The organism is Nonomuraea thailandensis, assembly GCF_024172165.1.
GTDB classification, from domain to species: domain Bacteria; phylum Actinomycetota; class Actinomycetes; order Streptosporangiales; family Streptosporangiaceae; genus Nonomuraea; species Nonomuraea thailandensis.
This window is the reverse complement of record NZ_JAMZEB010000002.1, coordinates 2,017,614-2,131,682: the sequence shown is the minus strand read 5'-3', so window position 1 is coordinate 2,131,682 and position 114,069 is coordinate 2,017,614. Positions and strand designations below refer to the sequence as shown.

The window sequence follows — 114,069 nt, the reverse complement described above, 5'->3', positions numbered from 1 at the left end:
ATGCTGAAGCAGTACCTCGCGATCGAGTTCAACGACTGGCTGCGCGATCCCGTCATCCCGCCCGCCGTCATCGGCGTGGTCGCCCTGATCGGCGGGCTGATCTGGGGTGCGCTGTGGATCGGCGGCCGGCAGGCGCGGCTGGCCGCGTTCGGCCTCGGCGCCGCCGCCACCGCCCTGACGCTGACGCTGCTGTCGGTGACCCGCTGGTTCGCCGATCCCGGCATCGGCGTCGTCCTCCTGGCGGTCCTCGCGGGCGGCACGGCGGTCGGCATCACCGCGCTGATCTCCGGGCTGCGCTACCGCGATCCGCTCTACGCCGCCCTCTCGGCCGCGGGGATCGGCGTGATCCTCTCCCAGCTCCTGGATCCCGTGCTGGCCGATCCGAGCTGGCTGGAGATCTTCGGCCTGGCGCTGCTGACGGTGGCCGTCTGCGTGGGCCTCGGCTACGGCCTCGGCGGGCTCCTGCGCCGCCAGGCGATCCTGGCCTCCGTCCTGACGGGGCTGCTCACGGCCGGGCTGGTCTTCCTCGACCGCATGCTGCGCGGCTTCGCCGCCTACAGCGAGTACGTACGGGGCCGCCCGATCGCCACCATCGGCTCCAGCACCCCGAACTTCCAGGGTGACTTCTGGCAGACCAACCTGGACATGGCGGGCCACCTCCTGCTGCCGACCATGGCGCTGATCCTGATCTCGCTGGCCACCTACACGCGCTACAGCCGCTCCAGCATGCTCGAGGTGATGAACCTGGACTACGTGCGCACCGCGCGGGCCAAGGGGCTGCCCGAGCGCACGGTGGTCACCAAGCACGCCTTCCGCAACGGCATGATCCCGATCACCACGCTGATGGCCTTCGACTTCGCGGGCGTGATCGGCGGCGCGATCGTGACCGAGAACGTCTTCGGCTGGGAGGGCATGGGCAGCCTGTTCCTCCGGGGGCTGCAGGAGGTCGACCCGGCTCCGGTCATGGCGTTCTTCATCGTCTCCGGGAGCGCGATCGTGCTGTTCAACATGCTGGCCGACATCATCTACGCCTACCTCGACCCCCGGATCAGGCTGTCATGAGCGGGCAGTACACACCCACAGGAGAACCACCCATGGCGATCAGCGCGCAGGTCCCGGGGGCCGCGCAGGGCATGACCGTCGTCGCCCGCACCCAGAGCCAGCTCGTCCGCCGCCGCTTCTTCCGGCACCGGGCGGCGCTCATCGGCATGCTGGTCTTCGGCTCCGTCGTCCTGCTGGCGTTCACCTCCATCGGGTTCGGGCCCGTTCCGGGCTGGTGGGACAAGAGCTATCTGGCCACCGGATCGGTGGTCGACCAGGGCAGGCCGACGCTCAGCCTGGTGCCGCAGTTCCTGGGCGGCGAGGGCATCCGCTGGGGCGAGCACCCGTTCGGGCAGGACAACATCGGCATCGACTACTTCGCGCTCACCATGCGCGGCACCCAGCAGTCGATCATCGTGGCGTTCATCGTCGGCATCGTGGCCACGACGGTCGGCACGCTGGCGGGCGCCTTCGCCGGATATTTCAGGAAAAAGGTTGAAGCGATCCTCATGCGGCTCACCGACGTGATGATCACCATCCCGGTCCTGATCATCGCCGCCATCGTCGGCCGGTCGTTCGGCGACTCGGGCATCGTCATCCTGGCCGTCTGCATCGGCCTGGTGACCTGGCCCACGCTGAGCCGGCTGATCCGCGGCGAGTTCCTGTCGCTGCGCGAGAAGGAGTTCGTCGAGGCCGCGCGGGCACTGGGCACCTCCTCCCGCCGCATCATCTTCCGGCACATCCTGCCGAACACGGTCGGCGTCATCATCGTCAGCGCGACCCTGGCGGTCGCCAACGCGGTGCTGCTGGAGTCGGCGCTGTCCTTCCTCGGCGTCGGCGTGCAGCCGCCCGACGTCTCGCTCGGCCAGCTCATCGACACCTACCGCAGCGCGATGACGACCCGGCCGTGGCTGTTCTGGTGGCCCGGCGTGTTCATCATCGCGATCGCGCTGTCCATCAACTTCATCGGCGACGGTCTGCGCGACGCGTTCGACCCTCGACAGACCAGGGTGCGTGCCTGACATGACGGAATACCCCACCGAGATCCTCCGGGTGGAGGACCTGGCCGTCGAGTTCCCCACCGAGGACGGCGTCGTCCAGGCCGTCCGCGGAATCTCCTACTCCCTGCACGAGCGCGAGGTGCTCGGGATCGTCGGCGAGTCCGGCTCGGGCAAGTCGGTCTCGTCGCTGGCCGTGATGGGGCTGCTCCCCCGCGGCGCCCGCGTCCGCGGCCGGATCCTCTACCGCGGCGACGACGTGCTGAAGCTGCCCGCCCGCAGGCGTCGCGGCCTGCGCGGACGCAAGATCGCCATGATCTTCCAGGACCCGATGACCGCGCTGAACCCGGTGCACACCGTCGGCGACCAGCTCGCCGAGGCCGTGCTCGCCCACGACCTCGTGCCGCGCAGGCAGGCGCTCGCCCGCGCCAAGGAGATGCTCGACCTGGTCGGCATCCCGCAGGCCGAGCAGCGGCTGCGCAGCTACCCGCACGAGTTCTCCGGCGGCATGCGGCAGCGCGCGATGATCGCCATGGCGGTCATCAACAACCCGGACGTCATCATCGCCGACGAGCCGACCACGGCGCTCGACGTGACCGTCCAGGCGCAGATCCTGGAGAAGCTCCTGGAGGTCAAGGACGCCGTCAACGCCGCGATCGTGCTCATCACGCACGACCTCGGCGTCGTCGCGGGCATCGCGCACCGGGTGCTCGTCATGTACGCCGGCAAGCCGGTCGAGGTCGGCGACACCGACACGATCTTCTACCGGCCGCGCATGCCGTACACCGCGGGGCTGCTCGGCTCGATGCCGTCGCTGGAGACGTCGGGAGGACGGCTGCGCCCGATCAAGGGCGCCCCGCCCTCGCTGATCAACCTGCCGTCCGGCTGCCCGTTCTCGCCGCGCTGCCCGCTGGCCGACACCCGCTGCCGCAGCGAGGAGCCCGCGCTCGTGGAGGTCGACGAGGGCGGGCACCACGCCGCCTGTCATCACTGGGACCAGCTGGCCGCGGTGGCGGATCCCACCGCGCTGTTCCGTACGGAGAGTGAGCCCGTCACATGAGCGTTCAGGTCACGCAGGAGCACCTCCTCGAGGTGGAGGACCTGGTGATGAGCTTCCCCGTACGCGGCGCGGGGTTCCTGCGCAAGGTGGCGGGCCACATCCAGGCGGTGAGCGGCGTGTCCATGCACGTCGACCAGGGCGAGACCCTCGGCGTCGTGGGCGAGTCGGGGTGCGGCAAGTCGACGACGGGCCGGGCCATCCTCCAGCTCCACAAGCCCACCTCGGGCTCGGTGCGCTTCGAGGGCGAGGAGCTGACGACGTTGCCGCCCAGGCGGCTGCGCGCGGTGCGGCGGGACATGCAGATCGTCTTCCAGGACCCCTACGCCTCGCTCAACCCGAAGCTGCCGGTGAACGACATCATCGCCGAGCCGCTGAAGGTGCACGACCGGTGGCGGGACACCGGTCCCAAGAAGGTGTCGGAGCTGCTGGAGCTGGTCGGGCTCAACCCCGAGCACGGCAACCGGTACCCGCACGAGTTCTCCGGCGGCCAGCGCCAGCGCGTCGGCATCGCCCGCGCGCTCGCGCTGGAGCCCAAGCTGCTCGTGCTGGACGAGCCGGTGTCGGCGCTGGACGTGTCGGTGCAGGCCGGGGTGATCAACCTGCTGGAGGACCTGCAGGACACCTTCGGGCTGTCCTACATCTTCATCGCGCACGACCTGTCCGTGGTCAGGCACATCTCCGACCGCGTCGCGGTGATGTACCTGGGCAAGATCGTGGAGAGCGGCCCGCGCGACGACGTCTACGACCGCCCTGTCCACCCCTACACGCAGGCGCTGCTGTCGGCGGCGCCGACGGCCAACCCGGAGGAGGAGCGTCGCAGGCAGCGGATCATCCTCACCGGCGAGGTGCCGAGCCCGCTGGATCCGCCGAGCGGCTGCCGGTTCCGCACGCGCTGCTGGAAGGCCCAGGAGATCTGCGCCACCGAGGAGCCCGCCCTCGTCGACCGGGGCACCGGGCATCCGGCCGCCTGCCACTTCCCCGAGGTGAACACCGAGGTGGTGTGATCCCGGGCGTCACCCCTTCCAGGTGATCGCGAACCGCAGGTCGGCGATCACCTGGAGGGTGACCGACCCGGCTTCGAAGCGCAGCTCCAGCCCCTGGTTCCCGTCGTCGCCGAACAGCCTGAAGTCGCTGAGCGTGCGCCCGACGGCGGCCGCCGCCCGCTCGCGTTCGTCGCGCAGGTACCAGATCACGTCGTCGGTCAGCAGGTACCCCTCCTCGCCGTCGTCGTCCACGATCCGGCACTCCTCGTACGGCTCGCCGGACCGCCCGTCCTCGAACCGCAGCCGCCCCTCGTACCCGGCCCAGATCTGGATCGAGTCGCCGTCGAGGAACAGCAGCTCCAGCAGCTGGTCCTCGGCAGGGCCGCCGTGCCGGCGGACGAATCCGCGCCACACGCCCGCCAGGCACTTGCCGCGCCGCCGCCAGATCTCCGCCGGCAGGTCCTCACCGCCCGGGTACGCGTGGCGCTCCATCGTCCGCAGGTACTCACCGGCGATGCGGCGGGCCGTGTGCCCCGTGCGGGGGTCGCGCTGGATGCTGAGGAGGTAGGCGGTCGCGTCGAGGCCGCCCGCCATCTCCAGGTGGGTCACCATGCCGTTCCCGTACTCGCCGAGGTTCGGGACGCTCGCGGCGAGCAGGGAGAAGTAGCGCCGGCGGTCGGCCGGCGTGCCGGCCGCGCCGAGCCGCTCGCGCAGCCAGCCGCTCACCTGGCCGGCGAGCACCGGCGGCAGCCCGTCCGCCCAGACGCGGGCCAGCTCGATGATCATCTCCGGCGACGGCTCCAAGCCCGCGCTCGCGCCCGAGCCCACGCCCGGGCCCGCTTCAGTGCCCGCTTCAGTGCCCGCTTCAGGGCCCGCTTCAGGGCCCGCCTCAGGGCCCGCTTCCGTGCCCGGCTCCGCGCGGGCGCCCTCTTCGGCCAGGGCCGCCACGCGGGAGCGGCGGATGTCGTCCAGCGTGGGCATCAGCTTCTCGAACCGATGCCACCACCGGCCCCACGAGTCGCCCATCGGCGCGAGCACCGGGGAGAGCACGACCTGGTCGTACACGCTCAGCGGGTGCGGGTGCGCGGCGGCCCAGCGCCGGCACCGGTCGAGGACGTCGAGGGCCTGCGCGATGGCGCCCGGCGTGCTCTCCTGGGCCCGCGCCGCGTCCCCTCGGGCCGGCGGCCCGGTCAGGCACCACGGCGGCCCGACGCCCTTCAGCTCCTCCGGAGCCAGCTCGTCCATGATCCAAACGCCTCCAGGTCGGCCACCCTACCGACCACGGGTCGCCCGCCGGAACCGTGCGGACATCATAGATACAAGCATGCATCCATACCTGATACGCTGCGCGCATGGCCGATCCCGCGAAGCGCCCGTCCGCCGCGCACACCGCCTACGCGGTGACCAAGGAGCTGATCCTGTCCGGCGAGCTGCCCGGCGGCAGCCTCATCAGCGAGGGCGAGATCGCCGAGCGGGTGCGGGTGAGCAGGACCCCGGTCAGGGAGGCGTTCCTGCGGCTGGAGTCGGAGGAGCTGCTGGCGCTGCATCCCAAACGCGGCGCGGTGGTGGTGCCGGTCCCGCCGGGAGAGGCGGCCGACGTGCTGGAGCTGCGGCTGGCGCTCGAACGGTCCGCGGCCGAGCGCATCGCGCGCACCGGCCTGCCGGACGAGCACCACGAGCGGATGCTGGAGCTGCTGTCACGCCAGCGGGCCCTCGCCGAGGCCGCGGACGTCACCGCGTTCGCCCACGCGGACGAGGCGTTCCACCGCTGCATCGTCGAGGCGTCGGGCAACCGGCTGGCCGGCCGGTTCTACGCCACGCTGGGCGACCGGCAGCGGCGGATGAGCATCTTCGCGCTGCGCCTGCGGCCGGAGCGGCTGCCCCTGCTGGCGGCCGAGCACGAGACCCTCCTCGGCCATCTCCGCGACGGCGACAACGCCGCCTTCTCCGCGGCCCTGCTCAGCCACCTCACGGCCACGCACGGCCCGGCCCGCTGAACCACGCTCCCCCGAGCCCGACCGACGAAAGCCCTGCTCCGACCATGCTCCACACCTCGCAGGCCGCGCCCGTGCCTGCCGCCGGGTCCCGCCCGAACGCCTGGCGCGGCGTCGCCGCGGCGATGTTCGCCTGCGGCTGGGGCGGCAACCAGTTCACGCCGCTGCTGCTGATGTACCGGCAGCAGGGCGGCTACTCGGCGCTCAGCGTCGACGCCTTCCTCGGCGCGTACGTCGTGGGGCTCGTGCCGGGGCTCCTGCTGGCCGGCCCCGTGTCCGACCGGCGCGGGCGGCGTCCCGTGCTGGTGGCGGGCACCGTCGCCTCGGCCCTGGCGAGCCTGGTGCTCTGCTTCGGCGGGCAGGGCGCCTGGCCGATCTACGCGGGCCGGCTCATCGCCGGCTTCGCGGTCGGCATCGCCATGGCCGTGGGCACCAGCTGGGTGAAGGAGCTGTCGGAGGGAGGCGACAGCGGGCTGCCGGCGCGCCGCGCCTCGCTCTGCCAGACGGCGGGGTTCGGGCTCGGAGCCGGAGTGGCGGGCGCGCTGGCGCAGTGGGGGCCGGCGCCCATGGTGACGCCGTACGTCGTGCACGTGCTGCTCACCGCGGCGATCCCGGTGCTGCTCCTGCGGGTGCCGGAGACCCGGCCGGCGCTGCCGATGCGCGGGCTGCTGCGCGCGCTGGCCGACGACCTGCGCGTCCCCACGCCTGCCCGCAGGCGGTTCCGGCTGGTGGTGCTGCCGATGGCTCCGTGGGTGTTCGGCGCGGCCGGGCTGGCGTACGCCGTCATGCCCCAGCTCGTCGACTCGCGCGTGGGCTCGTGGGGGCTGGCGTACGCGACCGGGCTGACCGTGCTGACGCTGGGCATGGGCGTGGCCGTGCAGCCCGTGGCCAAGAGGCTGCGCGGGGCCGCCCCCGTGGTGGCCATGAGCGTGATGCTGCTCGGCGCGGCGCTGTGCGCGGCCAACGCCGTGGTGCTGTCGCCCTGGCTCGCGGCCGGCGCCGCCGCCGTGCTGGGAGCCGCGTACGGCATCTCGGTGGTGTCGGGGCTGCTGGAGATCCAGCGCATGGCCGGGGCGGACGACCTGGCCGGGCTGACCGGGATCTACTACACGCTCGCCTACGCGGGCTTCCTGCTCCCCACCCTGCTGGCCACCCTGTCGGCCTGGCTGTCCTACCCGGTCATGCTGGCCGCGGTGGCCACCGCGGCGCTGGCCTGCCTCGCCCTCGTCGTGACCGGCTCCCGCCGCACGGCGCCGCTCCCCTGACCGGCCCCGTACCGGGCAGCAAAAGGAGCAAAACCCATCGGGGGGCGGACGCCGTGTCTACCGTAGGCAGGGCAAGGCGGTTTCTAGGACTTTCGGGGGGATGATCCTGTGACGTTCTCGATGATTCTGGCGGCGGTCTTCGTGCTCGCGTTCGTGGTCATCATCGTGAGCATGCTCGGCTCCCTGACCAGCCGGCCCTCCAGGCGGCGGCGGGGGTCCGGCCGCACCGGCATGTCGTACTCCAGCGGCATCGGCTGGGGCGGAGGCGACAGCGGCAGCAGCGACAGCGGTTCCTCGGGCGGTGACGGCGGCGGGGGCGGAGGCGGCGGCGACTGAGCCGGGAGAGAGCCCGGCCCGTGCCCCGGACGTGATCCGGCTACGGCATGATCGTCGTCATGAGGCGGATGATCACCGCTCTGGCGGTCTGTGCCGCGTTGCTGGTGGCGGGCGCTCCCGTGCCCGCCGAGGCCGAGGACGCCGTACGGGTGCTGAAGGCCGTCCTGGGGCCGGGGCGGGGCGTTCACTTCACCGAGACGGCCACCGTCCTGGACAACGCCGGGGAGCGAGCGGGACACCGGCGCTCGGGTGTCCTCGAGACCGGGGAGAAGGGCGGCGTCAAGGCCCTCGACGTCACCGTCACCGGGGGCGAGCACGGCCGCGAGCGCTCCATCGGCTTCAACCATGACGTCGGCGGCACCGCCTATCGATCCGGCGGCCTCGCCGCGACGCTGCTCCCGGAGAGATGGACCTGGTGGAAGAACGCGCACCAGTTCCATCTCTTCCACACCGAGCTCTTCGGCCACGACCAGCAGCTCGTCAATCCGGCGGAGCCCGCGACCCTGGCCGCCCTGCTGAAGAACGGCCAGGTGAGCGGGAACACGGTGACCGGCTCGATCACCTTCGATGAGCTGGAGGAGGTCTCCGCCTGGGCGCAGCACGCGAGCCCCGGCTGGAAGACCGGCACCGCGCTGTCCTACACCCTCACCCTGACCCCGGCGGGCCTGGTGAGCAGGGTGCGGAGCACCTACCAGGCCGACGGAAGTCCCGCGGTCAGGGACGTGTTGGGTGACCTGGCCGGCAGGACCGTGCGGGTCGACACCCGCTACAGCCGGTGGGGCGACAGGGTGTCGATCGAGCCACCCGATCCTCGCGCGACGACGACCGAGCTGTGTGCCGAGCCGATCTGCAGGCTGCGCCTGCCGGGCTGACGGGCGAGGGGGCGCTCCCTCAGGAGTGGAACGTTCCAGGGCGGAGCGCGGATTCGGTGATGAGGGCGACGACGGCCTGGGGGTCGTCGGTCATGCAGACGTGGCCGCAGCCGGGCAGCGACCCGACGCGGGTGCCGGCCGGGAGCTCGTCGAGGTGACGGGCTACGCCGGGCAGGAGGAGCAGGTCGCGGGAGCCGAACGCGACCGTCGTCGGCACGCTGAGCGGCGATCCCGCCAGGTAGCGGCGCTTGGCGGTGGCCTTGAGGGTGGCGGCGAAGCCGGGGCAGCGGCCCATGGCCCGGATGCTCGCGCGGGCCTGGTCGGGCGGCACCCGGGTGGGTCTGGCGTGGGTCTGGCCGAGGACGAGGACGCGGCCCAGGCGATGGTCGACCAGGCGGGACAGCAGGCCGGTGGCGTGCTCGGTGCCCCATCGGATCATGCGCAGGCTGGCGCGCTGGTAGAGCGGCGTGGCGCCGCGCCACAGGCCGGCCGGTGACACCAGGGTGAGCGAGGCGGCCGGGCGGATGGCGGCGAGTTCGAGTGCCACCCAACCGCCGAGCGAGTGGCCGGCGAGGTGCGGCGAGGTGATGCCGAGACCTTGCAGGAAGTCCGCCACGATCGCCGCCAGGGCGGCGGGCAACGGCTCGATGCGCTCGGGCAGCGGCTCCGACTCCCCGAAGCCGGGCAGGTCCACGGCCAGGACGTCGAACCGCTCGGCGAGGGCGGGGATGACGGGGCTCCAGGCGTCGCGCATGGAGCCGAGACCGTGCAGCAGCACGAGGGGCTCGCCCGCGCCCTGGCGGGTGTACGCGAGTGATGACATGTGCGTTCCTCCTTCAGTTGTGCCGGACCCGGCGGAGTTTGTCGGGGTTGACGACGAGGTCGAGCTCGGTGATCAGGGTGCCGGCCACGGTGAAGCCCATCACGCCGACGACGGCCCCGCCGGCTTCGAACACCAGGCCCGGCGAGCCGTTGACCGTGCTCGGCCGCGGCGTGACGGCGCGTCTGGCCGTGACGCCGAGCAGCAGCCGCGCGACGTTCAACGCGCCGGTGACGGGGCGGCGCGCCACCCCTGGCACCAGGCCGCCGCCGTCGGAGCGCAGCACCACCTTGGGGTCGAGGACGCGGACCAGGTCCTCGACGCCGCCGTGGAAGCACGCCTGGGCGAACGCCTCGACGGCGTCGGCGTGCTGGCCCTGGTCGGGGGTGAAGCGGGGCGCGCGGGCGCGGACGTGACCTCTGGCCCTGGCCACGAGCTGGCGGCAGGCCGCCTCGCTGCGGCCCACGGTCCGCGCGACCTCCGGGTAGGACAGGCCGAAGACGTCGCGCAGCACGAAGGCGGTCCGCTCCGCGGGGCTGAGCGATTCGAGCAGGACGAGCACCGCCATGCTGACCGACTCGTCCAGGGTCACCCGGTCCTCCGGGCCGGGCGCCGGTGAGGCGCCGACGAGCGGCTCGGGCAGCCACTGCCCGACGTAGCTCTCCCGCCTGGCCCTGGCGGATCCCAGCTCGTCCAGGCAGATCCGGGCGACCACCGTGGTCAGCCAGGCGCGTACGTCCCGCGGCTCGCTGCGGCGCGCGCGGGTGAGGCGCAGGTAGGCCTCCTGGACCGCGTCCTCGGCGTCGGTCAGCGTGCCGAGCATGCGGTAGGCGACCTCGGTGAGGTGCGGCCGGTACCGCTCGAACTCACGCGCGAGGTCCGCTGGGCCGGGGTCCGCTCTCCGCGACTGCATACCTGTTAGACGACGAAGCCTGCCGGCCTGTGACAAGAGGCAGCCTGGGCACGTCATCGCCCGGCCACCAGGGAAGCCGGAAATTTTCATGCAATCAGGATTGATGAAGAGAACTTTCGAGGATATCTTCACGATCAAGCCGCCCCTCCACCGGGGCGGAGAGATTGGGCGTTCGACCGTACCCCTCCACCCCCTGCTTCACGAGGTGAGCATGCCCAAGATCGGAACATTCGCCCTGCCCTCGGCGGCCCTCGCCCTCGCGGCCGCGCTGCTCCCCCAGCCCGCGTCCGCGGACCCCGTCGAGGCCCTGGCCACCACCCACAAGAGTCCTTTCACCTGCGGAAAGACGTTCAACGCGAACAACTGGACCCCCGATCACAGCCCTTCCGGCTCGCTCGACTGGCAGGACTACGGCGGCGACGACATCAACGGTGAGACCGTACGCGCCACCGCCGCCGGCACCGCGTACTTCTACGACGCGGGCAACACCAGCTACGGCAAGTGGATCGAGATCCGTCACGGTGACGGCAGCAGGACCCGCTACGCCCACCTCGCCACCATGGCGCGCGCGGCCGGCGGCTCGATGAGCGTCGGCCAGGGCACCACGATCGGCACGGTCGGCTCGACGGGCGGCTCCACCGCCCCGCACCTGCACTACGAGCAGCGGACCTCGACCGGAGCGGTGGACACCAGCCCCACCGTGGACGGCGTGACCGTCTCCCTGGGCCAGAAGAAGGCCGTCACCAGCACGAACGCGTGCGGCGGCAACCCGTACACGCCCGAGGAGGTCTGCGGCGACGGCTACGGCGTCATCGACTCGGCCGCCCTCACGGGCGGCCGGACCTACCTGCTCTACAACTCCGGCAACGGCAACAACTGCGTCGTGACCCTGAAGACCACGAACGTCGGATCACCGTCGTCGATGTCGGCCTTCCTCGAACCGCAGGGCGCCACCAGGACGACGAACGCGGGCAGTTTCAGCTACTACGCGGGGCCCGTCGTGCGGTCCGCTCCCGGCCAGTGCGTCAAGTGGGGCGGCTCCATCGGCAGCAGCTCCTACACCAGCCCCTTCGAGCACTGCGGCTAGCGCGAGAGCGTCATGGACGGTGCCGCGGGCGGGGGCGGGCCCCCGGCAGCGGCACCGGATCCACGCCGGCCACGACGGTGTTGCGGACGGCGCCGATGCCCTCGACCTCGATCTCGACCACGTCGCCCGGCCCGAGCGGCGGCGGGTCCTGCCTGCCGCGCAGGCCCCACAGCTCGGCCAGGCAGCCGCCGTTGCCGCAGGTGCCGGAGCCGAGCACGTCGCCCGGGCGAACCCAGGTGCCGCGCGAGGCGTAGGCGACGAGCTCCTCGAACGGCCAGCCCATGTTGGACAGCAGGTCGCGGCCGATCTCCGTGCCGTTGACGCTGACGGTGAGCGCCAGGCGCAGGAAACCGCCGGCGTCCCGGTACGGCTCCAGCTCGTCCGCGGTGACCAGCCACGGGCCGAGCGTGGTCGCGGTGTCCTTGCCCTTGGCGGGGCCCAGGTTGACCTGCATCTCGCGGCTCTGCAGGTCGCGGGCCGACCAGTCGTTCATGATCAGGTACCCGGCGATGTGGTCGCGGGCCTGCGCGGGGGTGAGGTCGCGGCCCGCCCTGCCGATGACGGCGGCCACCTCCAGCTCGAAGTCGAAGACCCGGCAGCCGGGCGGGATCGGCACGTCGTCGTGGGGACCGATGACGGCGTAGGGGTTGGTGAAGTAGAAGGCGGGGGCGTCGTACCAGGCGTCGGGCACTCCCGCTCGGCCGTCGATGCTCCTGCGCACGCCCTCGACGTGCTCCTCGAAGGCGACGAAGTCGCGGACGGTGGGCGGCTGGAACGGCGCGAGCAGCCGCACCTCCGCCAGCGGGACCGGCTCGCCCGTCACGGCGCCCTGGAGCGCGTCGAGCGGGCCGACCCCGTCGGGCAGCGGCCTGACCATGCCGCCGTCCACGAGGCCGGAGCGGGTGCGGCCCTGGTGGGTGAAGGTGGCGATCCTCATCAGACGGGCGGGGCGACGAACACGCCGCGGTCGACGTCGTTGAACGACTCCTTGGCGACCAGCTCGTTCATGGGGTTGGCGGTCCCCCACTGGTCGGTGACCTCCGGCTGGGAGAAGTCGTACACGTGCGGGTGCCAGGCGTCCTCGTCCAGCTCCTCCAGCTCGGTGGTGTACTCGACGGTGTTGCCGTGCGGGTCCATGAAGTAGGAGAAGGTGTTGTCGCCGGCCAGGTGGCGGCCGGGGCCCCAGATCATGCGGACGCCGGCGCGCAGCAGCCTGCCGGTGCCGTACATGTACTCGTCCAGGCCGCGCAGCTCGAAGCTGATGTGGTGCAGGCTGGCGTGCGGGCCGCGGGCGATGGCCATGCTGTGGTGCTGGGGGTTGCAGCGCATGAAGTGCATGACCTGGCCCATGTGCGGGTGGGCGAGGGTGTCGGACAGGGCGAAGCCGAGGTGGGTCTCGTACCAGGCACGGGTGGCGTCGATGTCGGGGGCGTTGAGCACGACGTGCGACAGGCGCACCGGGACGGACTCCTTGGCCTCCAGCCTGCGGTGCCTGCGGACGGCGACGTCGGCGGACACCTCGACGGTGCGGCCGTCGAGGTCGAAGAAGCGGAAGCCGTAGCCGCCGCCGGGGGTGTCGAGCTTGCCGGGCTCGGAGACGAGCCGCACCTCGGCGGCGCGCAGCCGCTCGGCCAGGGCGTCCACGTCGGCCGGGGTCGCCGCGCCGAAGGAGATCAGGTCGAGCCGCTTCTCCTCCGCCTTGCGCAGCCGGATGACGTACTGCTCGGGCGAGCCCTCGGCGGCCAGGAACGAGATCCCGCTGTCGCCTGCGACCTCGGTCAGGCCCCACACGCCGGAGTAGAAGTCGCGCTGCTTGCCGTAGTCGGGCACGGCCAGGTCCACGTGCCGCAGGTGCGTGATGAGTCTCATGAAGGATCCTTCAGGTCGAAGAGCCGGACGGCGTTGGCGCCGCGGACGGGGGTGTCCGCGAGCCCGGCCGCGCGCAGGGCGGCGAGCGGGTCGGGCTCGCCCATGTCGAAGGGGAAGTCGGAGCCGAGCAGCACCCGTTCGGGCCCGGCGACGCGGACCAGCTCGCGCAGCGCGGCCGGGTCGTGGGTGAGCGAGTCGAAGTGCAGGTCGCGCAGGTAGCTGCTGGGCTCGCGGGCGCAGCCGCGGGCGTCGGGCCGCACCCGCCGGCCGTGGTCCGAGCGGCCCAGGTAGTACGGCAGGTAGCCGCCGCCGTGCGCGGCCAGCAGCTTCAGCCCCGGATGCCGGTCGAGCACGCCGGAGAAGATCAGGTGCGACAGCGCGACGGCGTTCTCGACGGGCTGGCCGACGAGGTTGGACAGGTACCAGCGGTCCAGGCGCTCGTCCAGCGTGCAGCCGAACGGGTGCAGGAAGACGACCGCGCCCGTCTCGGCGGCACGCGCCCAGAACGGCTCGTAGGCCGGGTCGGACAGCTCCCGGCCGCGCGGGGAGGCGGCGTTCCCGGGCGCGTGGGAGGAGATCTCCACGCCCTTCAGCCCCAGCCGGAGCGCCTGGTCCAGGGCGGTGACCAGCAGCTCGGGGTGCTGGAGCGGAGCCAGGCCGAGCCCGTGCAGCCGGCCGGGGGCCTGCGCGACGTGTTCGGCGACGCCCTCGGCGGCCAGGCGGCACACCTCCGCGGCCAGGTCGTCGCCGGCCCAGTAGTGGTAGTGCGACGGCGACGGGGAGACGACCTGCGCGTCCACCCCGGCCGCGTCCATCGCCGCCAGCCGGTCGGCCACGCGGGTGAGCAGGCCGATCCGCTCGCCGATCATCGCGCCCGACACGGCGAGCGCGCCGGGGCCGTTGCGGCGGGCGTCCAGCTCCCGGTGGGCTTCCAGCCCCGGGCGGCCGGCCACGGCCTGCTCGATCGCGGGCAGCAGGACGTGCGCGTGCACGTCAACGGTGATCATGGGCGCTGGGTCACCGTTCCCGCGATCCTGGCCATCAGGCCGGGCACGTCCGCGTCGCGCACCCCGTCGAGCTGCCAGCGGGCGAGCTGCACCGACGCCTCGACGACGGCCTTGACCCGGTCGTGGCGGCGGTCCATGAACGCCTCGAACAGGTCCTGGCCGAGCCGGTCGGCGGCGAGCAGCAGCTCGGCGAGGACGGCGGCGTCCTCCAGGCACTGGGCGGCGCCCTGGGCCAGGGTGGGCGGGCAGGCGTGCGCGGCGTCGCCGATCAGCACGACCCGGCCGCGGTTCCACGGGCGGTCCACGAGCAGCGACTCGAACCAGGTGTAGTTGATGCGGCCGGGGTCGGTGATGTCGGCGCGGATCTCGTCCCAGGCGCCGCCGTAGCCTTCGGCCAGCGCGCGCATGTGGGCGGCCTTGTCGCCGACGGCCTCCCTGGGCCTGGCCTGCTCGACCAGGTACGCGTACATGGTGTCGGCGCTGGTCGGGCAGTAGCCGGCGATGAAGCAGGGGCCGCCGTAGATCAGGTCGGTGCGCTCGACGTCCTTGGGGCGGCGGGTGTGGATGCGCCAGATGCCCATGCCGACGGGCTCGGGCGCCGCGTCGACGCCGATCAGGCCGCGGACGTGCGAGCGGATGCCGTCCGCCCCGACGACCAGGTCGAAGCGTCCGGCGGTGCCATCGGAGAAGGTCACCTCGCCGGTGTCCGACACGGCGTGCACCGTCAGTCCGTACCTGACGCGCGCTCCGGCGTCGCGCACGGCGGCGGCCAGGATCGCGGCCAGTTCCGGGCGGTTCATGCCGAGCGTGGCGGGCAGGTCCGGGCCGCCGGTGCGCGCGTCGGGGATCTCGGCGAGCAGGTCACCGCCGGGCGTGCGCAGCCCGAGCGAGTCGAACGCGAACCCGGCCGCGCTCACCTGCTCCCACACGCCGAGGTCGCGCAGCACGCGCAGCGCGTTGCCCTGCAGCGTGATGCCCGACCCGAGCGCGGTCGGGCCCGGCTCGACCTCCGCGACGTCCACGGTGACGCCGGCGCGGGCGAGCAGGATGGCCAGGGCGGAGCCGGCGGTGCCGGCGCCGACGATCAGGACGTTCTCGATTGCGGGCATGGCCGCCTCACTTAAGCGCCAGGGGGTTGACGGGGGATCCGACCGCGCCGGTGATCGGCAGCGGCGGGGCGGTGAGGAAGAACTCGTGGACGCCGTCGGCGGCGCAGTCGGCGGCCAGCGCGTCCAGGTCCCACATCTCGCCGACGAGCAGGCCGAGGTGCGGGATGACGACCTGGTGCAGCGGCTGGAACGCGTTGTCGAACTCGTTGGGGCGCACCTCGAAGCCCCACGTGTCGGTGGCGATGGCGGCGATCTCGGTGCGGTGCAGCCAGCCCGCGCTCCAGAACGACAGGCCGGGCGCGGGGCCGCCCGCGTAGTCGCCCCAGCCCTCGCGCCTGGCCCTGGCGAGGCGGCCGGTGCGCACGCACACCAGGTCGCCGCGGCCGACGCGGACGCCGTACGCCTCGGCGGTGGCGGTCAGGTGCTCCTCGGTGATGGCGAAGCCGTCGGGCAATTCGCCGTACACGGCGGCGACGTCCAGCAGCACGCCGCGCCCGGCCACCGGGGCGGCCAGGTGCTCGATGCCGGTGACCCGGTCGCCCTCGCTGGTGACGACCTGGTCGGCGGGGCGGCCGTTCCAGGCCCGGCCGTGGTCGAAGATGTGGCCGAGGCCGTCCCACTGGGTGGAGCACTGCAGCGGCATGGCGATCACGTCGTCCGCGCCGCCGAACCCGTGCGGGAAGCCCTGGTCGCCGTGCACGGCGTCGAGACCGGTGTCGGTCATGGTGTGCACCGGGTTGGTACGGCGGCGCCAGCCCTTCTGCGGGCCGTCGGCGTCGAAGCGCTGCGACAGCGAGAACGCCTCGCCCCGCCGGACCAGCGCGGCGGCGGCGCGGCGCTCGGCCGGGCCGATGAAGTTGACCGTGCCCAGCACGTCGTCCGCACCCCAGCGGCCCCAGTTGGAGTACTTCGCCGCCGCCTCGGCGATGGCCTGCTCAGCGTTCATCGCGGCACCCGTTCCGCTGCGTGCCGAGGCCGGTGATCGTGCCCTCCATGACGTCGCCGTCGCGCAGCAGGCGGCCGTGGTGCAGGCCGTTGCCCGCCGGGCTGCCGGTCAGCACCAGGTCGCCGGGCAGCAGCTCGACGGTCTGGGAGGCGTAGGACACCAGGCGCGCCACGTCGAAGATCATGTCCTTGGTGGACTCGTCCTGCATGACCTCACCGTTCAGCTTGAGCGTCACCTTCAGGTCGCCGGGGTCGCCGGCGAAGGCGGCCGGCACCAGGTACGGGCCCAGCGGCGTGAAGGTCGGCGCGTTCTTGGCGCGCAGCCAGTCGGTGCCGATCTCCGGCATGTCGCGGCGGAACACCAGCTCGCGGGCGGTGATGTCGTTGGCGATCGTGTACGCCGCGACATGGTCGAGCGCCGACTCAGGGCCGACCCGGTGGGCCGGGCGGCCGATCACCGCGGCCAGCTCCAGCTCCCAGTCCGGCTTCGTGCACCACGACGGGATGACCACGTCGTCGTACGGGCCGGTGACCGAGGACGGCAGGCCGATGAACACGTACGGCTGGTCCTCGGCCGCGCGCCGGTCCATCATCGCCGCGACCTCGGCGCGCACCTGCTCGGCGGGCCGGCCGCCGGGCGGCTCGTGCGCCACGGCCAGGTCGATGACGTGGGTGCGGTAGTTGGCGCCGGACTGCAGGATCTGGCGCGGCTCGACCGGGGCGTGCACGCGCAGCTCTCCCAGCGGGCGCCACTCCCCCGCCGCGGCAGTGGCGGCGTCGCGCAGCAGCGGCAGGACGTCGTCCCAGCGCTCCAGCAGCGCGCGCGTGGTGGGGGCGTGCTCGCTCAGGTCGAGCACCCGGTCGCCGGCGACGAGGCCGGGGAAGGCGGGGCCGGAGCCGGCCGAGAAGGTGCCGAGCGCGAACGGGCCGGCGAGGTGCGGGGATGTTTCCACGAGGTTTCCTCCGGAGGCGGTGCCTTAACCTTGAGCCATCCGGAGAGATCTGGGAAATCGATTCTTTGGATCCCTACCATCCATGACATGGATAGGCCTGTGAACCTCGCCAACCTCGACCTCAACCTCACGGTCGCCCTGCGCGCCCTGCTGGAGGAGCGCAACGTCACCCGCGCCGGCCTGCGCGTCGGGCTGAGCCAGCCCGCGATGAGCGCCGCCCTGGCCAGGCTGCGCCGCCACTTCGCCGACGACCTCCTGGTCAGGCAGGGCAACCGTTACGAGCTGACCCCGCTCGGCACCGCGCTGCGCGCGCCGGTGGCCAACGCCTGCGCGGTGCTGGAACGGCTCTTCACCAGCCGCGCCGGCTTCCAGCCCGGCGTGGAGCAGCGCGACTTCACGCTGCTCTCCTCCGACTACGCGATCGCCGTCTTCGGGGCGCGGCTGGCGCGCGTGCTGCACGAGGAGGCGCCGGGCGTGCGGCTGCACTTCCGGCACGTGCCGCGCGACCTCGTGGAGAACCCGGACGCCCTGCTGTCAGGCGTGGACGGCATGCTCATGCCGCACGGCGTCATCTCCGACATGCCCGCCGTCGAGCTCTACCGCGACGAGTGGGTGTGCCTGGTCTCCGACGACCACCCCGGCGACGTCACCATGGACGACCTGGCCCGGCTGCCGTGGGTGGTCTACCAGCGCACCTTCGACGCCCCCGTCACCCGGCAGCTCACCATGCTGGGGCTGGAGCCGGACGTGGAGGTGTCGGTGCAGAGCTTCCAGCTCCTGCCGGCGCTGGTCGCGGGCACGCGAAGGGTCGCGCTGGTGCAGCGGCGGCTGGCCGCGCTGCTGCGCGGGCTGGCTCCCGTACGCGCGCTGCCGTGCCCCTTCGAGGCCGTGCCGCTGCAGGAGGCGTTGTGGTGGCACCCGGTGCACAGCCACGACGCCGCCCACATCTGGCTGCGCGAGACCGCCGCCCGCGTGGCCGCCGAGCTCGACGGCCCGCCCCGCGCGTGACGCTCAGCGGCCCTCGAAGACGGGTTTGCGCTTGGCCAGGAACGCCTCCACGGCGGCGGCGTGGTCGGCGCTCAGGCCCAGCCGCGCCTGGGCCCGCGCCTCGGCCGCCAGCGTGGCCGCGAGGTCCCGCCCCCACGCCTGCGCGATGAGCCGCTTGGACTCCGCGTAGGCGGCGGTCGGCCCGGCCGCGAGCCTGGCCGCCAGCGCCCGGCCCTGCGTGCCGACCTCGTCGCGCGGCACCACGCGCCCCGAGATGCCCCACGCGACCGCCTCCTGCGCGCCGAACGGCTCGGCGAGCAGGACGAGCTCCCTGGCCCGCGCCTCGCCGACCGCCCGCGTGAGCGTCGCCGACAGCCCGGAGTCGCAGGTCAGGCCGATCGCGCTGAACGCCGTGGCGAAGACGGCGTCCTCGGCGAGCACCCGCACGTCGCAGGCCAGCGCGAGGGCCAGCCCAGCGCCCACGCAGGTGCCGCCGACGGCCGCGACGACCGGCTTGTCCATCGTGGCCAGCAGCCGGACGACGGGCGCGTAGTCCTCCTCCACGGTGTCGAACGCGTGCGCGGGATCGTCGCGCAGCGCCGCCGCGTGCTCCGCCAGGTCCTGCCCGGCGCAGAACGCGCCGCCCGCCCCGGTCAGCAACACGGCCCGGACGGCGGCGTCGGCGGCGACGTCCTCCAGCGCGCCGCGCAGCGCCGCCTTCGTCTTGCCGTCCAGCGCGTTGCGCCGCTCGGGACGGTTCAGCGTCACGACGGCCACGGCGCCGTCGCGCTCGACGACGACCGGAGCCCCGTTCACCGGGCGTCCCAGGTCTTGGCGACCAGGGTGAGCACGTCGTAGGTGGCGACCGGCTGGTCCTCCTGGTTGGTCACCACGGCGTCCCAGCGGACCTCGCCGTAGTCGGCGTTGCTGCGCGGGGTGATCTGCTTGACGGTCAGCGTCACGGCGATGGTGTCGCCGGCCTTGACCGGGGTGAGGAAGCGCAGCGAGTCGACGCCGAAGTTGGCCAGCACGGGGCCCGGCGCCGGGTCGACGAAGAGCCCGGCGGCCAGCGACACGACCAGGTAGCCGTGGGCGACGATGCCGCCGAACAGCGGGTTGCGTGCGGCGGCCTCGGGGTCGGTGTGCGCGTAGAACGTGTCGCCGGTGAACTCGGCGAAGTGGTCGATGTCGGCGAGCGACACCGTGCGCGGCGCGGAGGCGATCGTGTCGCCGATCCGCAGCTCGGCCAGCGACTTGCGGAACGGGTGCACGCCGGACTCGGCGCGTGCCGAGCCCGTCGTCCACCGCCCCGTGACGGCGGTGAGCTGGTCGGGGGACGCCTGGACGGCGGTGCGCTGCATGTGGTGCAGCACCCCGCGGATGCCGCCGAGCTCCTCGCCGCCGCCGGCCCGCCCAGGGCCGCCGTGCACGAGGACGGGCAGCGGGGAGCCGTGCCCGGTGGACTCCTTGGCGTCGTCCCTGTCGAGGACGAGCACGCGGCCGTGCCACGGCGCGAGCCCGAGCACGACGGAGCGGGCCACGCCGGGGTCGTGGGTGGCGACGGAGGCCACGAGGCTGCCCTTGCCCCTGGCGGCCAGCGCGATCGCCTCGTCCAGGCCGTCGTAGCCGATCACCGTGCTGACCGGCCCGAACGGCTCCACGTCGTGCGGCTCGACGGCTCCCGGCCGGGCGCGCAGCACGAGCGGGGTCATGAACGCGCCACGCTCGGGGTCGCCGTCGAGCAGGGCCGCGCCCTTGGGCTCGCCGAAGACGACCTCGGCGTTCGCGAGCAGCGCCTCGACGGCCTTGCGCACCTCCTCGCGCTGACCGAGGCTCGCCAGCGCGCCCATCCGCACGTCGGGGTTGCGCGGGTCGCCGACGCTCACCTTGCCGAGGCGGTCGGCGAGCGCGTCGATCACCTGGCCGGTCATCCCGGCGGGGACGAGCACCCGGCGGATGGCCGTGCACTTCTGCCCGGCCTTGACCGTCATCTCGGTGACGACGCCCTTGACGAACAGGTCGAACTCCGGATCGTCCGGCCGCACGTCGGGGCCGAGGATCGAGCAGTTGAGCGAGTCGGCCTCGACGTTGAGCGCCACGCCGTCGTCGAGCACGTTGGGGTGGCGGCGCAGGATGCCCGCCGTGTGCGCCGAGCCGGTGAAGGCCACGGAGTCCTGGATCGTCAGCTCGTCGAGCAGCCCGCCCGCCGAACCGGCCAGGAGCTGCAGCGTGCCCTCGGGCAGGATCCCCGACTCGATGATCTGCCGGACGGCCAGCTCGGTGAGGTAGGCGGTCTGGCTCGCGGGCTTGACGATCGTGGGCAGGCCGGCGAGGAAGGCGGGCGCGAGCTTCTCCAGCATGCCCCAGACGGGGAAGTTGAAGGCGTTGATCTGGACGGCCACGCCCGGCCGGGAGGTGTAGAGGTGCTGGCCGGCGAAGGTGCCGCCCTTGCCCAGGCGCTCCAGGCCGCCGTCGAGGACGACCGTGTCGTTCGGCAGCTCCCTGACGCCCTTGCTCCCGTAGCTGAACAGGGTGCCGATGCCGCCGTCGACGTCCACTGCGGTGTCGCGGGCGGTGGCGCCGGTGCGCACGGACAGCGCGTACAGCTCCTCCTTGCGCTCCAGCAGGTGCTTGGCCAGGGCCTTGAGCAGGGCCGCCCGCTCGTGGAAGGTCAGGGCGCGCACCGCGGGACCGCCGGTGTCCCTGGCGTGCCTGACCATGGCCGCGACGTCCAGGCCCCGGCTGGAGATCCGCGCGACCTCCTCGCCCGTGGCGGCGTCGAGCAGCGGTTCACCGTCGTCTGCCGCGCGGGACCATCGTCCGGCGGCGTAGCTCTCCAGCAGCGCGCTCACGCTGTCTCCTTTCCCCAGGGTCTCCGTTCCCCGGGACCTGTTGCGCGAAGACCCCGACCCGTGTCACCGTATTACTGACCGAGCGATAAGTAAATAAGAGTGATGTGTCTCGGAGGGAAGATGACGACGATCCCGGCGGAGCCGGAGCTGCAGGCCGCGTTCGACGCGACCATCGACCGCCATGACCGGATCGAGCCCCGGGACTGGATGCCGGACGCCTACCGCAGGACGCTCGTCCGCCAGATCGCCCAGCACGCGCACTCCGAGATCATCGGCATGCAGCCCGAGGGCAACTGGATCGGCCGCGCGCCGTCCCTGCGGCGCAAGGCGATCCTGCTGGCCAAGGTGCAGGACGAGGCGGGGCACGGGCTCTATCTGTACTCCGCCTGCGAGACCCTGGGCGTCTCCCGCGCCGAGCTGACCGAGCTGCTGCTCACCAGCAGGCAGAAATATTCCTCGATCTTCAACTACCCGACGCTGTCGTACGCCGACGTCGGCACGATCGGCTGGCTCGTGGACGGGGCCGCGATCTGCAACCAGGTGCCGCTCTGCCGCACCTCCTACGGCCCCTACGGCCGCGCGATGATCCGCATCTGCAAGGAGGAGTCGTTCCACCAGCGACAGGGGTACGAGCTGCTCATGACCATGATGCGCGGGACCGGCGAGCAGCGGGCCATGGTGCAGGAGTCCGTCGACCGGTTCTGGTGGCCGTCGCTGATGATGTTCGGGCCGCCTGACGCACAGTCGCCCAACAGCGAGCGGTCGATGGCGTGGGGCATCAAGCGCAACTCCAACGACGAGCTGCGCCAGAAGTTCGTGGACATGACCGTCCCGCAGGCCGACGCGCTCGGGGTGACGCTGCCGGACCCCGGCCTGCGCTGGAACGAGGAGCGCGGGCACTACGACTTCGGCGAGCCCGACTGGCGGGAGCTGGCCGCCGTCATCCGCGGTGACGGGCCGTGCAACGCGCAGCGGCTGGCGCACCGCAGGGCCGCCCACGAGGAGGGCGCCTGGGTACGCGAGGCCGCCACCGCCTTCGCCGCCCGTGAGAGCACTGTCCGCGAGAGCGCTGCTGGTGAGAGCGCTGTCCGCGAGAGCGCCGAGGCCGCCCGATGAGCGCCGACCGGCGGGAGTGGCCGCTCTACGAGGTGTTCGTGCGCGGCAAGCGCGGACTCAACCACGTGCACGTCGGATCGCTGCACGCCCCGGACGACACGATGGCCCTGCGCCACGCCCGCGACGTCTACACCCGCCGCAACGAGGGCGTCAGCATCTGGGTCGTCCGCGCCGACGCCATCACCGCCTCCAGCCCCGACGAAAAGGACCCGCTGTTCGGGCCGAACGGCGACAAGGTCTACCGGCACCCCACGTTCTACGACATCCCCGCCGACGTCCCGCACATGTGAGAAACGGACCGGACACCATGAGCGACGAACACGGCAGCGTCTTCGACGGCCTGCTCGGCGGCGACTCCTCCCAGTGGGCCTTCGGCACCGACTTCGAGGACCCGCTGGCCGGCGTCGACACCACGACGCCCGGCGGCGTGGACCCCGCCGAGCTGGCCGCGTACTGCCTGATGCTCGGCGACGACGCGCTGATCATCTCGCAGCGCCTGTCGGAGTGGTGCAGCCGCGCGCCCGACCTGGAAGAGGACATCGCGCTCGCGAACATGGCCCTCGACCTGCTCGGGCAGGCCCGCCTGCTCCTGGCCCGCGCGGCCGCCGCCGACCCCGGCGTCGTGCCCGCCCTGCCCGAGGGCTCGCCGGTGCCGCCGGAGGACGCCCTGGCCTTCTTCCGCGACGACCGCGACTTCAGGAACGTGCGGCTGGCCGAGGTGGCCAACGGGGACTTCGCGCACGTCGTGGTGCGGCTGCTGCTGTTCTCCACGGCCCGGCTGGCGCTGCTGGAGCGGTTGCGGACGAGCCGCGACCAGGTGCTGGCGGCCGTGGCGGCCAAGGGCGTCAAGGAGGTCGCCTACCACCGGGACTGGGCCGGGCGCTGGTTCCTCACGCTGGCGCGCGGCACCGAGGAGTCGCACCGCAGGCTCCTGGCCGCCCTCGACGAGCTGTGGCCGCTGCAGGGCGAGCTGGTCGCCGCGCACCCGCTGGAAGGGTCCCTGGCGGAGTCGGGCGTCGGCGTGGATCCCGCGTCGCTGCGCGAGGAGGTGGACGCCGTCCTCGACCAGGTGCTCACCGTCAGCGGCGTGCCCCGTCCCGAGCGGGCGCCGCTGGCGGGCGTCGGCGGGCGGACGGGCCGCGACGGCCTGCACACCGAGGCTCTGGGCCGCCTGCTCGCCGAGATGCAGGTGGTCGCCCGCGCCCACCCGAGCGGGCGCTGGTGAGCACCGACCGGCCCGCCCCCTCCCGGGCCTGCGAGGCGGCGGACGCCGGGCGGCGGGCGGTCGAGGCCACTGCCACCCGAGCGCCCGACGCCAGGCGGCGGGCGGTCGAGGCCGCCGGGGAGGTGCGCGATCCCGAGATGCCGATGCTCACCCTCGCCGACCTGGGCGTGCTGCGCGGGGTCGAGGTGGAACGGGACGCGGACGGCGGCGAGGTCGTCATCGCCTCGATCACGCCGACCTACACCGGCTGCCCCGCCATGGCGACCATGCGCGACGACCTCGTCCACCGGCTCAACGACGCGGGCTTCGACCGGGTCGAGGTGCGGGTCGTGCTCCACCCGGCCTGGTCCAGCGACTGGATCTCCGAACGGGGCCGCGCCGCCCTGCACGCCGCCGGGCTGTCCGCGCCCGGCCCCGCCCCCCGGCGGGCAGGCCCCGTGCTGCTCACGCTCAGCGGCCCGCCCCGGCCCGCGCCGCCCTGCCCCCGCTGCGGCTCGGCGGCCACCCGCCTCACCTCGGAGTTCGGCGCCACCGCCTGCAAGGCCCTCTACCGCTGCACCGACTGCCTCGAACCGTTCGAGCACGTCAAGGAGATCTGACCGATGACCACGCTCGCGCCCGCCCCGTCCAGGGCCGCCGTCTTCCATCCGCTGACCGTGGCGGCCGTGGACCGGCTGTGCGACGACGCCGCCGCGATCACCTTCGCCGTCCCCGGCGAGCTGCGCGACGCGTACGCCTTCAGGGCCGGCCAGTCGCTCACCCTGCGCCGCGTCATCGACGGCCGCGAGCACCGCCGCTCGTACTCGATCTGCGCCCCCGCCGGCGCCGCTCCGCGCATCGGCGTCAGGGAGATCCCCGGCGGCCTGTTCTCCTCCTGGCTGGTGCACGAGGTGCGGCCCGGCACCGTGATCGAGGTGCAGCCGCCCACCGGCTCCTGGCGGGCCGACCCCGGCCTGGGCGAGCGGCACCTGTGCGTCGCCGCCGGCTCCGGCATCACGCCGATGTTGTCGGTCGCCTCGACGGTCCTGACCCATCCCGGCGCCCACGTCTCGCTCCTGTACGGCAACCGCACCAGCCGCACCGTCATGTTCGCCGAGGAGCTCGGCGACCTGAAGAACCGCTACGGCCCGCGGCTCCAGGTCGTGCACACGCTCTCGCGGGAGCCGCGCGACGTCGAGCTGCTGTCGGGGCGGCTCGACGGCGACCGGCTGCGCCGGCTGCTGACCGGTCTCGTCCCGGTGGAGGTGTTCGACCACGTCTGGTTGTGCGGGCCGCTGCAGATGGTCGAGGAGGCCCGTACGGTGCTCGCCGGCCTGGGCGTGCCGCCGGAGCGCGTGCACGTCGAGCTCTTCTACGCCGACGCCCCTCCCCCGCCGCCCCGCCGCGCAGGGAACGAGCTCTCCGGCGCCACGACGGAGCTGACCACCGTGCTCGACGGCCTGCGGACCACCTCCACGGTCTCCCGCGAGACGACGCTGCTCGACGGCGCCCAGGCCGGCCGCGGTGACCTGCCGTTCGCCTGCAAGGGCGGGGTCTGCGGGACGTGCCGGGCCGTCGTGCGGGAAGGAGAGGCGGACATGCGCCGCAACTACGCGCTCGAACCGGCCGAGGTCGCCGCCGGGTTCGTGCTGACCTGCCAGACGTACCCGGTCGGCGAGCAGGTGACCATCGACTACGACGCCTGACCCGGGCCACGCCGGCCGTCCCGAACCGTTCACCGATCACAGGAGCTGCACGTGCCCGAATCCTTCGTCGTCTCCGGCGTGCGGACGCCGATAGGCCGTTACGGCGGCGCGCTCGCCCACGTCCGCCCCGACGACCTGGCCGCCCTCGTCGTACGGGAGGCCGTCGCCCGCGCCGGCATCGCCCCCGGCCTGGTGGACGAGGTGGTGCTGGGCGCGGCCAACCAGGCGGGCGAGGACAACCGCAACGTGGCCCGCATGGCCGCCCTCCTGGCGGGCCTGCCCGACTCGGTGCCCGGCTTCACCGTCAACCGGCTCTGCGCCTCCGGGCTCACCGCGGTCACCACCGCCCGCGCGCTCATCGCCGCCGGGGACGCCGACGTCGTCGTCGCGGGCGGCGTGGAGTCGATGACCCGGGCGCCGTGGGTGCTGGAGAAGCCGGCCAAGGCGTTCGCCAAGCCGGGCGCGTCCTTCGACACCTCGATCGGCTGGCGCTTCACCAACCCGCGCTTCGACACCGCCACGACCGCCTCGATGCCGCAGACCGCCGAGACCGTCGCCGAGCGGTGGGGGCTCACCCGCGACGAGCTCGACGCGTTCGCGCTCCGCTCCCACCAGCGGGCGGTCACGGCGGCCAAGGAGGGCCGGTTCGCGGACGAGATCGTCGCGGTGCCGGTCGGCAAGGGTGCGGCGCGGAAGGGCGCGCCCGGTGAGGGCGCGGTCGAGGAGCTGATCGAGGCCGACGAGGGGCCGCGGGCGGACACCAGCCTGGAGCGGCTGGCCCGCCTGCGCCCGATCCACGGCCCCGGCGGTGTCATCACCGCGGGCAACTCCAGCTCTCTCAACGACGGAGCCGCGGCCGTCGTCGTGGTGAGCGAGCGTTTCCTGGAGCGGCACGGCCTGACGCCTCGGGCCCGGCTCGTGGCCGCCGCGCATGCCGGGGTGCCGCCCGAGATCATGGGGATCGGCCCCGTGCCCGCGACCCGCAAGGCCCTCGAACGCGCCGGCTGGGACGTCGGCGACCTCGACGCCGTCGAGCTCAACGAGGCGTTCGCCGCCCAGTCGCTGGCCTGCGTCCGCGACCTCGGGCTCGACCTCGAACGGGTCAACGCCGACGGCGGCGCGATCGCCCTCGGCCACCCGCTCGGCGCCTCCGGCGCGCGCATCCTCGTCACGCTGCTCGGCCGCCTCGAACGCACGGGCGGCCGGCGCGGCCTGGCCACCCTCTGCGTGGGCGTCGGCCAGGGCAGCGCGCTCCTGGTGGAGCGGGCATGAGCGGCGGGCAGGAGCCGAACGGCGGGCCCGCCACGAACCGCGGATCGGGCAGGAGCCGCGAGCCCGCCGCGAACGGCGGGCCGGGTCTCCTCGTCGAGGAGGGCGAGGACCGGGTCGTGTGGCGGCTCAACCGTCCCGAGGTGCGCAACGCGATCGACCACGACCTGGTACGCGCCCTGCACGACGCCTGCGCCACCGTCGAGGCCGACCCGAAGGTCGTCCTGATCACCGGCGAGGGCACCACGTTCGCCGCCGGCGCGGACATCGCCCAGCTCCGCGAGCGGGGCCGCGACGACGCCCTGCGCGGCATCAACTCCAGGATCTTCGACCGGATCCACAAGCTCCCGATGCCCACCATCGGCCTGCTCGACGGTTACGCCCTCGGCGGCGGCGCCGAGCTCGCCTACGCCTGCGACTTCCGGATCGGCACCCCGCGCACCCGCATCGGCAACCCCGAGACGGGCCTCGGCATCCTGGCCGCCGCCGGCGCCGCCTGGCGGCTGGCCGAGCTCGTCGGGGAGCCGCTGGCCAAGGAGATCCTGCTCGCGGGCCGCGTGCTGACGGCGGAGGAGGCGCTGTCCGTGCAGTTGCTCAACGAGGTCGTGCAGCCGGACGACCTGCTCGCCACCGGCCACCTGCTGGCCGACCGGATCGCGGCGCAGGCGCCGCTGGCGACGCGGCTGATGAAGGCCGTCTTCCACGCCCCGCGCGGCGCGCACCCGTTCGTGGACGACGTGGCACAGGCGGTGCTGTTCGAGACCGAGGAGAAGCAGGCGCGCATGACGGCGTTCCTGGAGCGGCGCAACAGGAAGGAAGGCAAGCGATGAACGCTGACCTGCCCAGGACCGTGGGAGTCGTCGGCGGCGGGCGGATGGGGGCCGGCATCGCGCACGCGTTCCTCGTCGCGGGCGGCCACGTCGTCATCGTCGAGAGCTCCGCCGATACGGCCGGCGCGGCGCGCGACAGGGTGGGTGACAGCCTGGCCAAGGCCGCCGCGAAGGGCACGCTCACCGAGCCCGCGCAGGCGGCGGCCTCGCGGCTGCGGGCCACCGCCGATCCCGCCGGGCTGGCCGGCTGCGAGCTGGTGATCGAGGCCGTTCCCGAGGACGCGGCGCTGAAGGCGGAGGTGCTGGCCGTCGCCGAGAAGCAGGCGCCCGGGGCGGTGCTCGCCACCAACACCAGCAGCCTGTCGCTGGCGGGGCTCGCCGCCGGGCTGTCGGCGCCCGGCCGCTTCCTGGGCCTGCACTTCTTCAACCCCGTCCCGGTGAGCGACCTCGTGGAGATCGTCGCGGGGCCGCGTACGGAGCCCGAGTTGCTGACGCGGGCACAGGGCTGGGTGGCGGCGCTCGGCAAGACGCCGATCACCGTGACGGACTCGCCGGGGTTCGCCAGCAGCCGGCTCGGGGTGTGCCTGGCGCTGGAGGCGATGCGGATGCTGGAGGAGGGGGTGGCGAGCGCCGCCGACATCGACACCGCGATGACGCTCGGCTACCGCCACCCGGTCGGGCCGCTGCGCACCACCGACATCGTCGGCCTGGACGTGCGTCTGGCCATCGCCGAGCACCTGGCCCGCGAGCTCGGGCCCCGCTTCGAGCCGCCGCGCATCCTGCGCGACCTCGTCGCCGCCGGGCACCTGGGCCGCAAGACGGGACAGGGCTTCTACACCTGGTGAGCCGGGCCGGCCCCTGACCCCGCGGCGGTTCACGGCTCCGGGCGGCGCGAAGGCGCGTGGCGGGTGAGGCTCGTAGCGGGTCAGGGCTCGTGACGGGTCAGGGCTCGTGACGGGCGAGGCCGTCGAAGGCGATGGAGGTGATCGCGTCGGCCACCATCGCCTGGTCGTACGCCCCGTCCGGCCGGTACCACTCCACCAGCGAGTTCACCATGCCGAACAGCAGCCGGCTCACCAGCGCGGGCGGCACGTCGTCGCGCAGCGCGCCCTCGGCGACGGCGTCCGCCACGAGCGCGGCCAGCCGGTCGTCGAGCCAGCGCCGCCGTTCCAGCGCGGCCAGTTCGATCTCGCTGTTGCCGCGCACCCTCAGCAGCAGCGTGACGGACGGCTGGTGCGCGATGAGCACCTCCACGCTGCGCCGCACCACCTCGCGCAGCCGCTGGTACGCCCCGGTCCCCGGCTGCTCGCGCGACGCCTCGGTCACGACGGAGGTGAGCTCGTCGAGGGCGTCGTCGAGCGCCTGGCCGAGCAGTTGCTCCTTGCCGGTGACGTGGTGGTAGATGGCCGGCTTGGTCAGCCCGAGCTCCTTGGCCAGGTCGCCCATGCTCGTGGCGTCGTACCCGCGCCGGTTGAACAGCTCGACGGCGGCGCGCAGGATCGCCGACTGGTCATGGCCTGGACGGCCCCGCCTGCGGCGGGGGGCCGGCTCGGCCTGTTCAGTCGAGGTCATCCTGGCAGCATCTCACGCGCGCCGGACCACCCCGACCGCGCGGGGGCGGCTCAGCCTCCGGTGGCCGTGAGGACGTCGTGGTGCGTGACGGTGGTGTCGTAGGACAGCAGGACGGCCCGGGCCTCAGGCTCGACGACCGCCGTGCCGAGATCGTCCCCTGCGAAGCCCCTGATCGCGCCGAGGGACTCCCAGAGGGTGATGACCTGCAGCTCGACGTGGTCGTCGGTGACCCGCTGGAGCACGTACGCGCCTCGATGCCCGTCGGTCCTGCGCAGCTCGGGGAGGACGGCGCCGGTGAAGTGGCGCTGGTAGGCGTCGGCGCCGTCCGGGGTGGCGGTCGCGTGCCAGATTCTGGCGATCATCGTGGCTCCTCGGCGACGAGCGGAGGCAGGGATGGGGATGAGGATGGGGATGGGGCGTCGGCGACCGCGGGCTGCGCGGCCCGGCGCAGGGCGTAGGCGGCGGTGAGGAGGGCGAGGCCGAGCCAGATGGACGGCAGCCGCACCGCGCCGTCCAGGGGATCGCCGAAGAGCAGGAGGCGGATGATCTCGTCCCCCAGCACCCTGCCGAGAGCGTTGGCCAGGACGTTCACCGATCCGCCCGCGATCAGCACCCCGATCGCCACCCGGTTGAACCGGCGTCCACGCCATTTGCCCGTCAGCGCCACGAGCAGCGCGGGAATGGCGAATATCAGCAACAGGGAGTCGGCGACCTCCGGCACCGGGCTCCCGTCGAACACCTCCGCGACGAGGACGCTGAACCCCATACCGGCCTCTGAGCTGGTGATCCGGCAACTGCCCGGCGTGGTCACGGCCCAGCCGCACGGGGAGAACATCGTCGGCAGCAAGGCCAACACGACGCTGACTAATCGCCATGAATCCGGTCGCATTTTCCGCCTTTCAATAATTGTCGATCACGGCGGAGAAGTCTGCCACGGCGACGGGCTGGAAAGCACGAATTCACGATGCGCCGGAAACGGGCGCCTGCCAGATCGCGACGATCGCGTCGATCAGGCCGTCGGCGGTGGCGGACCAGGTGGGGCGGGAGGTGGGGGCGTGGGCGGCCAGGGCTCGTTCGCGCTCGGCGCACATCTGCACGACGAGGTGGCGGGCCATGACGCCGCGCTCGACGCGGACGCCGTCCGGCAGGCCGGGCAGGCAGCGGGCCAGGCCGTGGCGGAAGAGCCGCAGCACCGGGGCGGCGGTCAGGGCCTCGTCGACCATGATGGCGTTGAGCGCGGGGTCGGCCATGACCTGGGCGGTGAAGCGGGCGTACCAGGTGGGGCTGCCGAGGCTCTCCAGGTGCTCGGTGAGCGGGCGGACCAGGCAGGCGACCCAGTCGCGCAGGTCGGTGGAGCCGTCGATGCCGGCCATCATGCGGGTGCGGATGCCCTCCATCTGCTCGGCGTGCTTGCGGGCGATGGCGCGGATCAGGTCGGCCTTGGCGCCGAAGTGGTAGGTGACGGCGGCGTTGTTGCCCTGGCCCGCGGCCTCGCTGATCTGCCGGTTGCCGACGGCGTGCACCCCGCGCTCGGCGAACAGCCGCTCGGCGGCGGCCAGGAGCGCCTCCCGGGTCGCGCTGACCTGCTCGACCCGGGTCATCCTGCTGGTCATCGTCGTTCACCGCACCGGGGACTTCGCGCAGCCCGCGACGGCCCGCCCCACAGGGCGTCGCGGGTCCTCGGCCGTGCGGCGAGGTGTTCCGATGGCCCAGCCTACGCAAGACGGCCCGCCGGGGAGGCGGGCCGCGTCGTGCCTACGCCTGGTTGCCCACGTCGAGCACGAACCGGGCGAGCTCCAGCCGGTCCACGTCGGGCCCGAAGGCGGCGGCGTTGCCGAGGGCGAAGGGCGCCGTCCGCGGTGGTGAGGGTGAGCGGGGTGTACGGTGGCCGGCTCGCGCAGGCGCAGCCCGGCTGGGCCGCCGACCTCCACCTTCGAGATCCCGGCCGGAAGGTGCACCCGCAGGCGTGAGGCGCCGTCACCTGGCCGCGCCGCCCGCACGCCGGGGACCGCCCGCCCGACCTCGCGCACGTCGAGGTCGCCCGCCCTGTCGGAACGGTAGGACAGGGTCAGGTCGTGGTAGCCGTCCTCGCCTGCGGCGACGAAGAACGTCGCGCGGGCGCCGCCGCCGAGGGCGATGGCGGGGCCGCCGGACGGTCTCCCGGTGAGGTCGGCGTACCATTTGAGCAGCCACCAGCCGCCGTTGGCCTGGCGGGTGCGCACGCCGTGGTCGTCGAGGTCGCCGGCGTGGGTCCAGTACGCCAGGTCGGCGTCGACCTTGGTGTCCTCGAACATGGAGATCCACTGGATGAGCTGGCCGGGGACGGACATGTCGCGCCGGTTGCCGTACTCGTCGATGTTGACGGGCAGCGGGCCGATGCCGAGCTCGCGTTCCAGGGCGCGGTAGTGCTCGTGGTGGCCGCGGTAGCCGGGGTCGGTGCATGGGAGTCCTACCAGGTGTGTGACCGGTCACATAGCGGCGGAAAGCCCTTGTCACCGGATCGTCACGCGAGGACTCCGGGCACCGACACGGATACAGCAGCTGTTCACGAGAAGTTCGAGGCCCGGTTCTGCACTGGCGGGCTGCGCGGACTTCGATCATCCGGGAACCCTTCCAGACCTCCGGAGGTACTTGTGCGCAGCACCCGGCGGCCCGCGCGGGCCATCGCGGCCGCGGCGGCCCTCGCCCTGCTGGGCGCGGCCGTCCCCGCGGCCGGCGCGGCGACGTCAGAGCATTCCCCGCCCGGCGCCCGCTGCTCGGCCGACGTCTCCCTGCTCGGCTTCACCGACAGCCTGGACAAGACGACGTTCGAGGGCACGGCCGTCGGCGGCCTGTCCGCCCTCGCGCCCACCCGCTCGTCGCGGGCGCTGGCGCTGGTGGACAACGTCGGCACCACCCCCGCCCGCCTGTACGACGTCGAGCTCTCCGCCGGCCGGGGCAAGGGCCTGTCGGCCGGGATCCGCGGCATGACGACGCTGCGGCGGGCGGACGGCACGCCGTACACGGGGGCCGACTTCGACGGCGAGGGGCTCGTCGCCGAGCGCGGCGGGCGCAGCGTGCTGGCGAGTTCGGAGACCGAGCCGTCGATCCGGCGCTTCCGGCTCTCCGACGGCCGCCAGGTCGCCGAGTTGCAGGTGCCGGAGCGCTTCCGGGTGGCCCCGGCCGGCCAGGCCACCACCAACCAGACCTTCGAGGCGCTGACCGCCACGCCCGACGGCCGCGTGCTGTACGCCGGCATGGAGGGACCGCTGTCGGCCGACGGCCGCGACGCCGAGGGCCGCGGCCTGCAGCGGATCCTGCGCTACGAGGGCAGGGCGGGCGGCTCCTACACACCCGCCGCCCAGCACGCCTACCGCACCGACCCGGGGCTCGGGCTCGTGGAGCTGGTGGCGCCGGCCGACGGGCAACTGCTGTCGCTGGAGCGCGGCTTCACCGCCGGGGTGGGCAACACCGTGCGGGTCTACCGGGTCTCCGCCACCGGCGCCGCCGACGTGTCCGGCGTCGAGTCCCTGTCCGCCCTCACCGACCAGCGCTCCTGGCTCGGCAAGCACCTGCTCGCCGACCTCGCCGACTGCCCGCCGTCCGGCGCCACCGCCGAGCAGCCGCAGCCCAACCCGCTGCTGGACAACATCGAGGGCATGGCCCTGGGCGGGCGCCTGTCCGGTGACCGCCGCACGCTCCACCTCGTCTCCGACGACAACAACAACGCGGCGCAGACCACCCGCCTGTACGCGCTGAGCGTCCGCCTGCCGGACGAGGCCCGGCTGTCGGCGCGGGCGCTGCTGCCCGCCACCGACTACCAGCCCGGCCCCGCGTCGGGCACGCAGCTCCCGCCGGCCACCGTCAACGGGGTCACGCCGCCGTTCGCCGGCCAGCCGATCCCCGGCTTCTCCGCCGTGATCCCGGCCACGCCGCGCTCCCGCTCCGCCAGCCGCCTGCTCGCCATGCCGGACAACGGGTTCGGCGCCAGGAGCAACTCGGCCGACTTCCTGCTGCGGGCCTACGTCATCGAGACCGGCCACCGCTCCGGCGCGATCGAGGTGCGCTCGCACCTCGGCTTCCGCGACCCGGACCGCAAGGTGCCGTTCCCCATCGTCAACCAGGGCACCGCCGACCGGCTGCTGACCGGGGCCGACTTCGACGTCGAGTCGCTGGCCTGGGACGCGCGCGGCGACCTGTGGATCGGCGAGGAGTTCGGGCCGTACCTGGTGCGCACCGACCGCACCGGCAAGGTGCTGCAGGCGCCGATCCCGCTGCCGGACGGCACCAGGTCGCCGCAGTCGCCCGACCTGGCCGCCGGAGAGAGCCCCACGCTGCCGGCCAGCCGCGGGTTCGAGGCCATGGCGGCCAGCACGGACGGCTGGACGCTGTACCCGATCCTGGAGGGCGCCAGGAGCGGCGACCCCGACCAGCGGCGGCGCGTGGTCTACGAGTTCGACGTGCGCAAGGCCGCCTACACCGGCCGCACCTGGACCTTCCGGGTGGACGAGCCCGGGCTGCTCGTCGGCGACGCGGCGGTGCTCGACGGGCGGCGGCTGCTGCTGATCGAGCGGGACAACGAGATGGGGCCCGCCTCCCGGGTCAAGCGGCTGGTCGTCACCGACCTCGACGCCGCCGGGCAGGACGGGGTGCTGCCCCGCCGTACCGCCGTGGACCTGCTGCGCATCGCCGACCCGAAGGGCGTCTCCACGCCGGCCAGGCCCGGCGAGTACGGGGTCGGGCCGCTGTTCTCCTTCCCCCTGCAGTCGGTGGAGTCGGTGTTGCCGCTGGGCGGTGACCGGGTGGTGGTCGCCAACGACAACAACTTCCCGGGCAACGACGGCCGCATCCCCGGCCGGGCCGACGACACGGAGGTGATCGTCATCGACGTGCCCGGCCTGCGGGGCTGACCCGCGGGTTCTCCCGCTCCGGGGTGAGGAGCCCGCCGAGGACGGCGGCGAGCAGGGGCAGCGCGGCGGCCATGGCCGCGACCAGTGCCCACGGGGTCTCGAAGGGCGACCGCTCCGGGGTGTCCCACGAGGTGCGCATCGTCAACGGCCAGATCACCAGCATCCCGATAGGGGTTCCGGCGACCGCACCCAGCGCCGTCCCGCACAGCGCGCTGAGCCCCGTACGGGAGGCTGCGAACCACCGGAAGGCGGACGGCCCGCCCGTCACCCGCCTGAGCACCCCGGCCGGCCGGGGGCTCACCGTCCTTCCCCGGCCGGTGGCCAGCGCGCCGCCGACGGCGACGAGGAACGCCGCCACGGCGACGGCCGTCCAGCCCATCGACGGCTGGAACCCGCGCTCCACATAGGTGTCCGCGGTCACGCCGCTGAGCCGGCCCTCGACCCGCTCCTGCTCCTCCGGCGAGACCCGGCGCAGGGTGGGGTCGACGATCAGCTCGTCCGGTTCGAGCCGGTAGCCGAGGTCGCGGACGATCTTCGCGGGGACGAAGATGGCCTGCATCTTCGGGTCGACGGTCCTGGCGGTGCGCGCCGGGACCGTTCTGACCGTCGACGGGTCGTCGTCCCTCTTGTCCTCGGCGTAGTCGATCTCGGCCGATTCGATCTTCACGCCGGCGTTCGTGACCACCACGACCGTGTTCTCGTCATACGGCGTCGCTTGGTCGCCCGTGAGATACCGCAACACCTTCTCGTCGCCGATGACGTGGCGCCAGTAGACGACTCCGTCGGGCTGGTCGTACTCCTTCGCGTGCACGTGGAGGTACCGGAACTCATCGGAGACACGTTCGATCTGGGCGACGGGCGCCCCGGGTAACTCCCGCTGGATCGCCTCCCGCGCGGTGCCCGCGTCGGCCGCCGAGAAGTGGTGCACCAGCAGCGTGCCGGGCCGGGCCTGGGAGAGGTAGTGGGCTCTGCTCTGCCCGGTCATGCCGACCGCGACCACCGTCAGCGCGACGCCGAACGCGGTCGCGATCGTGACCACCGCGACCGCCGGCGCCGTGGACACGCGGCGACCGGCCAGGTCGCGTGCCGCGAGCCGGACGGGCAGCGGCAGCCGTCCGGCGAACCGGGCGAGCATCTCCAGCAGCCACGAGCCGGACGGGCCGAGCCCGGACACCAGCAGGCCCGCGCCGGCGAAGGCCAGCAGCACCATCCCGAACCATTCGATCGCGCCGTGGCGCGAATCGTCACGCCCGGACAACGCGCTGATCACCATCAGCAGGACGCCGGCCAACGACACGATCAATCCCCCGGCCACGTGGACCCGGCGGACACGCCCGTGGCGGTCGCGCGGGGCGGACAGCGCCGCGGCGGTGACAGCCGCGGACGCGATGCCCAGGGGAATCATCAGGAACGCGGCCATGAGGACGTAAGGCGCAAGATCGAGAAGCATGGCCGCATCGTAGTGAGCCGCACCCGGCGGGCGCCCGCGTTCACCTCACCACTCGCCCGGGAAAGGCGGCGCATACGCCCGTCGGCCTGCGCACCGCCCGACCGGGCCGTCCCGCAGGCGGTCCGCCAGGCCGGCTCGGCGGTGGGCCACCGGTGGGGGGCCGCTTGAGCGCGAGGCAGGCGAGCACCCGCTGCTCCTGGATGCCCAGGGTCACCCGGTGCGTCGCCGACGACGAGGCCGAAGCCGCCCGGCAGGGACAGCCGCGGCCGGGTGGAGCAGCGCAGAGCCCGGGTCATCCGTCCCGAACCCCCTTGGACGCCGGTCGTTCCTGGCAGTGTGCCGCGCCCTCGTTGCGCCATCGTCGCCGGAGCGGGCCGGCCGGGCGGGCGTCAGGCGGCGCCGAGCGCGGTCGGCTCCTGGGGGAACAGCCCGTCGAACACGGCGGCCCGGTCGAAGGCCATCGCCCGGGTGCGGGCCCGCAGCTCCAGGTCGTGGCGCTCGGCGGCGGACAGCTCCAGGACCACCCGGTCCACGGCCCGCGCCAGGGCGGCGGCGTCGCCGGGCGGGACGATGACGGCGGTGTCGCCGACCGCCTCAAGCGTGCCGCCCGTCGGGGTGGTGACGATGGGCCCGCCGCCGGCCAGCATCTTCTCGGCCAGCGCGATGCCGAACGTCTCGACGAAGTCGGGCTCGGGCTTGGTCGGCAGCACGTACGCCGCGCAGCCCCGCATGAGCAGCGCCTTCTCGCGGTCGTCGACGTCGGTGAGGAAGACCACGCGCTCGTCGCCGCCCGCCATGGCCCGCGCCTGCTCCAGCATGGGCCCGGTGCCGGCGACGACCAGCCTCACCCGCGACCGGCAGCGCATCCGGCGGTAGGCGGCGAGCAGGTCGTCGATGCCCTTGGCCCTGGTCACCCTTGACAGGAACAGGATGTACCCGTCGCGCTCCAGGCCGCGCCGGTCGAGCACGGCCCGCATCGGCTCCGGGTCCAGGTCGAGGAAGGCGGCGGAGTCGATCGGCGGGTAACTGACGGTGACGCGGCGCCGGCACTGCTCGGCGAAGGTGGTGCCGCAGCCGGCGTCCACCTGCTCAGCCGAGGCGACGATCTCCTGCCGGGTGTAGTCGGAGACGGCGACGACCTCGTCGTTGGCCAGGAACGTGGTGAACAGCACGGTCGCCGCGCCGAACCGGCCCTCGCGCAGGCAGGACTTGATCACGTTGGTCACGTCGGAGCCGACCGCCTTGGCGACGGTGCGCACGGCGGGCGCGAACCCGGCCGCGCGGGCGGCGGCGACCGCGTCCACGACGACGGGCGTGTGCGGGGCCAGGTACATGGACAGGCAGACCGTGGCGTACGGCTCGGCCAGCAGCTCGACGAGCCGGCCGGTGAGCCCGGCCTGGTAGCGCCCGTCGGGCACCCGGTAGTCGCCGACGGGCTCCGGCCGCTCCACGGTGATCCCCTCGCTGTACGGCAGCAGCCGGTCCAGCGGCTTGAGCGGCAGCCCCGCCGCCCGCAGCGCCGGAACGGGCCAGGTCAGCAGCCGCACGTCGGCGAACCCGCGGGTCAGCGCGACCTCGGCGAGGTTGCGTGCCTCGCCGGAGTGGCCGCAGATGACCGGGTCGGCCCTGACCACGATGACGAGACGGCGGGGGAGGTGAGTCATCGCGTTTCCTCCGGGGTCGGGAACGGGTCGGACAGGGACGGCGGGCGGACGCCGCGCCCCCACGCGGACGGCTCCGGGCCCAGCCGCAGGCGCAGCAGCCCGCCCTGGTGCACGGTGGTGGCGCTGAGGTGCGCCGCGTGCAGGGGTTTGCCGTTGAGCGTGGCCTCCTGGACGTACTGCGCCGGCGGGTCACGGTCGAGGCCCTCCACGCCGATGGGGGTCTCGCGGTGCCCGCTGGTCTCGATGACGAACTCGTTGCCGCCAGCCCTGAGCACGGCACGCTCGAAGGCGGGCGCGTTGACGAGGAACAGGTTCTGTCCCGCGACGGGGAAGAGCCCCAGCGACGCCCAGACGTACCAGGAGCTGAGGCCGCCGGAGTCGTCGTTGCCGGGCAGGCCGCCGGGGCCGGTGCCGAACTGCCAGGTCAGCGCGGCGTGCACCACCTCGGCGGTGCGGTCGGGCCGGCCGGCGTAGTGGTAGGCCCACGGCGCCTCCATGTCCGGCTCGTTGTTGAGGCCCTCGAAGCGGTTGAGCGCGTAGCCGGCGGCCATCTCCGCCGGTCGCGGGCGGCGGCCGGGCCGGTCCACCGGCTCGGCGCCGTAGCCGAAGAACCGGTCGAGCCGGTCGGCGAAGGCGCGGTCGCCGCCGGCCAGGGCGATGCGCGCGGCCATGTCGTGCAGCAGCCGGAAGGAGTAGTTCCACTTGCCGCCCTCGTAGAACTCCGAGTCGCGCAGCAGGCCCGTGCCGGGGTCGAAGGCGTTGCGCCACTGCCGGCCGCGCTCCTCCAGGTCGTCGGCCAGGCCGCCGTCGTTGAGCGCGCGGGCGACCTGGGCGGTGCAGTGGTGGGCGTAGGCGAGGTCGAGGGTGTGGGTGATCGGGTGCACCACGCCGCGCTCGTAGAAGTCCTCGCCGTAGCCGCGGCGCAGGTCGCCCACCATGTGCACGAGCGCCCAGCTCCAGTCGAGGTCCGTCCCGCCGAGCGCGTGGGCGTCGGCGAGCGCGGTGTGCGCGAGCGCGCTGGCCTGGCGGAAGAACCGGTCGGCGCCGCGCGACATGCGGTAGCCGATGGGGAAATTGCCCTCCTCCTCGCAGACCCTGATCAGCGACTCCAGCAGGCCCGCGGCCCGGTCGGGGGCGATGGCGGCCAGCAGCGGGAGCTGGGTCTTGTAGATGTCCCACATGGTGCACACGTCGAACGCGAACGGGCCGGGGGTCGGCCAGAACGGGCTCTCGTCGTCGGCGAAGCACGGCTTGATCAGCGCGTGGTAGAGGGACGTGGCCAGCACCGTGCGGCGGGCGGGCGTGCCGCCGTCGACCTGCACGCGGCCGAGGTGGTCGGACCAGCGGGAGCGGGTGCGGGCGAGCACCGCGTCGAAGGCCTGCCCGGCCTGCCCGCACTCGCGCTCCAGGTTCTGGCGGGCCTGCTCGCAGCCGCGCAGCGAGAACCCCATCCGCACCTCGACGGCCTGCCCCGGCGCCGCCGGGCCCATGAAGAGCATGCCGAAGGGCCGCAGCGTGGTGTGCCGGATGCTGTCGAAGTCGAGCCGCGTGCCGCCGTCGATGAGGCGGCGGTCGTACCAGAGCATCTGCCGCCAGCCGGGGCTGTCGACCTCGACGTACACCGACAGCGGGACGCCCTCCATCACCACCGTGCCCTGGGCGCGGCCGTGCCCCATGCTCTCGACCTGGGCGCGCACCGGCACCGTCCGGCCGAGCTCGATGGCCAGGCCCCCGCAGGACAGGTCGATCACCACGCGGGCGCTGCTGTGCTCGGGGAAGGTGTAGCGGTGCACGGCGACCTTGGCGCCGACGGTGAGCTCGCAGCGGATGCCGGTGTCCAGGGTGGCGGCGTAGTAACCCGCCTTGGCGACCTCGTCGTACAGGGGCCAGGACTCGCCGAGCACGTCGAGCGGCTGCACCATCGGGGTGACGCGGACGTAGTTGTAGTACTTGCGGATGGCGCCGGTGCCGGACTGCTGGAAGTGGGTGAAGCCGGAGGCCTGCAGCCGCTCGAACATCTCCTCGGGCACGCCCTCGGTGTTCTTGGCGTACCTGCCGTACCCCGTCGGGTAGGCGCCGGAGTAGGCGCAGGCGGACACCATGCCGAGCGGTGACGTGGCGCCCGGGTGGGTGTTGCCCACCTGCGGTTTCGGCCACCACCAAGTGGCGGCCAGACCGCGCGCGCGGGGCAGGTCCGTGGCCGCCGTTCCGATGAAGGGATCAACGTTGTCGAGGATGGCGGGACTCTACCCAGCGAGCCGCCCCCGTAGGTTTCGGCCAGATGAACTCCTTGCACAGGAAGGCGGTCGCTTGACGATTCAATGGGTTGACCGGGGCAATGCGGTGTGCTGTCATGTGCCTGTCGCTTGTTGATCTCTGCCGCGTTCGGGGGCCTCTTCGCGAATCACCAGGTCGATCGACGTGGCGGCATGCAATCTCGCCTTGGGGGCTGCATCGTATGCCCAGGAGGATCGCGTTGTGGGATGACTACGACCAGGTGACCTTCCAGGTCGTGATCAACGCCCGCGGGCGGCAGTCCGCCTGGCCGGTGACGGCGCCGCTGCCGCCCGGCTGGACCGCGAAGGGCTTCACGGGCTCGCGGCGCGCGTGCCTGGAGGAGATCGGCGCCAGGTGGCAGGACCCGCCGCTCGACGACGGGTGGCAGGGCGGCACGGGCGGCGGCCGGGCCACGGGCGCCAGCGCGCTGCGCGGGCCCTTGCGCGCGGTGCCCGACACGTCCATGACCGCGCTGATCAGGGCGCAGGACCTGCCGCGCGACCGGCTGGCCGCGCGGTGCGGCACGGAGCGGGTGACGCGGGGCGAGCTGCTGGACGCCGCCGCCGCGTGGGCGCGCGTCCTGGTGGAGGCCGGATGCGGGCCGGAGGCGCCGGTCGCGGTGGTGCTGCCGCGCGGCGTCGAGGCGCTGGTGGCGATCGTGGCGGTGCTGGAGGCCGGCGGCGCGTACGTCCCGCTCTCGTGCGACGACCCGCCGGAGCGCCTGCGGGCGATCCTGGCCGACTGCGGCGCCGCGGTCACCGTGACCACCGTCGAGCTGGCGGAGCGGTTACGCGGGCACGGCGGCACCGTGCTGACGCCGTCGGACCTGAGACGGCGGGCCGGCTCCGCCGGCTCGCCGGTGGCCACGCCGCACCGGGCGTCGGCCGCGAGCCTGGCCTGCGTCCTCTACCCCTCCCGCTCGGACGGCGAGCCGATGGGCGTCGAGGGCACGCACCGGCAGCTCGTCAACCACGCCCTCTGGTGCCGTACGGCCTTCGCCCACCACCCGGGCGAGGTCACCTTCCTCAGCACCTCGCTGTTCCTCCCCGGCTCCCTGACCACGATCTTCACCCCGCTGCTGGCCGGCTGGCCCATCGTCATCGCTCCGGACGGCGCGACGGCCGACGCGCTGCTGGAGCTGTCGGGCACGGCCGCGGGCGGGCTGCTGGAGCTGACGCCCGCGCAGGTGCGCGTGATCACCGCCCGCGGCGTCCCGGGCGGCGGCCTGGCAAGGCAGCTCATGGTGGGCGGCGAGCCGCTGGCCTTCGGCCCCGAGCTGCGGGAGTGGATGCGGGCCGACCCCGACCGCGTGGTGGTCAACCACTACGGGGCTGCCGGGACGCACGGCTGCTTCTGCCACTGGCTGACGGGCGGCGAGGAGCTGGGCAGCACGGTGCCGGTCGGCAGGCCGATCGACAACGTCGAGGCCTACATCGTGGACCGCCACTGCGCGCTCGTCGAGGTGGGCGAGGTGGGCGAGCTGCTCGTCGGCGGGCCGTCGATCGGCCGCGGCTACCGCGGCCGGCCGATGCCGACCGCCGAGCGCTGGATCCCGCACCCGTGGGGCGACGGCGCCACGCTGCTGCGGACCGGTGACCTGGCGCGCCTGGAGCCCGACGGCGCCGTGACGGTCGTGGGCCGCGCCGGCCGGTAGGCCCGCGGGCGGCCACGCTGTTCATGTCCGATGCCGCCGCCGGTCATCCGGGCTTGGACCGGCGTTCATGAAAGATCACGACACTCCGCCACATGCACATCAAGACCCCGATTTGTCTGGCAGCGGCGAGTTTGTCGGTATTCGCCATGCTCACTCCCGCCTCCGCCTCCACCAAGCCGTCCGGCCTCGAGCTCTCCCTGCTCGGCCGCTACTCCGCCGGCGCCGTCGGGGCCGGGGCGGCGGAGATCACCGCGTACGACGCGAGGACCCGGCGCGTGTTCGTCGTCAACGCGGAGCAGGACACCGTGGACGTGCTCGACCTCCGCGATCCCCGCGCCCCGCGCAAGGTGACCACGCTCGCCACCCCCGGCGCCAACAGCGTGGCCGTGCACGACGGGCTGGTGGCCGTCGCGCAGCAGGCGGCCGGCAAGACGGGCGCGGGCAGCGTGGCGTTCTTCGACGCCCGCACCGGCGCCAAGAAGCGGCAGGTCACGGTGGGGGCGCTGCCCGACATGCTGACCTTCACCGCCGACGGGCGGCAGGTCGTCGTGGCGAACGAGGGCGAGGCGGCCTCGTACTGCGCCGGCGCCGTGGACGACCCGGAGGGGTCGGTCAGCGTGATCGACGTGCGGCGCGGCACCGTGCGCACCGCCGGGTTCCAGGCGTGGAACGGCAAGGAGGACGCGCTGCGCGCCAAGGGCGTGCGGATCAGCGGGCCGGGCGCGAGCGCGGCGCAGGACCTGGAGCCCGAGTACATCACCACCGACGGCGGCACCGCCTGGGTCACCCTCCAGGAGAACAACGCGCTGGCCGTCGTGGACCTGGCCAGGGCCACGGTGCGCGACATCGTGCCGCTCGGCCTCAAGGACCACGCGCAGCCGGCCGGCGCGCTGGACGCCTCGGACCGCGACGGCAAGATCGACATCCGCCCGCACCCGGTCAAGGGCGTGTACATGCCCGACGCGATCGCCCACTTCCGCGACCGCGGGCGCACGTACCTGGTGACCGCCAACGAGGGCGACAGCCGCGACTGGGAGTGCCACAGCGACGAGGTGCGGGTCAAGGACGCCGACCTGGCGCCGTCCGCGTTCCCGAACGCCGTGGAGCTGAAGAAGGACGCCGAGCTGGGCCGGCTGACCGTCCTGGCCGACTCGCCGAAGGACGCCGAGGGCAGGTACACGGAGCTGCGCGCGTTCGGCGGGCGGTCCGTCTCGGTGCGCGCCGCCGACGGCTCGCTGGTCTGGGACTCCGGCAACGAGCTGGAGCGGCTCGTCGCGCGCGAGCTGCCCGGCCGGTTCAACGCCGACAACGAGGAGAACGACTCCTTCGACTCCCGCAGCGACAACAAGGGCCCCGAGCCCGAGGGCGTCACGGTCGGGCAGGTACGGGGCCGCACGTACGCGTTCGCCGGCCTGGAGCGAGTGGGCGGCGTCGTCGCCTACGACCTGTCGGACCCGCGCCGCCCCCGCCTGGCCGGCTACGTCAACACCCGCGACTTCGCCGGCGACGTCGAGGCCGGCACGGCCGGGGACGTCGGCCCCGAGGGGGTGCTGTTCATCGACGCGCACGACAGCCCGACGCGCTCCCCGCTGCTGGTGGTGGGCAACGAGGTGAGCGGCACGACCGCCGTGTACGAGATCAGGTCGTAGCTCCGGATCCCCTTTCGAGGAGGACGAGCGCCTGGGTGACGCGAACGTGCTGTGGACCGCGCAGATCGACCGGGTCCCGGCGATCGCCCGCGCGGCGGCCCACGCCCGCGGCCGGCACCGGGCGTGGCTGGAGCGCGGTGGAACGCCTCCTCCAGGAGCCCTCCTACCAGCGCGAGGCCCGGCGGATGGCCGCCGAGATCGCCGCCGAGACGGCCACCGACCGGGCCGTGGCCGAGCTGGAGGCCCTCGCGGAAGGGACGCCGGCCCCGCGGCTCGGGCCGTGACCAGCGGCTCGGGCCGTGACTCGCGGCTCAGGCCGTGACTTGTTGCTCAGGCCGTGACTTGTTGCTCAAGCCGTGATCAGCGTGAGCCCGTAGGCGGACAGCGCCTCCCCCACCGGCTGGAAGTAGGTGGACCCGCCGGTGGCACAACTGCCCGTGCCGCCGGACGTGATGCCCTGCGCCTGGTCGCCGGAGAGGAACGGCGCGCCCCACGTGCCCGGCTCCGGGCACACACTGGTGCGCACCAGGCCGGTGACGGTGCCCTCGGGGTAGGTGACGGTGACGTTGCGCTGCTGGACCGTACCGCAGTGCCAGCCGGTGGCCGGCCCGGCCCGGCACACGGGCGAGCCGACGGCGGCGGGCGCCGAGCCGCGCACGGGGCGTTCGACGCCGTGGGCCACCACGGCGCCGCGCGGTGTCCAGCCGGGGTGGAGCGACACCCAGGCGTAGTCGTCGTTCGGGTAGGAGGAGGCTTCGAAGACGCCGATCGGCGTGCCGCCGTAACCGGTCAGGGCGATGTCGCCCCGCCGGCCGCAGCGCCCCGCGGTGAGGAACCCGCCGGTGGTGCCGCGCCGCACGGTGAACGCCACCGTGCAGCGTCCCTTGCCCTCCACCACGAAGGTGTCGCCACCACGGATGTCGCCGTACGCGGCGGGCGCGGGGTCGCCCCGTGCGGCGTCGGGCGCGGGGTCGGCCCGTGCGGCGTCGGGTGGGGCGCCGAGGACGAGGGCGGCGGTCAGGGCGAGCGTGGCGGCCGGGCGGAAGAACCTCATGAGAACCTCCCGCGGCCACCGTAACCGCCCCGCGCCGCCTCCGGCCCTACCACTTGAGCCGGGGGCACGGCGATATGACCGTACGAGTGATGACCCGGACCGTTACGTTAGGTACATGACCGCTCACGATAGCGGCTCGGCGGAGGCGCGTGCGGCGATGTTCGGCGCGCTGATCTCCGCGAGCCACACGTCCACCCTGGAGCAGATCCCCGGCCTGGTGGCCGAGCAGGCCGCCCGGGTGGGCCTGTCCGACGTGGTGATCTATCTGGCGGACCTGCAGCAGGAGGTGCTGTCACCGCTGATCTCCCGGCCCGCGCCGGCCGGGGCGCGCGAGAGCGGCGAGATCTGCATCGAGGGCACGGTGGCGGGCCGCGCGTTCCAGCACGGCAGGATCCTGCCCGCCTCGGTACGCGACCCGCGCCGATGGTGGGTGCCGCTGGTGGACGGCACCGACCGGCTCGGCGTCCTGCGGATCGGCGCACCGGAAGCCGACCCCGAAACCCTGCGGGACATGGAGCGCCTGGCCGGGCTGGTGGCCCTGCTCGTGGTCTCCAAGCGGCCGCTCAGCGACACCTACGCCAGGCTGGTGCGGCGCAGGCGGATGAGCGTGTCGGCGGAGATGGAGTGGCGGCTCATGCCGCAGCGCACGTTCGCCACCGACCGGTTCGTGATCAGCGCGGTGATGGAGCCCGCGTACGACGTCAGCGGCGACGTGTACGACTACGCCCTGGAGGGGTGTACCGCCCATCTGGCCATCTTCGACGCGATGGGGCACGACACCGCCGCCGGCCTGACCGCCAACCTCGCCCTGACGACTCTGCGCAACAGCCGCCACGAGGGAGAAGGGCTCGTCCGGGCGGCGAACCGGATCGACGAGGCGCTCATGGGGCAGTTCGGCGGCGAACGGTTCGCCACCGGCGTCCTGGCCGCCCTGGACATCTCCAACGGCGAGCTGGCCTGGGTCAACTGCGGCCACCACCCGCCCGTGATCGTCCGCAGGCGCGCCACCATCGAGCTCGACTGCGACCCGGCGCCGCCCGCGGGCACCGGCCTGCACCTGCCGGTGACGGAGTGTCACGCCCAGCTCCAGCCCGGGGACCGGCTGCTGCTCTACACCGACGGCATCACCGAGGCGCGCAACCGCCACGGCGAGGAGTTCGGCATGGAACGGTTCGCCGACTTCCTCATCCGGCACCAGGCGGACGAGCTGCCGGTGCCCGAGACGTTGCGGCGGCTGATCCACCACCACCTCGACTACCACGAGCGCCGGCTCCACGACGACGCCACCGTCCTGCTCGTCGAATGGCCCGGCACCCCGTACACCAGGAAGGAGGCCGAGGCCCTGACCGGCGTGCCCGAAGCCTTCGACACCCCGCCTCCCGGCTCCTAGCCCGGGCGCGTCACCGGCGTCCCGGCTGCCGGCCCCGGCGGTGCGCGGGCGGCGTCACCGCTGATCGGCGGCCGGTGGGGTGAAGCGGCCGCGGGCGACGAGCTCGACCGTGACCACGGTGGCGACGGCCTCGGCGGCCAGCAGCGCCACCAGCACCACGAGCTGGACGATGCCCGCCTCGATCGGGCTCGCCCCGCCGAGCAGCACCCCCACGAACGCCCCGGGCAGCGTGACCAGCCCCACGGTCCTCGTCTGGTCCAGGGCCGGCACCAGAGCCCCCGCGGCGGACGGCCGGCAGATCTCCATGGCCGCGTCCCGGGGCATGAACCCCAGCGCCAGGGCCGCCTCCACCTCTCCCCTGCGCTGCCGCAGCTCCTCCACCGCGCGCCGGCCCGCGAGCGCGGTGGCCGTCAGGCAGCCGCCCAGCAGGATCCCCGCGATCGGGATGATCACGATCCCGGACAGGGGCGTCACGCCGCTGCCCGCCAGGACCGCCAGCACGGGGGCGGTGCCCGCCGCGATCGGCAGCCCCGCCCACCACCATCCGGGCCCGCCCGCGGTGACGCGCCGGCCGGCGGTGAAGGCGGCGACGCCGTACATGAGCAGGATGAAGCCCGTCACCGCCGCGGAGTACGCGACCACCCAGGCGATCACCACGGACACGGCGCCGAGCTGCAGCGCGGCCCGCAGGCACGCCGTCACGACGGCCCTGCCGTGCCCCAGCCGCCCCAGCCACGCCACCGCGCCGCCCAGCGCGGCCAGCAGGAGGACGATCACGGGCAGCAGCGGGGTGACGGCGATCATGGACGAGGAGGACGAGGACACGGCAGCAGTCTGGCGGAGTCCCCGGGGCCACGCCGCCCCGGGGGCCGCTAAGCGATCATCCGCAGGCGGACGGGGCCGAACAGTCCGGTGGCGCGCTGGCCGGCGAAGACGAAGTGGGTGGGGCTGACCTCGTCCAGGTAGGGGGCCAGGGTGCCGAGGACGAGGATCTCGACGAGGTTGTCGCCGTCGTCCAGCTCGACGTCGAACACGTACGGGGAGCAGACGCGCACGCCGCAGGGCCGGCCGTTGACGCTCACCTCGGCGCTGCCCCTGACCCGGCCCAGGTCCAGCAGGCCTGGCCCGGAGGCGGCGGACACCGTGGTCCGGTAGCGCACGCCGCCGCTGTACCCGGCCAGCCCCTGCTCCTCCCAGTCGCCCAGCCGCATCCGGCCGGGCCCGCAGGTGAACCGGACGGGTCCGGTGAGGGCCGCACCGCCCTGCGCGCCAGGCTCGGTGTGCAGGACGAGCTCGATCGGCGCCGTACGCGCTGGGGGCTCGACCGGGCCGGCGGCCGGCACGGGCTCGGCCGCCCCGGTGCCCGGTGCGGGCTCGGCCGGGCCGGTGCGGGCTGCGGGCTCGACCGGCCATCGCACGTCGTACCGGCACCGGGCGTTCACCTCGACGCCGGTCGTTCCGGGGGGCGGGTCGAGCAGGAAGTGCTCGGTGCGCGGGCGGGCACCGGGGACCGCGAACCCGGCGGGCAGGGCGACGGGGCCGCCGTCCAGCCAGCCCGCCTCCGGCAGCGGGTGCGGCCGGGGCAGCAGCCACAGCGCGGCCGGGTCCCCGTGCTGACGCCGCCGTACGCGGGGCGCGGGCGACCAGCCGGGCCCGGAGACCGCGATGCCGTCCACCAGCACGTCTCCGCCGGATTCGACGCGTACGGTGTTGGGCCCCTCGCGCAGGAGGTGGGTGACGTCGTAGCGGCGCACGCGCGGGATGTCCGCCTCCGCGTACGGGTCGAAACCACCCTGCCTGCCCGCTTCGACGCCGTTCACCAGCACCCGGCAGAACGCGGTGGACGCCACCTGCAGCAAGGCGGGCCGTCCGGCCTCGGGCACGTGGACGACCGTCTCCAGCGGCGTGCCCGCGATCCACTCCGGGCGGATCGCGTCGGCGGGGTCGGCCACCAGGCAGGCGTACGCCCGCAGGTCGTGCTCCTCCTCCGGCACCAGCACCAGCTCCAGCAGGTGCTCGCCGGGCGTGAGCGGCGAACGCGCGACGGCGCAGTAGCCGCGGTCGTCGAGCGGTCGCTCCGCCCCGTCGATCCGGAGCGTCTTGGCCGCGCCGGCGCCGAGGGCGAGCCAGGCGCCGCCCGCCGGGACGGTGACGACCGTGCGGAAGCGGGCCTCCGCCCCCGCCGCGACCCGCCCGAAGGCCAGGAACTCGACCGGCACCCGCCCCTTGGGCCCGAGCGTCTCCCGGTGCACGGGGTCCTTGCGCAGCCCGCGCGAGGCCGACCAGACGGAAGGCGTCCACGGCCCGTCGCCGACCCGCTGCTCGCCGCGCGGCCCGAACGTCACGTCCACCGGCTCGCCGTCCGGCGTCCGCAACGTCCAGCACTCGACGCCGCCGCCATCGGTGCCGAAGTCGGACCAGGTGTCGTCCAGGGTGGGAACCAGCTCGACGTCCCATGCGTCGCCCAGATCGTGCTCCACCGGGTACGCGGGCCGCGGCGCGGGCTCGGCGTCGGTGCCGTCGAACGCCAGCAGCGCGGCGGGCCCGTCGTCGAAGGGCACGACCACCCGTACGGTGTCGCCCTCCCGGGTGTGCGGCAGCGGCACGGGGTCGCCGCCGGCGAAGGGGCGCAGCAGCAGCGGCGTGCCGCTGACGCCTCTCACGGTGACCGGCATCTCGCGGGCGTACCGGGCGGGCTCGAAGTCGATGACGGCGTCCAGCCAGCCCAGGTCCACGCCGCGTTCCTCGGGCCGGCCGACGTGGATGCGGCTGGCCATGGGGAAGGCCGCGGGCAGGAACACCAGCGTGGTCTCGCCGTGCTCGCGCACCAGCGCGGGCCCGGGCGCCTCGACCCGCCGCTCCAGCCCTTCCAGCGCCTCCCCCACCCGATCGGCGGAGGCCACGAAGCGCGCGCCCGCTACGGCAGCGGCCACGCCCGGCCCCGTAGCGCCCGGTTCCGGCGCGCCGACCGCGACGAGCAGCCCCCCGTGCTCGGCGAACTCCGCGAGCCGGGCGGCGACGTCCTCGTCCAGGGTCGTGACGGCGGGCAGGATGATCGCCCGGTAGGCCTCGGTGGCGACGGTCAGCCGCCCGTCCTTGACGACCGCGCGCCGCACCGAGTCCTCGTCGATGACGTCCGCGTCGAGCCCGAGCCGATCCAGCACCCCGGGCGAGGTGGCGAACCAGGCTATGTCGCCCACCAGCTCCCGGTACACCTCCTGCGCCCGCACCGCGGCCGCGTCGGCCTGCCCGTCGGCCCCGACGCCGGCCTGGGCGGTGGCGGTGGGCAGGAGGACGGCCACGTCGCAGGCGTGCCGGCCGAGCGACAGCGCCGCGCACAGCCGGGTGACCGCCTCGGCGAAGACCCGGTGGTGCCGCCAGTACGGCTGCCGCCAGTCGGTGGACGGCGGCGCCCACTCCCACCAGCCGCGCTTGGTCGTGTAGTAGACGGCGTGCGGGTTGTAGAGGGTGGCCCCGGCCCGCAGCCACGGCAGCAGCCAGTCGAACGTCTCCTCCAGCGTGCCGCCCCACCCGCTGGAGTGGAACGCCTCGATCCAGGTGCGCGGCCGCCCGTACAGGTGGGCGAGGGAGGAGTGCAGGCGGGCGTCGCCGTGGTGGTCGGAGCCGGGCGCGCCGAACCACCGGTGGGTGCGCGGGTAGTCGGCGTACAGCCGCACCCCGTCCACGGGATGCCCGCCGCGGGCCGGGTCCTGCTGGTCGCAGCCGTGCACCAGGCCGTGGCGTTCGTGCCACTCGGCCAGCGGCCGGAAGAACGCCTCCTCGGCCAGCTCGGCCCGGGTGAGCTGGTAGGCCCGCCGGTCCTCCGGCGAGTACGGCCGCCCCCTGCGTGCCAGGTGCTCCTCGGCGAAGCGGGCGGACCAGGTGGGCAGGGTCGGCAGCTCGTCCTGGAACGACCCGGCGATCACCTTGCCGAACCAGTGCCCGAGCCGCCGTTCGAACTCGCCGTGCACGCGGTCCAGCAGCACCGCGCACGCCTCGCGCGAGAGGTAGTCGAAGCCCCGCAGGCCGACCGACCCGTCGGGGGCCAGCCACTGCCCGGCGAACTCGGGCCGCTCCTGCACCAGCCGCGCCTGAAGGTCGGCGCCGGAGAAGCCGAGCTGGTCGTAGAACCACAGGTACGCGCCCAGCTCGCGGGCGTCGGCGCACACCCCGTCCAGCAGCTCCCACCACGGATCGGACAGGAAGGGCGGGTCGTCGGCGCCGGCCCCGAACATCGGCCCCGAGGGGGCGAGGTTGAGGATGACCAGGTTGTGCACGCCCCCGGCGACCAGCCGCTCCATCTGCCAGCGCAGCCGGTCGCGGCGCAGCGGCTCGCCGCTCCACCACCAGATGGCGGCCGGCGAGTAGGCCCGCGGCGGCTCCCGGAAGACGTCGTAGATCTCGCTCATCCCTTGAGTCCGCTCGCGAAGCCCTTGATGACGTAACGCTGCAGCACCAGGAACACCAGCACGATGGGCAGCGCGCCGAGCACGAGCCCGGCGAAGACGAGGCCGTGCTGGGAGACGTACTGGCCGACGTAGGCGAACACGCTGACCGGGACCGTCTCGAAGCCGGACCCGCCGAGGTAGACCAGCGGGGTGAAGAAGTCGTTCCAGATGAAGACGGCGTTGAGGATCAGCACGGTGCCGGTGATGGGCCGCAGCAGCGGGAAGACCACGCGGGTGAACGCCTTCAGGTGCGAGGCGCCGTCGATCTGCGCGGCGCTGGCGTACTCGCGGGGCAGCGCCCGGATGAAGCCGGTGTAGAGGAAGACGGTGAAGGGGAGCTGGATGCCGGTGTAGAAGAGGATCATCCCGGCGTGCGTGCCGATCAGGCCCAGGTCGTTGACCAGCTCGTACAGGGGGATCATGCCGAGCTGGAAGGGCAGCACGATGCCCAGCAGGAAGAGCACGTACAGGCCGTAGCCGAGGCGGGTCTGGACGCGGGCCAGGAAGTAGGCGGCGAACGAGCCGAGCGCGATGAGCGCGACCAGACTGGCCGCGGTGATCACCGTGCTGTTGACGAGCGAGGGGCCGAGCGCCGCCGCCGACCAGGCGCTGGTGAAGTTGTCCAGGGTGGGCGGGTTCGGCGGGGCCAGCGGCGAGCGCGCGATCTGCCCGGGGTCCTTGAGGGCGAGCGAGATCAGCGTGTAGACGGGGAACAGGAACGCCACCGCCACCACGATCATGACGATCTCGAGCACGAACGTCCTTCTCACGCCGTCACCTCCCGGCTGCGCAGGTAGTAGACCTGGACGAGGGACACCGCGGCCACGAACAGCGCCAGCACCAGCGCGACGGCGGTGCTGTAGCCGAACTTGCCGAAGACGAACGCCTGCTTGTACAGGACCGTGGACAGCGTCTCGGTGGCGTAGCCGGGGCCGCCGTTGGTGGCGGCGAAGACCTGGTCGAACAGCTTGAGCCCGCCGATCGTGGAGAGCATCAGGTTGATCGTCAGGGCGGGGGCCAGCAGCGGCCAGGTGACGTAGCGGAAGCGCTGCACGGTGCCCGCGCCGTCGATCATGGCGGCCTCGTGCAGCTCGCGCGGCACGCCTTCGAGCCCGGCCAGGAAGATGACCATGGAGTAGCCGGCGTTCTGCCACACGACCATGCCGGCGATCGACCAGAGCGCGATCGACGGGTCGCCGAGCCAGTCCACCTCCAGGCCCAGCAGCCCGTTGAGACCGGCCGACGGGTCGGGGTTGTAGATGTACTTCCACAGGAAGGCCACCATGACGGGGCTGACGACGACGGGCGCGAAGAAGACGACGCGCAGCAGGGCGCGGCTCTTGAGCTTGACGTGCACGCCGAGCGCGAGCAGCAGCCCGACGCCGTTCTGCACCACCACGATGGCCACGGTGAGCAGCAGGGTGTTGCCGATGGAGCCCATGGCCTGCTCGTCGGCCAGCAGGGTGCGGAAGTTCTCCAGGCCGACGAAGGACATGTCGCGGCCGATGCCGCTCCAGTCGGTGAAGGCGTAGATCACGCCGGCCACGGCCGGGTACAGCACGATCAGCGCGTACACGGCCAGGGCGGGCGCGGCGAACAGCCAGGAGGGGGAGGCCGCGGAGAAGCGCCGCCGCCGCCGGACGTGCGCGGGGCGGGCGCGGCCCGCGGTTACGGGAGTCACTTGCGGTACGCCTCGTCCATCTTCTTCAGCGCCTCGTCGATCGTGGAGTCGCCGGCCAGCAACTCCTGGACGACCGCGAAGTGCACGGGCTGGACCTCGGCGTTCGGCCAGCGCTGGTCCATGAACGGCACGGCGCGGTCCTTGGTGAAGGGCAGGAACGACTGGACGGCCGGGTCGATCGTGGAACTGGCGTCCTGGGTGAGCGGGATGGCGGCGATGGCCTTGGCCCAGGCGTTGAGGTTCTCCTGGCGGCCGAGGAAGTCGATGAACGCCTTGGCCTGCTCGGCGTTGCGGCCCTTGGCCGAGGCGCCGAGCCCGACGACGACGCCGGCCGGGATCCACACCTGGTTCGCGTCGTCGGCTCCCGGCAGGGGGAACATCGACAGGTCGTCGGGCGAGGAGGCGGCCTTGCGGAAGTCGGGCAGGACGGCGGAGACCTGGATGGCCATGGCGGCCTTGCCGGTGGCCACCATGGAGGTCTGCTGCTCGAACGTGGTGCCGTTCGGCTTGTCGTTGAAGTAGCCGCGTTTCTGCAGCTCCAGGTACATCTCCATGGCCTGGTGCCAGCCGGAGCCGGCGAAGGTGGCCTGCCCCGCGAGCTGCTTGTCGTCGAAGGTGGGGTCCTTGGCGTAGACGGTGGAGGGCACCAGCGCGTACGTGATGAGCTGGGTGACCCACGGCGTCTGGGCGCCCAGGGCGATGGGCGTCACCCCGGCCTTCTTCAGCTTGTCGCACACGGCCAGGAACTCGCTCCACGTGGTGGGCGGCGCGTCGATCCCGGCCTGCTGGAAGACCTTCTTGTTGTAGACGGCGCCGATGACCGACGACCCGGCCGAGAACAGGTAGGTCTTGCCGTCGAGCTGGAAGGCGGGCTTGAACCCGGCGGGGATCGTCTGCGTCCAGGGCTGCGCGGACAGGTCGGCCAGCAGCCCGGCCTGGGCGATCTGGGTCATCGACATCGCGCTGCCGTTGCCGGGGTAGACGACGTGCAGGTCGGGGGCGTTGCCCGCGCCGAGCTGGGTGCGCAGGGAGGTCTGCACCTGGTCGGTGGGGGCGTAGGACGCGGTCAGCCGGACGGTGGGCGTGGCCTTGGCGTAGGCGGCGGCCAGCTCGTCCATCGGCGTCTTCTGGTCGGCCACGCCGATGAACTTGAGCTCGGTGGTGGCCCCGCCGCCGCCACCGGTGGTGGCGGTGGTCTCCGGCCTGGTGGAGCAGGCCGTGGTGGCGAGGGTGGCCGCGGCCAGACCGCCCATCATGCGCAGGAACTGGCCGCGGCTGACCCTGGCGTGGTGCAGCAGGTCGGTCATGTCGCTGTCTCCTCGGTCGTGCGAAGTGCTGAGATCCCCCGAGAGCGCCCGGCGATCACAGGGCCGGACGCAATGCGAACGTTTTAATGATTGTTAAATTAACAGTCAAACGTGTTAAAAGTAGCGGTGGGTGGAGGGTACGAGTCGCCCGAGCGGGGTGTCAAGGGTAGGATGCGCAGCCGTCCGAACAGGGTGGAGACATTGGTGAATTCGCGTCAGCACACCTCCAGCAGGTCCACGCGATGGCAGGGCATGGCCGAGCACATCGTGCGCCAGGGCTCCGCCTCCGTGACCGAGCTCGCCGAGAGCTTCGGCGTGAGCCTGATGACCGTCCACCGCGACCTCGACGAGCTCGAGCGCCAGGGCATGGTGCGGAAGGTCAGGGGCGGCGCCACCGCCCAGGCCAGCAACGTCTGGGAGAGCAACATCGCCTACCGGCTCAAGGCCCACACGGCGGAGAAGGACGCGATCGCCAGGGTGGTGGCCGGCCTGATCGAGCCGGGCAGCTCGGTGATGCTCGACGACTCGACGACGGCTCTGGCCGTCGCCCGCCACCTGGGCGAGCTGGCCCCGCTGACCGTCGTGACGAACTTCCTGGAGGCGATCAGGCTGCTGGCCGCCGAGCGCGACCTCCGTCTCATCGCGCTGGGCGGTGAATATCACGCGACCCATGACTCGTTTCTCGGGCTCGGCTGCGTGGACGCGGTCGAGGCGGTGAACGTCGACCTGGTGGTGGTGTCCACCTCGGCGGTCACCGAGCAGTACGCCTACCACCAGGAGCAGGAGATCGTGCTGGTCAAGCGGGCGATGTTGCGCTCGGGATCGCGGCGGGTGCTGGCCGTGGACGGCTCCAAGCTGGCCCGCGTGGCGCTGCACCGGGTGGCGCCGCTGGACGACTTCGACGTGGTGGTGGTGGACGCGAACGCGCCGGCGGAGCTGCTCCAGCGGCTCCGGGACTCCCACGGGGACATCCGCGTGGCCGAGATGTAACGCCGAGAGGCGTTATTTGTAACTTGTATCTTGTTAAGAGCGTGCCTGCTTGCTAGAAAGTGAGGGCTTCGTCCCCCAGCTTAGGAAGCAGCATGCCGCACCCTTCACGCCGGGGCTTCCTCGGCTTAGGCAGCGCCGCCTTCGCCCTGGCCTTCACCACCGACCTGGCCGACCCCTGGACCGCGCCCGCCGCGGCCAGGACGGCCGACTACCCCTTCCAGCTCGGCGTCGCCTCCGGCGACCCGCTCCCCGACCGGGTGATCCTCTGGACGCGCCTGGCCCCCAAGCCGCTGGAGCCGCTCGGCGGCCTGCCGTTCAACCGCATCCGGGTGGACTGGGAGATCGCCGAGGACGAGGGTTTCGCCCGCCGCGTCCGCTCCGGCTCGGCCTGGGCCACGCCGGAGTACGGCCACTCCGTGCACGTGGACGCCAAGGGCCTGCGGCCCGGCCGCGAGTACTTCTACCGTTTCCGCTCCGGCGGCGAGCTCAGCCCCGCCGGCCGCACCAAGACCGCGCCGGCGCCGCGCAGCAGCCCCGACGCGCTGCGCCTGGCGTTCGCGTCGTGCGCCTCCTGGCAGGACGGCTACTACACCGCCTACCGCCACCTCGCCGACGAGAACCCCGACGTGGTCTTCCACCTGGGCGACTACATCTACGAGTACGGCATCGTCCCGATGGGCGGCAACCGCAACACCCCGGTGCCCGAGCAGTTCCGGGTGCAGTGCGACACGCTCGACCGCTACCGCGTGCAGTACGGCCTCTACAAGAGCGACCCCGACCTCCAGGCCGCGCACCAGCGCGCGCCGTGGATCGTCACCTGGGACGACCACGAGGTGCTCGACAACTGGGCCGGCCGCTTCGGCCCCGGCGGGGAGGTGACCGAGCAGGACTACCTGGTCATCCGCGCCAACGCCTTCCGCGCCTTCTGGGAGAACATGCCGGTCCGCGTCCCCTCCATGGAGGGCCCCGACGCGCGCATCTACCGCCGGTTCACCTTCGGCGACCTGGCCGAGTTCAACGTGCTCGACACCCGGCAGTACCGCGACGACCAGGTCTGCGGCGACGGCCAGCAGGTCGACTGCGCCGACCGGCTGGACCCGGCACGGCAGATGCTCGGCGCCGAGCAGGAGGCGTGGCTGCTCGAAGGCCTCGGCGCCTCCCGCGCCAAGTGGAACGTGCTGGCCCAGCAGATCGCCATGATGCAGCTCGACTACGACCCCGGCCCGGCTCAGCGGCTCAGCATGGACCTGTGGGACGGCTACAAGTCCGCCAAGGACCGCCTGCTCACCGGCATGGTCGAGCGCCAGGTGAGCAACCCGGTGGTGCTGACCGGCGACATCCACTACAACCTCGCCGGCGACCTCAGGACGAACTTCGACGACCCCGCCTCGCCCGCCGTCGGCGTCGAGTTCGTCTGCACCTCGATCAGCAGCGGCGGCAACGGCAACCCGAACACGGGCGTGCCGCCCGGCGGCTCCGACCCGGCCAACCCGCACCTGCGCTTCTCCAGCTACCAGCGCGGCTACGTCTCCTGCGAGGTCACCCGCGGCCAGTGGCGCTCGGACTTCAAGGTCGTCCCGTACGTGGACCGTCCAGGCGCTCCCGTCTCCACCCGCGCCAGCCTGGTCGCCCTCGACGGCGCGCCCGGCCTTCAGGTGCTCTAGGAAGGAGCCGATCATGCGTGTACTCGCCGCCGCCCTGGCCGTCGCCGCCACCGTGACCACCACCGCGGGCGCCCTCGACCCCGAGCCGCCCCCGCAGACGGCGTCGGTCAAGGTCGAGCCGGGCGTCTCCAAGGGCACCGGCAGGCTCACCCCGGTCGCCGGCGCGGACAGGCTCGTCGCGCCGCTCGGGGTGGACCCGGCCTGTCCCGCCAAGCTCAGGATCGGCATGCGCAGCGACGCGCGCAAGGCCGCGTACGCCACCATGAGGGTGGAGCTGGACCCGCCGCTGACGTCCTCCCGCGCGATGCTGACCAGCTACCTCCCGCCCGGCTACCAGGTCGGCGCGAACCTGCTGGTCGCCGTCCCGCCCGGCACCGCGCAGGGCACGTACGGCCTGCGCCTGCGCACCCCGGACCGCACGCTGGAGGTGCCGGTCGAGGTCGTGCCCGTGGACGGCCTCGACAACGGCGGCAACCTGGCCCTGCGCCGCCCCGTCACCGCCTCCTCCCAGCACACCAACGCCAACTACCCGCCGTGCAGCGTCGCCGACGGCGACCGCTCGTCCAACGGCTGGGCCGGCGGCAACGGCTGGAACGACGCCACCGCCAGGGCCTGGCCCGACACGCTGTCCATCGCGCTGGGCGGAGCCCGGCAGGTCTCCCGCGTGGACGTCTACACCCTGGACACCGAGCGCTACCCGGCCTCCAGGTACGGCGTGCGCGACTGGGACGTGCAGGCCCAGGTGGGCGGGCAGTGGCAGACGGTCGCGCAGGTGCGCGGCAACACCGCCGGAACGGCCCGCTCGGACTTCGCCCCCGTCACCGCGGACGCCGTCCGCATCGTCGCGCTGGCCTCGAACGGCGCGAACGACTACACGCGCGTCATCGAGGTCGAAGTGCGCTGACACTCATGAGGAGAAACCCGTGAACGACTTCCCCCGCATCACCCCGCCCCGCGTCAAGGTGGGCCTGGTCGCCGGCGGGCTGGGCGCCTACTGGCCGCAGTTCCCCGACCTGCTGCCCCAGCTCCAGCGCTCCGCCGAGCGGGTCTCGGAGCGCATGCGCGGCTTCGACGCGGAGATCGTGGACGTCGGCTTCATCTCCGACGCCCGCGAGGGGGACGAGGCGGCCGAGAAGCTGCGGGCCGCCGGCTGCGACCTGATCGTCGGGTTCCTGACGACGTACATGACGGCCACCATGCTGGTGCCGATCGCGCAGCGCAGCGGCGCGCCCGTGCTGCTGATCAACCTGCAGCCCACGGAGTCGATGGACCACGCCACCTTCGACACCGGCCAGTGGCTGGCCTACTGCGGCGCCTGCCCGCTGCCCGAGATGGCCAACGCCTTCGCCCGCTGCGGCATCCCGTTCCGCTCGGTCTCCGGCTACCTGGAGGACGAGCGGGCCTGGGAGCGGATCGGCCGCTGGATCCGGGCGGCGGGCGTGCGCGCCACGCTGCGCCACGGCCGGCACGGCCTGATGGGGCACCTCTACCCGGGCATGCTGGACGTGGCCACCGACCTGACGCTGGTGAGCGCCAACTTCGGCGGTCACGTGGAGGTGCTGGAGTTCGACGACCTGCGCGTGCGCACGGAGAAGGTCTCCGACGCCGAGACGGGCGAGCGGGTGAAGCTGGCGCGGGAGGTGTTCGAGCTGGCCGACTCGGTGAACGAGGAGGACCTGGCGTGGGCGGCCCGCGTGTCGGTGGGCCTGGACCGCCTCGTGGAGGACTTCGGGCTGGACAGCCTGGCCTACTACCACCGCGGCCTGGACGGCGAGGTGCACGAACGGCTGGGCGCCGGCATGATCCTCGGCGCCTCCCTGCTCACGGCCCGGGGCATCCCGGCCGCCGGAGAGTACGAGCTGCGCACCTCGCTGGCCATGCTCATCATGGACCGGCTGGGCGGCGGCGGCTCGTTCACCGAGCTGCAGGCGCTCGACTTCGCCCGCGGTCACGTCGAGATGGGCCACGACGGCCCCGCGCACCTGGCGATCAGCTCGCACCGGCCGCTGCTGCGCGGGCTGGGCGTCTACCACGGCAAACGCGGCTGGGGCGTGTCGGTGGAGTTCGACGTCAAGCGCGGCCCGGTGACCGCGTTCGGGCTGCGGCAGGCCAGGGACGGGAGCTTCGGCTTCGTCGTGTCGGAGGGCGAGGTCGTGGCGGGGCCGCTGCTGCAGATCGGGAACACCACCTCCCGGGTCGACTTCGGCTGCGACCCCGGCGAGTGGACGGACGCGTGGAGCGCCTCCGGCATCTCGCACCACTGGGCCCTGGGCACCGGGCGCCGCCTGGCCGACCTGCGGGCAGTGGCCGACCTGCTGGGGGTGGAGGTGACGCACGTCCAGCCCTGAGCCCTCCTCTCATGATCGCGGCCCGTGACCGGCCGGCTCCTGCGCCGGCGAGGTCACCACGAGGGCCGCGATCAGGACGGCCTCCCCCGCGTTGCCCAGGATGGGCACCGCGACGGCCGCGCCCGCGCTCGCCAGCAGCGCGGCGGCGCCCGCGGCGAGCCAGGGCGTCCGCCGGCGCACCCACAGCACGATCCCCGCGGCCAGCAGGACCACCGTGGTGGCCAGCGCCGCGACCGGTGGCCCCGGCGGGTCGGCGGAGACGAGCCGCAGGGTGCCCGCCCACCATCGCGGCTCCAGCCGCAGCTCCGCCAGGGCCACAACGTCCCAGACGATCAGCGCCCCGGCCAGGGCCCAGGCCGCGGCGAGGAGCCCACGGCGCGTCAGGGCGGCGGCGTGCACGATGAGCAGCGGGGTCAGGACGGCGTGAGCGGCGAACCGGCCGGTGCTGAGCACGTCCAGGGCCGGCCCTTCGCCGGTCAGCGCCCCGGCTCCGATGACCGCCGAGTCGTAGGCGACGCCCACCGCGACCGCGAACGGGATCCACTGGCCGGATCGCGCCAGTCGCACGGCCAGGGCGGCCTGGATCAGGGCGAGCAGGCCGTACAGGGCAGGGATCACAGCGTCCTCCTTTGGCATTTGCCTAATTCCTACCGCCCAGTGTTGCCATAGGGGAACCGGCGTTTCCAATATTCGGGTGACAGTGTCCCCGTGTGAAAGCTGGTGAAGCGTCATGCGCTCCTGGCCGATCAGGATCTGCGCGGCTCTGCTGACTCCCCTGCTGCTCCTCGCCTCCGCCCCCGCCGGGGCCGCCGTCGATCTGTCGGCGCCGGGCTCGTACGCCGCCGGCTACGCCGACGTCAGCGTCTCGGCCGCGGGCCGCTCCTTCGGCGCGCGGGTCTACTATCCGGCCACCTCGGCGGGAAGCGGCACGGCCGTCGCCACCGGGCGGTTCCCGGCGGTGTCCTTCGGCCACGGGTTCTTCCAGAGCATCGGCAAGTACGCCTCGCTGGGCCGCCACTGGGCCTCGTGGGGCACCATCACGATCATGCCCACCTCGCAGGGCGGCCTGCTGCCCAGCCACAGCGCCTTCGCCGACGACCTGAACGCCGCGCTGACCTGGATCGTGGCGCAGAACACCACCAGCGGGTCGCGGTTCAACGACCACGTCCGCGCCGACCGGCTGGGCCTGTCAGGCCACTCGATGGGCGGCGGCGCCTCCGTGCTGGCGGCCGCGCGCAACGCGTCGGTGCGGACGGTGACGAACCTCGCCGCCGCCGAGACCAACCCGTCCGCCAGGGCCGCCGCCGCGGCCGTGACCGTCCCCGTGCAGTTCGTGGCCGGCGCGAACGACAGCGTCGCGGGCCCGTCCGGCCACCAGATCCCCATCTACAACGCCAAGCCGGCCCCCAAGCAGCTGCGCACGATCGTCGGCGGCTTCCACTGCGGCTTCACCGACTCCGGCGGGCTCGGCTGCGACGCCGGCTCGATCAGCCGGGCCGCCCAGCAGGCCCTCACCCGCCGGGTGACCACCGCCTGGCTGCTGTACTACCTGCACGACGACGCCTCGCACTACGACGCGGTCTGGGGCGCCCCCGCCAGGACGGATCCCGCCGTGCAGTTCCTCGGCGTGCAGTGACCGCACGCCGGCCCGGTCAGCCCGGATCCCCGGGCAGGCGCATGGCGGGCGGCTGCGGGTCCGGCGGGTGCAGGGCAGGCGGCCACACGCCGGGCACGAACAACCCGAGGACGAACGCCCGTCCCGCCAGCGCCGACCGGCTCTCGGCGCCCAGCTTCGCCCGCAACCGCGCCAGGTGGTAGTCCACCGCCTGGCGGGTCAGGTACAGCCGGCGGGCGATCTGCGCGTTCGAGGCGCCCACGGCGACCAGCCGCAGCACCTCCCCCTGCACCGGCCCCAGCACGGGTGCGGCGCGGGAGATCTCGTCCAGGACGGCCACGGCCCGCCAGGGCAGGCCGTCCGCGCGGTGTTCCACGGAGGCGCTGACGCGGGCGCTGATCACGGTTCCGTTCCGGCGGACCAGCCGCAACCGGGCCTGGTAGGTGTCCATCCGGCCCAGGGCCAGCATCCGCCAGTAGGGCCGCTGGGCCTCGATCTCGCCGGGCGCGAGCAGCTCCTCCGCCAGGACGTGGTCCAGTTCCTCGGCGGTGCGGGCCACCACGGCGCGGAAGGCGGGGTTGCTCTCCCTGATCCGGCCGAGCCCGTCGACGGCCGCTATGGGGATGCGGGCACGTTCGAAGTACACCTGATACCGGCCCTTCATGACCGCACCATAGATCTCCTCCCCCGCGCGGTCCATGTGCGCGCCTGCGGTCACCTTCCTTCTCCGCGATCCGTCAGAGCGGTGACACACCACTGAGAATCCGGAAGGGAACCTCCTGACATGACCACGACGACCACCGACCAGTCGCGCCTGCCCAACCCCGGCAAGCTCGTGCCCGAGCTCGGCGAGGTGGGCAAGGCGCTCTACAGGGCCGCGGGCAACGGCGCGATCCCGCGGACCACGATCAGCCTCGTGCAGCTGCGCGCCGGCCAGCTCGTCGCCAACACGTACCTGACCGTGCTGCACACGGGCAACCTCCGCGCGGCCGGGGAGCCGGAGGAGCGCATCACCGCCGTGGCGTCCTGGCGCGACGCGCCGTACTTCACCGGCGCGGAGCGGGCCGCGCTGGCGCTGGTGGAGGCCGTGCTCACGCCGAACCCGGCCGGTCAGCGCGTCCCCGACGAGCTGTACGCCGAGGCGTCCGCGCACTACGACGACAAGGCGCTCGCCACTCTGTGCATGGCGATCGGCCAGGTCTGCTTCTTCATCCCCCTGGCCCTCATCGGCAGGCCGCTGCCCGGCGTGGCGCCCACCGAGCAGTGGCGGGACTGACGCGCGGGCGAACCCGGGCGGATCCGCTCACCCAGGGCGGATCCGCTCAAGCGGGACGAATCCCCCCAGGCAGGGCGGATCCGCTCAGGCCACCAGGGGCTGCTCGTCCAGCTCGGTCAGCGTCACGGTGCACAGCCCGCCGCGCTCGGCCCGCACGCCGGTCACCTCCAGCTGCGTGCCGGGCGCGAGGATGAACTCCTCCTCACCGGTGAACGCGGAGAACCTGCGGATCCCCACGGCCCTCCTCGGGCGCACCTCGAACAGCGTCCGCTTGCCGCGCCGCCCGAGGAACGCCTGCGCCACGCCGAGCTCCGACGTGCAGGAGGACACGCCCCACCACGTCACCGTCCGGCCGGGCGGGTACTGCGCCCGCAGGTCCAGCGACACCCCGCGCCACAGCGGCTCCGTACGGGCCGGCAGGCGCGACACCGCCGAGAACAGCAGCCGCAGGTACGGCAGGTAGGGCACGATCCGGCTGCGGTCGGGGTTGCGCAGGGTGGCGTTGATCTGGCGGTAGAAGGCCGATTCGCAGGTGTAGAGGTACAGGGCCGCGATCTCGTCGGCGGACAGGCCCGAGGTGGCGGCGGCGGGCAGGCTCTCACCGAACCGGTACGACTGCTCCACGTGCCGGTCGAGCCCGGACAACAGCTTGGCCACCGGGGCGACGGACTCGCGGAAGGGCATCAGCGGGCTGCCGAACACCCCGCTGATCGCCGGCAGCACCAGGCCCTCGTCCTTGACGCCGGCGAGCCGTTCCAGGTAGAGCTTGTGCAGCTCCATCGTCGAGGTGATGAACGCGCCCATGCGGTCGGCCGTGTCCGCGTCGGCCCCGCCGTTCCGGCCGGCGTCGTTCCAGCCCTTGCCGGGCAGCCAGTCGATCCCGTCGGCGCCGAGCGCGTCGAGCGCCGCGTTGACGTGGGCGAAGTGCTCGCCGTCGCAGAAGATGTCGCCCTGCGCCGCCGGGTTGGGGTGGTCGATGTGCCGGACCTCGACCTCGGGATACTTGCGCTGCAGCCGGAGCACGACCTCCTTGAGGCTGCGGGCGTGCACGCCCCACCACGCGAACACCACGCCGCGGTCCTGCTCGCCGGCGCTCTGCTTGGCCCGAAGGATCTCCTCGACGATCCGCTCGACGACCGGCCGCCAGAACGCCGTGTGCTGGTCGGTGGCCATGGCCCTGTCGCTGCTGGCGGTGAGGGCCGCGTTCAGCAGCAGCACGCCCTGCGTGAGCATCGCCTGGAACCACTCCGGCGGCTGCACGGTGTCGTGCTGCTTCAGCAGCGCGCGGATGTCGGCGATCGGCGTCTTCTTCGGGATGCCGTGCTTCCACATCGCCGCCGCCTTGATGATGCAGCGGATCGACACGGTCTTGCCGAACTGGCTGTCGGCCCAGTCGTGGAAGGTGTTGTCGAACATCGCGATGCCGGTCGCGCTCTCGGCCCGCGGATACGGGTTCTGGCCGAAGACGACGACCTTCCACTTGTGCGGCGGGTTGGGCTTGAGCGCCTGGAAGGTCAGCTCCCGCACGGGCACGACGCTGGGCCCGCGGTTCGCGCCGATGAACGTGGCCGCGGCCGGGTGCGCCTTGATGACCGGCTTCAGCAGCGGCAGCCAGGGCTCCCCGCCGCCGTCGAAGAGCTCGGCCAGGGCCAGCGGGTCGTTCGGGTCGGCGGGGGTGTTGTCGTCGCTCATGGTCGGCTTTCGGGTCGGACACAAGATCGGATTGGGGGGAATTGTGCCGCATGTGGTCCGCCGGCGCGACGTCGAGACGGAGATCGTCCGGGCCTCCTGCCAAGATCCGGAACTGTCGGTGCCGCGCGGTATCTTCGTGGCCTCTTGGAAGATCCGTACCACGCCCGGAGTGAGTTCATGACCCTCAAGCACGCGCAGCCGCCTCTCAAGGTCGTCCTGGTCGACGTCAACACGCAGGTGGTGCAGGAGTGGCTGGCGGCCTTCGCCGACACCCCCGAGGTCGAGATCCACAAGGGCTCGCTCCTCGACCAGCGCGTCGACGCCTGGGTCAGCCCCACCAACGCGCGCGGCCGCATGGACGGCGGCGTCGACGCGGCCGTCAAGCGCCACCTCGGCGCGGGCATCCAGCTCCGCGTCCAGCGGGCGATCCGCGACCGGTTCGGCGGCTCCCTGCCGGTGGGCAGCGCCGTGTGCGTGCCGTCGGGGGCGACCAACCCGCGCTTCCTGATCTCCACGCCGACCATGGTGCAGTCGGCGCAGGACGTCAGCGAGACGCTCAACGTGGCGATGGCCTGCGCGGCCGCCTTCCAGGCCGTCCACATGCAGAACGAGCGCGAGCCGGGCAGCATCGGGTCGGTCGCGCTGGTCGGCATGGGCGCGGCTACGGGCAAGGTGCCGCCGCGGGTGTGCGCCAACCTGATGTGGACCGGCTACACGCTCTTCAACGACCACTCCTTCGGCGACTACGACGAGCTGCGCGCCACGATCCGCGAGCAGCTCGACGACATCGACGACCGGCCGCAGGAGCGCGTCCGCATCAAGCCCCCCACCACCCGCTCCCGCGCCTGACGCCCCCACCCGGCACACCCGCCGGCCCGCACGGCAGGCGCCGCAAGGCGTCCGGCGCCGCAGGGCAGGCGCCGCAAGGCGTCCGGCGCCGCAGGGCCGACGCGAACAGTGGCGTCAGGCGAGCGGCGTCGTGAGGCGGGCGGTGCGGTGAGGCGGGTGGTGGCGTTCTCAGGCGGAGGTCAGCGTTGCCGGGTGCGGGCGGGCGGTGGTCCGCCGGCCAGCAGTCGCCGGGCCTCCGAGCGGTGGCCGGCGAGCTCGGCGAGGGCCTCGCCGGATGCCCGGGCGATGGCCGCACGCCCGCCGGCGCCGCCGAGCAGGGCGCGGGCGGTGGCCTTGAGCAGGCCGGGCAGGGCCAGGGTCTCACGGGGGTCGCGGAGGCGGGAGTAGACGTCGAGGACGCGGCGGACGCCGTCCGGCCCCTCGGTCAGCGCCCGCAGCAGCTCGAACTGCACGTGCGCCAGGCCGTCCCCCCGCCCGAGCAGGTTCGTCCAGTGGTAGGTGTGCACGCACTGCGCGTCGCGCGTGCGCTCCCACGCCCGGGTGGCCCGGTCGAGCGCCGCGGGATCGTCGAGCACGTCCGCGACCCGCTCCCCCAGCAGCCGCCCGAACCGTACGGCGTCGCGGATGCCCTGCGCCGTGACGGGATCCTTGAAGTGCCCCGCGTCACCGACCAGCGCCCACCCGGGGCCGGCCGAGCGGCGGAAGTACGACGGGTGCTCGGCGGAGCTGACGATCCTCGTCTGCCGGGCGCAGCCCTCCAGCCGCTCCGCCAGCCCGGGGACGAGCCCCACGGTCCGGTCGAACTCCGCCTCCAGGTTGCCGCGGAAGTCGGCCGCCCGCTCGACCGGCGGCATCAGCAGCACCAGCGTCAGCCCCGCGTCGCAGGGGAAGGCGTTGCCGAGCTCGCGGCCGGTCAGCCACATCGCGGCGGTGGTGCGCCAGCCGTCGTGCGGGTCGTCGTAGTAGGCGTAGTAGCAGGCCCGCCCGTTGGCGTGGGCGATGCGCGGGCGCTCGGCGCCGGCCAGGCGGGCGACGGTCGAGCGGCGGCCGTCCGCGCCGACGACCAGGCGGGCGCGGATCTCGTACTCCTGGCTCCCCTGCGTGCTCTGGTCGCGGACGCGGACGCCGGCGGCGCGGCCGTTCTCCCAGATCAGCCCGGTGACGCGATGGCCCTGCCTGATCTCGGCGCCGGCCTCCAGCGCGGTCTCGGCCAGCGCCTCGTCGAGGGGCGCGCGCCGGACGCACAGGCCGTAGTCGATGCCGTCGACCGGGGTGTAGGTGCCGGCCGCCGCGTGGCCCGGGCCGCCGATGAAGGCGCGGGAGAGGCGCGGGGCGCCGATCTTGGCGACGCGGTCGAGCGCGCCGATGCGCGCCAGCTCGGCGACGCCGCCGGCGAACAGCAGGTGGGTGGAGACGGTGGTGGCGGGGAACCGCGCCGGATCCACCGCGATCACCCGGCGCCCCGCCGCGGCGAGGGTGGCGGCCACCGCCGCGCCCGCGCAGCGTGCCCCGGCGATGACGACGTCGGCCCGCTCGGCCATCGGTCCACCTCCCGCTAACCGACGCGGATGTCGGTTACCAGGGACGGTAAGCGCCCGGAGGCCCCGCGTCAACGGGTAGGGTGCACGGCATGGCGAGCAAGGAGCTGAAGAAGCGCATGCCGGGCTCGGCCCGCCGGGCCTGCATCGTCGAGGCGGCTCTGGAGGTCTTCGCCGCGCGGGGATACCACGCCACGGCGATGGAGGAGATCGCCGCCGCCGCCGGAGTGACGCGATCGGTGCTCTACGACCACTTCAGCTCCAAGCGGGTGCTGCTGATCACCGTCCTCCAGGAGCAGAACGCCCTGCTGGTGGAGCACGTCGGCGCCCGGATCACCGGGTCGGGCTCTCCGGGCAGGCGGCTGCGCGCCACGCTGAACGCGTACTTCAGCTTCGCCGAGGGCAATCCCGCCGCGCGCCGCCTGCTGTTCGACCACACCGACGAGGACGATCCCGAGATCAAGGCCGTGCGCTGGGGCATCAGGGAGACCCGCACCCGCTCGGTGGCCGTGATGCTCGGCCGCGACCTGCGCCGGCTGGGCCTCGATCCCGAGAGCGAGGCTGCCCAGGCGGTGGTCGAGCTGCTGATCTCGGGCACCGACGGCCTGGCGCAGTGGTGGGCCAGGCATCCCTCGGTGTCGCGGGACGAGCTCGTCGACTCCGCGATGCTCGTGTTGTGGAACGGACTGTCCCGGCTCCCCGACGCTGAGTGAGCCTCACCTTCCCCTGTTGACAGACGTGAGCCACGCGTTCATCGTTCGCCTAACTGAACCAACAGCAGTGTCGGTTAGGCGGGAGGTTCCGTCGTGGACCAGTCAGACAATCGGAACGGGATCGGGCGCCGGAGTTTCGTGACAGGCGCGCTGGCGACCGCCGCCGGCGCGGCGAGCGGCCCGCTGTGGGGCACCGGGCCGGCCAACGCGGCGCCGTCGCTCGTCAGCGGCGCCGCGGGCAGGAGCGTGGCCGTCTTCGGCGCCGGGATGGGCGGCCTGAGCGCCGCTCAGGAGCTGGCAGAACGCGGCTTCCAGGTCACCGTGTACGAGCGCAAGGCCCTGGGTGGCAAGTCCCGCAGCATCCCCGTGCCGGGGACGGGCACCGGAGGCAGGCAGGACCTGCCCGGCGAGCACGGCTTCCGGTTCTTCCCCGGCTTCTACCAGAACCTCCCGGACACCATGAGCCGCATCCCGTACGGCAGCGGCACCGTGCGCGACAACCTGGTCCCGGCGAGCCTGGAGGTGATCGCGTACAAGGGCAAGGAGTTACGCATCCCCATCCCCGGCGACCTCGGCGGCGCCCTCACCCCCGAGGCGATCAGGGACTATCTGAACAGCGCCCTCGTCGCCGTCTCCACGGTCCCGCTGTCGCAGATCCAGTTCTTCGTCTCCAAGCTCGTCACGTTCATCACCAGCGGCCCGCGCCGGCGGCTCGGCCAGTGGGAGAACATGGGCTTCGCCGACTTCGTCAAGGCGGACCTCATGTCGCCGGAGTACCGCGAGCTGCTGGTCCACATGTTCACGGCGTCGCTGGTCGCGGCCCAGCCCGACAAGGCCAACAGCCGCACCATGGGGCTGATGTTCGAGGCGCTGATCTACAGCGGGATCGGCCTCGGCCCGTACGGGCCGCCCGACCAGGTGCTCAACGGCCCGTCCAGCGACGTGTGGATCACTCCCTGGATCGACCACCTGACCGGCCTCGGCGTGCAGTTCCGGCTCGGCTGGACCGCCACCGGCTTCGACTACTCGGGCGGCCGGATCACCGGCGTGCGGGTGAGCGATCCGAACGGGGCCGCCGGCACCGTCACCGCCGACCACTACGTGGCCGCCCTCCCCGTCGAACGGCTCCAGCCCCTGCTCACGACCGCCATGAAGGCGGCCGATCCCACCCTGGCCCGGCTGGACCGGCTGGAGACCGACTGGATGAACGGGGTGATGATCTACCTCAAGGAGCCCCGCCCGATCGCCAACGGCCACCTCATCTACGCGGCCACGCCGTGGGCCCTGACGTCGATCAGCCAGGCCCAGTTCTGGCAGGGAAGCTTCGCCGCGAAGTACGGGGACGGCACGGTCACCGACTGCCTGTCGCTCGACCTGTCCGACTGGAACACCCCGGGCATCCTGTTCGGCAGGACCGCCAAGCAGTGCACCCGGCCGCAGATCGTGCAGGAGGTGCTGGCCCAGGTGCGCTCGGCGCTGCCCGGCGGGGCCGCGCTGCTGCCCGACTCGATCGTACGGTCGTGGTTCGTGGACCCGGCGATCACCGGCGAGGGCACCGCGGCCGTGGCCAACGACGAGCCGCTGCTCATCAACACGCCCGGCTCCTGGTCCGACCGCCCGGCCGCCACCACCCGGATCCCGAACCTCTTCCTCGCCGCCGACTACGTGCGCAACAGCATCAACCTCGCCACGATGGAGGGCGGCAACGAGGCCGGGCGCATGGCGGCCAACGCCATCCTCGACGCCTCCGGCTCCTCCGCGTCCAGGGCCAGGCTCTTCGAGCTGTACGTGCCGCGCGAGTTCAAGCTGCTGCACGACACCGACGACGCGCGTTACCTGCTGGGCCTGCCGAACAAGTTCGACCTGTTCAGCCCGTACTGGCCGGGCCGGTGACTCCACCGCCCCTGGCCGGCGGCGGGGACGGCGCCAGGAGCGTCGAGCGGGCGGCCGGCGAGCAGGTCCGCGTGCGCCCGCCGCAGGTCGCGATTCGGCTCCACGCCCAGCTCGCGGGCGATGACGGCGCGGACGCGGCCGTACCAGCGCAGCGCCTCGGCCTGGCGCCCGCACCGGTCGAGCGCGACGAGCAGGCGCAGGCACAGGGATTCGCGCATCGGGTGGCGGCTGACCTGCTCGCTCAGGTCGGCCACCGCGTCGCCCGCGCGGCCGGCCAGGATGTCCAGCTCGGCGCGCCGTTCCAGGGCCGTGAGGTGACGCTCGGTCAGGCGGGGCGCCTGGATCTCCTCCAGCCAGCGGGAGCTCACGCCGTCGAACGGCTGGCCCCGCCACAGCGTCAGGGCGTCCTGGATCAGCTCGCGCTCGCGCGGGCATCCCCGCTCGGCGGCGGCGCGGTCCAGGGCCCGCTCGAAGCGCAGCGCGTCGACGGCGTCGGGCCCGGCGCGCAGCAGCAGGCCGTCCTGGCGGGTCTCGATCCACTCCCGCCCTAGCGCCTCGCGCAGCCGGGCCGCGTAGATCTGCAGGCAGCGGCGGCTGTGGCGGGGCTGGGCGTCCGACCAGACCGCCTCGGCCAGCCGCTTCATGGAGACGGTGGCCGAGGCCGACATGGCCAGCACGACCAGCAGCGTCCGCAGCTTGCCGGTGGTCAGCGGCACCGGCCGCCCGTCCACGGCCACCTCCAGCACCCCGAGCACCCCCACCGTCAGCCCGCCCCGCACCCCGGCCGCCCGCACCGGCCCCTGCCCGGCCGACGTCGCCTGCTCCGGGACCCGCTCGTGCTCGGGCGGTTCCCCGGCCGGTCGCTCGCCCGGGCCGGTCACCGTGTCACCGGGCGGCCGGGGCGGGCGGGGCCGGCGGGACGGCCGGGGCGGGCGGCGACGAGGACGGCCGCCGCCGCGGCCAGGACGAGGGCCGCGAGAGCCCCGGCGACCGCCAGCGTGAGCCCGTCGGGGCGGGTCAGCGGCTGGCCGCGCAGCGCCTGCCAGAGCGTCAGCCCGGTGAGGGCCGCGTACCCGGCGGCGGCCACGAGGACGAGCCGCGTCCTGACCCGCTCCCCGCGCACCAGGCGCACCCGCCCGGCCGACGCCGCCAGCAGGACGGCCAGCAGCGGCAGCGCCTGCAGCGCGTGGATGCCGACGAAGTGCGCCACCCGCAGGTCGCCCCCGGTGGTGCTCCAGCCCGTGACCGGCATGATCGGCCCGCCGTCCGTCACGCCCACGCTGTGCCTGCCGATGATCCCGGCGAACCCGCCCTCGCGCCTGGCGGCCCGCTGTTCCTCGGTCGGACGGGTCATCAGGAACGCCAGGCCGATGCCGAACAGCGAGATGACGGCCCCCGACCGGACCGCCCAGGTGAGCGGCCGGCCGCCGATCTCGCGGCGGATCAGGAAGACGGCGACCACGATGTTGGCGAGCCAGAGCACGGTGATCGAGGTGCCCATGATCCCCCACAGGACCCCGTCCAGCGGGGTGGCGACGTTGAAGTGGCTCTGGCGGCCCCTGATCACCTGGACGACGATGATCGCGTACTCGATCGCCAGGGCGGCCGCGATGACCGCCGCCGGCCACCGGACGAGCCGGCGCTGCGGCAGGCAGGCCACCAGCCACGACCAGGTCACCGCGTACAGCACGATCGACACCGCGAACTTGAACGGTTTGCCCCAGATCGGTGCGCCGACCAGCTCACGGCCGTCGAGTGCGAGGCCGGCGAGCGAGATCGCCACGAACGGCACGCTGACGGCCGCGACCAGCAGCAGCGGCCGGTGCCAGGTCCCCGGTCCCGGCCAGGTGGTTCGCTCGGACATCGTGAGTCACCCCCTGGTGTCGTCGTCCGCCGAGCGCGACGGGCATGCCAGCAGCATCGGTGCCCGGCCGGGCGGGGTGGTCGGGGCGGCGGGTGGCTCGTCCGTTCCTCTGGGGATCCTGTCCGTACCGCTCGGCCCTCGCGCGGCCTTACGGTGGTGCCATGGTGGAGCCGCTGATCGTCGTGGTGGCCTATGACGGCATCGAGCTCGTCGACGTCGCGTCCGTGACGTCCGGGTTCGACTATGCGAACCGGCTGGGGGCGAGCCCGGCGTACCGGGTGATGCTGGTGACCCCGCTCGGGCGGCCGGTGCGCTGCGACTCGGGGCTGGAGCTGCGCGGGCAGGGGCGGCTCGACGTCGTGGACGGCCCGATCGACACGCTGATCGTCTCGGGCGGGCAGGGGCACGAGGCCGCCGCCGCCAACCCCCGGCTGGTCGGCCAGGTCATGCGGCTGGCCGGGCTGTCGCGGCGGGTGGCGTCGGTGTGCACCGGGGCGACCGTGCTGGCCGCCGCCGGGCTGCTCGACAACCGCCGGGCCACCACCCACTGGTACGAGGCCGCCCGGTTCGCCGCACGCTTCCCGAAGGTGAACGTCGATCCGGCGCCGATCTTCGTCAGGGACGGCGAGGTCTCGACGTCGGGCGGGGTCACCGCGGCCCTCGACCTCACCCTGTCCTTCGTCGAGGAGGACCACGGGCCCGAGATCGCCCGCCGGGTGGCCATGGGCATGGTCACCTACCTGCAGCGGCCCGGCGGGCAGACGCAGCTCAGCCTGTTCACCAACCTGCCGCGTTCCGACCAGGCCGTGGTGCGGCGGGTCATCGACCACGTCATCGGCAACCTCGACGGCGATCTCGGCGTGGCCCGGCTGGCCGCGCTCGCCGGGGTGAGCGAGCGGCACCTCAACAGGCTGTTCGCCGAGCACGTCGGCAGGACTCCGTCGCGGCTGGTCCGCGACATGCGCATGGAGGTGGCCTCCCACCTGCTGACCAGGACGAGCGAGCCGATCGCCGCCATCGCGCGCCGGTGCGGCTTCGCCTCCGCCGAGACCTTCCGGCAGGCGTTCGTGGCCTGGGCAGGCGTCCCGCCGTCACAGTTCCGCGCGGCCGGGCGCTGACAGCGTGTGCGGGCAAGCGGCCGAGCGCTGAGAGCGCGTGTGCGGCTCCGGGCCCCGGGGCCGCACACGCGGGGCTCGGCTCAGTCCCCCGTGATCACGAAGGTCGAGCCCGGCTCCCTGACGATGTCGCCGGTGGCCGAGTTCGTGATGGTGACGCCGGTCAGGGTCGCGCTGCCGCGGGCGCTGCCCTGGGCCAGGATGCCGGCGCCGTTGCTGGACCTGTCGATGCGCACGTTCGTGATGGCGACGTTCGGCATGTTGCCGCCGCCGCCCTTGAACTGGATGCCGTCGTAGGTCGAGTCGTGGATCTCGGTGTCGCGGATGGTCACGCCGGTGATGTCCCGGTTCTGGGCGAAGAGCGTGATGGCGCCGAACTTCTGCGCCTCGCCCCAGAAGACGCCACCGCAGCGGTACAGCGCGTTGCCCGCGATCAGCGTCTGGCCGGAGAACGGCAGGGGGTTGTGGTCGGTGGCCAGCATGATGCCGGGGTAGTTCATCGTGTCGTGGATCAGGTTGTTCTCGATCCTGTTCCCGTAACCTCCGTAGATCGCGATGCCGTTGGCCCGCCACGGCAGCTGCACGGTGTTGTTGACGAACTGGTTGTCGTGGGCGATGTCCACCGACGGGTCCTTCACGTACGGGTTCGCCCAGACGGCCAGCGAGTCGTCACCCGTCGTGCGGAAGGAGGAGTTGAAGACCCGCGAGTTGCGGGTGCCGTTGCTGAAGTTGATGCCGTCGGCGTAGGTGTTGCGGATGCGCATGCCGCTGAACTGCAACCCGTCGGCCGGCCCCCACAGGTCGGGGATGTTGTCGTAGTCGCGGCCGACCCAGACGCCCACGTTGGCGTGCTCGATCCAGACGTTGGAGATCGTCGTGTTCCGGCCGAAGCGCCCGTTCAGCCCGACCCCGCCCTCGGCCCCGCCGGGGCCGCCGCGGATGCGGCCGGAGCCGAAGATGGCCAGGTCGGAGATCTGCACGTTGTTGTCGATGTCGAAGCCGAAGTTGCCCTCGTGCGGGTGGTTGATGCCGCCCGTCGCCAGGTGCGGCTCGGTCAGCGTGTAGAGCTGGGAGTGCCACATGCCCGCGCCGCGGATGGTGACGTCGCTGATGCCGACCTGGTTGTACGGGCCGCGGTTCAGCGGGTCGTCGGTGAGGATCTTCTTCTCCTGCCGCCACTGGCCCGGCGGGATCCACACGCAGTCGATGACGCCGTTCTGGTCGTCGGTGACCGCCCGCTGGATGGCGGCCGTGTCGTCGTTGCCGTCGCCGGGCACGGCGCCGTACTCGGTGATCGACGTGCACGCGGCGGGCTTGGCCGCCGGTGGCGCCACGTCCTCCAGGTCGATCAGGTCGATGATGTAGAAGGCGGCGCTGTCGCCGGCGTCCCGCTGGAGGCGGAACTTCGTGCCGGCCGGGTACGAGCGCGACAGCAGCGCGTGCGACTCGTCGAACAGCCTCCTGGCGTCGGCCTGCGGCGTGTTGGTCAGCGCCTCCGGGTCGTCGCTGGTGCCGTACAGCCAGCTGTGCTTGGAGGAGAGGGTGAGTTTGCGGGCGAACGTCCCGTCGATGTAGAGGCTGATCGTGGCGTCGATGCCGCCTCCACCCGGGGCGTCCGGGATCGAGTTGCGCACGACGATCGAGTTGGCGGCGTTGGCGGAGGTGAACTCGACGTACTGGCCGGTGTTGTCGAGCCGCACCGACTTCCTGCCCGAGGACTCGGTGGCGAAGTTGGTGTGGCCGAAGGTGCGCAGCGGGTCCGACTGGAGCAGGGTGCCCTGGTAGGCGGCGGATTCGGCCTCGTACTCGACGTACGGCACCGAGGCGCCGCGGCCGACGGTGATCGCCTGCGAGAGCGTGTTGTTGCTCTCGTCGGTCTCGGTGACGGCGCCGGTCGCGTCGGCGGTGGCGGTGATGGTGGCGCCGCCGGTGGTGGCGGTCCAGCCGCCGGTCATGGCCACGTTCGCCGTCGCGCCCGCGGCGATCGGGGCCGTGTCCGTGTTGAGGGTGGTGCCGCCCACGGCCACCCGGGTGACCGTGGTGGCGCCGGTCGTGGCCGTGCCGCGGTTCTTCACGGCCGCGGTGAACGTGACCCGCGTGCCGGCGGCGGGGTTCGGCGGGGTGGCGGCGATGCTCAGCACCTGGAGGTCGGGGCCGGGGGCTTCGGCGATCTCCAGGGAGGTGGGCGCGGTGAAGGCGTTGTTGGCCTCGTTCTGCTCGGGGACCTGGCCGTCCTCGTCCACCTTGGCCGAGACCTGGTACGTCCCCGCTCTCCTTGTCCCGATATTTGCGGACACGGTGGTGGATGCTCCGGCGGCCAGCGCGCCCACGGCGGCGCTGCCCGCCCTGGCCGTGCCCGCGTAGAGGTTCACCGAGGTCGCGGCGGAGGCTGCGGTGCCCGCGTTCCTGACCGTGGCCGACAGCGCGATCGCAGTCGTCGCGGTGGGCGAGGCGGGCGTCCAGGTGAGGCCGGTGACGACGAGGTCGGGGTTGGGCGCGGGGGTGCCGAAGATCTGGAACTCGGCGACCTGGCCGCTGGGGGCGCCGGAGTTGGCGGTGAACTGCAGCCGCACGTCGGCGGCCCTGCCGGTGACCGGGATGGTCACGGTGTTGCCCGTGGCCGGGTCGAAGGTGTAGGTCGCCTGGGCGGCCAGCGTGGTGAAGGCGGTGGCGCCCTGCTCGCGGCCGAGCACCTGGAGGGTCTGGGTACGGCGGCCCCAGACGCTGTCGGGGTTGAGCCTGAGCACGACGGAGGTCAGCTCGGCGTTGGCGCCGAGCGGCGCGGTCAGGGTGGCCGGGTAGGCGCCGCCTTCCCAGTAGGTGGCCGGGTTGTCGTCGTTGGCGTTGGCCGCGGCGTAGGTGTGGGTGTGGCCGGACTCGGTCAGCGTCTTGCCGAGCGCCAGGTTGGCGCCGCCGGGGCCGGGGCCGGGGTCGGTCTGCGTGGTGCCCCAGACTTCCAGCTCGGAGAGCTGGCCGGCGGGCCAGCCGGAGTTGGCGGTGATCTGCACCCTGACGTAGCGGGTGGTGGCGGCGAAGGCGATGGTGGCGGCCGGGCTGATGGTGTGGGTGGCCGAGGCGGCCAGGGTGGTGAAGGCGGAGCCGTTGGTGCTGCCCTGGACGCTCAGCGTCTCGGTGCGGGCCGGCCAGCCGGCGGGCAGTTTGAGCACCACCCTGCTCACGCCGGCGGTGGCGCCGAGGTCGACCTGGATCCACTGGGGGAAGGCGTTGCCGGCCGACTCCCAGTAGGTGGCCTGGTTGCCGTCGGTGACGTTGGCGGCTCGGTAGACGTCGGTGAAGCTGCTGGCGGTCGCGGCCTTGCCGGCGGCGAGATTGACCTCGGCCGCGGCGTGCGCGGCCGGTGGGACGAGGAATCCGGCGAGTAACGCAAGGGCGGCTAACAGTGCTCTCATGGGGGGTCGGCCCTTCGGGGAAGACGGATGGCCGAACCATAAGATGTCGAGCAGATAGCCGCAATATTTCGACGAGATTGCGCAAAGAAATAACTTCGCTGTCCCGGCGCAGGAGGGATCTTCGCCCTGGTGATGCCTGCGAGCAGGAGTGCGGGTGGCTCGTGGCGGAGCGCAAGCGGCTACGTCGGACCAGCGTAAGAAGACGCAAGACTTGCGCTGCGCGGCGGATCAGCTTGCGGAGCCGGACGTCAGGCTCCGCAAGTGACGCGCTACAGCCCCACGAGCGCGACGATCACGGAGGTCAGCGCGACCGGCCCCATCACGGCCACCGTCACGACGGTCGCGGTGTGGCCGGGCAGGAGCCGGGTCAGGATGCCCGAGGCGGCCCGCCGTACCGCGCCGGCGCCGGGCAGCACGAACAGCCCCAGCGTGAACGCGCCCGCGGCCAGCGACTCCGCGTGGCTGGTGCTCAGCCGCCCGGCCATGTGCAGCAGCCCCGCCGCGGCGATGCCGAAGGCCAGCGACAGCAGCAGGTGACCCATCGCCACCATCGCGGCCCTGGTCAGGTCCGGGCGTTCCTCGGCGAAGTAGTGGTCGCCGGCGCGCAGCGCCAGCGACAGCGCCGCCACCACCAGGCCCACGACGACCGGCATGACGACGGTCAGCGCCACCAGCGTGACCAGCGCGAGCACCCCGACGAACCCGCTGCTCTTCAGGAACCGCCGCAGCTCGAACGGCTCCGCGGGCGGGCGCGGCGGCGCCGGGCGGCGCTCCTGCGGCCGCTCGGCCTGGAGGGTGGGCGGCGGCGCCTCCTGCCCGCGCCCGCGGCCGTACTCGACCGGCGGGAGCAGGTCGGACAGGGTGTTCATGGCCACCGTGCGGCCTCCGCGCGCCTTGGGCCTGCGGCCTCCGGGGTCGAGCGCCCCGGCCGTCCGCAGCAGCTCGCCCGCGCTGGGCCGGGCCGACGGGTCGACCTGCAGCGCCCGGCTCAGCCAGTCGCGCAGCCAGCCAGGCGCCTTGTCGATCTGCGAGCGCCCCTCCATGGTGTTGAAGCAGACCGCCTCGAACGTCCCCGTGCCGAACGGCGGCAGCCCCGTGGCGGCGAAGAACACCGTCGAGGCCAGGGCGTGCACGTCGGCCGCCTGCGTGATCTGCGAGCCGCGGATGATCTCCGGCGCCAGGTAGCCCGGGGTGCCGACGAACATCCCGCTCTGCGTCAGCCTGGCCGCGTCCACCAGATGCGCGATGCCGAAGTCGATGACGAGGGGCCGCCCGTCGACCATCATGACGTTGGACGGCTTGAGGTCGCGGTGGATCACACCGGCCGCGTGGATGTCCACCAGCGCCTGGCACAGCCCCTGCGCGAGCCTGATGACCTCGTGCGGCTGCAGCGGGCCCCCGGACAGCACGGTGTCCTCCAGCGTGCGGCCGGGCGCGAACCGGGTCACGACGTACGGCCGGGCGCCGGACAGCTCGGCGTCGAGCACCTCGGCGACGTACGAGCTGCGCACCCGGCGCATGGTCTCCACCTCGCGGAACAGCCGGTCGCGCGCCTTGAGGTCGGCGGCCACGTGCGGGTGCAGCACCTTGATCGCGACTTCCCGGCCCGCGCCGTCGAGACCGAGGTGGGCGACCCCCATGCCGCCCTCGCCGATCTTCCTGACCACCCGGTAAGGGCCTAGATGCTCGTACGTCTGAGTGCTCATTCCCGGCGTCATCCTCCGTTTTCCCCCGTGGCGCCGCGCTTTTCGTGTGCGTCGGCCCGGACATTCTCCCGCAGCACGTCCCCCAAATTGCACAGTAAGCGAAGATCTGTCCGAGTGCGGCGCCTCCCGGGTACGCAGGCGCCGCACCCGGCGCGCGTCAGATCTCCTCGACGCTGCTCGGCTCGCGCCGGGACAGGTCGATGCCCAGCTCCTCCGCCGCGCGGAAGACGTCCTCGTCGGTGTCGCGCATCTCGATGGACATGCCGTCGCTGGAGAGCACCTCGACGTTGAGGCACAGCGACTGCATCTCCTTGATGAGCACCTTGAAGGACTCGGGGATGCCCGGCTCGGGGATGTTCTCGCCCTTGACGATGGCCTCGTAGACCTTCACCCGGCCGAGAACGTCGTCGGACTTGATGGTCAGCAGCTCCTGCAGCGCGTACGCGGCGCCGTACGCCTCCATGGCCCACACCTCCATCTCACCGAAGCGCTGGCCGCCGAACTGGGCCTTACCGCCGAGCGGCTGCTGGGTGATCATGGAGTAGGGGCCGGTCGACCGGGCGTGGATCTTGTCGTCGACCAGGTGCAGCAGCTTGAGGATGTAGATGTAGCCGACCGCGATCGGGTACGGGAACGGCTCGCCCGAGCGCCCGTCGAAGAGCTGCGCCTTGCCGCTGCGCTGCACGAGCCGATCCCCGTCGCGCGTCGGGACGGTGTTGCCGAGGAGCCCGATGATCTCCTCTTCGTTCGCGCCGTCGAAGACCGGGGTGGCCATGTTGGTGCGCGGGGCGACCTGCTCGAAGCCCTTGTCACGCAGCCGCTCGGCCCAGGCCTCCTGGATGCCCGAGATGTCCCACCCGCGGGCGGCGATCCACCCGAGGTGGGTCTCCAGCACCTGGCCGACGTTCATCCGGCCCGGCACGCCGAGGGGGTTGAGGATGATGTCGACCGGGGTGCCGTCCTCCAGGAACGGCATGTCCTCGACCGGCAGGATCTTGGAGATGACGCCCTTGTTGCCGTGGCGGCCGGCCAGCTTGTCACCGTCGGTGATCTTACGCTTCTGCGCCACCAGGACGCGGACCAGCTCGTTCACCCCCGGCGGCAGCTCGTCCCCCTCGTCCCGCCTGAACACCTGCGTGTGGATCACCCTGCCGGACTCGCCGTGCGGCACCTTCAGGGAGGTGTCGCGGACCTCGCGCGCCTTCTCACCGAAGATCGCGCGCAGCAGCCGCTCCTCCGGGGTCAGCTCGGTCTCGCCCTTGGGCGTGACCTTGCCGACCAGGATGTCGCCGGGCACGACCTCGGCGCCGATGCGGATGATGCCGCGCTCGTCGAGGTCGGCCAGGACCTCCTCGGAGACGTTCGGGATGTCCCGGGTGATCTCCTCGGGGCCCAGCTTGGTGTCACGGGCGTCGACCTCGTGCTCCTCGATGTGGATCGAGGACAGGACGTCGTCCTGGACCAGCCGCTGGGACAGGATGATCGCGTCTTCGTAGTTGTGGCCCTCCCACGGCATGAACGCCACGAGCAGGTTCTTGCCCAGCGCCATCTCGCCCTGGTCCGTGCACGGACCGTCGGCGATGACCTGGTTGACCTCCACCCGGTCACCCTCGGCCACGATCGGCTTCTGGTTGAAGCTGGTGCCCTGGTTGGAGCGCCTGAACTTGGCCACCCGGTACGTCGTCCGGCTGCCGTCGTCGTTCATGACCGTGATGGAGTCGGCGGAGATCTCCTCCACCGCACCGGCCTTCTCCGCGCTGACCACGTCGCCGGTGTCGGCCGCCGCACGGTACTCCATGCCGGTGCCGACCAGCGGCGCCTCGCTCTTCAGCAGCGGCACCGACTGGCGTTGCATGTTCGCGCCCATCAGGGCCCGGTTGGCGTCGTCGTGCTCCAGGAAGGGGATCATCGCGGTGGCCACCGACACCATCTGGCGCGGCGACACGTCCATGTAGTCGACCTCGCCGGAGCGCACGTACTCGAACTCGCCGCCCTTGGTGCGCACCAGCACGCGGTGGTCGGCGAAGGCGCCGTCGGCCGTCAGCGGCGAGTTCGCCTGCGCGATGACGAACTGGTCCTCCTCGTCCGCCGTCAGGTAGTCGATCCGCTCGGTGACCCTGCCGTCGACGACCTTGCGGTAGGGCGTCTCGATGAAGCCGAAGGCGTTGAGGCGGCCGAAGCACGCGAGGTAGCCGATGAGGCCGATGTTGGGGCCTTCGGGGGTCTCGATCGGGCACATCCGGCCGTAGTGGGACGGGTGCACGTCGCGCACCTCCATCCCGGCCCGCTCGCGGGACAGGCCACCGGGGCCCAGCGCGTTCAGCCGCCGCTTGTTCGTCAGTCCGGCCAGCGGGTTGGTCTGGTCCATGAACTGCGAGAGCTGCGAGGTGCCGTAGAACTCCTTGATCGACGCCACGACCGGGCGGATGTTGATCAGGGTCTGAGGCGTGATGGCCTCGACGTCCTGCGTGGTCATGCGCTCGCGCACGACGCGCTCCATACGGGCCAGGCCCAGGCGGACCTGGTTCTGGATGAGCTCGCCGACGCTGCGCACCCGCCGGTTGCCGAAGTGGTCGATGTCGTCGACCTCCAGGGGCAGGCCCGTCGGCTCGTCGCCGGCGTGCAGCCGCACGAGGTACTCGACGGCGGCGACGATGTCGTCCTCGGTCAGGACGGTGACGTCGATGCCGAGGCCGACGCCGAGCTTCTTGTTGACCTTGTACCGGCCGACCTTGGCGAGGTCGTACCGCTTGGGGTTGAAGTAGAGGTTCTCCAGCAGGGTCTGCGCCGACTCCTTGGTCGGCGGCTCGCCCGGCCGCAGCTTGCGGTAGATGTCGAGCAGGGCGTCGTCCTGGCCGGCGGTGTGGTCCTTCTCCAGGGTGGCCCGCATCGACTCGTAGCGGCCGAAGCGCTCGAGGATCCGCTCGGCGGTCCAGCCGAGCGCCTTGAGCAGCACGGTGACGGGCTGCTTGCGCTTGCGGTCGATGCGAACACCGACGCTGTCGCGCTTGTCGATCTCGAACTCCAGCCAGGCGCCCCTCGACGGGATGACCTTGCAGCCGTACAGGTCCTTGTCGGTGGTCTTGTCGGCGGTGCGCTCGTAGTAGACGCCGGGCGAGCGGATGAGCTGCGAGGTCACCACCCGCTCGGTGCCGTTGACGATGAAGCTGCCCTTCGGCGTCATGAGCGGGAAGTCGCCCATGAACACCGTCTGGCTCTTGATCTCACCGGTGGTGTTGTTGATGAACTCCGCCGTCACGAACATCGGGGCGGAGAAGGTCATGTCCTTCTCCTTGCACTCGTCCACGGAGTACTTCGGCGGCTCGAACCGGTGGTCGCGGAACGACAGGGACATGGATCCCGAGAAGTCCTCGATCGGACTGATCTCTTCGAAGATCTCCTGGAGGCCCGACTGGGCCGGGACGTCCCTGCGCCCTGCCTGCCGAGCCGCCTCCACCCGGGCCTTCCACCGCTCGTTTCCGAGCAGCCAGTCGAACGACTCGGTCTGCAGGGCGAGCAGGTCGGGAACTTCGAGAGGCTCCTGGATGCGCGCGAAGGAGACGCGGCGGGGGCCGGCGGGAATGGGAGAGGCGTTGCGCGAGGCTGCCAACAGATGTCCTTCCGGAGGATACGAAGGCGAGGGAGGGCAGCATAACGCAATAGACAAACGGAAGTCCACACCTATTTATAGTGTCAACTCCATCTGCCGCCATCAATATCCCACACCCTCCGCGTCCTCGTCAAACCAGCGCCCGATCGTCCCTACAGATGCAATTTGCTGGCAATTGCGGGCTATGTGCACAATGGTCACGATCGTCCAACCTTCACCACCGGAGACCTCGCTACATGAGCCGCCTGCTCCGCACCGTCCCAGCCATGCCGATCACCAGCGAGAAGGCGGTGGCCGGATCATGAGAAGGTTGCTCGCCCTGGTGGCGGCCCTGACGCTGGCCGCCTGCGGCCAGGCCCCGGCTCCCCGGCAGCAGACGGAGACCGCCTCCGCGCCGCAGGCCGGCTTCCCTGTCACGATCGAGAACTGCGGACGCAAGCTGACCTTCGACCAGCCGCCGTCCAAGGTGGTGACCGGTTACCACCCGTCGCTGGAGACGCTGCTCGCCCTGGGTCTGGGCGACCGGGTCGCCGGGCGCACCTTCTTCGGCGAGAGCGCGTTCCTGCCCGGCCAGAAGGAGCAGTACGACAAGATCCCGCAGATCTCCGAGACGATCATGCTGCCGCAGAAGGAGGTCATGCTCGCCCAGGGCGCGGACTTCGTCCTGGACAACGCGATGGCCGGCTTCGACGCCGCCGGCGGCTACGCCGGCGTGGAGGAACTGCACGCCGCGGGCTCGCCGGTCTACATCCTGGGCGGCTGGTGCAGCCCCGAGGAGACCCTCCAGTACACCCTGGACAAGACCTTCACCGACATCCAGAACCTCGGGAAGATCTTCGGCGTCTCCGACCGCGCCGACAAGCTGGTCAGCGAGCTGCGGAGCAGCCTGGCCGACGTCAAGAAGCGCGTCGAGGGCCGCACCCCGGTCAAGGTGCTGGCCACCGACGGTGGCAAGGGCCCGGTCAACGCCTACGGCGGCTCCGGCATCACCCAGCAGATGATCACCGCGGCCGGCGGCGAGAACGTCCTCAAGGACGTCAAGGGCGACTACACCGAGGTCAGCGTCGAGCAGGTCAGCGCCGCCCAGCCCGAGGCGGTGCTGGTCAGCGACTACGCCACGCTGCGCGGCGAGGACATGCCCAGCTCCCCGGCCAAGGCCGAGGAGGCGTTCGCCGTCGCGAAGAACAGCCCGGCCGCCAAGGACAGGCGCTACCTCGCCCTGCCCGTGGCCGCCCAGCACCCCGGCTACCGCAACATCCTGGCCATCACCGACATCGCCAGGTTCCTGCACCCGGACGCCTTCGCGCAATGACCGCCCAGGACGTGGCGCCCGCCCGGGCGGTGAGCGCCGGACCGGCCCGCCGGCGCGGCCGCCGGTTCACCCTGCTCGTCGCCGCGCTCGCCGTGGCCGCGCTCGCCTCGACCTGGCTGGCGGTGAGCATCGGCGCGGTGCACGTCGCGCTGCCGCAGGCGTGGGGCATCGTCGCCGACCGCCTCGTCCCCGGCCTGGTGCCGCGCACCTGGACGCCGGTGCAGGAGCAGATCGTGTGGGAGTTCCGCCTCCCTCGTGCGCTGCTGGCGCTGCTCGTCGGGGCCGGGCTGGCGGTGGTCGGCGCGGTGCTGCAGGCCCTGGTGCGCAACCCCCTCGCCGACCCGTTCCTGCTCGGGATCTCCTCCGGGGCCTCGTTCGGCGCGGTGTGCGTGTTCATCCTGGGCACCTCCGCGCTCGGCGGGCTGTCGCTGTCGGCCGCCGCCTTCGCCGGCTCGCTGCTCGCCCTCGGCCTGGTGTACGCGCTGGCGCAGCGCTCCGGCCGGCTCACCCCGTCGCGGCTGGTGCTGGCCGGGGTGGCGCTGGCCTACCTCTTCCAGGCCGCCTACAGCTACGTGCTGCAGGCCGCGCAGAGCGGGCGGGCCGCGCAGCAGGTGCTGTTCTGGCTGATGGGCAGCCTGGGCGGGGCCCGGTGGCACATGCTGCCGCTGCCGGCCGTCGTCCTCGCGGCCGGGGTGACGTACCTGCTGCTGCAGCACCGCCCGCTGAACGCGATCGCCGCCGGGGAGGAGACCGCCGTCTCGCTCGGCGTGAACGTCGGCCGCTTCCGGCTGATCCTGTTCGTGCTGACCTCGCTGCTGGTCGGCGTGCTGGTGGCCACCAGCGGCGCGATCGCGTTCGTCGGCCTGATCGTGCCGCACGCCGCCCAGCTGCTCGTCGGCGCCGACCACCGCCGGGTGCTGCCCGTCACCGCCCTGCTCGGCGCCGTCTTCCTGCAGCTCGTGGACATCGCCGCGCGCACCGTCAACGCCCCGCAGGAGCTCGCGCTCAGCATCGTCACCGCCCTGTTCGGCGTGCCGTTCTTCCTCTGGCTGCTGCGCCGCCGCTCGGTGGACCGGGCGGTGAGCGTCCAGTGAAGCTCGACCTCCGAGGAGTGTCCGTCGGCCTCGACGGCCATGCCATCGTGCACGAGGCCGACCTGGTGGTGGACGACGGTGAGTTCGTCGGCCTGGTCGGGCCGAACGGCTGCGGCAAGTCCACGCTGCTGCGCAGCGTCTACCGGGCGCTGCGCCCCAGCGCCGGGCTCATCGCCGTGGACGGCGGCGACGTGCACCGGCTGCCCGCCCGCCAGGCCGCCCAGCGCATCGCCGTCGTCGCCCAGGAGATCCCGGCGGACCTCGACTTCACCGTGACCGAGATCGTCTCCATGGGCCGCACCCCGTACCGGCCGGACGCCGCCGCCGACGAGGAGCGGTACGCGCGGGCGCTGGAGCGCGTCGGCCTGGCGGGGGCCGCCGAGCGGGTCTTCGCCACCCTGTCCGGCGGCGAGAAGCAGCGCGCCCTGCTCGCCCGCGCCCTGGTGCAGGAGACCCGCCTGCTCCTGCTCGACGAGCCCACCTCCCACCTCGACATCCGCCACCAGCTCGAAATCCTGCACCTGGTACGCGAGCTCGGGATCGCCACGCTGGCGGTGCTGCACGACCTCAACCAGGCCGCCGCCTTCTGCGACCGGCTCTACGTGATGAACGCCGGCCGCATCGTCGCCGGCGGCCCGCCCGACCATGTCCTGACCCCCGAGCTGATCTCCCAGGTGTACGGCGTGCGCGCCGTCCGGCGCACCCAGCTCGTCTTCGAGCGGCTCAAGGAAGAGGGGTGACGGTCAGGTCCCGGCCCTGGGCGTGCGCGGGAGGACGGGCGCCGAGCAGCGCCGCGATGGTCGGGGCGACGTCGATCAGCCGGGCGCCGCGCGGGCGGGCGCCGGGCCGGATCCCCGCGCCGGACAGCAGCAGGGGGACCTTGCTCTCGGCGAGGCTGCCGTGAGCTCCGCGCCACTGCCCGGCCGGGGGCTCGGGCAGGGCGAAGCCGTACGGGGGCCTGGCCTCGGCGACCAGGTCGCCCAGCTTGTCGCCGGCGTGCAGGGCGCGCAGCGCGCGTTCGTCGAGCACCCGGCCGATCTCCGGGAGCCTGCGCAGCGCGGCCCTGATCCTGTCGCGGGCGGCCGGGCCGGCGGCGGCGCCGCGCAGCGTGAGGTCGCCCAGGCGGACCGCGTTGGGCACGATGACGACCTCCGTGCCGGCGGCCGGTGCCGAGCCTGAGGGCACGACCTCGACGCTGTGGCCGAGCGCCTGGACGGCGCCGACGACCTGCGGGAGCAGGGTGCGGTTCCAGGCCGTCATGCCGTGATCGCTGGTCAGCAGAAACGCCGTGTCCCGATATATGCCGACATCCTTGGTGGCCTGGACGAGGCGGCCGAGCTGGTGGTCGTGCTCGGCGAGCAGCGGGCCGAGGTTCGGGCTGTCGGGGCCCTCGTTGTGGCCGAGCCCGTCGAGGTCGGAGCTGTAGACGGCGAGCAGGTCGGGGATCCTCGGGACGGTCACCGGCTGCCCGCCGGAGTCCACCGGCCGCAGGTTGAGCAGGTCGATCGCCACGTCCACGCGCTGCCCGAACCCGCCGCCGGGCTGGACGTACAGGTGCTCGGGGTCGCCGTACCGCACGCCATGGTCCTGCACCATGTACCACTGCACGGAGGCGACGGTGCGGCCCTCGGCCGCCAGCGACTCGGCGATGGTCTCGGCCGCCAGGAACCGGCTCTGCCCCTGCGCCCTGCCGCTCGCCGCGTCGTAGACGTACGCGACGTTGCCGTGCACCTCCGGGTACACGCCCGTGCTCATGGACGCGCGGCAGGGGTTGGAGACGGTGTGGAAGGTGGCGTCGGCGACCGTGAGGACGCCCCTGGCCGCCAGCCGGTCGAGGTTGGGGGTGGGGACGCGGCCGAGGTAGGCGGGGTCGAAGCCGTCCCAGTCGACGAGGACGACGTGCTGGGCTCTGCGCCGCCGGCCGGTCCGCGCCGCGGCGGCCGCGGGCGTCGCGCCCGCGATCGTGCCGGCCGTGGCAAGGGCGCCGAGCATGGTGCGCCGAGAAATCGACATGGACGATCCTCGCCTTCTCGGCCGCCGCCGCGACGGCCCCGACCAACGTAGAGGACGCCGGGCGGCGACCACACCGGCTTCGGGTGACAACCGCGTGAACGCCACTACCGTGTGAAGATCGACCGCTGCGTACGACGAGGAGAACACGCCTGTGACCTGGGACCCCTTCGGCACGCTGGGCCGCGCGCTGTGGATCGGCGGCGGGCAGTGGGCCGGCAAGTCGACCGTGGCCAGGCTGCTGGCCCTGCGCCACGGGCTGACCGCCTACCACTACGACCACCACGACGCCCGCGGCCACGACGACCGCCGCGTCGCCCGCCGCGTCAGGCTCGGCGAGCCGCCCGCCGGGCCGGACCCCGACACCATGTGGCTGAGCGGCACCCCGGCCGACCTGGCCGCGCGGACGCTGGCCGGCTTCCCCGTCCGGTTCGAGTGGGCCCTGGACGACCTGCGCGGGCTCGTCTCCGGGCGGCCGATCGTCGCCGAGGGCTGGGGGCTGCGGCCCGAGCTGGTCGCGCCGATCGTCGACTCGCCCCGGCGGATGGTCGTCATGGTGCCCACCGCGGAGTTCCGCGACCGGCAGGCGCGCGAGCTGCCCCGGGCCGCCGCCGTCGGGGCCGGGGTGAGCGACCCGGACCTGGCCCAGCGCAACCGGCTCGAACGCGACCGCCTCGTCGCCGACGACGCCGTACGCTCCGCGCGCCGCCTGGGCATCCGCGTGCTCGAGATCGACGGCACGCTCGACGCCGAGGCCGTCGCGGGCCTGCTCGCCGGCCACTTCGGCCCGTACCTGCCGCCGGAGGAGTCATGACCGGGCGCTCCCGGGCGCGGGCGCTCGGCGTGCTCGTCGGCCCGCTGCCGACCGGGCCGCTGAACGCGATCACCGACGTCGAGGGCGTCCTGGTGGGGCACACCACGATCGACGACGGCGCCGGCCTCCACACAGGGGTCACCGCGATCGTTCCCCGGCCCATGAGAGCGCTGCCCGCCGCCGTGCACACCGGCAACGGGTACGGCAAGCTGGTCGGCTCGACCCAGGTGGACGAGCTGGGCGTGCTGGAGTCGCCCATCGTGCTGACCGGCACGCTGTCGGTGTTCAGGGCGGCCGACGCGGTGCTCACGTACCTGATGGAGCTGCACCCCGGCGGGCTGTCCTTCAACCCGCTCGTCGGGGAGACCAACGACGGTTTCCTGTCCGACATCCGGCGCCGCCCGATCACCGAGCGCCACGTCCTCGACGCGCTGGAGGGCGCGTCGGGCGGTCTGCCCGCGGAGGGATGCGCGGGCGCGGGCACCGGGACGACGGCCCTGGGGTTCAAGGCCGGCATCGGCACCTCCTCCAGGCTGCAGGTGGTGGAGGGCGTTCCTGTCACGGTGGGGGTGCTCGTGCAGGCCAACTTCGGCGGCGTACTGACCGTGCGGGGCGTGGCGATGCCGGTGGAGGAGCTCGTCCCGGGGGCGGGCCGCGTGGAGCCGCCGGGCAACTCGTGCATGATCGTGGTGGCCACCGACGCGCCGCTCGACGCCCGGCAGCTCGGCCGGCTCGCCCGGCGGGCGATCTTCGCGATGGGGCGGGTGGGGGCGTCGTACTCGCACGGGAGCGGTGACTACGCGATCGCGTTCAGCACGGCCTCCCGGTCGCCGGTCCTGCCCGACGCCGCGCTGGATCCGGTGTTCGCGGCGGTCATGGACGCGGTGGAGGAGGCGCTGCTCAACTCCCTGTTCATGGCGACGACCACGACGGGGGTGCACGGGCACACGAGTCACGCGGTGCCGTACGACCGGCTGGGTATCTGAACCGGTTTAGCTGCTCATCACATCGCATGGGGCAGGCCGATTTCGCTTCGTTGACATCGTTGTCGTAGCGGTTCTATGGTCAGGGCACTTATCCGGTAAAGCAAGTCTGCCGAGAAAGGTGCCCGCGATGCGATCCCGCACCTGGGCGAGCCTGGCCGCGCTGGTCCTGGCCGTCTTCTCAGCCCCGCCCGTCCACGCCGATCCCTCGGCGAGCAGCCGGTTCGTGACCCGTAGCGAGTCGCGGCTCGTCCTCGACGGCCGGCCGTTCCGCTTCGCCGGCACCAACATCTACTGGCTCGGCCTGGACGAGAACGTCGGCGGCGTCGGCTACCCGACGTTCTTCCGCATCCGCGACGCGCTCGACACCGCCAGGGCCATGGGCATGACCGTGGTCCGCTCCCACATGCTGGCCTCCACCGGCAACGAGCTGTCGATCCTGCCCTCCAAGGAGGCGGGCTTCAACGAAGAGGCGTTCGCCACCGTGGACTACGCGATCGCCCACGCCAGGGCGATCGGCCTGCGGCTGATCCTGCCGCTGACCGACGAGTGGTCGTACTACCACGGGGGGCACCGCGACTTCACCGGCACGTACGGGCTGCCGTCCCCGGCGTTCTACACCGACGAGCGGGTGATCGCCGACTACCAGGCCTACGTCCGCCACGTCATGCACCGGGTGAACCCGCTGACCGGCCTGGCCTACAACGCCGACCCGACGATCATGGCGTGGGAGTTCGGCAACGAGCTGGAGGGCATGACGCTCGACTGGCTCAACCGCAACGCCGCCGCGTTCCGGCAGTGGGCGCCGCGCCAGCTCATCGCGGCCGGGCGCCGCTTCGACATCGATCCCGACACGCTGGCGGCGCCCGGCGTGGACATCGTGGACGTGCACTACTACCCGCCGGCCGCCGAGCGGGTGCGGGCCGACGCGGCGACCGTGACGGCGGCGGGCAAGGTGTACATCGGCGGCGAGTACGCCTCCACCGCGGCCACGAAGGACCTGCTCACCCCGCTGGCCGAGGACCCGGACGTCACCGGCATGCTGTCGTGGTCGCTGTTCGGCCACCACGACCGCAACGGCTTCGTCCAGCACGACGACGGCTTCACCCTGCACTTCCCCGGCGACGACGAGCGGATGCGGGCCTCGGTCGAGGCGCAGATCGCCTTCGCCGGGCACCTCTCCCCCGGCCGGAGCGTCCCGCGCGCGGGGCCTGCGCTGATCACGCAGGTGGACAAGCGCGGCGGGCTCAACGAGCTGCGCTGGCGCGGCGCGGCGGGCGCGAGCGGCTACATCGTGGAGCGTTCGGCACGGGGGCGCTGGGTGCGGGCGCACGAGGGCCTGCTGACCGACGACCGGACGCCGTGGCTGGACGCCGGGGCGCGCGGGGACGTCACGTACCGGGTGGTCCCGGTCGACCGGCTGGGGCGGCGCGGCGCCGCCTCCGAGCCGGTGCGCGCCGGCGCCGCGCAGACCGTGCTCACCGACCCGCTGGAGACGACCGGCCTGGCCAGTGGGCACGCGAACGTCACCATCGTCCCCGGCGACGGCACGGCCGTGGCCCGCGCGGACGGGCAGGCGTGGATGTCGTGGAGCCGTCCCGGCCTCCAGCGGGTGCTGGCCGGCGTGACAGGCCGGCCGCGCGTGCGGGTGCAGGTCTCCGACGACGGCCGCGCCTGGCGGACGGTGCGGCACGAGACGGGTGACGGGCAGGTGACGGCCGACGCCGGCGGCGCCGGCCACGTACGCGTGCTGTGGAACGGCGACTGCGGGGCCACGGCGTGCGCGGCGGAACGCCAGGCGTGCGAACGTGACGCGGAACGCCAGGCGTGCGCGCCCGACGCAGGCGCCGCCGCGGCGGGCCCGGTGGGCGGGCGGGTGGCCGGGCTGACGCGGGTCACCCTGTGGTCGGCCGACCCGGCCCCGGTCACCGCTCCTCCGGCCTCCTTCGCCCCGCTGGCCCCCGCCTCCGGAGCCCAGGACGTGCTCGGCACGCCGGCGTTCACCTGGGGCCCGGCGGCCGGCGCGGCCTTCTACACGCTCGCCGTCTCCGAACGGGCGGACCTGAGCGACCCCGTGCTCCAGGCCACCGGCATCACGGGCACCGCGCACACGCCGTCCGGCGAGCTGGAGCCGGGCACCACGTACCACTGGCGGATCACCGCCGTCAACGCCGCGGGCCGCACCGGCAGCGCCGTGGCCTCCTTCAGCACCCGCCCGCTCCCCACCGCCCCCGCCGTCGTGGACGACTTCGAGACGTTCGCCGACTCGGCGCAGCTCGCCGCCGCCTACGTCCGCAACCCGGGCGGTGACCTGATCGTGCCGGAGCTGGTGCCGGGGCAGGCCATGCGGCTGGACTACACGCTCGGCGGCGCCGGCTACGCGGGCGTCACCCGCACCTTCTCCCCCGCCCTCGACGTCTGGGGCCGGCAGGGCCTGGAGCTGCGGCTCGGCCGGACGGGCGCGCCCGCGAAGGTGACCGTCCAGTTCGTCACGGGCGGCGTCTACTTCGAGCACACCCTCGACGCGGCGCCGGACGGGACGGTGCGCATCCCGTTCGCCGGCTTCGCCCATCCGAGCTGGGCCGGCGCGGGCCCGCTCGACCTGACGCGCTTCGAGCAACTGTCGTTCTACGTCGGCGGCGGCCCCGGCACCGGCACGCTGACCGTCGACGAGGTCACCGCCTATCCCCAGGAAGGATGATCATGCGCACCCCCCGCCCCCGCCATGGCTGGTGGAGCCTCGTGCTCGTGCTGGCCGCCGTGCTCGGCCTCGCGCCGCCCGCCCACGCCTTTCCTGCCGCCTCCCGTACCGACCTGATCAACTACCTGACCGGCATCTCCGGCCGCTCCACCCTGTCCGGCCAGCACAACCGCGAGCCCAACAGCGACCCCACCAGGTACACCCGCCTCGCCCAGGGCATCACCGGCCAGACGCCGGGGCTGTGGGGCGGCGACTTCCTGTTCTCCTCCGCCGACGTCGCCAACCGGCAGACCATGGTCAGCGAGGCCATCCGGCAGTGGCAGGGCGGCTCCGTCGTGGCGCTGACCTGGCACATGTGCCCGCCCACCACCGGCTCCACCTGCGGCTGGGACTCGGCCGGCGTGCTCAGCCGGCTGTCCGACAACCAGTGGAGCCAGCTCGTCACGAACGGCACGAGCCTCAACAACGCCTACAAGAGCCGGCTCGCCGAGGCGCTGCCCCACCTGCGCCGGCTCCAGAGCGCCGGCGTGCCGGTGCTCTGGCGGCCCGTGCACGAGATGAACGACGGCTGGTCGTGGTGGGGCGGCAGGCCCGGCGCGAACGGCAGCCGCAAGCTCTACCAGATCGCCTACGACTACTACACGGCCCAGGGCCTGACGAACCTCGTCTGGGTCTGGAACGTCAAGGACCTCGACATGGGCTCGATCGGCCAGTACTGGCCGGGCGGGGCCTACGCCGACGTGGCCTCGCTCGACGTCTGGGTCAAGCTGGAGCCCTCCGCCTCCGACTACCAGGCGATGCTCGGCGTCGCGGGCGGCAAGCCGATCTCCCTGGCCGAGGTCGGCCGCGCGCCCAGCCCCGCGCTGCTCGACGCCCAGCCGCGCTGGACCTGGTTCATGGTCTGGGCCGAGTGGCTGATCGACCCGGCGTACAACACCAACGCGAGCGTGCAGGCCAGCTACTTCGGGCCGCGCGTGCTCAACCGGGGCGAGTTCACGATCGGCGACGGCGGCGGCGTCACTCGTACGGGGAAGATCAGGGGGCTCGGCGGCAGGTGCGTGGACGTGCGCGGCGGCGTGAACGCCGACGGCACACCGCCGCAGATCTGGGCCTGCACCGCCAACGCCAACCAGAAGTGGACGCTGCCCGCGTGAGCCTCCCGGCCTCCTGGCCCGCGCTCACCGGTCACTGACGGCGGCCGGTGCGGTGTCGCCGGCCGCCGCACCGCTGCCGAACGCCGCCCGGTCCGCTCCGCTGCCGAACGCCGCCGGGTCCGCTCCGCTGCCGAACCGCTCGGCGAACGCCCGCTCGGTCAGCGCCCGCCGGATCCGCTCGCCCGCGCCGGGGTCGCGGCGCAGCACCTGCCCGGCGTCGGGCGCCGGCGAGGTGAGGAACGAGACGAGGTACGGCTCGGCCAGCAGCCGGCCGTTCTCGCCCCGGTGCACCGGCACGCCCGGCGGCCGACCTCGACGGTCGTGCCGTCGGCTGCCGGGTAGCGGCCGTCGGCGGCGATCCGCTCGTTGTCGGCCGCGATCCGGCGCAATCTTCCACTCACGCGTCCTGATCGTAAAGGGCGGGACGTGGTGTCCGCCGGTCCCCTGCCCGTTGACACGACATGTTATACAAGATGGGGATTTGTCATACAGGTTGTGGAGGACGACAGGTGATCGCCCAGGACGGACGGGCCGACTACGACGTGGTGCTGGTGGGTGGCGGCATCATGAGCGCCACCCTCGGCGCGCTGCTGCGCCGCGTGCGGCCGGACTGGTCGGTCCTGGTGCTCGAACGGCTCGACGGCCTCGGCCTGGAGAGCTCGTCGGCCTGGAACAACGCGGGCACCGGCCACGCCGGGCTCTGCGAGTTCAACTACACGCCGCTGACCGCCGCCGGCTCGATCGACGTGAGCAGCGCCATCGCGGTCAACGACCAGTTCCAGCTCTCCCGGCAGCTCTGGGCGCGCCTGGCCGAGGAGGGCGCGCTCGGCGACCCGGCGGGTTTCATCCGGACGGTCCCCCACTACGCCTTCGCGCACGGCGCCGCCGGGGTGGAGCACCTGCGGCTGCGCCACGCGGCGTTGCGCGCGCACCCCCTGTTCGAGGGGATGGAGCTCACCACCGACCGGGACGTCATGGCGCGGTGGCTCCCGCTGATGTTCGCCGGCCGCACCAGGCGTGGGCCGGTGGCGCTCTGCCGCACCCCTGGCGGCACGGACGTGGACTACGGGGTGCTCACCCGGCGGCTGTTCGCCGCCCTGGCGGGTGACGGCGCCGACGTGCGGACCGGCCACGAGGTGCGGTCGCTGCGGCGGGACGGGCGCTCCTGGCGGCTGCGGGTGCGCGACCTGCACGGCGCCCGCGACTTCCCCGTTCGCGCGCCGTTCGTGTTCCTCGGCGCGGGCGGCGGGACGTTGCCCCTGCTCCAGAGCGCCGGCGTGCCGGAGACGCGGGAGTACGGCGGTTTCCCCATCAGCGGCCGGTTCCTCCGCACGGCCGACCCCGGGCTGCTGGCCCGCCACCACGCCAAGGTCTACAGCCACGCCGAGCCGGGCGCGCCGTCGCTGTCGGTGCCGCACCTGGACACCCGGGTGGTGGACGGCCGCCCGTATCTCATGTTCGGGCCCTTCGCCGCGTTCTCGCCGCGGTTCCTCAAGCACGGCCGGCTGTCCGACCTGCCGCGGTCGGTGACCCCGCGCAACGCCGGCACGCTGCTGGGCGCGGCCCGCGAGAACCGCGACCTCCTGCGCTACCTCGTCGGGCAGGTCGCGCAGACCCGCGGCGGCCGGTTGCGGGCGCTGCGCCGGTTCGTCCCCGACGCGCGGCCGCAGGACTGGGAGCTCGTCACGGCCGGGCAGCGGGTGCAGGTGGTCAAGCGGGTGAACGGGCGGGGCTCGATCGCGGGCTTCGGCACCGAGGTCGTGACGTCGTCCCACGGCGGCCTCGCCGCCCTGCTCGGCGCCTCCCCCGGCGCCTCCGCCTCCGTGGCGATCATGCTCGACGTGCTCGAACGCGCCTTCCCCGGCCACCTGCCCGGCTGGCGGCCCGCGCTGCGCGACCTCCTCCCCTCCTACGGCCTCTCCCTGTCCGGGCAGCCCGAGCTGCTCAGGGAGCTCACCGCCCGCACCGCCGAGGCCCTGGGTCTCGACCATGGCTGACGAGTACGGCGCGAGCCTCGCCGACCGGGTGGAGGGCGAGCTGCGGCGCGGCATCGGGAGCGGCGAATGGCAGCCCGGCGCGTTGCTGCCGTCGGAGGGCGAGCTCGCCGTCCGCTTCGACGTCAGCCGCACCGTCGTACGCGAGGCCGTCTCGCGGCTGCGCGCGGCGGGGCTGGTCGAGACGCGGCGCGGGCGCGGCTCCTCCGTGCTGGCCAGGCCGGCGGCGCAGGACTTCACCCACTCGCTCGGCACGGTGCGCGACCCGCAGGACCGGCTGCACCTGCTGGAGCTGCGGCGCGGCATCGAGGTGGAGGCCGCCGCGCTCGCCGCCGCCCGCCGCACGCCGGCCGCGCTGGCCGCCGTGGACGCCGCGCTGCGCCGCACGGCCGCGGTGCGGGGCGGTGCCAGCGACGCCGTCGAGGCCGACTTCGCCTTCCACCGCGCCATCGCCGCCGCCACGGCCAACCGTTTCTACCTCGACCTGCTCGACACGCTGGGCGCCGGCGCGATCACCCGCCCGTACGCCGGGCCCGAGCCCGACCCCGGCCATCTCGACCAGGTGCTCGGCGAGCACCGCCGGATCCGCGACGCGATCGCGTCGGGCGACGCCATGGGGGCCGCCGCCGCCATGCGCACCCACCTCGACGCCTCCATGGCACGGCTCAGGGGCCGCCCCTACGAACGCTGACCGGCCGGGACGGGACGCTCCGTCCCGGAGTCCTCGGCCGAGGTCTCCGACGGAGATCGTCTGTGCAGCAGGAGCGCTGTCAGGCCGCCCGCGACCAGGCCCCAGAACGCCGCGCCGATGCTCAGGATCGTCATCCCCGAAGCGGTGACCACGAAGGTGACCACCGCGGCCTCCCGTCCCTCCGGCTCGGTCACCGCGCCGGCCAGCGAGGAGCCGAGCGCCGACAACAACGCCAGACCGGCCACCGCGGTGACCAGCACGGGCGGGGACAGCAGCACCAGGGCCATGGCCAGGCCGGCGCCGAGGCCGAGCGCCAGTTGCCCGGCGCCGAGGGCCACCGTCGCGATCCACCGGCGGCCGGGGTCGGGGTGGGTGTCCGGGCCCGCGGTCAGCGCCGCGGTGATCGCGGCCAGGTTGACGGCGTGACCGCCGAACGGCGCCGCCGCCGCGCTCGCCAGACCGGTCGCGACGAGGATCGGGCGCAGGGGCGGCGCGTACCCGTAGGTCGCCATGACCGCCATGCCGGGGACGTTCTGCGCGGCCATGGTGACGAGGAAGAGCGGGATGGCGATGCTCACCACCGCGGACAGGCTCAGCGTCGGGGCGGTCAGCTCGACCGCGGGCCGCAGCGCCGCGCCGGACAGGCCGTCGGCGGGCCCGTGCACCGCGATGGCGACGACCGCCACGGCCAGCGCGCCGGGAACGGACCAGCGCCGCGCGTACCGCTGCAAGACCGCCCAGGTCAGGACGACGGGCACGGCCAGCAGCGGGACGTCGACGACGGCGCGGACCGGCGCGGTGCACAGGCTCAGGATGACGCCGGCCAGCATGGCGCCGGCGATCGGGCGCGGGATGGCGGCGATCGCCCGGGCGGGCCAGGGCGACAGACCGGCGAGCAGGAGCAGCCCGGCGCAGACGATGAACGCGCCGACCGCGGCCGGGAAACCGCCGGGCACGGGACCCGTCGCCACCAGCAGCGCCGCGCCGGGGGTGGACCAGGCGATGCTGATCGGCATGCGGTGGCGCAGCCCGAGGTAGATCGCCGCCGCGCCGATGCCGCAGCACAGGGCCAGCAGGCCGGACGCGGCCTGCCCCGGTGTCGCTCCGACGGCGCGCAGGCCGGCGAGCACGACGGTGAACGAGCTCGCGTACCCGACCACCGCGCTGACCAGCCCCGCCATGACCGCCTGCACCCGCACGCCCGCTCCCCCGATGCCGTCGTTCCACATACGGAACGAACCATAGTCACACGGTCATCACCGGACAAGCCCGGTGCCGGAGGGCGGGATGACATGCTGAGGTCTCATGGACGTCCAGATTCGACCCGTACGGGAAGAGGATCGCCACGCCGTCATGGAGCTCGTCTCCCAGCTCACCGAAGGCGTGGCCGAATGGCGCGACCCCGACGCCGTCGTGGAGGCGGCCCGGCAGTGGCTCGCCGGGTACTTCACCCCGGCTCCGGAGCAGAGCGGGGCCGTGTTCGTGGCCACGGCCGGCGGGGAGGTCGTCGGCATGGTCTCCGTCAACACCCACCGGCACTTCACCGGGCCTGAGGAGGCTTACATCGGCGAGCTGGCCGTCGCGCCGCACGCCGTCCGCATGGGGCTGGGCCGGCGGCTGCTGGGCACGGCGGAGGACTGGGCGCGACGGCAGGGTCTGCGCCATCTGACGCTGGAGACGGCGGCGGGCAACACGACCGCCCAGCGGTTCTACGCCGCCGTGGGGTACCGGGAGGAGGCGGTGCGGTTCACCCGCGTGCTCGAATGACGCGGCGCGAGTCGCACGCACGGCGTGGCGCATGGGGAATCAGGCGCTCGGCGCGGCGCGGGCCGCGCCGAGCGCGGCCCGCGCCGGCCGAGCTCGGCCCGTGCCCGAGCACCGTGGGGCAGCCCGTGCGCCGCGCCGCACGCCCCGCGTCCGGCCGGCGTGGCCGCCTTCAGGTGGCGGTCGGCGTCAGATGTCCGTGCCGAGGTCGAGGTCGTCGATGGTGACGGGCCCGCCGGTGAGGAGCGACCGGTTGGCGGCGATCCCGACGGCGACCGCGCGCAGGCCGTCGCGGTAGTCGGCCGCCCGGGCGAGGGGGTCGGGGCCGATGCGCAGGTCGCGGCGGAAGACGTCCTTGAGGAGGATGGCGTCGCCGCCGCCGTGGCCGCCGATGCCGGCGGGGATCGGGACCTCCTCGGGCCGCTCCCAGTGCCGCTGCACGATGAGGCGCTCGCCCTCGGGACGCAGGGGGTCGCGCGCGCCGAGCGGGGTGGCCGACGGGTCGAGCACCGCGTTGCCGCTCGGGTCGAGCTCGATGAAGCCGCGCTCGACGACCTCCAGCTCGGCGCGGCCGGCGGTGCCGTTGACCGTGACGCGGTAGCCCTCCCAGGGGCTGTGCGCGTTGAGCGAGTAGCTCAGCCGCGCGCCCCGGCGGTAGTCGACGAGGACGGCCATGTTGTCCTCGATCGTGACGCCCGGCGCGAACGGGTCCTGGTCGCGGCGGTAGCCGTCGTGCTGCTCGGCCTGCAGGTAGAGGGCGTCCAGGCGGGGGTCGGCGCGCAGGTCGAGGGAGAACGGGTCGCCGTGGGCGCCGGTGCCGCGCTCGGGACGCTCGCCCAGGCCGCGCTCGGCGGCGTTCTGGTCGCCGTAGAAACGCAGCGCCCCGGAGGCGTAGACCCTGGCGGGGGTGTCGCCGAGCCACCAGTTGATCAGGTCGAAGTGGTGGCTGGCCTTGTGGATCAGGAGGCCGCCCGAGTTGGCCTTGTCGCGGTGCCAGCGGCGGAAGTAGTCGGCGCCGTGGACGGTGTCCAGCGCCCACTCGAAGTGCACGCTGGTCACCTCGCCGATCGCGCCCGAGGTGATGATCTGGCGCAGCGTCGAGTTGCGCGGCGCGTAGCGGTAGTTGAACGTCATCACGACGTCGCGGCCGGTGTCGGCGACGGCCCTGGTGATGCGGCGGCAGCCGTCGGCGTCGATCGTCAGCGGCTTCTCCACCACGACGTCCGCGCCGGCCCGCAGCGCCCGGTCGACCAGGTCGGCGTGGGTGCGGTCCAGGCTGGTGACGATCACGACGTCCACGCGCTGCTCGGCGACCATGCGCTCCAGGCCGTCGGGAGCGTGACGCGGCAGCCCGGCGGGGCCGCCGAGGCCCAGCTCGGCCCCCACCTGGGCGTCGTAGTAGCCGATGCGCGCCGGGTTCGGGTCCAGCCAGGCGACGATCTCGCCCACGTCGGCGTGCTCGCCGGTCAGCGCCGCGACGTACATGCCGGCCCGGTGCCCCGTGCCGGCCACCGCGTAGCGGCGGCGGGCGCGCGACGGTGGCGGGGCGGCGAACTGCGGCACCACACCGGCGCCCGGCTCGGTGCTGGTGTGGGACGCGGGGGCGGGGGCGGTGGGGTTCTGATCCACGGGGTGGGTCACGAAGGTCCTTCTCGCTGGGGACGCTCGGCATGGGTGAGCGTGACTAAAGTGAACGTTCATCTCGAAACGCTAGTGAACGAACACGCCGAGGGTCAAGAAGGTGCTCTTCCGGAAGCAAGTCATCAAAGTGAACGTTCATGTGTTGTCATGGGTGAACGAACACTTCCCGGACCCCCGGTACGCTGAACCCGCGTACCGGCCGAGCGAGGAGCACCACGTGAGCGAGGGAGCGGCGGCGAAGCGGCCGACCATCATGGAGGTCGCGAGGCTCGCCGGCGTCTCCCACCAGACGGTGTCGCGCTACCTCAAGTTCAACGGCGACGGCATGAAGCCGGCCACCACCGAGCGCATCAGGACGGCGATCGAGCAGCTCGACTACCGTCCCAACCTCGTCGCCCGCGCCATGCGCAACCGCCGCACCGGCCGGCTGGCGATGCTCCTGCCCGCGGGCACCGCCGTCAGCGCCCTGGAGTTGCTGGCCGGCGCCACCGCGGCGGCCCACGAGGCGGGCTACGTGGTCGAGGTCGTCACCCTCGGCGGATCCCCGCAGACGTGGCCGCAGCGCGCCCTGGAGCTGTCCGATTCCGGGTTGTTCGAGGGCATCCTGTCGCTGACCCGGATGCCGCTGCCCACCCAGCGCGCGGGCAGCGTGCCGATCGTCGTCTCCCCCGACTACGACGACCACATGCGCGGGGTCGGTGAGCTCGCCGACGCCTCCCACATGGCCGAGATCGTCGAGGGTCTGGCCGCGTACGGGCACCGGCGGTTCCTGCACGTGGCAGGCGACTACGCGCACGCCTCCGCACGCCAGCGCAGGCAGGTCTACCTCGACGCCCTCCGGCGGCTCGGGCTGGAGTCCCACGCGGTCGCCGACTGCCGCTGGTCGGCGCAGGCGGCCCGGCAGGCGGTGCTGGACCTGCCGCCCGGCAGCGGCGTCACCGCGGTCATCGGCGCCAACGACCTGGTGGCCGCGGGGGCGATGCGGGGGGCCTGGGAGCGCGGCTGGAAGGTGCCGGAGGATCTGAGCGTCACGGGGTGGGACAACAACCCGGTGACCGCGTTCCTCCCGCCGTCGCTCACGACCGTCGACGTCGATCACGAGAGGCTGGGGCGTCGCGTGCTGGCCCGGCTGCTGGCCGCGCTGCGCGGCGAGCCCGCGCCCGAGGAGGACGAGCCGATCACCCAGGTGATCTGGCGCGAGTCGACCGGGCCGGCTCCTGAGCGGGCGCGCTGAGCGGACGTGCGGAGCGGGTGCGCTGAGCCGGGGCCGTCGTGATCAGAGGGGCAGGGTCGCGGCCAGCGGTGCGCCGAGCTGGATGTCGAGGTAGGCCACGAGATCCTCTCCGTCGACGGCGCCCCGCCTCGCGTCGATGATCACGATCGTCCCGGCCACGATGCCGGCGAAGCTCGTCCCGGACCGGCGGGCCAGCTCGATGCGCTCGGTGACCGGACGGCGGACCGCCTCGGTCAGGAAGGTCAGCCCGTGCGGGAACTCCTCGGTCAGCGGGTGCCGCTGCCTGCCCGACTCGATCAGGCTCCCGATGCCGAACTTCGCCGTCACGATCTGGTCGTCGCGGAGCGTCACGTCGAAGTAGCCGTTCGACTGCACGCGGGTGCACGACTGCTGAGGCGGGTAGAAGCAGTCGTACCCGCCGGCCCGGAGATCGTCCACGGTGGAGCTCATCGTGGTCGCGTAGTGCTCGGCGCCGAACGGCCAGCGCCGGACGGTGGCGTCCCTGGCGGTCACGAGCAGGCCGTCGAGGTCGGAGAAGCGGTAGTCGGCGTGCTCGTCCCGCCACGCGGACTTGGGGAGCTCGTCACTCCGTCTCACCATCGGGTCGCCCGAGTCGCGCACGAAATCGTCGATCTCCTGGCGGGTGCGATCGCCGGCGCCCGGCCAGACGGCGGCGAGCGCGGGCGCCGCGGCGTCCGCGATCCGCGGGTCGTCACCCTGCTCGTACGTGCCCGCCCCGGCAGGCGGGAACCAGGCCCAGGCGAGCCGGTCGTGGTGGTCCAGCAGGAACTGCGCGACCTGGGGTTGCACCGTGTCCGCGTCGTCGTGGTGAGCGATCCGGCACCACAGGACCCGGCCGTCCGCGTTGCCGCGGACCTGGGCGCAGAACCAGCCGGCGTCCGTCAGCGGCCGGGTGAGGGCCGCGGCCGTGCCGCCGGCGGGGACGGGGACGGCCGCGGAGTTCTCGGCCGCCGCGGCGTGCTCGTACACCTTGGCGGGAGGCAGCCCGGGCGGCTCGGCCGATGGAGCGCAGCCGGTCAGCAGCCACGAGCCGAGGATCGCGGCCAGCGAGGCGGTCATCGCGCCTTTGATGTCGAGCACGGACGAGGAGTCTACGAGAGCCGCCGGGCCGCCGGCACGGCCGCGACGTCCGCGGCCGGGCCGGCGCGCCCGCAGCCGGGCCGGGGCCGGGTCACCAGGTCTTGCCGGCCTGCTCCCGGGTCGCGCGGTTGATCCGGTTGAAGAAGTTGGTCATCGCGACCACCGTGAGGATCGAGGACAGCTGCTGGTCGTCGAAGTGGCCGGCCGCCTGCTCCCAGATCTCGTCGGTCACCCCCGGCGCGCCGTCCTGGATCCGGGTGGCGGCCTCGGACAGCGCGAGCGCCGCCCGCTCCGCCTCGGTGAAGAACGGCGTCTCGCGCCAGGTCACCACGTTGTGCAGCCGCTCGTCGGTCTCCCCGCGCTGCTTCGCCGAGTGCACGCCGCCGAACACGCACGGGCTGCAGCCGTTGATCTGGCTGACCCGCAGGTGGATCAGGTCGAGCAGGAGCGGGTCCACTCCCCCCGAGTGGATCGCCTTGTACAGGTGCTGGATCGCGGTGGTCACGTCGGCGTTCGGCCGGCTCTTCAGACGTGCTTGCATCGTTGTTGCTCCTTCATCGGTTACCCGAGCCCGTCCGGGCCCGTCATCACCCATGACGGAGCAGTTCGGAGGAAGGTAACAAGATGTCCGACACCGGCCCGGCGGATCCGGTCGCCGAGGCGTTCGAGGCGCAGCGCGACCGGCTGCGCGCGGTCGCCTACCGCATGCTCGGCTCGCACGCCGACGCCGACGACGTGGTGCAGGAGGCCTGGCTGCGGCTCTCCCGGCAGGACGCGGCGACGATCGACAACCTCGCCGGCTGGCTGACCACCGTGGTCGGCCGGATCAGCCTGGACGTCCTGCGCTCGCGGCAGGCCCGCCCCGAGGCGTCCTACGACGACCGGCTGCCCGAGCTCGTGGTCACGGTCGACGACGGCCTCGCGCCGGAGGACGACGTGGCGCTCGCCGACTCGGTCGGGCTGGCGCTGCTCGTCGTGCTGGAGTCGCTGGGGCCGCGTGAGCGGCTGGCGTTCGTGCTGCACGACCTGTTCGCGGTGCCGTTCGGCGAGATCGGCCAGATCCTCGGCAGCTCGGCGGACGCGGCCAAGATGCTCGCCAGCCGCGCCCGCAGGAAGGTGCGGGCGACCGGCCGGCCGCCGGGCGGCGGGCCGGAGCAGCGGGAGGTGGTCCGGGCCTTCCTGGCGGCGGCGCGCCGGGGCGACTTCGAGGAGTTGCTGCGCGTGCTCGACCCCGAGGTGCGGCTGACGATCGACACGCCCGGCGGGGTGGTCGTGGTCCTCGGCGCCACCAAGGTCGCCTCCGGCACCCGGGTGGGCACCGGCGCGGCCTCGCAGGGGCGGGAAGTGCTGGTCAACGGCCTTCCCGGATTCGTGGCGTGGCGCGAGGACGGCACTCCGCTGTCGCTCCTGGCCTTCACCGTCGCCGACGGCCGGATCGCCCGCATCACGGCCGTGGTCGATCCCGCCCGGCTCGCGTCACTGGATCTGCCCGACGCGGGGTGAGGCGCGGGGTGAGCACGGGGTGAGCACGGGGTGAGCACGGGGTGAGCACGGGGTGAGCACGGGGTGAGCGCAGGGTGAGGCGCGGGCCGGGGAGAACGCCGGCCAGGGAACGGCGAACGGCCGCCGGGGTCCGGGCCCCGGCGGCCGTCCGCGTCCTGTCCCCGTTCACGCCATCCGGTCCCGGGCCGGGACCAGGCGGGCGCCGAGGGCGCGGGCCCCGATCACCATGGCCGCCGCCGCCAGGACGATGTCCTTGAAGATGTACTGCGCCTCGAGCGTCGGGGCGCCGGGGAACAGGTTCGTGAAGAAGAACACGTACGGCGCGAAGAAGCCCGCCAGCGCGCCCGTCATCACCACGAGCCCCGTCTTCAGCAGCTTGCCGGTCACCAGGGCGAGGCCGATGAAGACCTCCATCGCGGCGATCACGGCCTGCGCCGCGTAGCCCGACAGCATGCCCAGGGACAGCTTCTCCAGCGTGGCCACCGACAGCGCCTCCGCCGGGCTCACCCCCGGGAAGAACTTCAGCGTGCCGAAGGCCACGAAGACCAGCCCGAGGCTGACCCGCAGGACGTCGATGCTGTGCCGGGCCAGCCAGCCGGACAGCCTGGAGATCATCGTTTCGATGGTGGCGGTCATGTCGTGCTCCCTCGTCGAGGATGTCGTTTCCGTCTGCGTTCAGACTCGCGAACTCGGCGGCCGGGAGCGTCGGGCCGGGGGAGACACCTGTTGTACGTCGTCGCACGTACGCCGGGGTCCCCGCGTACTGCCGGAGGCCTCAGGGGTTCGCCCTAGGGGATGGCGATCTCCAGGTCGGTGCGTACGCCGGCGGTGGTATCACGGTCGTTCAGGCGATGATCAGCGGTTCGCCGTTCGCCAGGACGTTCTCCAGGACGAGGCTCTCGACGTGCTCGACGACGCTCGGCGTCGCGATGGCGCCGAAGTCCACGTCGGTCAGCCTGACGCCGCGGATCGGCGCGTCGGCGTAACCGCGCAGGTTGAGCGCCCGGTTGGCGGTCCGTACGGTCATGTCGCGCACGTCGATCCCGCCCACCACGGGGTTGAAGCCGTGCCCCGGCCCCTCCTCGTAGTTGAAGTTGATGTCGATGACCGAGCCGCCGACCTGGCCGATCTCCAGGTTCCTGGCGTGGAAGCCCTCGACGAAGCCGCCCCGCACGGAGTTGGTCTTGAAGCGCAGCGCGATGTCGAGATTCGGGCTGGACATCGTGCAGTCCCTGATGAACACCTCGCGCACGCCGCCGGACATCTCGCTGCCGATCGTCATGCCGCCGTGCCCCTCGCGGAACGTGCAGCCCTCGACCAGGATGTGCTCGCTCGGCACGTTGACGCGGCGGCCGTCGGCGTTGCGGCCCGACTTGATCGCGATGCAGTCGTCGCCGGTGTCGAACGTGCAGTCCCGGATCACCACCATCCGGCTGGACTCGGGGTTGCAGCCGTCGTTGTTCGGGCCGTGGGTGCGGACCGTGACGCCGCGCACGAGCACGTTCTCCGACAGCGTGGGGTGGATCTCCCACATCGGCGAGTTGACGATGGTGACGCCCTCGATGAGCACGTCGCGGCAGCGGTAGGGCTGGACGAAGGACGGGCGCAGGTAGCCGCCCTCGCCGTACACCCGCCGCTCGACCGGCACGCCCTGCTCGGCCTGGTCGAACAGGGCGGCCCTGGCCTCGGCCTGGCGCGGCTGCCCCGGCTCCCAGCCGTGGTCCCCCGAGCCCTTCCACGGCCACCAGTGGTCGTCGTCGGCCTGCCCGTCGAGCACGCCCGCCCCGGTCACCGCGATGTCGTGCTGCCCGTAGGCGTAGATCAGCGGCGAGTAGTTGAACAGCTCGACGCCCTCGAACCTGGTCAGCACCAGCGGCAGGTACGCCTTGGGGTCGGTGCTGAACAGCAGCGTGGCACCCTCGGCCACGTGCAGGTCCACGTTGCTCAGCAGGTGCACGGCGCCGGTCAGGAACCGCCCCTCGGGCACGTCCACGTGCCCGCCGCCCGCCGCGTGACAGGCCCTGATCGCGGTACGGATGGCGGCCGTGCAGTCCGTCACCCCGTCCCCTACGGCACCATATTTCCGGATATCGAAGCGACGGTGCGGGAACCTCGGCCCGCGCACCTTCGCCGCGATGCGGTTGGCCCGCGCCCACGGATCGGATAACGCCAGCGCGGCCGGCGCGTCCAGGCTCATCGGGACGGCGAAGGCCGACACGGCTGCGGACACGGCCATGGCGCGCATCGCATCGCGACGGCTCCAGGAACGACCTCGGGAACGGTTCGGCATGGACGGGCCTCCCTCGCCGGGACCTGCGCCGGACATCCCGGATGCTATGTCAACCCCTTGCACTGATCCAGACGTGATGAGCACATCACCCCAGGATCCGAGGTGCAACCGTTTGCAGGATCTGGCCAGGGCAGGATCACTTGCCCCGTGCAGGATCTGGTCAGCGCAGGATCACGTCCCCCCTCGGGGTGCCGATGACGGCGCGCAACGCCGGCGCCGGCCCGTCGGCGACGTCGAGCCGGACGCCGAGCGCGGCCAGGTCACGCCGGAGCGCCTCGGAGCGGGGATGCGCGGCGGAGAAGGCGATCAGGCTGACCAGCGGCAGGTCCGAGTCGGCGGGGTGGCGGGTCGCGCCCCAGTCGATGAGGAACGGTACCGGCACGACCTCCGCGGGGTCCTCGCGCCGCGTGAGCCGCCACTCCAGCAGCTCTCCCGCCGGGGTGCGGCGGGAGAGGGGCTGCACGTCGCCGGGGTCGTAGCCCTGCTCGCGGGCCCGCCGTACCGACGTGTCCAGGTCGTCCGGCCGCACGGCCCACGCGGCGAGCCGGGGCTCGGCCAGCGTCTCCAGGCCGAACGCCCGCGGCCGGACGGTGGCCGCCGGGTCGGGGCCGATGATCTCCAGGTATGACGAAGGCCCGAAGCGGACGAGGTGGTTGGCGGTGCCTCCGGGATGGCTGCCGCCGGGCGCCGGGCTGATCCCCGTGCGCTCGGCGAACTCGGCGACCCCGGCGGCGAGGTCGGGCACCGCGTAGACGAGATGGTCGAGCCGCGGGTGCGTCACCGCTCCTCCGGGCCGGTCGAGCCGCGAGCGGGTCACGTCTCCTCCGGGCTGGTCGAGGCGGGTCGCTTGTTCTCCCGTGTGGGCTCGCCGAGTGAGAGCATCAGCCGGTTCGCCCAGCCGAAGAACGCGCCGGCGTGCACGGCGTCGCTGATCGCCAGGTCGTCGAGCCCGGCCGCGCGCAGCGCCGCGATGTGCTCCGCGCCGAGCCGGGACGGGGTGTCGGCCAGCGCCACGGCGGCGTCGATGATGGCCCGCCACCTGTCGTCCTGCCGCGCGCCCACCCCCTCGTCCAGCAGCCGGCGCACGTCGCCGGGCCGCTTGGAGTAGTGACCGGCGAAGCGCGCGTGCACCGAGGCGCAGAAGACGCAGCCGTTGCGGCGGGAGGTGGCGGTGGCGGCCAGCTCCCGTTCGGCGCGCGGCAGGCCGCCGTCGGGGTTGTAGAAGATGTCCTGGTCGGTCTTGGTGCGGGCGTGCAGGATGCCGGGGTCGCGGGCGAGCAGCAGGAAGTACGGCGAGGCGGCGCGGGCGCTGTCCACCAGCGCCTCGTGGTGGGCGTCGGTCAGCTCCTCCTCCGTCAGCGGCGCCAGCCACGGCCGCCAGCCGAGCCGCTCGGTGGTGAAGCCCGTCATGCCCCGATGTCCTTCCGTGTGGCGAGGCCGGTCATGCCCCCGATGTCCTTCCGTGTGGTGAGGCCGGTCATGCTGTGACCCCTTCCTGGTTGAGCAGCCGCAGGCCGGTGATCACCCGTACCTGGAAGCTGAGGAACGCGACGAGCTGCGACAGCGTGACGATCCCCGTCTCGCTCCAGCCCGCGCGGCGCAGCGCCGCCGGCGCGTCCCTGCCGGCCTCGCGCGGCCGGAACACGAGCAGGTGGGCGTGCTCGAACGCGGCGGCGAGCCGGACCCCGAGCACGGCCGGGTCGCTCACCCGGTAACGCGGCCCCTCCTCGCTCTCCGCCGCCAGGGCTCCCGTGTAGACGCCGTAGGGCCCGGTGGCGCGGCCGGCCTCGATCTCGGCCTCGACGGCCTTGAGCAGGCCGGGCGAGAGCTCGGCGAGGCGGCCGGCGTAGAAGCCGGCGACCGTGAGGTCCTGGTGCAGGCCGGTGACGAAGGCCGCGACCGCGTCACGCTCGACGAGCGTGACCTCGCCCTCGTCGTCGGGGGTGAAGAGCGCGTCGTAGCTGCGCTGGGCGTGCTCGCGGGCGTCGGGCCGCCGGTCGCGCAGCCGGTCGAGGGAGGAGCCGGGGGCGATCCCGGCCAGGTGGTCGATGACGTCAGTGATCATTTCTTGCTCGTTTCCGTGACGGGGCGCCGGCCGAGCGCGGGCGCGACCTCGGTCGCCAGCAGCTCGATGGAGCGCAGGACCAGAGGGTGCGGCGGGTCCACCGAGTGCACCTGGAAGACCAGGTCGGTCGCCTGCCGCAGGGTGGGATCGGCGCTCAGGCTCTCGATGACGTCCTGCGGCGTGCCGAGGTGCACGTCGTAGGCGGTGATCCGGCTGTCGAGGTCGCTGCCGGGCAGCTCGAAGGGCAGGGTGCGCCGGCCGAGGCCGATCTCGGCGTACCGCAGCGCCTCGGCGCGGCTGTCGGCCACGAACGCGGTCCGCGACGCCATGATGCGCGGCCCGGCGCCGGGCGGCAGGCTCTCGTGGTACGCCTCGACGATCGGGAGCTGCAGGTCCGCCAGCGTGGCCTGCGGGCGCTCGGCGGGCCGCGGCTGGGTGCGCGACAACATCAGCCCGTGGCCCGCCCGCCCCGCCCTGGCCCCGCCGGCGACCGAGAACGTGGCCTCCCACACGGCGTCGAGCAGCCGCGGCGCGGGCGGGTAGAGCCGGCTGCCCCCGCCGAGGTCCTCGCCCGCCCAGGCGCGGCGCAGCACCCACAGGTGCTCGGCGTACAGGGCCGCGCGGTCGGCGGGGTCGTGCCCGAAGGGCCCGAACGCCGACGGCGTGCCGCCGCCGCCCACCCCCACCTCCAGCCGCCCGCCGGTCAGCAGGTCGAGCACGGCGGTGTCCTCCGCCACCCGCAGCGGCTGCTCCAGCGGCAGCGTGATGATGCCGGTGCCGAGCCTGATGTGCTCGGTCATGGCCGCGACGTGGGCGAGGAACACCAGGGGCGCGGGCAGCCCGCCCTCCTCGCCGTCGAAGTGGTGCTGCGCCACCCACGCCGTGTCGAACCCGTACGCCTCGGCGTGCCGGATCTGCTCGGCGGCCAGCCGGTACCGCTCACCGGGCGGCGCGTCGTCCAGCAACCGGGTGAAGAAACCGAGTCTCATCGCACCCGCTCCGGGATGGCGGCCAGCAGTTCGCGGGTGTAGTCGTGCCGGGGTTCGCTGAAGACCTGGCGGGTGGTTCCGGTTTCCACGATGCGTCCTTTGCTCATGACGGAGACGGTGTGGGAGATCTGGCGCACCACGGCCAGATCGTGCGAGATGAACAGGTAGGTCAGGCCCAGCTCGCGCTGGAGCCGTTCGAGCAGCTCGAGGATCTGCGCCTGCACGGTGACGTCGAGGGCCGAGACCGCCTCGTCGAGCACGAGCACCTCCGGCTCGACGGCCAGCGCGCGGGCGATGGCCACCCGCTGCCGCTGCCCGCCGGACAGCTCACGCGGCCGGCGCGCGCGTACCTCGCCCGGCAGCGCCACCCGCTCCAGCAGGTCGGCGATGCGCGCCTGGCGCGCCTGGCGGTCGCCGAGCCCGAAGTTGCGCAGCGGCTCCCCGATGATCTCTCCGATGGACTGGCGCGGGTCGAGCGACCCGTACGGGTTCTGGTAGACGAGCTGTACGTGGCGGCGGAAGCGCCGGCCGTCAGGCGCCCCCGCGATGCTGATCGTTCCCGACGTGGGCGGGGCGAACCGCGCGACCATCCTGGCCGTGGTGGTCTTGCCCGAGCCCGACTCGCCCACCAGCGCGTGCGTGGTGCCGCGCGCCACCTCGAAGGACACGCCGTCCACGGCGCGGAACGGGCGCCGCCCGACGCGGAAGTCCTTGACCAGGTCACGCACCACGATGGCCGGCTCCCCTCGGCCGGGCTCCCGGAAGGGCCGCGCCGACAGGGCGGGGGCGTCGTTCAGCAGCCGCTTCGTGTAATCCTCCCGGGGCGCGGCCAGGAGCCCGGCCGTCGTGCCCTGCTCGACGACGCGGCCGTCCCTCATCACGACCAGGCGGTCCGAGCGGCCCGCCGCCACGCCGAGGTCGTGGGTCACCAGCAGGACGGCCGTGCCGTACTCCTCGCGCAGGTCGTCGACGAGGTCGAGGATGCGCCGCTGCACGGTGACGTCGAGCGCGCTGGTCGGCTCGTCGGCGATGATCAGGCGGGGCCGCAGGGCGATCGCGGCGGCGATGAGCACGCGCTGGCGCATGCCGCCCGACAGCTCGTGCGGGTACTGGCGGGCCCTCGTCTCCGGGTCCGGCAGGCCGACGCGGGCGAGCAGGTCGAGCACCCTCGCGCGGATCGCGCGCCGGTCGCGCTCCCCGTGGATGCGCAGCACCTCGCCGATCTGGGCGCCGACGGTCTGGACGGGGTCGAGGGAGTTGGCGGGGTCCTGCGGGACCAGGCCGATCTGGCTGCCGCGTACGGAACGCAGGCGGCGCTGCGACCAGCCGGCCAGGTCGTTCCCGCCGAACAGGATCCGGCCCGCGTCCAGGGTGGCGTTGCCCGGCAGCAGGCCGATGAGGGCGTGCGCCGTGGTGGACTTGCCCGACCCCGACTCGCCGACGACGGCCACGACCTCGCCCGGCTCGACCGACAGGGACACGCCGTGCAGCGCCGGGCGGCCGTCGTACGAGACCGCGAGGTCGCGCACCTCCAGCAGGCTCATGCGTGTTCCCTTCCGATCGAGCGGCTGATGCGTCCGGCGGCCAGCACCACGGCGACCACGACGGCGCCGGGCAGCGTGGTCAGCCACCACGAGGTGGCCAGGTAGTTGCGCCCCTCCGCGATGAGCAGCCCCCATTCGGGGGTGGGCGGCTCGGCGCCGTAGCCGAGGAAGCCGAGCGTCGAGATGGCCAGGATGGCGGCGCCGAACTGCAGGGCGGCCAGCGCGATGACGGGGCCCAGGGAGTTGGGCAGCACGTGCCGCCACAACACCGCGGGGAACCGGCCGCCGCTGCCGAACGCGGCCTCCACGTAGTCGGTGCGGCGCACCCGTACGACCTCGGCGCGGGCCAGGCGGGCGAAGGCCGCCACCGAGCCGATGCCGACGGCGATGGCCACGTTCACCGTGCCGGGGCCGAGCAGGATGATCACGGTCAGGGCGAGGAGCAGGCCGGGCACCGACGGCAGCACGTCCACGACGCGCATGACGGCCGCGTCCGCCACCCCGCCCGCGGCGCCGGCCAGCGTGCCGAGCAGCGTGCCGAGCAGCAGGCCCACCCCGACGGCGACGAGCGCCCCGGACAGCGAGTGCACCGAGCCGTGCACCACGCGGGCGAAGACGTCCCGCCCGACCGCGTCGGTGCCGAACAGGTGGTCAGCGCCCGGTGGCCGGAGCTTGTCGGCGGGCACGCCGGCGATCGGGTCGTACGCGGTGAACAGGCCCGGCACGGCCGCCCAGAGCAGCACGAGCGCGACGACCAGCCAGGCCAGGACCAGCCCGACCGGCATCCGGCCGAGCCAAGCGCGGCCCATCCTGCCGCGCCCGGGCCTCGCGGCCTCGGCCGGGCGGCCGTCGACCCCAGCGGCCTGGCTGCCGTTCGCCACAGCGGCCGGGCGGCCGTTCGACTCCTCGGCCGGGCTCGGTGCGCCTGTCATGCCGCCGCTCCCTTCAGGCGCGGGTCCAGGATCGGGAACAGCACGTCCACCACCAGGTTGACCAGCACGAACACGGCGGCGGCGAGCACCACGACGGCCAGCATGACCGGCGTGTCCTGCGCGTTGACGGCCTGCTCGGTGAGCCGGCCGATCCCGGCCCGGCCGAAGACGGTCTCGGTCACGACCGAGCCCGCGATCAGCTCGCCGAACGTCAGCCCGGCCACGGTGAGCGTCGGCAGCACGGCGTTGCGGGCCACGTGCCGCCACAGGATCCACCAGCGCGTGGCGCCCCTGGCCGCGATCACCGGCACGAACGGCTGCGCGTACACCTGGTCGATGGCGCGCGCGAGCACCTGCGCGATCGGCGCCGAGATCGGCACGGCCAGGGTCAGCACGGGCAGGACGAGCTGCTGCGCTTCGCTGCCGCCGATCACCGGCACCAGCCCCAGCCGGAACGAGAAGACCTGGATCAGCAGGATCCCCAGCCAGAACGCCGGCACCGAGACGAACAGCGACGGCACCGACAGCAGCGCCCCGCGCAGCCAGGAGGTCGTGCTGTAGCTCGCCGCGAACGCGATCGCCACGGCGATCAGCACGGCCAGCAGGAACGCGGCCGACGCCAGCCGGGCGGTCTCGGGCACCGCCTCGGCCAGCCGCTCGACCACGGGGGCGCCGGTGTCGATCGAGTAGCCGAGGCTGCCGGTCAGGAAGCCCAGCAGGGTCTGGACGTAGTCGGCGAGGGGCGAGCCGCCGGCGTAGTGGGCGCGGATCTCGGCGATCTGCTGAGGTGACAGGCCGAGCTCCGGGTTCTGGAACTTGATCAGGATCGAGTCGCCGGGCAGGAGCTGCAGGAGCACGTAGCTCGCCGTGAAGGCGGCCCAGAGCACGAGCGCCGCCTGCCCGGCCCGCGACAGCAGGTACCTGGTCACGGCTGCGACTTCCACACCGAGTAGAACCACGGCCGGGCGACCGCCTCGAAGGCCACGCCGTGCACGTGCGGCGCGGCGCCGTACACCTGGGGCTCCTCGAACAGCGGGATCGCGTAGCCCTGCTCGATCACGTACCGCTGGATCTCGGCGACCTTGGCGTTGCGCGCGGCCGTGCCGGGCTCGGCGGACTCCTCCTCCAGCAGCCGGTCCAGCTTCTCGTCGTCGGAGAGGATGACGTCGCGGTTCTCGCTGTGGAAGTGGCTCTTGATCACGTCCTGGTCGGCGCGGCCGACCATGCTGTGCTGGATGGCGGTCTTCTCGGCGTCCTTGATGTCCACGGCCTGGGTGCCGGCGTCGGCGGGGCGGATCTCCAGCTTGACGCCGAGCTTCGTCCACTGCTGGGCGACGAGTTCGAGGGTCTGCTTCGACAGCGGCTGCGGGCCGGAGACGAACACGCCGAGCGCGAGCCGCCTGCCGTCCTTGACGCGGACGCCGTCGGGGCCGCGCGTCCAGCCCGCCGCGTCGAGCAGCTCGCCGGCCCTGGCCGGGTCGTAGGCGAGCTCCCCGGACAGGTCCACGTACCCCTGGGCGAGGTGGCTGAGCACGGAGGTGGCGACCGGGTAGCTCTCGGTGAACAGGGTGTCGGCGATCTCCTTGGCGTTCGTGCCGAGGCGCAGCGCCGTGCGTACGTCACGGTCCTTGAGCAGGCTGTTGCCCGGCCGCAGGTACAGGCCGTTGTTCACGCCGCGGGTGGGCTCGGCGTAGATGCGGAAGCCGGCGTCCTTGACGGTCTGCTCGTCGTAGGCCTGCACGTACCGCACCATGTCGGCCTGGCCGGAGGTGAGCGCGCCGACGCGCACGTTGTCCTCCGGCGTGACGATGATCTTGATCTCGTCGAGGTACGCGCGGCCCTGGTGCGGCGACGACGGCGGTGCCCAGTTGTAGTCCTCGCGGGCTACGAGGTGGACCTCCTTGTCGAGGATCTGCTTCTTGAGCGTGAAGGGGCCGGAGCCGATGATGTTCTCCAGCCGGCACTGCTGCTCGTACGGCAGCGAGATCGTCTTCTTCGACACCAGGCCGGCGCCGATCACCGAGGTGCCCTGGAGGAAGCCGGGCGACGGCCGGTCGAAGTGGAAGCGCACGGTGCGCGGGTCGATCACCTCGCTGCGCTCGTAGTTGTTGACGAACTCGGCGACGGGCAGCTTGAGCTTCTCGTCGCCGAGGCCGTAGACGTCGAAGTTGGCCGCGACGGCGGCGGCGTCCAGCGGGGTGCCGTCGCTGAACGTCACGCCGTCGCGCAGGTGGAAGGTGTACTCGGTGGCGTCCTCGTTGATCTCCCACTTGGTGGCGATCCACGGCTCGATCTCGAGCGTGCGCGGGTTCTGCCAGGTCAGCTTGTCGGTGATCTGGTTGAGGAGGCCGCCGTTGGGATAGAAGCCGGCGGCGGGCAGGTAGAGGCAGGTCGGCGGCTGATGCTCCAGATAGGTCAGGGTGCCGCCCTGCACGGGCTTGCCGTCGCCGGGCGCCGGCCCGCCAGTGCCCCCGCCGCCGCCACAGGCGCCGAGGAGGCCCACGAGGGTGAGCGTGACGACGATGCGCAGCGGCCTGGTTGGCGACATGGGGAACTGCCCTTTCATGAACGTTCGGAAGCTAAACCAGCATAACCTACCTAAATAGTAGAAAATCAAGCCGTGGGGGTGGAGTGGCGCCCGCCAGTCGGGAGCTAGGCGCTCAGGACCTTGCGGAGCAACTCGCCGAACTCGGCGGGGTGCGTGGTCAGCCCCACGTGCCCGCCCGGGAAGTGCACGAGCTCCGTGCCGAACCGCTCGGCCAGGAAGGCCGCGGGGCGGTAGGGCAGCTCGCCGCGCGAGTCCTCGCCCGCCGCGAGCACCAGGCGGTCCGACAGGGTCCGGAGCCTTGCCAGGTCGGGGGTGTAGGCCATGAAGCTCGGCACGATCCGCCCGAGGAAGTACGGCAGGCCCGCCATCGTGCGCTCCGCCCGGGCCGCCGCCTCTGGTGGAAGCTCGGTGGCGGCGGAGGTTTCGGCGGCATCGCCGGGCCTGCCCCGTTTGGGGTCTTCGGCGTCGGGGCGTTTGAGGCCTTGCGCGAACACGGCCGCCGCGGGCATCAGCCCCTCGCGGCGGAACGTCTCGTCGACGCGGGCGAGCAGCGCGCGGTGCTCGGCGGCGTCCGGCAGCACCTCGACCACCGGCGGCTCGTGCGCCACGACGCGCTCGACCCGCCCGGGGTGGGCGGCGAGCAGGTGCAGCGCGACGATCGCGCCCGAGCTGGTCCCGGCCACGCGCGCGGGCGCGCCCGGCGACAGCAGCTCCAGCAGCCGGAACGCGTCGTCGGCGTGCTGCTCGACCGACTGCCGGGCCTCGGGGTCGGCCAGCGGGCTGCGGGACAGGCCGCGCGGGTCGTAGGAGACGACGGTGTACTCGCGGGCCAGGCCGGCCGCGACGCCGTCGAACGCGGCGGCGCCGCCCGTGCCGCCGGGGATCAGCAGCAGCAGCGGGCCGCTGCCGCGCACCTCGTAGCGCAGGTTCGCGCCGGCCACGCGCAGGTGGCCGATGGTGGGGGTGGTCATTCCGGTTCTCCTTCGTGTTCGTGTTCCGGCCAGTGCTCCAGGAGGGTGTGCAGGGCGTCGAGGCAGCGCAGCCAGGTGGCCTGCGCCGGGCGCGCGTGCGCGAAACCGCCCGCGGCCTCGAGGCTGACGAAGCCGTGCAGCGTGCTGCGCATCAGCCGGACCGCGTCGGTCAGGTCGGGCTCCTCCAGCCGGTAGGCGCGCAGCATGCTGTACGTCAGCTCGATCGCGCGCCGCGGCCCGGCCGCCCGGGCCGCGAGCTCGGGGTCGATCTGCATCGGGGTCTGCGTGGCGGTGTAGCGGCCCGGGTGGTCGTGGGCGTAACCGCGCCACGCGTCCGCGTAGGCCACCAGCGCGTCCCTGCCCGACCGGCCGGCGGTGGCCTCCGCGATGCGGATGGTCTTCTCGTCCGCCGCCAGCAGCGCGATCCGCCCTCGCAGGTCGTCGAGGTTGCGGACGTGCGCGTACAGGCTGGCGTCCTTCACCCCGAGCCGGCGCGCCACCGCCGACATGGTCACGTGCTCCAGCCCGACCTCGTCCGCCAGCTCGGCCCCGACCAGCGTTACGCGCTCTGCCGTCAGCCCCATCCGTGCCATGCACGTCACCTCTTTCCTAGAGGAATTAGGTTATACCTAATACTCCTAGGAAGCGGCAATGCGCCTTAACCGAGACAGCAAGTTTCGGAACACTTCTGAAATTTTCACCTCTGCCGACCCCGGGCCGCACCTAGCCCTCACCAGGTCGATTGCCCGCCACCTCACTCCGCTCCCAGCAGTCCCCTCACCTCCTGACCGGAAACATTGACAACTCCGCACAACACATCCGATACTTTCGCCACCGTTCCGATAGTTTCGACGATGCCCCTTCACGAGAAGGAAGCACGCACATGAACGACGCACCCCACCCCCCACAGAGCCGCAGACGCGGCCGCCTCGCGCGGCTCGCAGGCCGGGCCTGCGCCGTGGTCGCGACGCTGGCCGTGGCGATGCTGCCGAGCGTCGCGCACGCGGCCATCACCACCAACCAGACCGGCACCAACAACGGCTACTTCTACTCGTTCTGGACCGACAGCCAGGGCACGGTCTCCATGGAGCTGGGATCAGGCGGCAACTACAGCACCTCCTGGCGCAACACCGGGAACTTCGTGGCCGGCAAGGGCTGGAACCCCGGCGGGCGCAGGACGGTCAGCTACTCGGGCAGCTTCAACCCCTCGGGCAACGCCTACCTGACCCTGTACGGGTGGACCAGGAACCCGCTCGTCGAGTACTACATCGTCGACAACTGGGGCACCTACCGGCCGACCGGCACGTACAAGGGCACGGTGACCAGCGACGGCGGCACGTACGACATCTACCAGACGACGCGCTACAACGCGCCGTCCATCGAGGGCACCCGGACCTTCAACCAGTACTGGAGCGTGCGCCAGTCGAAGAAGACCGGCGGCACCATCACGGCCGGCAACCACTTCGACGCCTGGGCCCGCAACGGCATGAGCCTGGGCAGCCATGACTACCAGATCCTCGCCACCGAGGGTTACCAGAGCAGCGGCAGCTCCAACATCACGGTCGGCGGCTCCTCCGGCGGAGGCGGCGGCGGTGGCGGTGGCGGCGGCGGTGGTGGCGGCGGCGGGGGTTGCACCGCCACGCTGTCCGCGGGCCAGCAGTGGAGCGACCGCTACAACCTCAACGTGTCGGTCAGCGGCTCCAGCAACTGGACCGTCACGATGAACGTGCCCTCCCCCGCGAAGATCCTGTCCACCTGGAACATCAGCGCCAGCTACCCCAGCGCCCAGGTGCTGACCGCCAGGCCCAACGGCAGCGGCAACAACTGGGGCGTGACCGTCCAGCACAACGGCAACTACACCTGGCCGACGGTCTCCTGCAGCGCGAGCTGACCTTCGGGCACCCCGGCGCGGCGGCACCCCTGCCGCCGCGCCACACCGCGTGAGCGGGCGCCGCGCCTCACGAGGCGGTCTTGCGCCAGACCGAGACGTGGCTCCTGCTGTCGCCCGTGAACGGCTCGCGCCCCCACCCGGCCCAGCGCTCGTGCAGGGTCATCCCGGCCAGGCGCGCCATGAGGTCCAGCTCGGCCGGCCACACGTAGCGGTGGGTCGAGGAGTACGTCTCGACCTGCCCGTCCGTCGTCCAGTAATGGTGGGAGACGGCGAGTTGCGCGGCGACGTCGTACTCCTCGAACCCCAGGTGCGCCGGCGTCACCGCGAACGGGTGGACGGTCTGGCCGGGCGGCAGCCGCCGCAGCTCCGGGACGTACACCTCGATGACGAAGCAGCCGCCCGGGCCGAGGTGTGCCGCCGCGTTGCGGAAGCACTCGACCTGCTCGTCCTGCGTGGTCAGGTTGGTGATCGTGTTGCGCACCAGGTACGCGAGGGCGAACGTGCCGTCCACCCGTGTGGTGGCGAAGTCGCCGCTGGTCACGCCGACGCGCTCCGCGCCGGGCTTGGTGCGGAGCTGCGCGAGCATGGCGGCCGACAGGTCGATGCCGTGCACGCGTACGCCCCGCCGGCTGAGCGGGAGGGCGAGGCGGCCGGTGCCGACGCCGAGCTCCAGCGCGGCGCCCGGGCCCGCCAGCGCGGCGAGGAAGTCGACCGCCGGGTCGACCACCGCGGGGTCGAACAGCTCGGGCCATTTCGCCTCGTAGGTCTCGGCCAGGCGCGCGTCGAAGGTGTTCTGCGGCATGGGGCCACTGTGGGCACACGCGCGCCGTGACCGCCACCGGATAAACCGGACGCGTACATCGTCATCGGGTTGCGAACGCTATGCCGATATGCGTACAGTGTTCCCCATGCAAGAACGCCGCACACTCCTGGAGGACGCATGCCCGACACCCATGGGCTCCCCCTCACCCGCGCCCCCGGCTGTCCCTTCGACCCGCCGCCGGAGCTGGCCGGGATCCGGGAGCAGGCGCCGATCAGCCCGCTGACCTTCCCCGACGGGCACGCGGGCTGGCTGGTCACCGGCCACGCCCTGGCCCGCGCGGTGCTGGGCGACCCCCGCTTCAGCTCGCGGCCCGAGCTCATGCACCACCCGCTGCCGGGGGTGACCTTCGGCGAGACGCCTCCGGCCGCCATCGGCGACCTCACCGGGATCGACGCTCCCGAGCACACCCGCTACCGCCGGCTGCTGATCGGCAGGTTCACCGTGCGCCGCATGAGGCTGCTCACCGAGCGCGTCCAGGAGATCACCGCCGCGCAGCTGGACGTCCTGGCCGAGCACGGCCCGCCCGCGGACCTGGTGCGGCTCTTCGCCCAGCCGGTGCCCGCGCTGGTGATCTGCGAGCTGCTCGGGGTCCCGTACGCCGACCGCGAGACGTTCCAGCGGCACGCCGCGGTGCTGGCCGGCGGCGACCACGGCCCGGAGGAGCAGCACGCGGCCTTCGGCGAGCTGAGCGAGTACCTGCACGGGCTGGTCCTGACCAAGCGTTCTCACCCCACCGACGACCTGCTCAGCGACCTGGCCGGCACCGGCCTCGACGACCAGGAGCTGGCGGGCATCGGCGCCTTCCTGCTCGGCGCCGGGCTCGACACCACCGCGAACATGATCGCGCTGGGCACCTTCGCCCTGCTGAGTCATCCCGCCCAGCTCGCGGCCCTGCGCGAGGAGCCGGAGCTCGCCGACCAGGCCGTCGAGGAGCTGTTGCGCTACCTGAGCATCGCCCACACCGGCCAGCGGGCGGCGCTGGAGGACGTCGAGCTGGGCGGCCGGCTCGTCAGGGCCGGGGAGACGGTCGTCGTCTCGGTGCAGTCGGCCAACCGCGACCCCGACAGGTTCGCCGACCCGGACAGGCTCGACCTGCGCCGGCCCGCCGTGGGGCACCTGGCCTTCGGCCACGGCCCGCACCAGTGCCTGGGCCAGCAGCTCGCCCGGGTCGAGCTGCGTGTCGCGCTGCCCGCGCTGATCGGCCGCTTCCCGGAGCTGCGGCTGGCCGTGCCCGCCGGCGAGGTGCCGCTGCGCGGCGGCCTGGACATCTACGGCGCGCTGCGGCTGCCGGTCGCCTGGGGGGCCTGAGCCCGGCTCGACCTGAGGTAGGCGATGCCGAGGTCGAGGGCGGACTCCAGGTGGGTGGTCTGCCCGGTGGACATCTGGATCAGCACGCCGCCCTGGATGCCGGCGAGGATCGCGGCGGCCGCCCGTTCGGGGTCGAGGCCGGGGTCGATCTCGCCGGCGGCCTGCATGTGCCGCACGC

General features: G+C 73.1%; 101 protein-coding genes (2 of these 101 running past the window's edge). 47 read left to right on the top strand and 54 right to left on the bottom strand.

Annotated features, from left to right (window positions below; genetic code table 11):
* The 4 genes in view from HD597_RS13765 to HD597_RS65800 are tightly spaced (at most 32 nt apart) and all read left to right on the top strand, a layout consistent with a single transcriptional unit that may run on beyond the window.
* Positions 1-1,062: the 3' portion of an ABC transporter permease gene (locus HD597_RS13765; RefSeq protein WP_253742422.1), read on the top strand. Its footprint begins 447 nt before the window's first position; 1,062 of the gene's 1,509 nt are visible here — the last part of the coding sequence; its start codon lies off the left edge, out of view; the stop codon is at positions 1,060-1,062.
* A 32-nt stretch (positions 1,063-1,094) separates the two neighbouring features.
* Positions 1,095-2,063: an ABC transporter permease gene (locus tag HD597_RS13760; protein ID WP_253742421.1), complete on the top strand. Its 969-nt coding sequence runs from the start codon at positions 1,095-1,097 to the stop codon at positions 2,061-2,063.
* Position 2,064: 1 nt separating this feature from the next.
* Entirely contained in the window at positions 2,065-3,099 is a 1,035-nt protein-coding gene (locus HD597_RS65805) for an ABC transporter ATP-binding protein (RefSeq protein WP_308210608.1), read from the top strand.
* Positions 3,096-4,103 (top strand): ABC transporter ATP-binding protein, encoded by a 1,008-nt coding sequence (locus HD597_RS65800; RefSeq protein ID WP_308210607.1) that lies wholly within the window; start codon positions 3,096-3,098, stop codon positions 4,101-4,103. The genes HD597_RS65805 and HD597_RS65800 overlap by 4 nt, the downstream gene beginning before the upstream one ends.
* Positions 4,104-4,112: 9 nt before the next feature.
* On the opposite strand, the gene HD597_RS13750 is transcribed toward HD597_RS65800, so the two are convergent.
* Positions 4,113-5,327: a hypothetical protein gene (locus HD597_RS13750; protein ID WP_253742420.1), complete on the bottom strand. Its 1,215-nt coding sequence runs from the start codon at positions 5,325-5,327 to the stop codon at positions 4,113-4,115.
* Positions 5,328-5,434: 107 nt separating this feature from the next.
* On the opposite strand from HD597_RS13750, the gene HD597_RS13745 reads away from it, so the two are divergent.
* The 4 genes from HD597_RS13745 to HD597_RS13730 all read left to right on the top strand — a co-directional run bounded on the left by HD597_RS13745 (position 5,435) and on the right by HD597_RS13730 (position 8,549).
* Positions 5,435-6,079, top strand: coding sequence for a GntR family transcriptional regulator (locus HD597_RS13745; RefSeq protein ID WP_253742419.1), 645 nt, complete (start codon positions 5,435-5,437; stop codon positions 6,077-6,079).
* A gap of 44 nt (positions 6,080-6,123) precedes the next feature.
* Positions 6,124-7,341, top strand: coding sequence for an MFS transporter (locus tag HD597_RS13740; RefSeq protein ID WP_253742418.1), 1,218 nt, complete (start codon positions 6,124-6,126; stop codon positions 7,339-7,341).
* 108 nt (positions 7,342-7,449) lie between these two features.
* Positions 7,450-7,677: a hypothetical protein gene (locus tag HD597_RS13735; protein WP_253742417.1), complete on the top strand. Its 228-nt coding sequence runs from the start codon at positions 7,450-7,452 to the stop codon at positions 7,675-7,677.
* 59 nt (positions 7,678-7,736) lie between these two features.
* On the top strand, positions 7,737-8,549 hold the full coding sequence (locus HD597_RS13730; protein WP_253742416.1) for a hypothetical protein: 813 nt from the start codon (positions 7,737-7,739) through the stop codon (positions 8,547-8,549).
* A gap of 19 nt (positions 8,550-8,568) precedes the next feature.
* Here HD597_RS13730 and HD597_RS13725 read toward each other — a convergent pair whose 3' ends face one another.
* A complete protein-coding gene (locus HD597_RS13725; protein WP_253742415.1) occupies positions 8,569-9,372 on the bottom strand; it encodes an alpha/beta fold hydrolase in 804 nt (267 codons plus the stop codon).
* 13 nt (positions 9,373-9,385) lie between these two features.
* Positions 9,386-10,282, bottom strand: coding sequence for an RNA polymerase sigma factor SigJ (gene sigJ / locus HD597_RS13720; RefSeq protein ID WP_253742414.1), 897 nt, complete (start codon positions 10,280-10,282; stop codon positions 9,386-9,388).
* A gap of 211 nt (positions 10,283-10,493) precedes the next feature.
* Between sigJ and HD597_RS13715 the strand changes: the two genes are divergently transcribed.
* A complete protein-coding gene (locus tag HD597_RS13715) occupies positions 10,494-11,369 on the top strand; it encodes a M23 family metallopeptidase (protein ID WP_253742413.1) in 876 nt (291 codons plus the stop codon).
* Between the two features lie 10 nt (positions 11,370-11,379).
* On the opposite strand, the gene HD597_RS13710 is transcribed toward HD597_RS13715, so the two are convergent.
* From HD597_RS13710 to HD597_RS13685, 6 genes are read right to left on the bottom strand one after another with little or no spacing between them, the layout of a single operon-like run.
* On the bottom strand, positions 11,380-12,306 hold the full coding sequence (locus HD597_RS13710) for a fumarylacetoacetate hydrolase family protein (RefSeq protein WP_253742412.1): 927 nt from the start codon (positions 12,304-12,306) through the stop codon (positions 11,380-11,382).
* Positions 12,306-13,238, bottom strand: coding sequence for a VOC family protein (locus tag HD597_RS13705; protein ID WP_253742411.1), 933 nt, complete (start codon positions 13,236-13,238; stop codon positions 12,306-12,308). The genes HD597_RS13710 and HD597_RS13705 overlap by 1 nt, the downstream gene beginning before the upstream one ends.
* Positions 13,235-14,245, bottom strand: a complete 1,011-nt coding sequence (locus tag HD597_RS13700) for an amidohydrolase family protein (RefSeq protein ID WP_253742410.1) — start codon at positions 14,243-14,245, stop codon at positions 13,235-13,237. Before HD597_RS13700 ends, HD597_RS13705 begins: the two co-directional genes overlap by 4 nt.
* Positions 14,242-15,354: an FAD-dependent monooxygenase gene (locus HD597_RS13695; protein WP_253742409.1), complete on the bottom strand. Its 1,113-nt coding sequence runs from the start codon at positions 15,352-15,354 to the stop codon at positions 14,242-14,244. The genes HD597_RS13700 and HD597_RS13695 overlap by 4 nt, the downstream gene beginning before the upstream one ends.
* 7 nt (positions 15,355-15,361) lie before the next feature.
* Positions 15,362-16,300, bottom strand: coding sequence for a cyclase family protein (locus HD597_RS13690; RefSeq protein WP_253742408.1), 939 nt, complete (start codon positions 16,298-16,300; stop codon positions 15,362-15,364).
* Positions 16,290-17,252, bottom strand: a complete 963-nt coding sequence (locus HD597_RS13685) for a fumarylacetoacetate hydrolase family protein (protein ID WP_253742407.1) — start codon at positions 17,250-17,252, stop codon at positions 16,290-16,292. The genes HD597_RS13690 and HD597_RS13685 overlap by 11 nt, the downstream gene beginning before the upstream one ends.
* An 87-nt stretch (positions 17,253-17,339) precedes the next feature.
* Here HD597_RS13685 and HD597_RS13680 point away from each other — a divergent pair, with 87 nt between their 5' ends.
* Positions 17,340-18,260, top strand: coding sequence for a LysR family transcriptional regulator (locus HD597_RS13680; protein WP_253742406.1), 921 nt, complete (start codon positions 17,340-17,342; stop codon positions 18,258-18,260).
* Positions 18,261-18,263: 3 nt separating this feature from the next.
* Here the strand turns inward: HD597_RS13680 and HD597_RS13675 are convergent, their stop codons facing one another.
* Both HD597_RS13675 and paaZ read right to left on the bottom strand, forming a co-directional pair.
* Positions 18,264-19,055, bottom strand: coding sequence for an enoyl-CoA hydratase/isomerase family protein (locus HD597_RS13675; RefSeq protein WP_253742405.1), 792 nt, complete (start codon positions 19,053-19,055; stop codon positions 18,264-18,266).
* Positions 19,052-21,091, bottom strand: coding sequence for a phenylacetic acid degradation bifunctional protein PaaZ (gene paaZ / locus HD597_RS13670; protein ID WP_253742404.1), 2,040 nt, complete (start codon positions 21,089-21,091; stop codon positions 19,052-19,054). The genes HD597_RS13675 and paaZ overlap by 4 nt, the downstream gene beginning before the upstream one ends.
* A gap of 120 nt (positions 21,092-21,211) precedes the next feature.
* Between paaZ and paaA the strand changes: the two genes are divergently transcribed.
* From paaA to HD597_RS13630, 8 genes are all read left to right on the top strand, one after another.
* A complete protein-coding gene (paaA, locus tag HD597_RS13665) occupies positions 21,212-22,207 on the top strand; it encodes a 1,2-phenylacetyl-CoA epoxidase subunit PaaA (RefSeq protein ID WP_253742403.1) in 996 nt (331 codons plus the stop codon).
* On the top strand, positions 22,204-22,497 hold the full coding sequence (gene paaB, locus HD597_RS13660; protein WP_253742402.1) for a 1,2-phenylacetyl-CoA epoxidase subunit PaaB: 294 nt from the start codon (positions 22,204-22,206) through the stop codon (positions 22,495-22,497). Before paaA ends, paaB begins: the two co-directional genes overlap by 4 nt.
* Before the next feature lie 17 nt (positions 22,498-22,514).
* Entirely contained in the window at positions 22,515-23,432 is a 918-nt protein-coding gene (paaC, locus tag HD597_RS13655; protein WP_253742401.1) for a 1,2-phenylacetyl-CoA epoxidase subunit PaaC, read from the top strand.
* Positions 23,433-23,554: 122 nt separating this feature from the next.
* Complete coding sequence (gene paaD / locus HD597_RS13650; protein WP_253759345.1) at positions 23,555-24,031, top strand: 1,2-phenylacetyl-CoA epoxidase subunit PaaD; 477 nt, start codon at positions 23,555-23,557, stop codon at positions 24,029-24,031.
* A 3-nt stretch (positions 24,032-24,034) separates the two neighbouring features.
* On the top strand, positions 24,035-25,117 hold the full coding sequence (gene paaE / locus HD597_RS13645) for a 1,2-phenylacetyl-CoA epoxidase subunit PaaE (RefSeq protein ID WP_253742400.1): 1,083 nt from the start codon (positions 24,035-24,037) through the stop codon (positions 25,115-25,117).
* Positions 25,118-25,168: 51 nt separating this feature from the next.
* Entirely contained in the window at positions 25,169-26,389 is a 1,221-nt protein-coding gene (locus HD597_RS13640; protein WP_253742399.1) for a thiolase family protein, read from the top strand.
* Positions 26,386-27,216 carry an enoyl-CoA hydratase/isomerase family protein gene (locus HD597_RS13635; protein ID WP_253742398.1) on the top strand — a complete coding sequence of 277 codons (831 nt, stop codon included), beginning with the start codon at positions 26,386-26,388 and terminating at the stop codon, positions 27,214-27,216. The genes HD597_RS13640 and HD597_RS13635 overlap by 4 nt, the downstream gene beginning before the upstream one ends.
* Positions 27,213-28,061 (top strand): 3-hydroxyacyl-CoA dehydrogenase family protein, encoded by an 849-nt coding sequence (locus HD597_RS13630; RefSeq protein WP_253742397.1) that lies wholly within the window; start codon positions 27,213-27,215, stop codon positions 28,059-28,061. The genes HD597_RS13635 and HD597_RS13630 overlap by 4 nt, the downstream gene beginning before the upstream one ends.
* 97 nt (positions 28,062-28,158) lie before the next feature.
* Here the strand turns inward: HD597_RS13630 and HD597_RS13625 are convergent, their stop codons facing one another.
* From HD597_RS13625 to HD597_RS13605, 5 genes are all read right to left on the bottom strand, one after another.
* A complete protein-coding gene (locus HD597_RS13625) occupies positions 28,159-28,788 on the bottom strand; it encodes a TetR/AcrR family transcriptional regulator (RefSeq protein ID WP_253742396.1) in 630 nt (209 codons plus the stop codon).
* Positions 28,789-28,838: 50 nt separating this feature from the next.
* Positions 28,839-29,150: an antibiotic biosynthesis monooxygenase family protein gene (locus HD597_RS13620; RefSeq protein WP_253742395.1), complete on the bottom strand. Its 312-nt coding sequence runs from the start codon at positions 29,148-29,150 to the stop codon at positions 28,839-28,841.
* Entirely contained in the window at positions 29,147-29,644 is a 498-nt protein-coding gene (locus HD597_RS13615) for a hypothetical protein (protein WP_253742394.1), read from the bottom strand. The genes HD597_RS13620 and HD597_RS13615 overlap by 4 nt, the downstream gene beginning before the upstream one ends.
* Before the next feature lie 103 nt (positions 29,645-29,747).
* Entirely contained in the window at positions 29,748-30,401 is a 654-nt protein-coding gene (locus HD597_RS13610; protein ID WP_253742393.1) for a TetR/AcrR family transcriptional regulator, read from the bottom strand.
* Positions 30,402-30,407: 6 nt separating this feature from the next.
* Complete coding sequence (locus HD597_RS13605; protein ID WP_253742392.1) at positions 30,408-31,118, bottom strand: hypothetical protein; 711 nt, start codon at positions 31,116-31,118, stop codon at positions 30,408-30,410.
* 303 nt (positions 31,119-31,421) lie between these two features.
* Here HD597_RS13605 and HD597_RS13600 point away from each other — a divergent pair, with 303 nt between their 5' ends.
* The gene (locus HD597_RS13600) at positions 31,422-33,677 is read left to right on the top strand and encodes an esterase-like activity of phytase family protein (RefSeq protein ID WP_253742391.1); all 2,256 of its coding nucleotides are present in this window, start codon (positions 31,422-31,424) and stop codon (positions 33,675-33,677) included.
* Here HD597_RS13600 and HD597_RS13595 read toward each other — a convergent pair.
* From HD597_RS13595 to HD597_RS13585, 3 genes are all read right to left on the bottom strand, one after another.
* Positions 33,649-35,127, bottom strand: a complete 1,479-nt coding sequence (locus tag HD597_RS13595) for a hypothetical protein (RefSeq protein WP_253742390.1) — start codon at positions 35,125-35,127, stop codon at positions 33,649-33,651. The two genes, HD597_RS13600 and HD597_RS13595, sit on opposite strands and share 29 nt — an antisense overlap.
* A gap of 389 nt (positions 35,128-35,516) precedes the next feature.
* On the bottom strand, positions 35,517-36,791 hold the full coding sequence (locus tag HD597_RS13590; RefSeq protein WP_253742389.1) for a glycosyltransferase: 1,275 nt from the start codon (positions 36,789-36,791) through the stop codon (positions 35,517-35,519).
* On the bottom strand, positions 36,788-39,004 hold the full coding sequence (locus tag HD597_RS13585; RefSeq protein WP_308210963.1) for a glycoside hydrolase domain-containing protein: 2,217 nt from the start codon (positions 39,002-39,004) through the stop codon (positions 36,788-36,790). The genes HD597_RS13590 and HD597_RS13585 overlap by 4 nt, the downstream gene beginning before the upstream one ends.
* 263 nt (positions 39,005-39,267) lie before the next feature.
* Between HD597_RS13585 and HD597_RS13580 the strand changes: the two genes are divergently transcribed.
* The 3 genes from HD597_RS13580 to HD597_RS13570 all read left to right on the top strand — a co-directional run bounded on the left by HD597_RS13580 (position 39,268) and on the right by HD597_RS13570 (position 42,655).
* On the top strand, positions 39,268-40,722 hold the full coding sequence (locus tag HD597_RS13580; protein ID WP_253742388.1) for an AMP-binding protein: 1,455 nt from the start codon (positions 39,268-39,270) through the stop codon (positions 40,720-40,722).
* A gap of 92 nt (positions 40,723-40,814) precedes the next feature.
* A complete protein-coding gene (locus HD597_RS13575; protein WP_253742387.1) occupies positions 40,815-42,371 on the top strand; it encodes a choice-of-anchor I family protein in 1,557 nt (518 codons plus the stop codon).
* A 137-nt stretch (positions 42,372-42,508) separates the two neighbouring features.
* Entirely contained in the window at positions 42,509-42,655 is a 147-nt protein-coding gene (locus HD597_RS13570; protein WP_253742386.1) for a hypothetical protein, read from the top strand.
* A gap of 65 nt (positions 42,656-42,720) precedes the next feature.
* Here the strand turns inward: HD597_RS13570 and HD597_RS13565 are convergent, their stop codons facing one another.
* Positions 42,721-43,425, bottom strand: coding sequence for a S1 family peptidase (locus HD597_RS13565; protein ID WP_253742385.1), 705 nt, complete (start codon positions 43,423-43,425; stop codon positions 42,721-42,723).
* A 115-nt stretch (positions 43,426-43,540) separates the two neighbouring features.
* On the opposite strand from HD597_RS13565, the gene HD597_RS13560 reads away from it, so the two are divergent.
* Positions 43,541-44,815, top strand: a complete 1,275-nt coding sequence (locus HD597_RS13560; protein ID WP_253742384.1) for a PP2C family protein-serine/threonine phosphatase — start codon at positions 43,541-43,543, stop codon at positions 44,813-44,815.
* A gap of 54 nt (positions 44,816-44,869) precedes the next feature.
* On the opposite strand, the gene HD597_RS13555 is transcribed toward HD597_RS13560, so the two are convergent.
* From HD597_RS13555 to HD597_RS13535, 5 genes are read right to left on the bottom strand one after another with little or no spacing between them, the layout of a single operon-like run.
* A complete protein-coding gene (locus HD597_RS13555; RefSeq protein WP_253742383.1) occupies positions 44,870-45,640 on the bottom strand; it encodes an ABC transporter permease in 771 nt (256 codons plus the stop codon).
* A gap of 47 nt (positions 45,641-45,687) precedes the next feature.
* Positions 45,688-49,224: a hypothetical protein gene (locus HD597_RS13550; protein ID WP_253742382.1), complete on the bottom strand. Its 3,537-nt coding sequence runs from the start codon at positions 49,222-49,224 to the stop codon at positions 45,688-45,690.
* The gene (locus tag HD597_RS13545; protein ID WP_253742381.1) at positions 49,221-50,033 is read right to left on the bottom strand and encodes a carbohydrate ABC transporter permease; all 813 of its coding nucleotides are present in this window, start codon (positions 50,031-50,033) and stop codon (positions 49,221-49,223) included. Before HD597_RS13545 ends, HD597_RS13550 begins: the two co-directional genes overlap by 4 nt.
* On the bottom strand, positions 50,030-50,944 hold the full coding sequence (locus tag HD597_RS13540) for a carbohydrate ABC transporter permease (protein WP_253742380.1): 915 nt from the start codon (positions 50,942-50,944) through the stop codon (positions 50,030-50,032). Before HD597_RS13540 ends, HD597_RS13545 begins: the two co-directional genes overlap by 4 nt.
* On the bottom strand, positions 50,941-52,251 hold the full coding sequence (locus HD597_RS13535; protein WP_253742379.1) for an extracellular solute-binding protein: 1,311 nt from the start codon (positions 52,249-52,251) through the stop codon (positions 50,941-50,943). Before HD597_RS13535 ends, HD597_RS13540 begins: the two co-directional genes overlap by 4 nt.
* 204 nt (positions 52,252-52,455) lie before the next feature.
* Between HD597_RS13535 and HD597_RS13530 the strand changes: the two genes are divergently transcribed.
* From HD597_RS13530 to HD597_RS13515, 4 genes are all read left to right on the top strand, one after another.
* A complete protein-coding gene (locus tag HD597_RS13530) occupies positions 52,456-53,241 on the top strand; it encodes a DeoR/GlpR family DNA-binding transcription regulator (RefSeq protein ID WP_253742378.1) in 786 nt (261 codons plus the stop codon).
* Between the two features lie 92 nt (positions 53,242-53,333).
* Positions 53,334-54,905 (top strand): alkaline phosphatase D family protein, encoded by a 1,572-nt coding sequence (locus HD597_RS13525; RefSeq protein WP_253742377.1) that lies wholly within the window; start codon positions 53,334-53,336, stop codon positions 54,903-54,905.
* Positions 54,906-54,918: 13 nt separating this feature from the next.
* Positions 54,919-55,809, top strand: a complete 891-nt coding sequence (locus HD597_RS13520) for a discoidin domain-containing protein (RefSeq protein WP_253742376.1) — start codon at positions 54,919-54,921, stop codon at positions 55,807-55,809.
* A gap of 19 nt (positions 55,810-55,828) precedes the next feature.
* Complete coding sequence (locus HD597_RS13515; RefSeq protein ID WP_253742375.1) at positions 55,829-57,253, top strand: L-fucose/L-arabinose isomerase family protein; 1,425 nt, start codon at positions 55,829-55,831, stop codon at positions 57,251-57,253.
* Between the two features lie 9 nt (positions 57,254-57,262).
* On the opposite strand, the gene HD597_RS13510 is transcribed toward HD597_RS13515, so the two are convergent.
* Entirely contained in the window at positions 57,263-57,871 is a 609-nt protein-coding gene (locus HD597_RS13510) for a hypothetical protein (RefSeq protein ID WP_253742374.1), read from the bottom strand.
* A 112-nt stretch (positions 57,872-57,983) separates the two neighbouring features.
* On the opposite strand from HD597_RS13510, the gene HD597_RS13505 reads away from it, so the two are divergent.
* Positions 57,984-58,889, top strand: a complete 906-nt coding sequence (locus HD597_RS13505) for an alpha/beta hydrolase family protein (RefSeq protein ID WP_253742373.1) — start codon at positions 57,984-57,986, stop codon at positions 58,887-58,889.
* 16 nt (positions 58,890-58,905) lie between these two features.
* Here the strand turns inward: HD597_RS13505 and HD597_RS13500 are convergent, their stop codons facing one another.
* Positions 58,906-59,586, bottom strand: a complete 681-nt coding sequence (locus tag HD597_RS13500; protein WP_253742372.1) for a helix-turn-helix transcriptional regulator — start codon at positions 59,584-59,586, stop codon at positions 58,906-58,908.
* A 66-nt stretch (positions 59,587-59,652) separates the two neighbouring features.
* Here HD597_RS13500 and HD597_RS13495 point away from each other — a divergent pair, with 66 nt between their 5' ends.
* Positions 59,653-60,144: a carboxymuconolactone decarboxylase family protein gene (locus HD597_RS13495; RefSeq protein ID WP_253742371.1), complete on the top strand. Its 492-nt coding sequence runs from the start codon at positions 59,653-59,655 to the stop codon at positions 60,142-60,144.
* A gap of 84 nt (positions 60,145-60,228) precedes the next feature.
* On the opposite strand, the gene HD597_RS13490 is transcribed toward HD597_RS13495, so the two are convergent.
* Positions 60,229-61,836 carry an ADP-ribosyltransferase domain-containing protein gene (locus tag HD597_RS13490; RefSeq protein ID WP_253742370.1) on the bottom strand — a complete coding sequence of 536 codons (1,608 nt, stop codon included), beginning with the start codon at positions 61,834-61,836 and terminating at the stop codon, positions 60,229-60,231.
* Between the two features lie 177 nt (positions 61,837-62,013).
* On the opposite strand from HD597_RS13490, the gene HD597_RS13485 reads away from it, so the two are divergent.
* On the top strand, positions 62,014-62,685 hold the full coding sequence (locus tag HD597_RS13485; RefSeq protein WP_253742369.1) for a macro domain-containing protein: 672 nt from the start codon (positions 62,014-62,016) through the stop codon (positions 62,683-62,685).
* A gap of 179 nt (positions 62,686-62,864) precedes the next feature.
* Here the strand turns inward: HD597_RS13485 and HD597_RS13480 are convergent, their stop codons facing one another.
* Positions 62,865-64,226, bottom strand: coding sequence for an NAD(P)/FAD-dependent oxidoreductase (locus HD597_RS13480; protein ID WP_253742368.1), 1,362 nt, complete (start codon positions 64,224-64,226; stop codon positions 62,865-62,867).
* Positions 64,227-64,315: 89 nt separating this feature from the next.
* Between HD597_RS13480 and HD597_RS13475 the strand changes: the two genes are divergently transcribed.
* Together HD597_RS13475 and HD597_RS13470 are read left to right on the top strand one after the other, a co-directional pair.
* The gene (locus HD597_RS13475) at positions 64,316-64,936 is read left to right on the top strand and encodes a TetR/AcrR family transcriptional regulator (protein WP_253742367.1); all 621 of its coding nucleotides are present in this window, start codon (positions 64,316-64,318) and stop codon (positions 64,934-64,936) included.
* A gap of 138 nt (positions 64,937-65,074) precedes the next feature.
* A complete protein-coding gene (locus tag HD597_RS13470) occupies positions 65,075-66,829 on the top strand; it encodes a hydroxysqualene dehydroxylase (RefSeq protein ID WP_253742366.1) in 1,755 nt (584 codons plus the stop codon).
* On the opposite strand, the gene HD597_RS13465 is transcribed toward HD597_RS13470, so the two are convergent.
* Both HD597_RS13465 and HD597_RS13460 read right to left on the bottom strand, forming a co-directional pair.
* Positions 66,769-67,710: an AfsR/SARP family transcriptional regulator gene (locus HD597_RS13465; protein WP_253742365.1), complete on the bottom strand. Its 942-nt coding sequence runs from the start codon at positions 67,708-67,710 to the stop codon at positions 66,769-66,771. The genes HD597_RS13470 and HD597_RS13465 overlap by 61 nt on opposite strands.
* On the bottom strand, positions 67,707-68,693 hold the full coding sequence (locus tag HD597_RS13460; RefSeq protein WP_253742364.1) for a hypothetical protein: 987 nt from the start codon (positions 68,691-68,693) through the stop codon (positions 67,707-67,709). The genes HD597_RS13465 and HD597_RS13460 overlap by 4 nt, the downstream gene beginning before the upstream one ends.
* Positions 68,694-68,854: 161 nt before the next feature.
* Between HD597_RS13460 and HD597_RS13455 the strand changes: the two genes are divergently transcribed.
* Entirely contained in the window at positions 68,855-69,811 is a 957-nt protein-coding gene (locus HD597_RS13455; RefSeq protein WP_253742363.1) for a GlxA family transcriptional regulator, read from the top strand.
* A gap of 80 nt (positions 69,812-69,891) precedes the next feature.
* Here HD597_RS13455 and HD597_RS13450 read toward each other — a convergent pair whose 3' ends face one another.
* The 3 genes from HD597_RS13450 to rpoB all read right to left on the bottom strand — a co-directional run bounded on the left by HD597_RS13450 (position 69,892) and on the right by rpoB (position 78,534).
* The gene (locus tag HD597_RS13450; RefSeq protein ID WP_253742362.1) at positions 69,892-73,218 is read right to left on the bottom strand and encodes a CARDB domain-containing protein; all 3,327 of its coding nucleotides are present in this window, start codon (positions 73,216-73,218) and stop codon (positions 69,892-69,894) included.
* Between the two features lie 269 nt (positions 73,219-73,487).
* Complete coding sequence (locus tag HD597_RS13445; RefSeq protein WP_253742361.1) at positions 73,488-74,924, bottom strand: serine/threonine-protein kinase; 1,437 nt, start codon at positions 74,922-74,924, stop codon at positions 73,488-73,490.
* Between the two features lie 157 nt (positions 74,925-75,081).
* Positions 75,082-78,534, bottom strand: a complete 3,453-nt coding sequence (gene rpoB / locus HD597_RS13440; protein ID WP_253742360.1) for a DNA-directed RNA polymerase subunit beta — start codon at positions 78,532-78,534, stop codon at positions 75,082-75,084.
* 301 nt (positions 78,535-78,835) lie between these two features.
* Between rpoB and HD597_RS13435 the strand changes: the two genes are divergently transcribed.
* The 3 genes from HD597_RS13435 to HD597_RS13425 are packed head-to-tail and all read left to right on the top strand — an operon-like array spanning position 78,836 to position 81,680.
* Entirely contained in the window at positions 78,836-79,846 is a 1,011-nt protein-coding gene (locus HD597_RS13435; RefSeq protein ID WP_253742359.1) for an ABC transporter substrate-binding protein, read from the top strand.
* On the top strand, positions 79,843-80,940 hold the full coding sequence (locus HD597_RS13430; RefSeq protein WP_253742358.1) for a FecCD family ABC transporter permease: 1,098 nt from the start codon (positions 79,843-79,845) through the stop codon (positions 80,938-80,940). The genes HD597_RS13435 and HD597_RS13430 overlap by 4 nt, the downstream gene beginning before the upstream one ends.
* Entirely contained in the window at positions 80,937-81,680 is a 744-nt protein-coding gene (locus tag HD597_RS13425; protein ID WP_253742357.1) for an ABC transporter ATP-binding protein, read from the top strand. Before HD597_RS13430 ends, HD597_RS13425 begins: the two co-directional genes overlap by 4 nt.
* On the opposite strand, the gene HD597_RS13420 is transcribed toward HD597_RS13425, so the two are convergent.
* Entirely contained in the window at positions 81,664-82,953 is a 1,290-nt protein-coding gene (locus tag HD597_RS13420) for an alkaline phosphatase family protein (protein WP_253742356.1), read from the bottom strand. The genes HD597_RS13425 and HD597_RS13420 overlap by 17 nt on opposite strands.
* Before the next feature lie 151 nt (positions 82,954-83,104).
* On the opposite strand from HD597_RS13420, the gene HD597_RS13415 reads away from it, so the two are divergent.
* The 4 genes from HD597_RS13415 to HD597_RS13400 all read left to right on the top strand — a co-directional run bounded on the left by HD597_RS13415 (position 83,105) and on the right by HD597_RS13400 (position 88,602).
* Positions 83,105-83,764: a hypothetical protein gene (locus HD597_RS13415; protein WP_253742355.1), complete on the top strand. Its 660-nt coding sequence runs from the start codon at positions 83,105-83,107 to the stop codon at positions 83,762-83,764.
* On the top strand, positions 83,761-84,750 hold the full coding sequence (locus tag HD597_RS13410; RefSeq protein WP_253742354.1) for a P1 family peptidase: 990 nt from the start codon (positions 83,761-83,763) through the stop codon (positions 84,748-84,750). Before HD597_RS13415 ends, HD597_RS13410 begins: the two co-directional genes overlap by 4 nt.
* A gap of 127 nt (positions 84,751-84,877) precedes the next feature.
* A complete protein-coding gene (locus HD597_RS13405; RefSeq protein WP_253742353.1) occupies positions 84,878-87,448 on the top strand; it encodes a cellulase family glycosylhydrolase in 2,571 nt (856 codons plus the stop codon).
* 2 nt (positions 87,449-87,450) lie between these two features.
* The gene (locus HD597_RS13400; RefSeq protein ID WP_253742352.1) at positions 87,451-88,602 is read left to right on the top strand and encodes a glycosyl hydrolase; all 1,152 of its coding nucleotides are present in this window, start codon (positions 87,451-87,453) and stop codon (positions 88,600-88,602) included.
* Positions 88,603-88,626: 24 nt separating this feature from the next.
* Here the strand turns inward: HD597_RS13400 and HD597_RS13395 are convergent, their stop codons facing one another.
* Positions 88,627-88,899 carry a hypothetical protein gene (locus HD597_RS13395; protein ID WP_253742351.1) on the bottom strand — a complete coding sequence of 91 codons (273 nt, stop codon included), beginning with the start codon at positions 88,897-88,899 and terminating at the stop codon, positions 88,627-88,629.
* Between the two features lie 212 nt (positions 88,900-89,111).
* Here HD597_RS13395 and mqo point away from each other — a divergent pair, with 212 nt between their 5' ends.
* The gene (mqo, locus tag HD597_RS13390) at positions 89,112-90,599 is read left to right on the top strand and encodes a malate dehydrogenase (quinone) (RefSeq protein WP_253742350.1); all 1,488 of its coding nucleotides are present in this window, start codon (positions 89,112-89,114) and stop codon (positions 90,597-90,599) included.
* The gene (locus HD597_RS13385; protein ID WP_253742349.1) at positions 90,592-91,287 is read left to right on the top strand and encodes a FadR/GntR family transcriptional regulator; all 696 of its coding nucleotides are present in this window, start codon (positions 90,592-90,594) and stop codon (positions 91,285-91,287) included. The genes mqo and HD597_RS13385 overlap by 8 nt, the downstream gene beginning before the upstream one ends.
* Here HD597_RS13385 and HD597_RS13380 read toward each other — a convergent pair.
* Positions 91,275-92,516: a benzoate/H(+) symporter BenE family transporter gene (locus tag HD597_RS13380; RefSeq protein WP_253742348.1), complete on the bottom strand. Its 1,242-nt coding sequence runs from the start codon at positions 92,514-92,516 to the stop codon at positions 91,275-91,277. The genes HD597_RS13385 and HD597_RS13380 overlap by 13 nt on opposite strands.
* Before the next feature lie 76 nt (positions 92,517-92,592).
* On the opposite strand from HD597_RS13380, the gene HD597_RS13375 reads away from it, so the two are divergent.
* Positions 92,593-93,054, top strand: coding sequence for a GNAT family N-acetyltransferase (locus HD597_RS13375; RefSeq protein ID WP_253742347.1), 462 nt, complete (start codon positions 92,593-92,595; stop codon positions 93,052-93,054).
* 186 nt (positions 93,055-93,240) lie between these two features.
* Here the strand turns inward: HD597_RS13375 and HD597_RS13370 are convergent, their stop codons facing one another.
* On the bottom strand, positions 93,241-94,692 hold the full coding sequence (locus HD597_RS13370; protein WP_253742346.1) for a Gfo/Idh/MocA family protein: 1,452 nt from the start codon (positions 94,690-94,692) through the stop codon (positions 93,241-93,243).
* A 217-nt stretch (positions 94,693-94,909) separates the two neighbouring features.
* Between HD597_RS13370 and HD597_RS13365 the strand changes: the two genes are divergently transcribed.
* The gene (locus HD597_RS13365; protein WP_253742345.1) at positions 94,910-95,926 is read left to right on the top strand and encodes a LacI family DNA-binding transcriptional regulator; all 1,017 of its coding nucleotides are present in this window, start codon (positions 94,910-94,912) and stop codon (positions 95,924-95,926) included.
* Between the two features lie 42 nt (positions 95,927-95,968).
* On the opposite strand, the gene HD597_RS13360 is transcribed toward HD597_RS13365, so the two are convergent.
* Both HD597_RS13360 and HD597_RS13355 read right to left on the bottom strand, forming a co-directional pair.
* Complete coding sequence (locus HD597_RS13360; protein WP_253742344.1) at positions 95,969-97,027, bottom strand: hypothetical protein; 1,059 nt, start codon at positions 97,025-97,027, stop codon at positions 95,969-95,971.
* A gap of 91 nt (positions 97,028-97,118) precedes the next feature.
* Positions 97,119-97,568, bottom strand: coding sequence for a carboxymuconolactone decarboxylase family protein (locus HD597_RS13355; protein ID WP_253742343.1), 450 nt, complete (start codon positions 97,566-97,568; stop codon positions 97,119-97,121).
* A gap of 83 nt (positions 97,569-97,651) precedes the next feature.
* On the opposite strand from HD597_RS13355, the gene HD597_RS13350 reads away from it, so the two are divergent.
* On the top strand, positions 97,652-98,530 hold the full coding sequence (locus tag HD597_RS13350; RefSeq protein ID WP_253742342.1) for a sigma-70 family RNA polymerase sigma factor: 879 nt from the start codon (positions 97,652-97,654) through the stop codon (positions 98,528-98,530).
* A 165-nt stretch (positions 98,531-98,695) separates the two neighbouring features.
* Here the strand turns inward: HD597_RS13350 and HD597_RS13345 are convergent, their stop codons facing one another.
* From HD597_RS13345 to HD597_RS13290, 12 genes are all read right to left on the bottom strand, one after another.
* Positions 98,696-99,166 (bottom strand): DoxX family protein, encoded by a 471-nt coding sequence (locus HD597_RS13345; protein WP_253742341.1) that lies wholly within the window; start codon positions 99,164-99,166, stop codon positions 98,696-98,698.
* Between the two features lie 208 nt (positions 99,167-99,374).
* Positions 99,375-100,766, bottom strand: coding sequence for a glycoside hydrolase family 28 protein (locus HD597_RS13340; RefSeq protein WP_253742340.1), 1,392 nt, complete (start codon positions 100,764-100,766; stop codon positions 99,375-99,377).
* Between the two features lie 214 nt (positions 100,767-100,980).
* Entirely contained in the window at positions 100,981-101,637 is a 657-nt protein-coding gene (locus HD597_RS13335) for a VOC family protein (protein ID WP_253742339.1), read from the bottom strand.
* Positions 101,634-102,230 (bottom strand): alkylhydroperoxidase domain protein, encoded by a 597-nt coding sequence (locus HD597_RS13330; protein ID WP_253742338.1) that lies wholly within the window; start codon positions 102,228-102,230, stop codon positions 101,634-101,636. The genes HD597_RS13335 and HD597_RS13330 overlap by 4 nt, the downstream gene beginning before the upstream one ends.
* Positions 102,231-102,297: 67 nt before the next feature.
* Positions 102,298-102,885, bottom strand: a complete 588-nt coding sequence (locus HD597_RS13325) for a CMD domain protein (RefSeq protein ID WP_253742337.1) — start codon at positions 102,883-102,885, stop codon at positions 102,298-102,300.
* The gene (locus HD597_RS13320; RefSeq protein ID WP_253742336.1) at positions 102,882-103,874 is read right to left on the bottom strand and encodes a putative FMN-dependent luciferase-like monooxygenase; all 993 of its coding nucleotides are present in this window, start codon (positions 103,872-103,874) and stop codon (positions 102,882-102,884) included. The genes HD597_RS13325 and HD597_RS13320 overlap by 4 nt, the downstream gene beginning before the upstream one ends.
* The gene (locus HD597_RS13315; protein ID WP_253742335.1) at positions 103,871-105,418 is read right to left on the bottom strand and encodes a dipeptide ABC transporter ATP-binding protein; all 1,548 of its coding nucleotides are present in this window, start codon (positions 105,416-105,418) and stop codon (positions 103,871-103,873) included. Before HD597_RS13315 ends, HD597_RS13320 begins: the two co-directional genes overlap by 4 nt.
* Positions 105,415-106,350: an ABC transporter permease gene (locus HD597_RS13310; RefSeq protein WP_253742334.1), complete on the bottom strand. Its 936-nt coding sequence runs from the start codon at positions 106,348-106,350 to the stop codon at positions 105,415-105,417. The genes HD597_RS13315 and HD597_RS13310 overlap by 4 nt, the downstream gene beginning before the upstream one ends.
* Entirely contained in the window at positions 106,347-107,279 is a 933-nt protein-coding gene (locus HD597_RS13305) for an ABC transporter permease (protein ID WP_253742333.1), read from the bottom strand. The genes HD597_RS13310 and HD597_RS13305 overlap by 4 nt, the downstream gene beginning before the upstream one ends.
* Positions 107,276-108,898, bottom strand: coding sequence for a TIGR04028 family ABC transporter substrate-binding protein (locus tag HD597_RS13300; protein WP_253742332.1), 1,623 nt, complete (start codon positions 108,896-108,898; stop codon positions 107,276-107,278). The genes HD597_RS13305 and HD597_RS13300 overlap by 4 nt, the downstream gene beginning before the upstream one ends.
* 104 nt (positions 108,899-109,002) lie before the next feature.
* Positions 109,003-109,869 (bottom strand): alpha/beta fold hydrolase, encoded by an 867-nt coding sequence (locus HD597_RS13295; RefSeq protein WP_253742331.1) that lies wholly within the window; start codon positions 109,867-109,869, stop codon positions 109,003-109,005.
* The gene (locus HD597_RS13290; protein ID WP_253742330.1) at positions 109,866-110,462 is read right to left on the bottom strand and encodes a TetR/AcrR family transcriptional regulator; all 597 of its coding nucleotides are present in this window, start codon (positions 110,460-110,462) and stop codon (positions 109,866-109,868) included. Before HD597_RS13290 ends, HD597_RS13295 begins: the two co-directional genes overlap by 4 nt.
* 290 nt (positions 110,463-110,752) lie before the next feature.
* Here HD597_RS13290 and xynA point away from each other — a divergent pair, with 290 nt between their 5' ends.
* On the top strand, positions 110,753-111,760 hold the full coding sequence (xynA, locus tag HD597_RS13285) for an endo-1,4-beta-xylanase XynA (protein ID WP_253742329.1): 1,008 nt from the start codon (positions 110,753-110,755) through the stop codon (positions 111,758-111,760).
* 67 nt (positions 111,761-111,827) lie between these two features.
* On the opposite strand, the gene HD597_RS13280 is transcribed toward xynA, so the two are convergent.
* Positions 111,828-112,562 (bottom strand): class I SAM-dependent DNA methyltransferase, encoded by a 735-nt coding sequence (locus HD597_RS13280; protein WP_253742328.1) that lies wholly within the window; start codon positions 112,560-112,562, stop codon positions 111,828-111,830.
* A 138-nt stretch (positions 112,563-112,700) separates the two neighbouring features.
* On the opposite strand from HD597_RS13280, the gene HD597_RS13275 reads away from it, so the two are divergent.
* Positions 112,701-113,891 (top strand): cytochrome P450, encoded by a 1,191-nt coding sequence (locus HD597_RS13275; RefSeq protein ID WP_253742327.1) that lies wholly within the window; start codon positions 112,701-112,703, stop codon positions 113,889-113,891.
* Here the strand turns inward: HD597_RS13275 and HD597_RS13270 are convergent.
* Positions 113,852-114,069, bottom strand: partial view of a TetR/AcrR family transcriptional regulator gene (locus HD597_RS13270; protein WP_253742326.1) — the 3' end only. The gene runs 415 nt beyond the window's last position; only the last 218 of its 633 coding nucleotides appear in the window; the start codon falls outside the window, past its right edge; the stop codon is at positions 113,852-113,854. The two genes, HD597_RS13275 and HD597_RS13270, sit on opposite strands and share 40 nt — an antisense overlap.

Bases quoted from the DNA above. Each gene is read 5' to 3' on its own strand.
- HD597_RS13760 (WP_253742421.1), top strand. From the start codon at position 1,095: ATGGCGATCAGCGCGCAGGTCCCGGGGGCCGCGCAGGGCATGACCGTC.
- HD597_RS65805 (WP_308210608.1), top strand. From the start codon at position 2,065: ATGACGGAATACCCCACCGAGATCCTCCGGGTGGAGGACCTGGCCGTC.
- HD597_RS65800 (WP_308210607.1), top strand. From the start codon at position 3,096: ATGAGCGTTCAGGTCACGCAGGAGCACCTCCTCGAGGTGGAGGACCTG.
- HD597_RS13750 (WP_253742420.1), bottom strand. From the start codon at position 5,327: ATGGACGAGCTGGCTCCGGAGGAGCTGAAGGGCGTCGGGCCGCCGTGG.
- HD597_RS13745 (WP_253742419.1), top strand. From the start codon at position 5,435: ATGGCCGATCCCGCGAAGCGCCCGTCCGCCGCGCACACCGCCTACGCG.
- HD597_RS13740 (WP_253742418.1), top strand. From the start codon at position 6,124: ATGCTCCACACCTCGCAGGCCGCGCCCGTGCCTGCCGCCGGGTCCCGC.
- HD597_RS13730 (WP_253742416.1), top strand. From the start codon at position 7,737: ATGAGGCGGATGATCACCGCTCTGGCGGTCTGTGCCGCGTTGCTGGTG.
- HD597_RS13725 (WP_253742415.1), bottom strand. From the start codon at position 9,372: ATGTCATCACTCGCGTACACCCGCCAGGGCGCGGGCGAGCCCCTCGTG.
- sigJ (WP_253742414.1), bottom strand. From the start codon at position 10,282: ATGCAGTCGCGGAGAGCGGACCCCGGCCCAGCGGACCTCGCGCGTGAG.
- HD597_RS13715 (WP_253742413.1), top strand. From the start codon at position 10,494: ATGCCCAAGATCGGAACATTCGCCCTGCCCTCGGCGGCCCTCGCCCTC.
- HD597_RS13710 (WP_253742412.1), bottom strand. From the start codon at position 12,306: ATGAGGATCGCCACCTTCACCCACCAGGGCCGCACCCGCTCCGGCCTC.
- HD597_RS13705 (WP_253742411.1), bottom strand. From the start codon at position 13,238: ATGAGACTCATCACGCACCTGCGGCACGTGGACCTGGCCGTGCCCGAC.
- HD597_RS13700 (WP_253742410.1), bottom strand. From the start codon at position 14,245: ATGATCACCGTTGACGTGCACGCGCACGTCCTGCTGCCCGCGATCGAG.
- HD597_RS13695 (WP_253742409.1), bottom strand. From the start codon at position 15,354: ATGCCCGCAATCGAGAACGTCCTGATCGTCGGCGCCGGCACCGCCGGC.
- HD597_RS13690 (WP_253742408.1), bottom strand. From the start codon at position 16,300: ATGAACGCTGAGCAGGCCATCGCCGAGGCGGCGGCGAAGTACTCCAAC.
- HD597_RS13680 (WP_253742406.1), top strand. From the start codon at position 17,340: ATGGATAGGCCTGTGAACCTCGCCAACCTCGACCTCAACCTCACGGTC.
- paaA (WP_253742403.1), top strand. From the start codon at position 21,212: ATGACGACGATCCCGGCGGAGCCGGAGCTGCAGGCCGCGTTCGACGCG.
- paaB (WP_253742402.1), top strand. From the start codon at position 22,204: ATGAGCGCCGACCGGCGGGAGTGGCCGCTCTACGAGGTGTTCGTGCGC.
- paaC (WP_253742401.1), top strand. From the start codon at position 22,515: ATGAGCGACGAACACGGCAGCGTCTTCGACGGCCTGCTCGGCGGCGAC.
- paaE (WP_253742400.1), top strand. From the start codon at position 24,035: ATGACCACGCTCGCGCCCGCCCCGTCCAGGGCCGCCGTCTTCCATCCG.
- HD597_RS13635 (WP_253742398.1), top strand. From the start codon at position 26,386: ATGAGCGGCGGGCAGGAGCCGAACGGCGGGCCCGCCACGAACCGCGGA.
- HD597_RS13630 (WP_253742397.1), top strand. From the start codon at position 27,213: ATGAACGCTGACCTGCCCAGGACCGTGGGAGTCGTCGGCGGCGGGCGG.
- HD597_RS13625 (WP_253742396.1), bottom strand. From the start codon at position 28,788: ATGACCTCGACTGAACAGGCCGAGCCGGCCCCCCGCCGCAGGCGGGGC.
- HD597_RS13620 (WP_253742395.1), bottom strand. From the start codon at position 29,150: ATGATCGCCAGAATCTGGCACGCGACCGCCACCCCGGACGGCGCCGAC.
- HD597_RS13610 (WP_253742393.1), bottom strand. From the start codon at position 30,401: ATGACCAGCAGGATGACCCGGGTCGAGCAGGTCAGCGCGACCCGGGAG.
- HD597_RS13605 (WP_253742392.1), bottom strand. From the start codon at position 31,118: ATGTCCGTCCCCGGCCAGCTCATCCAGTGGATCTCCATGTTCGAGGAC.
- HD597_RS13595 (WP_253742390.1), bottom strand. From the start codon at position 35,127: ATGCTTCTCGATCTTGCGCCTTACGTCCTCATGGCCGCGTTCCTGATG.
- HD597_RS13590 (WP_253742389.1), bottom strand. From the start codon at position 36,791: ATGACTCACCTCCCCCGCCGTCTCGTCATCGTGGTCAGGGCCGACCCG.
- HD597_RS13575 (WP_253742387.1), top strand. From the start codon at position 40,815: ATGCACATCAAGACCCCGATTTGTCTGGCAGCGGCGAGTTTGTCGGTA.
- HD597_RS13565 (WP_253742385.1), bottom strand. From the start codon at position 43,425: ATGAGGTTCTTCCGCCCGGCCGCCACGCTCGCCCTGACCGCCGCCCTC.
- HD597_RS13560 (WP_253742384.1), top strand. From the start codon at position 43,541: ATGACCGCTCACGATAGCGGCTCGGCGGAGGCGCGTGCGGCGATGTTC.
- HD597_RS13550 (WP_253742382.1), bottom strand. From the start codon at position 49,224: ATGAGCGAGATCTACGACGTCTTCCGGGAGCCGCCGCGGGCCTACTCG.
- HD597_RS13535 (WP_253742379.1), bottom strand. From the start codon at position 52,251: ATGACCGACCTGCTGCACCACGCCAGGGTCAGCCGCGGCCAGTTCCTG.
- HD597_RS13525 (WP_253742377.1), top strand. From the start codon at position 53,334: ATGCCGCACCCTTCACGCCGGGGCTTCCTCGGCTTAGGCAGCGCCGCC.
- HD597_RS13520 (WP_253742376.1), top strand. From the start codon at position 54,919: ATGCGTGTACTCGCCGCCGCCCTGGCCGTCGCCGCCACCGTGACCACC.
- HD597_RS13505 (WP_253742373.1), top strand. From the start codon at position 57,984: ATGCGCTCCTGGCCGATCAGGATCTGCGCGGCTCTGCTGACTCCCCTG.
- HD597_RS13495 (WP_253742371.1), top strand. From the start codon at position 59,653: ATGACCACGACGACCACCGACCAGTCGCGCCTGCCCAACCCCGGCAAG.
- HD597_RS13490 (WP_253742370.1), bottom strand. From the start codon at position 61,836: ATGAGCGACGACAACACCCCCGCCGACCCGAACGACCCGCTGGCCCTG.
- HD597_RS13485 (WP_253742369.1), top strand. From the start codon at position 62,014: ATGACCCTCAAGCACGCGCAGCCGCCTCTCAAGGTCGTCCTGGTCGAC.
- HD597_RS13480 (WP_253742368.1), bottom strand. From the start codon at position 64,226: ATGGCCGAGCGGGCCGACGTCGTCATCGCCGGGGCACGCTGCGCGGGC.
- HD597_RS13475 (WP_253742367.1), top strand. From the start codon at position 64,316: ATGGCGAGCAAGGAGCTGAAGAAGCGCATGCCGGGCTCGGCCCGCCGG.
- HD597_RS13460 (WP_253742364.1), bottom strand. From the start codon at position 68,693: ATGTCCGAGCGAACCACCTGGCCGGGACCGGGGACCTGGCACCGGCCG.
- HD597_RS13455 (WP_253742363.1), top strand. From the start codon at position 68,855: ATGGTGGAGCCGCTGATCGTCGTGGTGGCCTATGACGGCATCGAGCTC.
- HD597_RS13450 (WP_253742362.1), bottom strand. From the start codon at position 73,218: ATGAGAGCACTGTTAGCCGCCCTTGCGTTACTCGCCGGATTCCTCGTC.
- HD597_RS13445 (WP_253742361.1), bottom strand. From the start codon at position 74,924: ATGAGCACTCAGACGTACGAGCATCTAGGCCCTTACCGGGTGGTCAGG.
- HD597_RS13435 (WP_253742359.1), top strand. From the start codon at position 78,836: ATGAGAAGGTTGCTCGCCCTGGTGGCGGCCCTGACGCTGGCCGCCTGC.
- HD597_RS13430 (WP_253742358.1), top strand. From the start codon at position 79,843: ATGACCGCCCAGGACGTGGCGCCCGCCCGGGCGGTGAGCGCCGGACCG.
- HD597_RS13420 (WP_253742356.1), bottom strand. From the start codon at position 82,953: ATGTCGATTTCTCGGCGCACCATGCTCGGCGCCCTTGCCACGGCCGGC.
- HD597_RS13410 (WP_253742354.1), top strand. From the start codon at position 83,761: ATGACCGGGCGCTCCCGGGCGCGGGCGCTCGGCGTGCTCGTCGGCCCG.
- HD597_RS13405 (WP_253742353.1), top strand. From the start codon at position 84,878: ATGCGATCCCGCACCTGGGCGAGCCTGGCCGCGCTGGTCCTGGCCGTC.
- HD597_RS13400 (WP_253742352.1), top strand. From the start codon at position 87,451: ATGCGCACCCCCCGCCCCCGCCATGGCTGGTGGAGCCTCGTGCTCGTG.
- HD597_RS13385 (WP_253742349.1), top strand. From the start codon at position 90,592: ATGGCTGACGAGTACGGCGCGAGCCTCGCCGACCGGGTGGAGGGCGAG.
- HD597_RS13380 (WP_253742348.1), bottom strand. From the start codon at position 92,516: ATGTGGAACGACGGCATCGGGGGAGCGGGCGTGCGGGTGCAGGCGGTC.
- HD597_RS13375 (WP_253742347.1), top strand. From the start codon at position 92,593: ATGGACGTCCAGATTCGACCCGTACGGGAAGAGGATCGCCACGCCGTC.
- HD597_RS13355 (WP_253742343.1), bottom strand. From the start codon at position 97,568: ATGCAAGCACGTCTGAAGAGCCGGCCGAACGCCGACGTGACCACCGCG.
- HD597_RS13350 (WP_253742342.1), top strand. From the start codon at position 97,652: ATGTCCGACACCGGCCCGGCGGATCCGGTCGCCGAGGCGTTCGAGGCG.
- HD597_RS13345 (WP_253742341.1), bottom strand. From the start codon at position 99,166: ATGACCGCCACCATCGAAACGATGATCTCCAGGCTGTCCGGCTGGCTG.
- HD597_RS13340 (WP_253742340.1), bottom strand. From the start codon at position 100,766: ATGGCCGTGTCCGCAGCCGTGTCGGCCTTCGCCGTCCCGATGAGCCTG.
- HD597_RS13330 (WP_253742338.1), bottom strand. From the start codon at position 102,230: ATGACGGGCTTCACCACCGAGCGGCTCGGCTGGCGGCCGTGGCTGGCG.
- HD597_RS13325 (WP_253742337.1), bottom strand. From the start codon at position 102,885: ATGATCACTGACGTCATCGACCACCTGGCCGGGATCGCCCCCGGCTCC.
- HD597_RS13320 (WP_253742336.1), bottom strand. From the start codon at position 103,874: ATGAGACTCGGTTTCTTCACCCGGTTGCTGGACGACGCGCCGCCCGGT.
- HD597_RS13315 (WP_253742335.1), bottom strand. From the start codon at position 105,418: ATGAGCCTGCTGGAGGTGCGCGACCTCGCGGTCTCGTACGACGGCCGC.
- HD597_RS13310 (WP_253742334.1), bottom strand. From the start codon at position 106,350: ATGACAGGCGCACCGAGCCCGGCCGAGGAGTCGAACGGCCGCCCGGCC.
- HD597_RS13300 (WP_253742332.1), bottom strand. From the start codon at position 108,898: ATGTCGCCAACCAGGCCGCTGCGCATCGTCGTCACGCTCACCCTCGTG.
- HD597_RS13295 (WP_253742331.1), bottom strand. From the start codon at position 109,869: ATGACCACCCCCACCATCGGCCACCTGCGCGTGGCCGGCGCGAACCTG.
- HD597_RS13290 (WP_253742330.1), bottom strand. From the start codon at position 110,462: ATGGCACGGATGGGGCTGACGGCAGAGCGCGTAACGCTGGTCGGGGCC.
- xynA (WP_253742329.1), top strand. From the start codon at position 110,753: ATGAACGACGCACCCCACCCCCCACAGAGCCGCAGACGCGGCCGCCTC.
- HD597_RS13280 (WP_253742328.1), bottom strand. From the start codon at position 112,562: ATGCCGCAGAACACCTTCGACGCGCGCCTGGCCGAGACCTACGAGGCG.
- HD597_RS13275 (WP_253742327.1), top strand. From the start codon at position 112,701: ATGCCCGACACCCATGGGCTCCCCCTCACCCGCGCCCCCGGCTGTCCC.